Annotated in this window: 109 protein-coding genes and 1 tRNA gene (2 of these 110 only partly in view); 73 read left to right on the top strand and 37 right to left on the bottom strand. The window is 57.9% G+C overall.

The genetic code is table 11. From position 1 onward, the window contains the following. On the top strand, positions 1-358 hold the 3' portion of the coding sequence (locus tag NCG89_RS05095) for a YajG family lipoprotein (protein ID WP_251088692.1). Its footprint begins 233 nt before the window's first position; only the last 358 of its 591 coding nucleotides appear in the window; its start codon lies beyond the left edge, outside the window; it ends in the stop codon at positions 356-358. A 329-nt stretch (positions 359-687) separates the two neighbouring features. Here NCG89_RS05095 and NCG89_RS05090 read toward each other — a convergent pair whose 3' ends face one another. Further along, positions 688-1,686, bottom strand: coding sequence for an adenosine kinase (locus NCG89_RS05090; RefSeq protein WP_251088691.1), 999 nt, complete (start codon positions 1,684-1,686; stop codon positions 688-690). A gap of 80 nt (positions 1,687-1,766) precedes the next feature. Between NCG89_RS05090 and mrcB the strand changes: the two genes are divergently transcribed. From mrcB to NCG89_RS05075, 3 genes are all read left to right on the top strand, one after another. After that, complete coding sequence (gene mrcB, locus NCG89_RS05085; RefSeq protein WP_251088690.1) at positions 1,767-4,061, top strand: penicillin-binding protein 1B; 2,295 nt, start codon at positions 1,767-1,769, stop codon at positions 4,059-4,061. Then, entirely contained in the window at positions 4,054-4,356 is a 303-nt protein-coding gene (locus NCG89_RS05080; RefSeq protein ID WP_251088689.1) for a hypothetical protein, read from the top strand. The genes mrcB and NCG89_RS05080 overlap by 8 nt, the downstream gene beginning before the upstream one ends. 390 nt (positions 4,357-4,746) lie before the next feature. Further along, the gene (locus tag NCG89_RS05075; protein ID WP_251088688.1) at positions 4,747-5,925 is read left to right on the top strand and encodes an integrase core domain-containing protein; all 1,179 of its coding nucleotides are present in this window, start codon (positions 4,747-4,749) and stop codon (positions 5,923-5,925) included. Positions 5,926-6,136: 211 nt separating this feature from the next. Here the strand turns inward: NCG89_RS05075 and NCG89_RS05070 are convergent, their stop codons facing one another. The 3 genes from NCG89_RS05070 to NCG89_RS05060 form a co-directional block, all read right to left on the bottom strand. Then, positions 6,137-6,901 carry an exodeoxyribonuclease III gene (locus NCG89_RS05070; protein ID WP_251088687.1) on the bottom strand — a complete coding sequence of 255 codons (765 nt, stop codon included), beginning with the start codon at positions 6,899-6,901 and terminating at the stop codon, positions 6,137-6,139. A gap of 48 nt (positions 6,902-6,949) precedes the next feature. Next, a complete protein-coding gene (locus NCG89_RS05065; RefSeq protein WP_251088686.1) occupies positions 6,950-8,407 on the bottom strand; it encodes an ATP-binding cassette domain-containing protein in 1,458 nt (485 codons plus the stop codon). A gap of 118 nt (positions 8,408-8,525) precedes the next feature. Then, positions 8,526-9,401, bottom strand: coding sequence for an LOG family protein (locus tag NCG89_RS05060; protein ID WP_251088685.1), 876 nt, complete (start codon positions 9,399-9,401; stop codon positions 8,526-8,528). 615 nt (positions 9,402-10,016) lie between these two features. Between NCG89_RS05060 and NCG89_RS05055 the strand changes: the two genes are divergently transcribed. The 5 genes from NCG89_RS05055 (at position 10,017) to NCG89_RS05035 (ending at position 15,793) form a co-directional block, all read left to right on the top strand. Beyond that, a complete protein-coding gene (locus tag NCG89_RS05055) occupies positions 10,017-10,886 on the top strand; it encodes a DUF1295 domain-containing protein (protein WP_251088684.1) in 870 nt (289 codons plus the stop codon). A gap of 213 nt (positions 10,887-11,099) precedes the next feature. After that, a complete protein-coding gene (locus NCG89_RS05050; RefSeq protein ID WP_251088683.1) occupies positions 11,100-12,659 on the top strand; it encodes a cation:proton antiporter family protein in 1,560 nt (519 codons plus the stop codon). 145 nt (positions 12,660-12,804) lie between these two features. Continuing rightward, positions 12,805-14,127: a DUF2157 domain-containing protein gene (locus tag NCG89_RS05045; RefSeq protein WP_251088682.1), complete on the top strand. Its 1,323-nt coding sequence runs from the start codon at positions 12,805-12,807 to the stop codon at positions 14,125-14,127. After that, positions 14,120-15,127, top strand: a complete 1,008-nt coding sequence (locus NCG89_RS05040) for a GDYXXLXY domain-containing protein (RefSeq protein ID WP_251088681.1) — start codon at positions 14,120-14,122, stop codon at positions 15,125-15,127. Before NCG89_RS05045 ends, NCG89_RS05040 begins: the two co-directional genes overlap by 8 nt. 105 nt (positions 15,128-15,232) lie before the next feature. Continuing rightward, complete coding sequence (locus tag NCG89_RS05035; RefSeq protein WP_251088680.1) at positions 15,233-15,793, top strand: hypothetical protein; 561 nt, start codon at positions 15,233-15,235, stop codon at positions 15,791-15,793. Between the two features lie 107 nt (positions 15,794-15,900). On the opposite strand, the gene NCG89_RS05030 is transcribed toward NCG89_RS05035, so the two are convergent. After that, positions 15,901-17,079: a fatty acid desaturase gene (locus NCG89_RS05030; RefSeq protein ID WP_251088679.1), complete on the bottom strand. Its 1,179-nt coding sequence runs from the start codon at positions 17,077-17,079 to the stop codon at positions 15,901-15,903. A 285-nt stretch (positions 17,080-17,364) separates the two neighbouring features. On the opposite strand from NCG89_RS05030, the gene NCG89_RS05025 reads away from it, so the two are divergent. Next, on the top strand, positions 17,365-18,375 hold the full coding sequence (locus NCG89_RS05025; RefSeq protein WP_251088678.1) for a 2-dehydropantoate 2-reductase: 1,011 nt from the start codon (positions 17,365-17,367) through the stop codon (positions 18,373-18,375). A 39-nt stretch (positions 18,376-18,414) separates the two neighbouring features. Here NCG89_RS05025 and NCG89_RS05020 read toward each other — a convergent pair whose 3' ends face one another. Together NCG89_RS05020 and gtfA are read right to left on the bottom strand one after the other, a co-directional pair. Next, positions 18,415-18,819, bottom strand: coding sequence for a hypothetical protein (locus tag NCG89_RS05020; RefSeq protein WP_251088677.1), 405 nt, complete (start codon positions 18,817-18,819; stop codon positions 18,415-18,417). A gap of 98 nt (positions 18,820-18,917) precedes the next feature. Continuing rightward, entirely contained in the window at positions 18,918-20,360 is a 1,443-nt protein-coding gene (gene gtfA, locus NCG89_RS05015) for a sucrose phosphorylase (protein ID WP_251088676.1), read from the bottom strand. A gap of 283 nt (positions 20,361-20,643) precedes the next feature. Between gtfA and NCG89_RS05010 the strand changes: the two genes are divergently transcribed. Beyond that, positions 20,644-21,714, top strand: coding sequence for a transporter substrate-binding domain-containing protein (locus NCG89_RS05010; protein ID WP_251088675.1), 1,071 nt, complete (start codon positions 20,644-20,646; stop codon positions 21,712-21,714). A gap of 47 nt (positions 21,715-21,761) precedes the next feature. Here NCG89_RS05010 and NCG89_RS05005 read toward each other — a convergent pair whose 3' ends face one another. The 6 genes from NCG89_RS05005 to NCG89_RS04980 all read right to left on the bottom strand — a co-directional run bounded on the left by NCG89_RS05005 (position 21,762) and on the right by NCG89_RS04980 (position 26,239). Beyond that, positions 21,762-22,328 carry an adenosylcobinamide amidohydrolase gene (locus tag NCG89_RS05005; RefSeq protein ID WP_251088674.1) on the bottom strand — a complete coding sequence of 189 codons (567 nt, stop codon included), beginning with the start codon at positions 22,326-22,328 and terminating at the stop codon, positions 21,762-21,764. 79 nt (positions 22,329-22,407) lie between these two features. Then, positions 22,408-23,679 (bottom strand): cobyrinic acid a,c-diamide synthase CobB, encoded by a 1,272-nt coding sequence (locus NCG89_RS05000; RefSeq protein ID WP_251088673.1) that lies wholly within the window; start codon positions 23,677-23,679, stop codon positions 22,408-22,410. A 126-nt stretch (positions 23,680-23,805) separates the two neighbouring features. Continuing rightward, positions 23,806-24,054, bottom strand: a complete 249-nt coding sequence (locus NCG89_RS04995; RefSeq protein WP_251088672.1) for a DUF6868 family protein — start codon at positions 24,052-24,054, stop codon at positions 23,806-23,808. Positions 24,055-24,076: 22 nt separating this feature from the next. After that, on the bottom strand, positions 24,077-24,391 hold the full coding sequence (locus NCG89_RS04990; RefSeq protein WP_251088671.1) for an Mpo1-like protein: 315 nt from the start codon (positions 24,389-24,391) through the stop codon (positions 24,077-24,079). 217 nt (positions 24,392-24,608) lie between these two features. Beyond that, positions 24,609-25,331 (bottom strand): DUF481 domain-containing protein, encoded by a 723-nt coding sequence (locus NCG89_RS04985; protein ID WP_251088670.1) that lies wholly within the window; start codon positions 25,329-25,331, stop codon positions 24,609-24,611. A gap of 89 nt (positions 25,332-25,420) precedes the next feature. Continuing rightward, positions 25,421-26,239: a mechanosensitive ion channel family protein gene (locus NCG89_RS04980; RefSeq protein ID WP_251088669.1), complete on the bottom strand. Its 819-nt coding sequence runs from the start codon at positions 26,237-26,239 to the stop codon at positions 25,421-25,423. 381 nt (positions 26,240-26,620) lie between these two features. Between NCG89_RS04980 and NCG89_RS04975 the strand changes: the two genes are divergently transcribed. The 8 genes from NCG89_RS04975 (at position 26,621) to NCG89_RS04940 (ending at position 34,137) form a co-directional block, all read left to right on the top strand. Continuing rightward, positions 26,621-27,097, top strand: coding sequence for a hypothetical protein (locus NCG89_RS04975; RefSeq protein WP_251088668.1), 477 nt, complete (start codon positions 26,621-26,623; stop codon positions 27,095-27,097). A gap of 79 nt (positions 27,098-27,176) precedes the next feature. Beyond that, complete coding sequence (locus NCG89_RS04970) at positions 27,177-27,443, top strand: DUF4404 family protein (RefSeq protein WP_251088667.1); 267 nt, start codon at positions 27,177-27,179, stop codon at positions 27,441-27,443. 67 nt (positions 27,444-27,510) lie between these two features. Continuing rightward, a complete protein-coding gene (locus NCG89_RS04965) occupies positions 27,511-27,894 on the top strand; it encodes a septal ring lytic transglycosylase RlpA family protein (RefSeq protein ID WP_251088666.1) in 384 nt (127 codons plus the stop codon). Positions 27,895-28,068: 174 nt separating this feature from the next. After that, on the top strand, positions 28,069-28,500 hold the full coding sequence (locus NCG89_RS04960) for a hypothetical protein (protein ID WP_251088665.1): 432 nt from the start codon (positions 28,069-28,071) through the stop codon (positions 28,498-28,500). 15 nt (positions 28,501-28,515) lie between these two features. Next, positions 28,516-29,715, top strand: a complete 1,200-nt coding sequence (locus NCG89_RS04955; protein ID WP_251088664.1) for a PQQ-dependent sugar dehydrogenase — start codon at positions 28,516-28,518, stop codon at positions 29,713-29,715. A 263-nt stretch (positions 29,716-29,978) separates the two neighbouring features. After that, entirely contained in the window at positions 29,979-31,592 is a 1,614-nt protein-coding gene (locus NCG89_RS04950; protein WP_251088663.1) for an OpgD/OpgG family glucan biosynthesis protein, read from the top strand. Further along, positions 31,582-33,549: a glucans biosynthesis glucosyltransferase MdoH gene (mdoH, locus tag NCG89_RS04945; protein ID WP_251088662.1), complete on the top strand. Its 1,968-nt coding sequence runs from the start codon at positions 31,582-31,584 to the stop codon at positions 33,547-33,549. The genes NCG89_RS04950 and mdoH overlap by 11 nt, the downstream gene beginning before the upstream one ends. 75 nt (positions 33,550-33,624) lie before the next feature. Further along, positions 33,625-34,137, top strand: coding sequence for an O-acetyl-ADP-ribose deacetylase (locus tag NCG89_RS04940; protein WP_251088661.1), 513 nt, complete (start codon positions 33,625-33,627; stop codon positions 34,135-34,137). 20 nt (positions 34,138-34,157) lie between these two features. Here the strand turns inward: NCG89_RS04940 and NCG89_RS04935 are convergent, their stop codons facing one another. Beyond that, entirely contained in the window at positions 34,158-34,622 is a 465-nt protein-coding gene (locus tag NCG89_RS04935) for a TlpA family protein disulfide reductase (RefSeq protein WP_251088660.1), read from the bottom strand. Between the two features lie 129 nt (positions 34,623-34,751). On the opposite strand from NCG89_RS04935, the gene arsC reads away from it, so the two are divergent. Genes arsC through sppA form a run of 4 tightly spaced genes read left to right on the top strand, consistent with a single transcriptional unit; the run spans position 34,752 to position 37,926 of the window. Then, positions 34,752-35,096, top strand: coding sequence for an arsenate reductase (glutaredoxin) (arsC, locus tag NCG89_RS04930; RefSeq protein WP_251088659.1), 345 nt, complete (start codon positions 34,752-34,754; stop codon positions 35,094-35,096). 2 nt (positions 35,097-35,098) lie between these two features. Continuing rightward, entirely contained in the window at positions 35,099-35,701 is a 603-nt protein-coding gene (wrbA, locus tag NCG89_RS04925) for an NAD(P)H:quinone oxidoreductase (RefSeq protein ID WP_251088658.1), read from the top strand. A gap of 19 nt (positions 35,702-35,720) precedes the next feature. Beyond that, positions 35,721-36,122 (top strand): DUF2069 domain-containing protein, encoded by a 402-nt coding sequence (locus NCG89_RS04920; protein WP_251088657.1) that lies wholly within the window; start codon positions 35,721-35,723, stop codon positions 36,120-36,122. Beyond that, entirely contained in the window at positions 36,109-37,926 is a 1,818-nt protein-coding gene (gene sppA, locus NCG89_RS04915; RefSeq protein WP_251088656.1) for a signal peptide peptidase SppA, read from the top strand. The genes NCG89_RS04920 and sppA overlap by 14 nt, the downstream gene beginning before the upstream one ends. 9 nt (positions 37,927-37,935) lie before the next feature. On the opposite strand, the gene glpE is transcribed toward sppA, so the two are convergent. The 10 genes from glpE to cls form a co-directional block, all read right to left on the bottom strand. After that, entirely contained in the window at positions 37,936-38,259 is a 324-nt protein-coding gene (gene glpE / locus NCG89_RS04910) for a thiosulfate sulfurtransferase GlpE (RefSeq protein ID WP_251088655.1), read from the bottom strand. A gap of 42 nt (positions 38,260-38,301) precedes the next feature. Continuing rightward, positions 38,302-38,607 carry a cytochrome C oxidase subunit IV family protein gene (locus tag NCG89_RS04905; protein ID WP_251088654.1) on the bottom strand — a complete coding sequence of 102 codons (306 nt, stop codon included), beginning with the start codon at positions 38,605-38,607 and terminating at the stop codon, positions 38,302-38,304. 15 nt (positions 38,608-38,622) lie between these two features. Then, entirely contained in the window at positions 38,623-39,222 is a 600-nt protein-coding gene (locus tag NCG89_RS04900) for a cytochrome c oxidase subunit 3 (RefSeq protein WP_251088653.1), read from the bottom strand. Positions 39,223-39,295: 73 nt separating this feature from the next. Further along, positions 39,296-40,000, bottom strand: a complete 705-nt coding sequence (locus tag NCG89_RS04895) for a hypothetical protein (protein WP_251088652.1) — start codon at positions 39,998-40,000, stop codon at positions 39,296-39,298. Between the two features lie 203 nt (positions 40,001-40,203). Then, on the bottom strand, positions 40,204-43,332 hold the full coding sequence (locus tag NCG89_RS04890; RefSeq protein WP_251088651.1) for an efflux RND transporter permease subunit: 3,129 nt from the start codon (positions 43,330-43,332) through the stop codon (positions 40,204-40,206). After that, positions 43,329-44,540, bottom strand: coding sequence for an efflux RND transporter periplasmic adaptor subunit (locus NCG89_RS04885; protein WP_251088650.1), 1,212 nt, complete (start codon positions 44,538-44,540; stop codon positions 43,329-43,331). Before NCG89_RS04885 ends, NCG89_RS04890 begins: the two co-directional genes overlap by 4 nt. A gap of 8 nt (positions 44,541-44,548) precedes the next feature. After that, entirely contained in the window at positions 44,549-46,843 is a 2,295-nt protein-coding gene (locus NCG89_RS04880; RefSeq protein ID WP_251088649.1) for a PqiB family protein, read from the bottom strand. Next, positions 46,836-47,453, bottom strand: a complete 618-nt coding sequence (locus NCG89_RS04875; protein ID WP_251088648.1) for a paraquat-inducible protein A — start codon at positions 47,451-47,453, stop codon at positions 46,836-46,838. Before NCG89_RS04875 ends, NCG89_RS04880 begins: the two co-directional genes overlap by 8 nt. Then, positions 47,450-48,064 (bottom strand): paraquat-inducible protein A, encoded by a 615-nt coding sequence (locus NCG89_RS04870; RefSeq protein ID WP_251088647.1) that lies wholly within the window; start codon positions 48,062-48,064, stop codon positions 47,450-47,452. The genes NCG89_RS04875 and NCG89_RS04870 overlap by 4 nt, the downstream gene beginning before the upstream one ends. A 4-nt stretch (positions 48,065-48,068) precedes the next feature. Then, positions 48,069-49,538, bottom strand: a complete 1,470-nt coding sequence (gene cls, locus NCG89_RS04865; protein WP_251088646.1) for a cardiolipin synthase — start codon at positions 49,536-49,538, stop codon at positions 48,069-48,071. A 521-nt stretch (positions 49,539-50,059) separates the two neighbouring features. Between cls and NCG89_RS04860 the strand changes: the two genes are divergently transcribed. The 6 genes from NCG89_RS04860 (at position 50,060) to NCG89_RS04835 (ending at position 55,997) form a co-directional block, all read left to right on the top strand. After that, on the top strand, positions 50,060-50,347 hold the full coding sequence (locus NCG89_RS04860; protein ID WP_251088645.1) for a hypothetical protein: 288 nt from the start codon (positions 50,060-50,062) through the stop codon (positions 50,345-50,347). Positions 50,348-50,388: 41 nt separating this feature from the next. Further along, positions 50,389-51,006 carry a PAQR family membrane homeostasis protein TrhA gene (gene trhA, locus NCG89_RS04855; protein WP_251088644.1) on the top strand — a complete coding sequence of 206 codons (618 nt, stop codon included), beginning with the start codon at positions 50,389-50,391 and terminating at the stop codon, positions 51,004-51,006. Between the two features lie 50 nt (positions 51,007-51,056). Then, entirely contained in the window at positions 51,057-51,350 is a 294-nt protein-coding gene (locus NCG89_RS04850; protein ID WP_251088643.1) for a hypothetical protein, read from the top strand. 295 nt (positions 51,351-51,645) lie between these two features. Beyond that, entirely contained in the window at positions 51,646-53,529 is a 1,884-nt protein-coding gene (locus NCG89_RS04845) for a DEAD/DEAH box helicase (protein WP_251088642.1), read from the top strand. Between the two features lie 141 nt (positions 53,530-53,670). Beyond that, positions 53,671-54,798, top strand: a complete 1,128-nt coding sequence (gene chrA, locus NCG89_RS04840) for a chromate efflux transporter (RefSeq protein ID WP_251088641.1) — start codon at positions 53,671-53,673, stop codon at positions 54,796-54,798. A gap of 68 nt (positions 54,799-54,866) precedes the next feature. Beyond that, the gene (locus tag NCG89_RS04835; RefSeq protein ID WP_251088640.1) at positions 54,867-55,997 is read left to right on the top strand and encodes an alkaline phosphatase D family protein; all 1,131 of its coding nucleotides are present in this window, start codon (positions 54,867-54,869) and stop codon (positions 55,995-55,997) included. Positions 55,998-56,040: 43 nt separating this feature from the next. Here NCG89_RS04835 and NCG89_RS04830 read toward each other — a convergent pair whose 3' ends face one another. Continuing rightward, positions 56,041-57,099: a PA0069 family radical SAM protein gene (locus NCG89_RS04830; RefSeq protein ID WP_251088639.1), complete on the bottom strand. Its 1,059-nt coding sequence runs from the start codon at positions 57,097-57,099 to the stop codon at positions 56,041-56,043. A gap of 271 nt (positions 57,100-57,370) precedes the next feature. Here NCG89_RS04830 and NCG89_RS04825 point away from each other — a divergent pair, with 271 nt between their 5' ends. Further along, positions 57,371-57,853: an aminoacyl-tRNA deacylase gene (locus NCG89_RS04825; protein ID WP_251088638.1), complete on the top strand. Its 483-nt coding sequence runs from the start codon at positions 57,371-57,373 to the stop codon at positions 57,851-57,853. Between the two features lie 81 nt (positions 57,854-57,934). Here NCG89_RS04825 and NCG89_RS04820 read toward each other — a convergent pair whose 3' ends face one another. The 4 genes from NCG89_RS04820 to NCG89_RS04805 all read right to left on the bottom strand — a co-directional run bounded on the left by NCG89_RS04820 (position 57,935) and on the right by NCG89_RS04805 (position 63,644). After that, positions 57,935-58,657: a dienelactone hydrolase family protein gene (locus NCG89_RS04820; protein WP_251088637.1), complete on the bottom strand. Its 723-nt coding sequence runs from the start codon at positions 58,655-58,657 to the stop codon at positions 57,935-57,937. A 24-nt stretch (positions 58,658-58,681) separates the two neighbouring features. Then, positions 58,682-59,983 (bottom strand): GntP family permease, encoded by a 1,302-nt coding sequence (locus NCG89_RS04815; protein ID WP_251088636.1) that lies wholly within the window; start codon positions 59,981-59,983, stop codon positions 58,682-58,684. 221 nt (positions 59,984-60,204) lie between these two features. Beyond that, positions 60,205-62,196 (bottom strand): SDR family oxidoreductase, encoded by a 1,992-nt coding sequence (locus NCG89_RS04810; RefSeq protein WP_251088635.1) that lies wholly within the window; start codon positions 62,194-62,196, stop codon positions 60,205-60,207. 56 nt (positions 62,197-62,252) lie between these two features. Next, on the bottom strand, positions 62,253-63,644 hold the full coding sequence (locus NCG89_RS04805) for a wax ester/triacylglycerol synthase family O-acyltransferase (protein WP_251088634.1): 1,392 nt from the start codon (positions 63,642-63,644) through the stop codon (positions 62,253-62,255). Between the two features lie 242 nt (positions 63,645-63,886). On the opposite strand from NCG89_RS04805, the gene NCG89_RS04800 reads away from it, so the two are divergent. From NCG89_RS04800 to NCG89_RS04780, 5 genes are all read left to right on the top strand, one after another. Beyond that, positions 63,887-64,555 (top strand): NUDIX hydrolase, encoded by a 669-nt coding sequence (locus tag NCG89_RS04800; RefSeq protein WP_251088633.1) that lies wholly within the window; start codon positions 63,887-63,889, stop codon positions 64,553-64,555. Positions 64,556-64,654: 99 nt separating this feature from the next. Beyond that, complete coding sequence (locus NCG89_RS04795) at positions 64,655-65,146, top strand: EF-hand domain-containing protein (RefSeq protein ID WP_251088632.1); 492 nt, start codon at positions 64,655-64,657, stop codon at positions 65,144-65,146. A gap of 24 nt (positions 65,147-65,170) precedes the next feature. Next, positions 65,171-65,734, top strand: a complete 564-nt coding sequence (locus NCG89_RS04790; protein ID WP_251088631.1) for an RNA polymerase sigma factor — start codon at positions 65,171-65,173, stop codon at positions 65,732-65,734. After that, a complete protein-coding gene (locus NCG89_RS04785) occupies positions 65,724-66,161 on the top strand; it encodes a hypothetical protein (RefSeq protein ID WP_251088630.1) in 438 nt (145 codons plus the stop codon). Before NCG89_RS04790 ends, NCG89_RS04785 begins: the two co-directional genes overlap by 11 nt. Next, complete coding sequence (locus NCG89_RS04780; protein ID WP_251088629.1) at positions 66,158-66,685, top strand: periplasmic heavy metal sensor; 528 nt, start codon at positions 66,158-66,160, stop codon at positions 66,683-66,685. The genes NCG89_RS04785 and NCG89_RS04780 overlap by 4 nt, the downstream gene beginning before the upstream one ends. A gap of 38 nt (positions 66,686-66,723) precedes the next feature. Here the strand turns inward: NCG89_RS04780 and NCG89_RS04775 are convergent, their stop codons facing one another. Further along, entirely contained in the window at positions 66,724-67,356 is a 633-nt protein-coding gene (locus tag NCG89_RS04775) for a transglycosylase SLT domain-containing protein (RefSeq protein WP_251088628.1), read from the bottom strand. Further along, the gene (locus tag NCG89_RS04770; RefSeq protein ID WP_251088627.1) at positions 67,316-69,040 is read right to left on the bottom strand and encodes a proline--tRNA ligase; all 1,725 of its coding nucleotides are present in this window, start codon (positions 69,038-69,040) and stop codon (positions 67,316-67,318) included. Before NCG89_RS04770 ends, NCG89_RS04775 begins: the two co-directional genes overlap by 41 nt. A 101-nt stretch (positions 69,041-69,141) precedes the next feature. Here NCG89_RS04770 and NCG89_RS04765 point away from each other — a divergent pair, with 101 nt between their 5' ends. The 19 genes from NCG89_RS04765 to nadA all read left to right on the top strand — a co-directional run bounded on the left by NCG89_RS04765 (position 69,142) and on the right by nadA (position 84,419). After that, on the top strand, positions 69,142-69,573 hold the full coding sequence (locus tag NCG89_RS04765) for an HIT domain-containing protein (RefSeq protein ID WP_251088626.1): 432 nt from the start codon (positions 69,142-69,144) through the stop codon (positions 69,571-69,573). Between the two features lie 11 nt (positions 69,574-69,584). Then, positions 69,585-70,808, top strand: a complete 1,224-nt coding sequence (lhgO, locus tag NCG89_RS04760; RefSeq protein ID WP_251088625.1) for an L-2-hydroxyglutarate oxidase — start codon at positions 69,585-69,587, stop codon at positions 70,806-70,808. A gap of 199 nt (positions 70,809-71,007) precedes the next feature. Beyond that, complete coding sequence (locus NCG89_RS04755; RefSeq protein WP_251088624.1) at positions 71,008-71,448, top strand: HU family DNA-binding protein; 441 nt, start codon at positions 71,008-71,010, stop codon at positions 71,446-71,448. A 214-nt stretch (positions 71,449-71,662) separates the two neighbouring features. Next, a complete protein-coding gene (locus NCG89_RS04750) occupies positions 71,663-71,944 on the top strand; it encodes an FmdB family zinc ribbon protein (protein ID WP_251088623.1) in 282 nt (93 codons plus the stop codon). Positions 71,945-71,987: 43 nt separating this feature from the next. Next, positions 71,988-73,757: an aspartate--tRNA ligase gene (aspS, locus tag NCG89_RS04745; protein WP_251088622.1), complete on the top strand. Its 1,770-nt coding sequence runs from the start codon at positions 71,988-71,990 to the stop codon at positions 73,755-73,757. A 467-nt stretch (positions 73,758-74,224) separates the two neighbouring features. Next, a complete protein-coding gene (gene ruvC, locus NCG89_RS04740) occupies positions 74,225-74,752 on the top strand; it encodes a crossover junction endodeoxyribonuclease RuvC (protein WP_251088621.1) in 528 nt (175 codons plus the stop codon). Positions 74,753-74,785: 33 nt separating this feature from the next. Further along, positions 74,786-75,388, top strand: coding sequence for a Holliday junction branch migration protein RuvA (gene ruvA / locus NCG89_RS04735; RefSeq protein ID WP_251088620.1), 603 nt, complete (start codon positions 74,786-74,788; stop codon positions 75,386-75,388). Between the two features lie 12 nt (positions 75,389-75,400). Next, entirely contained in the window at positions 75,401-76,462 is a 1,062-nt protein-coding gene (gene ruvB / locus NCG89_RS04730; RefSeq protein WP_251088619.1) for a Holliday junction branch migration DNA helicase RuvB, read from the top strand. Beyond that, complete coding sequence (ybgC, locus tag NCG89_RS04725; protein WP_251088618.1) at positions 76,459-76,872, top strand: tol-pal system-associated acyl-CoA thioesterase; 414 nt, start codon at positions 76,459-76,461, stop codon at positions 76,870-76,872. The genes ruvB and ybgC overlap by 4 nt, the downstream gene beginning before the upstream one ends. 3 nt (positions 76,873-76,875) lie before the next feature. Further along, positions 76,876-77,550: a protein TolQ gene (tolQ, locus tag NCG89_RS04720; RefSeq protein ID WP_251088617.1), complete on the top strand. Its 675-nt coding sequence runs from the start codon at positions 76,876-76,878 to the stop codon at positions 77,548-77,550. Positions 77,551-77,562: 12 nt separating this feature from the next. Further along, a complete protein-coding gene (gene tolR / locus NCG89_RS04715) occupies positions 77,563-77,997 on the top strand; it encodes a protein TolR (protein WP_251088616.1) in 435 nt (144 codons plus the stop codon). A 4-nt stretch (positions 77,998-78,001) separates the two neighbouring features. Next, entirely contained in the window at positions 78,002-78,760 is a 759-nt protein-coding gene (tolA, locus tag NCG89_RS04710) for a cell envelope integrity protein TolA (protein WP_251088615.1), read from the top strand. Beyond that, complete coding sequence (gene tolB / locus NCG89_RS04705; RefSeq protein WP_251088614.1) at positions 78,760-80,052, top strand: Tol-Pal system beta propeller repeat protein TolB; 1,293 nt, start codon at positions 78,760-78,762, stop codon at positions 80,050-80,052. Before tolA ends, tolB begins: the two co-directional genes overlap by 1 nt. An 89-nt stretch (positions 80,053-80,141) precedes the next feature. Then, positions 80,142-80,630 carry an OmpA family protein gene (locus tag NCG89_RS04700; RefSeq protein WP_251088613.1) on the top strand — a complete coding sequence of 163 codons (489 nt, stop codon included), beginning with the start codon at positions 80,142-80,144 and terminating at the stop codon, positions 80,628-80,630. Positions 80,631-80,649: 19 nt separating this feature from the next. Beyond that, positions 80,650-81,540, top strand: a complete 891-nt coding sequence (ybgF, locus tag NCG89_RS04695; RefSeq protein WP_251088612.1) for a tol-pal system protein YbgF — start codon at positions 80,650-80,652, stop codon at positions 81,538-81,540. A 60-nt stretch (positions 81,541-81,600) separates the two neighbouring features. Beyond that, entirely contained in the window at positions 81,601-82,254 is a 654-nt protein-coding gene (gene queE, locus NCG89_RS04690; protein WP_251088611.1) for a 7-carboxy-7-deazaguanine synthase QueE, read from the top strand. A gap of 9 nt (positions 82,255-82,263) precedes the next feature. Beyond that, on the top strand, positions 82,264-82,938 hold the full coding sequence (queC, locus tag NCG89_RS04685; protein WP_251088610.1) for a 7-cyano-7-deazaguanine synthase QueC: 675 nt from the start codon (positions 82,264-82,266) through the stop codon (positions 82,936-82,938). A gap of 240 nt (positions 82,939-83,178) precedes the next feature. Continuing rightward, positions 83,179-83,253: transfer RNA gene (locus NCG89_RS04680), tRNA-Lys, on the top strand. A gap of 122 nt (positions 83,254-83,375) precedes the next feature. Beyond that, the gene (nadA, locus tag NCG89_RS04675; RefSeq protein WP_251088609.1) at positions 83,376-84,419 is read left to right on the top strand and encodes a quinolinate synthase NadA; all 1,044 of its coding nucleotides are present in this window, start codon (positions 83,376-83,378) and stop codon (positions 84,417-84,419) included. Between the two features lie 19 nt (positions 84,420-84,438). On the opposite strand, the gene NCG89_RS04670 is transcribed toward nadA, so the two are convergent. Continuing rightward, complete coding sequence (locus tag NCG89_RS04670) at positions 84,439-85,866, bottom strand: M48 family metalloprotease (protein WP_251088608.1); 1,428 nt, start codon at positions 85,864-85,866, stop codon at positions 84,439-84,441. Between the two features lie 180 nt (positions 85,867-86,046). Here NCG89_RS04670 and NCG89_RS04665 point away from each other — a divergent pair, with 180 nt between their 5' ends. The 10 genes from NCG89_RS04665 (at position 86,047) to NCG89_RS04620 (ending at position 101,699) form a co-directional block, all read left to right on the top strand. Next, positions 86,047-86,280, top strand: coding sequence for a sulfurtransferase TusA family protein (locus NCG89_RS04665; protein WP_251088607.1), 234 nt, complete (start codon positions 86,047-86,049; stop codon positions 86,278-86,280). A 46-nt stretch (positions 86,281-86,326) separates the two neighbouring features. Further along, positions 86,327-87,418 carry an AI-2E family transporter gene (locus NCG89_RS04660; protein WP_251088606.1) on the top strand — a complete coding sequence of 364 codons (1,092 nt, stop codon included), beginning with the start codon at positions 86,327-86,329 and terminating at the stop codon, positions 87,416-87,418. 52 nt (positions 87,419-87,470) lie between these two features. Further along, a complete protein-coding gene (locus tag NCG89_RS04655) occupies positions 87,471-90,329 on the top strand; it encodes an insulinase family protein (RefSeq protein WP_251088605.1) in 2,859 nt (952 codons plus the stop codon). Between the two features lie 332 nt (positions 90,330-90,661). After that, positions 90,662-93,325 (top strand): pyruvate dehydrogenase (acetyl-transferring), homodimeric type, encoded by a 2,664-nt coding sequence (aceE, locus tag NCG89_RS04650; protein ID WP_251088604.1) that lies wholly within the window; start codon positions 90,662-90,664, stop codon positions 93,323-93,325. A 21-nt stretch (positions 93,326-93,346) separates the two neighbouring features. Further along, positions 93,347-95,098, top strand: a complete 1,752-nt coding sequence (aceF, locus tag NCG89_RS04645; RefSeq protein ID WP_251088603.1) for a dihydrolipoyllysine-residue acetyltransferase — start codon at positions 93,347-93,349, stop codon at positions 95,096-95,098. A gap of 260 nt (positions 95,099-95,358) precedes the next feature. Next, complete coding sequence (locus NCG89_RS04640; RefSeq protein WP_251088602.1) at positions 95,359-95,655, top strand: hypothetical protein; 297 nt, start codon at positions 95,359-95,361, stop codon at positions 95,653-95,655. A gap of 16 nt (positions 95,656-95,671) precedes the next feature. After that, positions 95,672-97,159: a circularly permuted type 2 ATP-grasp protein gene (locus tag NCG89_RS04635; RefSeq protein WP_251088601.1), complete on the top strand. Its 1,488-nt coding sequence runs from the start codon at positions 95,672-95,674 to the stop codon at positions 97,157-97,159. Continuing rightward, a complete protein-coding gene (locus tag NCG89_RS04630) occupies positions 97,156-98,088 on the top strand; it encodes an alpha-E domain-containing protein (protein ID WP_251088600.1) in 933 nt (310 codons plus the stop codon). The genes NCG89_RS04635 and NCG89_RS04630 overlap by 4 nt, the downstream gene beginning before the upstream one ends. A 177-nt stretch (positions 98,089-98,265) precedes the next feature. Next, on the top strand, positions 98,266-100,824 hold the full coding sequence (locus tag NCG89_RS04625) for a circularly permuted type 2 ATP-grasp protein (protein WP_251088599.1): 2,559 nt from the start codon (positions 98,266-98,268) through the stop codon (positions 100,822-100,824). Then, positions 100,821-101,699, top strand: a complete 879-nt coding sequence (locus NCG89_RS04620; RefSeq protein WP_251088598.1) for a transglutaminase family protein — start codon at positions 100,821-100,823, stop codon at positions 101,697-101,699. Before NCG89_RS04625 ends, NCG89_RS04620 begins: the two co-directional genes overlap by 4 nt. Positions 101,700-101,752: 53 nt before the next feature. Here the strand turns inward: NCG89_RS04620 and NCG89_RS04615 are convergent, their stop codons facing one another. From NCG89_RS04615 to NCG89_RS04605, 3 genes are read right to left on the bottom strand one after another with little or no spacing between them, the layout of a single operon-like run. Next, positions 101,753-102,199 carry a chemotaxis protein CheX gene (locus NCG89_RS04615; RefSeq protein WP_251088597.1) on the bottom strand — a complete coding sequence of 149 codons (447 nt, stop codon included), beginning with the start codon at positions 102,197-102,199 and terminating at the stop codon, positions 101,753-101,755. 4 nt (positions 102,200-102,203) lie between these two features. Continuing rightward, positions 102,204-102,572, bottom strand: a complete 369-nt coding sequence (locus NCG89_RS04610) for a response regulator (RefSeq protein WP_251088596.1) — start codon at positions 102,570-102,572, stop codon at positions 102,204-102,206. 9 nt (positions 102,573-102,581) lie between these two features. Then, positions 102,582-104,675 carry an ATP-binding protein gene (locus tag NCG89_RS04605; RefSeq protein ID WP_251088595.1) on the bottom strand — a complete coding sequence of 698 codons (2,094 nt, stop codon included), beginning with the start codon at positions 104,673-104,675 and terminating at the stop codon, positions 102,582-102,584. Between the two features lie 355 nt (positions 104,676-105,030). On the opposite strand from NCG89_RS04605, the gene NCG89_RS04600 reads away from it, so the two are divergent. Then, the gene (locus tag NCG89_RS04600) at positions 105,031-105,786 is read left to right on the top strand and encodes an SDR family NAD(P)-dependent oxidoreductase (protein ID WP_251088594.1); all 756 of its coding nucleotides are present in this window, start codon (positions 105,031-105,033) and stop codon (positions 105,784-105,786) included. A gap of 42 nt (positions 105,787-105,828) precedes the next feature. Here the strand turns inward: NCG89_RS04600 and NCG89_RS04595 are convergent, their stop codons facing one another. Then, entirely contained in the window at positions 105,829-106,299 is a 471-nt protein-coding gene (locus tag NCG89_RS04595; RefSeq protein ID WP_251088593.1) for a hypothetical protein, read from the bottom strand. Between the two features lie 323 nt (positions 106,300-106,622). On the opposite strand from NCG89_RS04595, the gene pyk reads away from it, so the two are divergent. Both pyk and NCG89_RS04585 read left to right on the top strand, forming a co-directional pair. Then, on the top strand, positions 106,623-108,044 hold the full coding sequence (pyk, locus tag NCG89_RS04590; RefSeq protein WP_251088592.1) for a pyruvate kinase: 1,422 nt from the start codon (positions 106,623-106,625) through the stop codon (positions 108,042-108,044). A 34-nt stretch (positions 108,045-108,078) separates the two neighbouring features. Further along, a complete protein-coding gene (locus tag NCG89_RS04585; RefSeq protein WP_251088591.1) occupies positions 108,079-108,966 on the top strand; it encodes an AEC family transporter in 888 nt (295 codons plus the stop codon). 46 nt (positions 108,967-109,012) lie between these two features. On the opposite strand, the gene NCG89_RS04580 is transcribed toward NCG89_RS04585, so the two are convergent. Next, positions 109,013-109,510 (bottom strand): DUF3806 domain-containing protein, encoded by a 498-nt coding sequence (locus NCG89_RS04580; RefSeq protein WP_251088590.1) that lies wholly within the window; start codon positions 109,508-109,510, stop codon positions 109,013-109,015. A gap of 219 nt (positions 109,511-109,729) precedes the next feature. Between NCG89_RS04580 and dapA the strand changes: the two genes are divergently transcribed. The 6 genes from dapA to NCG89_RS04550 all read left to right on the top strand — a co-directional run. Continuing rightward, positions 109,730-110,608: a 4-hydroxy-tetrahydrodipicolinate synthase gene (dapA, locus tag NCG89_RS04575; RefSeq protein ID WP_251088589.1), complete on the top strand. Its 879-nt coding sequence runs from the start codon at positions 109,730-109,732 to the stop codon at positions 110,606-110,608. After that, positions 110,609-111,625, top strand: coding sequence for an NlpB/DapX family lipoprotein (bamC, locus tag NCG89_RS04570; protein ID WP_251088588.1), 1,017 nt, complete (start codon positions 110,609-110,611; stop codon positions 111,623-111,625). It abuts the gene before it with no gap. A gap of 23 nt (positions 111,626-111,648) precedes the next feature. Further along, positions 111,649-112,407, top strand: coding sequence for an MBL fold metallo-hydrolase (locus NCG89_RS04565; protein WP_251088587.1), 759 nt, complete (start codon positions 111,649-111,651; stop codon positions 112,405-112,407). A gap of 37 nt (positions 112,408-112,444) precedes the next feature. Next, positions 112,445-113,161 carry a phosphoribosylaminoimidazolesuccinocarboxamide synthase gene (gene purC / locus NCG89_RS04560; protein ID WP_251088586.1) on the top strand — a complete coding sequence of 239 codons (717 nt, stop codon included), beginning with the start codon at positions 112,445-112,447 and terminating at the stop codon, positions 113,159-113,161. Positions 113,162-113,409: 248 nt separating this feature from the next. Further along, positions 113,410-113,832, top strand: coding sequence for a CBS domain-containing protein (locus NCG89_RS04555; RefSeq protein ID WP_251088585.1), 423 nt, complete (start codon positions 113,410-113,412; stop codon positions 113,830-113,832). A 133-nt stretch (positions 113,833-113,965) separates the two neighbouring features. Then, positions 113,966-114,534, top strand: the 5' portion of a protein-coding gene (locus NCG89_RS04550; RefSeq protein WP_251088584.1) for a class I SAM-dependent methyltransferase. Its footprint extends 187 nt past the window's final position; only the first 569 of its 756 coding nucleotides appear in the window; it begins with the start codon at positions 113,966-113,968; the stop codon falls past the right edge of the window.

Below are 114,534 nucleotides of genomic sequence, written 5' to 3'. Positions count from 1 at the left end.
TCTGTCGCTGGCGGTGCAGCCACCGCTAGAGCGTCACCTGGCCGCGCTGGGCTTTAATGTCGACAGCCTCAACCCCAACACCGTAGACCTGCATGTGATTTTTGAATCGCTGGTGTATAACCACCCCAAGAACGATAGCGTCGGTCACGATATGGACATGGCTGCTATTGTGCGGGTGGAGGCGTCTCGTCAGGATGGCAGTAACTACAAGGGCCGTTACAAGGTGAAGCGCAACGAGAAGTTTTTCAACGCCCCCAGCACCGCGCAGAATGTGGAGAAAGTGAACGCGCTGGTGGTAGAGGTGTTGGAGAATATGCTGGATGATCCCCAGTTAATGAGCTTTATTCGAGAGCGCTGATCTCGGGGCGGCTTCAACAAAAAAATGGCGCCTCAGTGGCGCCATTTTTTTGCCTGTAAACTTAGGGCCTGTTAACACTAATTGGAATACGCCTGTTGTGGCTAAAAATTCGCCAATCTAGAAATGAGGAGAGAGGTTTGGTTGCTCCAAATGAACGACGAATGACGACGAGTGGTGGATTTTTAGCCACAACCCGAAGGGCTGGAGCCATTTTGGCCCCCAGCGTCGTTCTCGGTCGCTTATTTGGAATAACCAAACTGCGCTACCTCCGCCTAGCTGGAAGCAAAAATGCCTTCCAGCAGGTGCAATCCAATTAGTGTTAACAGGCCCTAGCCAAACACCGCGGCCAAGGCTGCCTGATGGGCTTCGCCCGGCAACCGGGGGCCGTATTGCGAGACCACCATCGCGGCGGCATGGGTTGCCAGTTGACCGGCCTGCTGGTAGCCAAATCCGTGGGTAATGCCGTAGAGGAAGGCCCCGGCGAACATATCCCCGGCGCCATTGGTGTCAACCGCGTCTACCGAAACCGCGGGGATGGTGTGCAGTGCCTGACCATCAAACACCACCGCGCCGTTTGCGCCGCGGGTAATGGCAAAGGTTTTGGCGATTGTTTTGAGTGCTGTGATGGCCTCCTGCAGGTGCTCGGCGCCGGACCAGCTCAGTGCTTCGGCCTCGTTGCAGAACAGCAGGTCGACACCGTCACCCAGCATTTCGCTCAGACCGTCCTTGAAGTGAGTGACAATGCCCGGATCAGAGAAGCTCAACGCCGTCTTCGCGCCGTTGCGGCGGGCGATTTCCAGACCACGGATGGCGGCTGCCCGGCCGCTCTCGGAAGTCACCAGATAGCCCTCAACATAGAAGAACTCCGACTCGGCCAGGGCTTGCTCGTTGAGTTCTTTGACCGACAGCTCGGCGCTGATACCCAAATGGGTATTCATGCTGCGCTCGGCGTCAGGGCTGATCAGCACCAGACATTTGCCGGTCACACCGGGGTCCTCGCTCATGACCAGATCACCGCCGATGCCGGCTTTGCGAATATCATCAACGAACAGGCGGCCGAATTCGTCCTGGGCGACCTTGCCCGAGAAGTAACAGTTGGCACCGAAGTAGGCGGCCGCCGTTACCGAGTTGCAGGCGGAGCCGCCGCTGGCTTGTTTGGAGTGAACCAAATGGCCTTCTAACTGGTCCAACAGCGCTTGCTGACGCACCTCATCGACCAGGGTCATCATGCCTTTTTCCACGCCCAGGGTCTCAAGTTCTGCGTCGGTCACTTGAATTTCTGTGTCCACGAGCGCTGCACCGATGCCGTAGAGGTGATATGTTTTCATCTTGTTTGCCAGTTACTTGCGGTAAAGTGCCGCTATTATCCGGTTTGTCGGGGGTTTTGCAATTTTGTTGGTTTCACTAGATGGCTAGGAAAGCTAAGAAGTCCGGCAAGGGCCGTAGTAAAAAATCGCTCTGGGGTGGCTTGCTGATCAAGTTGTCATTGGTTGGGCTGGTGGTGCTGGCGATGGTGTTCGCCTATTTTGATGCCCAGGTTCGAGGTGCCTTTGACCATCAGCAGTACGATAAGCCAGCCAAGGTATATGCGCGGCCGCTGGTGTTGGCCACCGGTGCCATTCTGACGGCATATGAACTTGAGTCCGAGCTGCAGAGTCTGGGGTATCAGCAGTCGCGACTGGTCAGCCAGCCCGGCAGTTACTATCGGCAGGGTGATCGCTTTTCCATTCACCTGCGGCCTTTCCGTTTTGCCGACGGCATGCGTGACGCCCAGGTCATTGAGGTGGAAATGGGGGCGACCACCGTTGCCGTGGTCAGAGACAAACTGGGTCAGCGTCTGGCTGAGGCCCAGCTGGATCCGCTGGTTATTGGTGGGGTTTACCCGGGCCGCCACGAAGACCGCTTGATGATGGGCCTGGATGAAGTGCCCAGCATGATGATCGAAACCCTGTTGCAGGTTGAGGACAACGGCTTCTACCACCATTTTGGGATTTCGCCGCGCAGTATCATCCGGGCCATGATCGCGAATATTAAAGCCGGCCGCACCGTTCAGGGCGGCAGCACCCTGACCCAGCAGCTGGTCAAGAACACCATTCTCAGCAACGAGCGTAGCCTGTGGCGCAAGGCCAAGGAAGCGGTGATGTCGATTCTCACCGAAGTCCATTACAGCAAGGATCGCATCCTTGAGGCCTACATCAACGAGGTGTATCTGGGGCAGGAAGGTAACCGCGCCATTCACGGCTTTGGCCTGGCTGCCCGCCACTACTATAACCGTCCCATTCACGAGCTCAATCTGGCCCAGACCGCGATGCTGGTGGGGCTGGTTAAAGGGCCATCCTATTACGATCCCTGGCGGCATCCTGAGCGGGCCAAGACCCGACGCAATATCGTCTTGGGCGAGCTAGCCGAGCGGGGCTGGCTGACCCCTGAACAGTTGGAAGGCTGGAAGGCTCAGCCCCTGGGGCTGGCGAAAAGCTCCGCGCTAGAGGGCTATTATCCGGCGTATGTCGATTTGGTGCGGCGGCAACTCGGCCGCGACTACCAGCGCCAGGACCTGCAAACCAAGGGCCTGCGGATTTTCACCCCCTTTGATCCGGTACTTCAGCGGCGCGCGGAAAATGCCACCCAGAAAGCGCTAAAGAGTCTGTCTGAACGGGTTAAAGACCTGCAAGTGGCGATGGTGGTCACCCGGGTAGACAGCGGCGATGTGGTTGCCGTGATCGGTGGCAGCCAACCCCGCTACGCTGGCTTTAACCGGGCGCTGGATGCCCTGCGTCCGATTGGGTCTCTGGCCAAGCCCGCGGTGTATCTCACCGCGCTGGCCCAGCCCGAGCGCTACAACCTGCTTACGCCGCTGCGAGATCAGCCTATCTCGGTGCCGCTGGCCAATGGCGATGTGTGGCGGCCGTCTAACTACGATAACAAGAGCCACGGCATTGTCCCTCTGCACTATGCACTGTCTCGTTCCTATAACCTGGCGACCGCCCACCTGGGTATGTCGGTGGGTGTCGACAAGGTGATGGATATGTTCAAGACCCTGGGCATCCAACGACCCTTGTTAGAAGTGCCGTCCATGTTCCTGGGGGCCGCGGAGCTGGCACCGATTGAAGTGGCCGCCATGTATCAGACCATCGCTGCCGGCGGGCGCTTTACTCCGCTGCGGACCATTTATGCAATTGCCGATGAGGAGGGCGAGCTGCTCGCCCGTTATCCGCAGAAGCCAAAGCAGGTGATCAATCCCGCGCCCGTGCATGTGTTGCAGTACGCCATGTTGGAAACCGTACGTGAGGGCACCGGGGCCAGTGTCTACCACATGTTGCCCAAGGATTATCGCGTGGCCGGCAAAACCGGTACCAGCAACCAGACCAAAGACTCCTGGTTTGCCGGCTTTGCCGGCGACTATCAGGCCGTGGTGTGGATGGGCAAAGACGACAACTCCTCCACTGGGCTAACCGGTGCCAGTGGCGCGCTGCGGGTGTGGCGGCAGTTCATGGCTGAGGCCAGCACCGAGCAGATGCCCTTCTCGCCCGTGCGGGGTGTGGAGTACTTGTGGGTGGATAGCCAGACCGGTCAGCTCACCCAATCCTGGTGCGACAATGCGCGGTATATGCCGTTTATCAAGGGCAGCGAGCCGCGGGAGAGTAGTGGGTGTGTGCCTGATGGGCAGAAAGCCTGGCAGTGGTTTAAGGGGATTTTTGACTAATCGCCGACGCGGTGCTGCTGGTTTTCTGCCAGCGCTGGGCACGATTGGGGGTTTTGGTGGGCTTTTATCTTTGGCGATGGTTTTGGTTGGGCTTGATGGAGACCCTGTTGGGTTTATTGTATTTGCTGATGGCACTGGTTTCGCCCAGCTGGGCGACCTACTTCTTTTTTGCGCCAAAAAAGAAGTAGGCAAGAAAAAGGGCGCCCCAATCGCTCGCCCTTCGGGTGCGTTGCGCTTCTCAAAATCCAATGGGAACGCTGCGGAACTCGCCTGCGGCTCAAACAGTCCTCGCTAAAAGACTCCCATTGGATTTCTGCGATGCTCACCGAGCTCAAAGGGGGATTAACCCCCGCACTCCGAAAGGAATGCTTTTAGTTTTGAATATGGCGCAACTTTCTATTCTGTTGGAGGTATTTAAAACCAACTAAACTCGATGCCGCGGCCTTTCCCCCTTGTGGAGCTGCCGAGCACCGGAAGTCGACGCGGATTAAAGCGGAAAACTGTTTGAGCCGCAGGCGAGTTTTTTCCGCGCCGCGACGACTGAGGAGCGCAGGGTACCGATGGCATCTTTTCGCCATCGGCAGCGCAGCCGGGGTGTGTAGGGTTCAACAACATAGGTAACAGTTTGTTTCAAATACATAGGTAACACATTGGTTAAATAGTGAGCACCGGATAGGAGGTGCTCATGCCTTGGCGAGATGTGAAACCGATGGACGAACGAGTGTTATTTATTAGCGATTATCTTCGCGGTGGTCGGCGCTATTTTGCTGAGCTATGCCGCTACTACGGCATCAGCCGTAAGACCGGCTACAAGTGGGTCGAGCGATACCAAGCCTCCGGCATTGAGGGCCTCCAAGAGCGAAGCCGCCGGCCTCTTCATCACCCAGCGGCGATCCCCTACGCCATTGAGCAGGCGGTGGTGGCGTCTCGTTGTATCGGTCGTATGACGTTGGGCCCGAAGAAGATCCAGCAAAAGCTCCGAGAGCAGTTTCCTGATACACCGGTGCCGTCGATCACTAGCATTCACAACATTCTTAAGCGACACGGCTTGATTGAGGCCCGCCAACCCAGGCGACGGGTCAGTCCTTATCGTGAGCCCTTTGCGCCGGTCGCTGCCCCCAATGATTTGTGGAGTGTGGATTTTAAGGGGCAGTTCAAGCTTGGCCACGGGCCGTGGTGCTTTCCGCTGACGGTGATGGATCATCACAGCCGATTTCTATTGGGCTGTCAGGGGCTTGAGGGAACCGAAACAAAGGCGGCTAAGCAAGTCTTTGAGCAGCTATTCAAAGAGTATGGGCTGCCTCGACGAATTCGCAGTGACAATGGGGTTCCCTTCGCCAGCAAAGCGCCAGGGGGCCTTTCTGCTTTGTCGGTCTGGTGGGTGCGGCTGGGCATTGTGCCCGAGCGCATCAAACCGGGAATGCCCCAACAAAATGGGCGCCATGAACGGATGCATCGGACCATGAAGCAGGTCGTCACCAAGCCCGTCGCTGACACGATGGCAGCTCAGCAGCATTGTATGGATATCTTTCGGCGAGACTACAATGAGCAGCGCCCACACGAATCACTGGCGCTTAGCGTACCTCAGGCGTGTTACAGCGCTTCGCAGCGGCATTATCCCGAGCGACTTCCGGAGCTGGAGTACCCCAGTTACTACTCTGTAATGAAGGTGCAGCGCAGCGGCACAATCTATTGGGGCGGCGGGCAGGTCTATGTGTCCCATTCCCTCAAAGGTGAGCGTGTGGGACTTGAGCAGGTTGACGATGGAATTTGGGATATCTACTTTGGACCCATTAGGTTGGGTGGCTTTAACCAGCGCAATATTGGCGGTAAAGCCTTCCCCTATTGGACGATAAAAGTGTAACCCATGTATTTGAAATAATGTGTTACCCATGTATCTGAATCATACAGGTGTGCTTTTCTTGCTTACTTCTTTTTCACACAAAAAGAAGTAAGTCGCCCAGCTGGGCGAAACCAATGCTTTCAGCCGAAGCAAAAAATTCGACCGAGTCCCCACACCCAGAAGATCGATGGCTCGAAGCGAAATCACCGCCCACTGCCAGGTTAAAAAAACCTCAGCGAAGATCTACACTAACCGGACAATGGTCCGACCCATGAATGTCATTCCAAATGTCCGCCGCAACCAAGCGGCTCTCGACCAGCGCGGCGCTGCCAAGAAAATAATCTATCCGCCAGCCGATATTCTTGCCCCGGGCGCCAGCCCGATAACTCCACCAGCTGTACTTGATGGTGTCCGGGTGCAAGTAGCGGAAGGTATCGATAAACCCCGCCGCCTGGATAGCATCCATGCCATCAATTTCTTTCTGGGTGTAGCCGGCACTTTTATTGTAATTGGGCTTGGGTCTGGCGATATCGATTTCCCGGTGGGCCACGTTAAAGTCGCCGCACATCAGCACGGGTTTGCTCGCCTCTAACTTCTTAACATAGGCGAGAAAATCCCGGTCCCAGGTTTCCCGATAGGGCAGCCGCACCAGCTCGTTACCGGAGTTGGGGGTGTAAACCGTCAACAGATAAAAGTCGGCGAACTCGGCTACCAGCACCCGACCTTCGGTGTCGTGTTCGGCAATGCCGATATCGGCGGTCACATTCAGTGGTTGCTCACGGCTGAGGATGGCCACACCGGAATAGCCCTTGCGCTCGGCACTGTTGCTGTACACATGGTAGCCCTGCACGCCCTCGAGGGCGGCGATGACCTGGTCGTCCTGGGCCTTGGTTTCCTGTAGGCAGAGGACGTCGGCATTCATTGCGGCGAGGGAGTCGACAAAATCTTTCTTCATCACGGCGCGGATGCCGTTTACGTTCCAAGAGGCAATGCGCATGCTGAGTGGCTCCTGTTATTAACTGGCGAGGGGGCTCATCTGCCCCGGTTAATCGCGCTCGCGAATGTCGGCGGTATAGCCGCCCTTTTCTGAGGGCACCAAAGCCAGGAATTGGTTGATGCAATCCGGCACTTCTTCGCTGCGGTGGCTGACGAACAGAATCCGGGTGTGGCCGGTGGCGGCGATCTGGTCGACGGCGCCGAGCAAGCGGGCTTTTTGCTCGCCGTCCAGGCCAATGCAGGGTTCGTCCAGAATAAGAATTTCCGGCGATTTCACCATTGCCCTGACCAATAGCACCATGCGCTGCTCGCCGAAGGACAGGCGGTCGAAACGCTGTTCCCGGCAGTGCAGCAGCTCCAAGGCATCGAGCCAGGCCAACAGCCGTTGGCGCTCGGCGTCGCCGTAGTCGTTGTAGAGGCCGACAGAGTCGAACAGGCCTGAGGCCACCACATCAATTACCTTGCTGCGTTTGAGGTTGCTGAGTTGCATGTTGGTATTGAGCAGGCCGAAGTGGGTTTTCACATCCCATACACTTTCGCCGCTGCCCCGCTGCTTGCCAAACAGAATCACCCGCTGGCCATAGGCTTTGTCATTCTCGCCGCAGAGCAGGCCCAGCAGGGTCGATTTACCCGCACCGTTGGGGCCACTAATGCAGCAGTGCTGGTCTGGCATCAGGGTCCAGTTGATGTCGCTGAGCACTTGTTTGCCACGAAAGTTGACGTTGACATCCTTGAGTTCGATCAATGGTTGTCCGCCCGGGTAGTCTGGCGCGGGCTCGATTGGCAGCGGCTTGCTATAGCGGTGCCGCTGGGCAGTCTGACGCTTGGCCTCGATGGCGCTGCATTGGCTTTGGATTTTGCCGTGGTCCATCAAGAATACGGTGTCGATTGCATCGGGAATATCGCTGGCATCCTTGGTGATCAGCAGCAGTGGGGTGGGGGATTGGACCAGCTCGTCGAGTAGCTCGCGCATCTCGCCCTGGGCGTTGATATCGAGGCCTTCAAAGGGGTTGTCCAGAATCATCGCCTTGGGTTTGGCGAGCAGGGCCCGGGCGAGCAGGGTTTTGCGGCTTTCACCGGTGGAAATAAAACGAATGCCCTGGTCGAGAATATGATCAATCCCCAGGCGTTTGCAGAGCTGGGTGAAGTCCTCCGTCGGGGCTTTGCCCTGCAGAATTGCATTGCGCACCGTGGTGCCAACATCAAAGGCGTCGGCGCGGGTTTCGCTGTCATCAAAGCGGCGGTCTCGCTCCATGAGCTCTTTGTGTAAGTCAAAGGAAATCAGCGCCACGTCGGCAGGGCCGATGCCCTCGGCGTAGATCACGTCGCCGTGGTTAGGGCGTAGGCTGTCGGTGAGTAGTTTTGCCAGTGTCGTTTTGCCCGCGCCATTGCCGCCGAGCAGGGCGATATGGCTGCCCTGGGGCCAGACCCAGCTCAGGTGGTCGAGAATCAATTCCAGTTGGTAGGCAAAGCGCACATCGCGCAGTTCAATCAGGGGGCTAGACATAATTCGACTTTCAGCTGCGGGAAATCAGGGCGGCAACTATACCAATTTCGGCCGCGCTGCGCTGCTGTTGCGGCGGGAGGCGAACAGGCGCGGCACGATGCCGCGCCTGTTCGATTGTTCAGCAGGCGTTGCACCTGCCGGTGCTGAGGTCGTAAAACTCGACGATGTTGTGCCAGGCCTGTTCGGCGCTGTCGACCACCGAAATCATATTGACGTCTTCGGGGCTGATAACGCCTTCGTCGCGCAGAAATTCCAGGTTAATGGCCTGGCGCCAAAATTCGTGCCCTAACAGAATCACCGGAATGCGTTTGGAGCGGCCTGTCTGGATCAGGGTAAGGGCCTCAAACAATTCATCCATGGTGCCAAAACCGCCGGGGCAGACAATGACCGCTTTGGCGCGCAGCATAAAATGCATTTTGCGAATGGCGAAGTAGTGAAAGCGAAAACAGAATTCCGGTGTGATATAGGGGTTGGGGAATTGCTCGTGGGGCAGCACGATATTGAGGCCAATGGATTTGCCGTTGGCTTCGGTCGCGCCCCGGTTGGCCGCCTCCATAATGCCGGGCCCGCCCCCTGTCATCACATATAGGCGTTCTTCTTCGGGGCAATTGTTGGAGTGTTCGGTGATGAGCTCGCCGAGTCGGCGGGCTTCCTGATAGTAATGGCTGTTGCGCTGGGCGCGTTTGGCTGCGCGAATCGCCGCTTGATCGCCCAGCTTTTGTGCCTCGGTGACCGCAAGGTCGGCCTCTTCGGGGGCGAGGAAGCGGGCGCTGCCAAAAACCACAACGGTGGATTTTACGTTGTGCTCCTGCAGGATCATTTCGGGTTTTTGCAGCTCAAGTTGAAAGCGGAGTCCCCGCAACTCTTCTCTTAATAGAAAGTCCTGGTCGCTGAAGGCCAGCCGATAGGCCGACGGCATTTCCATTTCGTTGTCGAACATGTCCTCCCGGGCAGAGGGGAAGTTGGCGCCTGTCAGACTTGAAGGTTTTCTCATACAGTCATTCCTAATCGATACCACTGAGTCTTGCTCGCAAGGTTACAAAGGCAGGGCCTTGGCAAGAGTAGGTCCGCACCGGTTACCTGAAATATTATCGGAGCGTATTTTGAGTAAAGCGTCTGACGGCGGTGAACGCCAGCGAAAAATGCGCCCGGTGTGGTTCCCTGTCGGGTATGCGGCGCATACTAGCGTGCAAGGGCCTGCCAACACTAATTGGAATACGCCTGTTGTGGCTAAAAATTCGCCAATCTAGCGGACGCCGCGCGGAAATGAGGAGAGAGGTTTGGTTACTCCAAATGAACGAAAGCTGGCCCCGCGAGCGTAGCGAGTGCTTTGGGTTCGAATGACGACGAGTGGTGAATTTTTAGCCACAACCCAAAGGGCCGGGCGGCGTTCCGCTGGAGCCATTTTTGCCCCCAGCGTCGTTCTCGGTCGCTTATTTGGAATAACCAAACTGCGCTTCCTCCGCCTAGCTGGAGGCAAAAATGCCCTCCAGCAGGTGCAATCCAATTAGTGTTAACAGGCCCTGAAAATGGGGTGTCTGTGATGGGCGAGCGTCATCGCTTTGGCAGTGGATGGCGTATCGCAGAGGACAACAGGAGATGACCATTGGTGAAACAAGGCTTCGATATCGCCGGCATCGGCATCATTTGCGCAGTGGCGGTGGGCTTCGCCTGGCTGGCGGGGGGCGCGCTGCCCAGTTGGCAAGGCAGCAACCCCCTGGTGCTGATCGTGCTGTGGAGTATTGGTTTGCAGTGGCTCGGCTTTGGCCTTGCCTGGCGACAGCGCTTGGAGCGCTACTACGATGTGTTTGGCAGTCTTGGCCATATCTCGGCCGTTGTCTTCGCGCTGGTGTTGGCGCCATCGCTGGATGGCCGCCGTTGGCTGCTCGCGTCGCTGGCCTTGGTGTGGGCGCTGCGGCTCGGGGTTTTTCTGTACCGGCGCATCGTTTTCACTGGCAGCGACAGTCGTTTTGATGATATTCGCGACAATTGGTCGCGATTTCTGCTGGCGTGGACGCTACAGTCACTGTGGATCGTTCTCACCCTGGCGGGTGTTTTGCTCGGCACCTTGAGTGCTCACTCCGTACCGGTCAGCGGCTTAGCTGTGATCGGTGGTGTGTGCTGGGCACTGGGGTTTTGCTTTGAAGCCACTGCCGATGCACAAAAGGCGGCCTTTCGGCGCGACCCAGCTAACCGGGGGCGGTTCATTCAAAGCGGTTTGTGGGCATGGTCGCGCCATCCCAATTATTTTGGCGAAATCATGATGTGGTTTGGCATCTGGCTGATTGCTTTGCCGGTGTTGCAAGGCTGGCAGCATCTGGCCGCCATATCGCCGCTGTTTGTGTACCTGTTGCTGACCCGCATTAGCGGTATTTCCCTGCTGGAAGCTGCAGCAGAGCGGCGCTGGGGTCAGGAGCCTGAGTTCCAGCGCTACCGCGCGGCGACACCGGTATTGTGGCCCCGTCGCCCAAGCCGGTGAGCCCCTCCCTCGTGTCATGACTGGCAGCGCCGAGTGCGCCTGGAGCTGACACAACCCACCTTCCTCCGTTATGCAGGCCTACTGCTATTGGTGATCGAGTCAGGCCGATGGTTTGTCACAACTGCATCGGCACTGGTTTAATGGGGCAACCTGATCGTCTGCCACCTGCAAACAGCCAGTAAGGGGCGGCCCCGCTACAAAGGATTGGAGTTGATGATAGAGCCCCTGCTTGTTGCCATGGCATTCTTGGTGGGACTGCTTTTTCGGCGCATGGGCACACCGCCGCTGCTGGGGTACTTGGTTACCGGGTTTATCGCCGGAGCGATGGAGCTGGGTGACGCGGCCCAAATTAACGAGCTGGCTGAGCTGGGCATTGTTCTGCTGCTGTTTACCATCGGCTTGAAGTTAAATCTGCGTGAATTGGCCGCCCCCCAGGTATGGGCGGTGGCGGGATTGCACACCGCGATAGTCGTGCCCCTGACAGCCATCGTTCTGATGCTGCTGCATTTGATTATTCCGGGGTTGGCGGAGGTGGAACCGACATTGGCCTGGACCCTGGCCTTTGCGCTGTCTTTTTCCAGTACGGTGTTTGCAGTAAAGATTTTTGACGAACGGGGGGAGGGGGCAGCACTTCACGCCAAAATCGCCATCGGTATCTTGATCGTGCAAGACATCATGGCGGTGACCTATCTGGTGACCACGTCCGAGCACCCACCCTCGCCCTGGGCGTTGGCATTGATTGGCTTACCACTGCTGCGCCCCGTGTTAGTCATGTTGATGCGCCAGGCAGGCCACGGTGAGCTGTTGGTGTTGTTTGGTTTCTCGGTGGCGCTGGGCAGTGCGGCGCTGTTCGAGTTTTTGCATCTCAAGGCCGGTCTTGGGGCGCTGATCTTTGGGGTGCTGCTGTCCAATGCCACCAAGAGCAACGAGCTTTATAAGAACCTGATCAACTTCAAGGATATCTTCCTCACCGCGTTCTTTCTCAGTGTGGGGTACTACGGTTTGCCGTCGGGGCAAATGGTGCTGGTGGCGGTGCTACTGGCACTGCTGATTTTCCTGCGGCCGCTGATATATTTTGGTTTGTTGCTGGTGTTCCGACTGCGTGCGCGGACCGCCATGCTGACCGGGTTATCACTGTTTAACTACAGTGAATTTGGCCTGATTGTGGCGGCGCTGGCAGTGCAGGCCGGCGCATTGCCCGCCCAATGGCTGACGACCCTGGCTGTGGCAATGGCGTTATCGTTGTTTATTGCGGTGCCCTTCAATACCCACATTCACAGTTTGTACGCCCGGCTGGCGCCGCGACTACAACGGCTGGAGCGGCGTGAGTTGCTGGTTCACGAGCGTGGGGTTGATCTAGGGGAAGCGGAGTTTGTGATCTTTGGTATGGGCCGGATTGGGTTTGGTGCGTATTCCTATCTGAGTGAGCATTTTCCGGGGAAAATCGTGGGTGTTGAGGAAAACCCGGAGAAGGCCGCCAAGCATGAAGCCAATGGTTTGCGCTGCGTGTTTGGCGATGCCAGTGACCGGGACTTTCTAGAAAGGGCCCAGCTGCACCGGCGTCGTATGCTGCTGGTCAGTCTCACCAATCATCTTGAAAATATTGAAGTCGTGCGGCTGCTGCAGCAGCTGAACTATCAGGGACACATCGCTGTGGTTTCCCGGTTTCCGGATCAGGCCGCCGAGCTGGAGGCAATGGGCTGTATCACCTTTAATCTCTACGCAGAAGCGGGCCACGGTTTTGCCGAACGGGCGATGGAGGAAATCGCCTGACAACACGGTCTGGCAATGCACGTTGCTCCCGGCGCCGATAACTGCACAAATTACGTAAATTTCCCCTGACTGCCCTCGCCTGGTCGGTGCCAATTAGGGGATCATAGTTGCACTCATACTGTCATGGATGGGAATAATTCGGGGCATGGAGAACAACCAGTGGATGCGGGCCGAGATCGCCCAATGGCTGCGTGAGGGGCTGATCAATGACGAGCAGGCGATGCGCCTCTACGCGCGTTACCCTGTGGTCAGCGATGCCGCAGTGCGCAGTGGCAGAGTCGGTGGCACCAGCTGGGGCAAGGTCATTTTCTCCGCGCTCGGCGTGGTTATTTTCGGCCTCGGTATTGTTCTGGTGTTTGCCTACAACTGGGAGGCCATGCACCGCTATACCAAACTGGCTGTAATCGGTCTGTCTCTAGCCCTGGCCCACGGCGCCGGCCTGTGGCTTCACCGCCGGGATCGCCACCCTTTCGTGGTTGATAGCCTTCATCTGTTGGGCACTATGCTGTTTGGTGCCGGGGTTATCCTGATCAGCCAGATTTATCACCTCAATGGCTACTATCCCGATCTGTTTCTACTGTGGTCGCTGGTCGCGCTGGTGTCGGCCTGGTTGTTGCCGTCGGTGGCCCAGGGCATGTTGGCCGCGGTGTTGATTGTGTTCTGGGTTGGTCTGGAGGTGTTTGAGTTTGAGGTGCTGAATCACTGGGGTAGCTGGATCATCTTGCTGGCACTCGTACCGCTGGCCTGGCGGGAGCGCTCCCGCCCGTTGTTGGCGTTTTGCCTGGTGCTGTTTCCGGTGAGCTTGTCCTTTCTCACCCTGGGCCTGGCCGAAGAGCTGATGTTGCTGTCGCTGTTATGGCTGGCAGCCAGTTACATTGCCCTGGGGCGTCTGGCGCAGGCAAGCCGCTTTCCTCACAGTGCTGGCAGCTTCAGTCGGCTGGGCAGGCTGCTGTTAATCCCGCTGTTGTTTCTCGCCAGTTTCGGTGATGTGGCTAACACCTCCCTCGCCATGAAGCTCGATGGCCAGGTCAGTACCCTTTACTACGGCCTGCTGCTGGCGTTGGTGCTGCCGAGTTGGGGGTGGGTTATGTTGCAAGCGGGCACCCGGCCCCGCACGCCGGCAGAGTGGGTCGAAGCGGGCATGGTATGCCTGTTCGTTCTGGTGGTGCTGATATTGAGCCTGGTGGAACCGATGCCCAGCCTGGTGCGCAGTCTCGCCAACCTATTGGTATTGGGTTACGCCCTGCTGCTGATCTACTGGGGAACCGATCAGGTTCGCTGGAAGGTGACCACGCTGGGGTGTGCTCTGCTGGCGGCGTTAGTATTTGCCCGCTTTAACGACCTTTTTGAAAGTCTGCTTGCACGGGCCCTGGTGTTTTTACTGCTTGGCGGCGTGCTGTTTTTGGTGGGGCTTCGGTATTCAAAGCAGAGCGAACGGCAGAAAATCATGAGGTCCCGTCATGCGTAGGGCGCTGTTTGTCGTTGTTATCCTCGCCCAGATTGCCCTCCTGGCTTATCTGGCTGGGCAGCGGGAGTGGATTTTGGCCAAAGGCGAGGTCGTGTATTTGCGCACCGCGCCCATCGACCCCCGGGACCCCTTGCGGGGAGATTACGTCGTTCTGAGTTATGACCTTAATCAGGTGCCGCTGTCGGCTTTCCGGCAATCGCCCGACCTCCTCAAACGCGGGCAAATCGTTTATGCCGCGCTATCTCAGGAGGCCGGAGACCTCTACCGCCTGGACTATCTGAGCCTTACCCCGCCTGGCCGCGGTCAGTTTCTGAAGGGCCGTGTTGCCCATTTCTATGACGGCGGTGGGCGTCGCGAGCAGGGCTTTGTCGATCTTCGCTACGGGATCGAGAAGATGTTTGTGGAGCAGGGCAGCGGCAAGGCCATCGAGCAACGTCGTGGTGTCCGCGACGGTGTACAGGTGCCCATGGAGGTCGCGGTGGCGATCGGTCGCGGTGGCGTGGGACAAATCAAAACCTTTCGCTGGAGCCCGGTGGGCTTGCAGTTTCAACGCGTCAATTCCGCTGCTGCCTCGGCTGAAGAGGGGGCGGCGAATTTGCGCTTTCAAATGAATATTCACAATTTCTCCGACGCGCCGCTGCGTATTATCGATGGCCCCGAGCACTGCGCCTTTCGGCTGGATATGCTGCCGGGAAGAGAGGCAACTGCCGCTCCGCGAGAGATCGCCTGCAGTCTGGCGCAATGGCAGCAGGAAAAGGTGATCAGCCTGGCGCCCGGGGAGGTGCACTCTACCCAGTTCGATTTGAGTCTGCCGCGCTGGTATGTCTACTCGCTTAGCGACCGTGAGGTGTGGGGAAATATCGCCGAGCTGGCCTTGGGTCAGCGATTCCGACTGACTTACCTGCCCGCCAGCGCGGCTGGTGTTCGCAGTGACGCCGCACTGCTTTGGCAGCATTCGCTGAGCACTCCTGCCTTTAACGCCCGGGGCTTTATTGATTAGCGGTCGGTCAATGGGGCAGAAAGTCGGTAAAATGCGGATATTCGTCGTTCAGGGACTTTGGTGGCGGCGGACGCACAGTGAGTTTTCTGTTTGGAAATCCCCTCGATGAGTGCAAAAAAAGAACGTCTGAAGCGCAGCGCAATGGCAGAACCTGAGGGCGGATACACCGAGATCCATCGCAGCAGCCTCGGCTTTGTCACTGTCATTTTCAATTTTGCGATGGAGCGTTTTGGCGAGCTGTTGCTGGCCCGGCTGCAAACGCAGCAGTACAACGGCGCCGGGCGGTCTGGTATTACCCGCCACGCTTTTGCCTGGCCGCTTCAGAGCGATGACCCGCATGGGGAATTACTCGCGCTGGTGGATGCGCTGTTGGCAACCGCCCGTCATCAAGGTGAGCCGACCGATCAGCGCAGCGCTCTGCGCCGGCTGGGTGATCGCCTCGTTGGCCGTCAGTTGATTCAGCAGGTAACCCAATTGGCTCGGGTCGATACCCCCGTGCCGCGCCGGTTGCGAGTGGAGGTTTATCGGCAGCGCCAGCGGGTGTATGTGTTGCTTCACCATGATGTGAGCCGCGGCGCAACGACCACGCTAAGACTGCCTATCGAAGCGGTTTCGGCCTGGCGGGATTGGCTGATTAGCCATGAGCCGGGTGGGGTGTCTGGTTAACTGCTGGGCGGTAGCGATTGTCCGGATGGGCAATTGCCGAAAACAAAAAAAGGCGAGCCAGTGTTGGCGTCGCCTTTTTTGCATTTAGCCGGCGGTAAATGCCGGTATCAGGCCATTTGCATGTTCAGCATCTGCAAACGTTTGCGCTGCATCTTCAGCGCGTATTCCAGCTCTTTGAGGCGACTGCGCAAGGTGGCATGTTCCCAGGCTTCCTGCAGCGCTTCTTTGTGTTCGCTCAAGGATTGTTGCAGGGCATCTTTCTGGGCAGCGAGCTTTTCCCGCTTGGCAATCATCCACTGGCCGCTGGTTTCGTTCCAGTCGTTAAGTAACTGCCGGAACTGTTGATACTCGGCTTCCAGAAACTCCTTGAGGTGGCTGGCTTCAGCGCCCCGGCCCTGCAGGTGCAGCTCGGCGCGCTTGAATTGCATGGCCACGACCGCTCGCTGGATCTTGAAGTCGGGTACGCGTTTCAGGTCCCAGGTCAGGCCAACCCAAGAGGCGGAATTGATCAGCCACTTGGTGGGATCGTATTGCCACCAGCGCACGCCGTTGCGGTAGTCGTTCTGAAAAATGTGATGGTAGTTGTGGTAGCCCTCGCCGTAGGTAAACAGGGCCAGCAGGTCATTGTCTCTGGCAGTGTTTTCGTCGGTATACGGGCGGCGGCCCCAGTAGTGAGCCAGTGAATTGATGAAGAAGGTGGTGTGGTGGCTAACCACCAGCCGCAGAATGCCGGCCAGCAGGAAATGCTCCAGGTAATGACCGGTGGCCAGGCCCAGTAGCAGCGGGGGCAGGAAGTTCATGGTCAGCACCAGCACCAGGTAGTGGCGGTGCTGCCACATGACAATCTTGTCGCGTTTCAGGTCGTTGGCGTTGGAGAAGTCTTCGGCGCTTGCGGGGTAGTCGCGCAGCATCCAGCCAATATGGGAGAACCATAGGCCGCGCTTGGCGGAATAAGGGTCTTGTTCAACATCGTCCACGTGGCGGTGATGGCGGCGATGGCCTGATGCCCAAATTAAAATACTGTTCTGGGTGGCAGCGGCGCCAAACAGGGCAAAGAGCAGCTTCAGTGACCAGTGGGCCTTGTAGGTATTGTGGGCCCACAGCCGGTGGTACCCCGCGGTAATCGACATGCCATTGGCGCCCAAAATCAGCACGAAGGCGATCCAGCCAGTGGCCGTAAAGCCGTAGCTGAGCCCATACCAGGGCACACCAATCAGGGCGATAAGCAAGGTGCTGGAGAACAGGATGGTCTGCATTTTGAGCAGCGGCGGCTTGTTTTCTGGCATCGGCGGGAGGGCCTCTCGGTACGGCAGTGAAAATAATATGCGCTGAGTTTAACCAATGCGCCGCCAGTGTGACAGTGACTGTTGGATGACAGCGCCGTAATTTTCGGTCAACTGGAGCCAGAATAAGAGAGCGTGCATCGAGCTGGTATACGGATTTGTTCGGGGGCCAGTAGGCAGTTGGGGGAGACAGGTTGCTCTAGCTGCGGTTTGCGCTATCTTGATGATAAATCTGCCGAAATGGTGGTCATCGGCAGGTTTCTGGCAATCGCAAGGGGAAGGGCGGCGGTGACAACGAGAGTAGCGGTGATTGGCGCTGGCAGTATCGGCTGTTTTATCGGTGGTGTATTGCAGATGGCAGGGGCCAGCGTGCGTTTGCACGGTCGCCGGCGCTTGGATGACGAGCTGGCCGAGCATGGCCTGACGCTCACGGATTACCGTGGCCTGCATCATCATTTGCCCGCGGTTGCCCTGGATTACCGGCAGAATATCGACGCGCTGGACGAGGCGGGTTTGATCCTGGTCGCGGTGAAGTCGGGCGACACCCGTGCGATTGCCGATCAGCTCAGACCTTGTTTACGGGAGGATGCGGTGATCATCAGCCTGCAAAATGGGGTGAGCAATGCCGAGATTCTGCAGGCCCATTTACCTGGCCATCGGGTGCTTGCCGGTACGGTGACCTTCAACGTGCTGCAACTGGGCCAGGGGCGTTTTCATGCCGGCACCGAGGGCATGGTGGTGGTGGAAGATGCGCCGGAGAGCCGGGAGTTGGCGCCCTTGTTTGCTGTCTCTGGCACGGTGTTTGAAACCTCCCAAAATATGACCGGGCTGTTGTGGTCAAAATTGCTGCTCAACTTGAATAATCCGATCAATGCGCTGTCAGGTCTGCCCTTGCGAGAGGAGTTGGCCCAGCGCGATTTTCGTCGATGCCTGGCGCTGCTGCAGCAAGAGGCTTTGGCCGCCCTGGCGCGAAGCGAGATTAAGCTGCCGCGCATCAATGGATTGCCGCCCACCTGGTTGCCGGGGCTACTGCGCTTACCCAATGTGGTCTTTACCCTGCTGGCCCGAAAGATGCTGGCGATTGATCCGATGGCTCGCTCATCAATGTGGGAGGATCTGCAGCGGGGGCGCAAAACCGAGATCGACGCGCTTTGCGGTGCGGTCTCGGCCCTGGCCCAGTCGGTGGGCTTGTCTGCCGCGGCCAATCGCCGAATGACCGCCTTGGTGAATGAGGCCGAGCAGGGAAAGGTGAAAGCCATTCGGGACAGAACACTGTTGCGCAAGTTGTCCCACCGCTAACCAAAACCATTTCTAATGGTTGCGGTTAGTGTGCTCGCCTTAGTCTTCGACTCGCCAGCCCTTCTCCGTTTTGATGTAGGTGATTTTGTCTGCCTGGCTGATGGTATCCCCGGCCTTGAAATTGCCGTAGCGCAACTGCAGGGCGACTAATCCCATGCCGGCGCCAAAGGCTTCAAAGGGTTTGTCCTCGCTACTCTGTTGTATTTCTTCTGCCCAGGCTTCCAGGTCTTTCCTGAAGGTCAGCTGATAGCGTACATCGGCAATGTAGATCCGATCACTTTTCTCGTAGCCATTAAGTTTCTCGAACTCGGTCAGGCTGAAAATTTCGCCAACACCATCGGCTTCGAGGCTGGCCCAGAGTTGGCGCTCCAGTTCGGCATTGCTGGGTTTGCCGGAGCAAGCGATCAAAAAAGTAAGAAGCACCAAAAGGATTGCATTGCGCATGACAGAGTCGCCGCCGGTTGTGGAGTGCCGATAATAACAAACTCACTTGGCTGACGGCGATCTTGGCAGGGTTTACACCGCTTTCGCGGCTGTGCGCCTCAGCATTGAAAACGCAGCATCTCACCGCTTTCCGGGTCCACATGCTCGATGTATGCGGTTTTGAAATTCAGGTCCACAAAAAGACGGCAGTAATGTTCGCCGTGGCGCCAGCCCATGGAAACGCTGGAGTCGTTTGAATAATTCAGTTCGAAGTGACCATCGAAGGCGGGATGATTACTGCGAAAGCGCATCAACTCGAGCAGGCGCTGAACCACTGGCTGGGTAATGGCTTCGTCCACCTCGTCCAGGCTGTAGTAGTGACGGTTGATGTCGCGCAGCTCGCCGGTCTGCTCCATCAGTTCGTTGTCATTGCAGCCTGCCAGCAAGCCAACGTAGTAGACCTGGGGAATGCCGGGGCTGAAAAATTGAATCGCCCGGGCGGCAATGTAGGCATCGTCATTTTGCATTAGCGCGTCGTAAAACGTGCAGGTCAATTGGTAAATGGCGCCGACGCTGTGAATGTTCGCCGCTGAGCGGCGCAGAATGGGGTCCGCACTGCGGGCCGAGATATTGTCGATCAAGGCGCGAATTTTTTCTTCGGGCAACACCCCCTCAACGTCGGGGATGCAAATGCCGTCGTGGGTATCGAGCACTGTCACCATATTGCGCGGGCACATGCGCAGCCAGTTCTTCAGGTAAACGCTGTTGTTGTCGAGCAGGGTGTACAGGAGCAATGGCGGCAGCGCAAAGCCGTAGGGGTGCATATTGCGCCGGCTTATGGCGTACTGATAACTGCTGTGATCGTGAACCTCTGGCAAGCACTCCGCCCCGTGGAGATGAGCCACACCGTTGATCCAGTCGAGATTGCGATACACATCTGGCTCTACCAGGAAACAACTGGTGCCAATAATTTTGGTGGTGTAGCCAAAGGCGTCCAGCCGAAACAGCTTTACGCCGCGCTGGCTGAGAAAGCCGATGTAATTTTCCATCAGTTGGTGGGTGAGTGGGGACTCCCAGTTCAGGTCAATCTGGTGTTCGGTAAAGGTGCACCACACGCGACCTTTCTGGCCGTTGGCGAATTGCACTTCCCGGAAGGGTTCCTTTTCTTTGCGGATATGAATTTTCGCCAGGTCATCTGGCGTGATCTCACCATATTTGTCGACATGCACGAACAACTCGGAATATTCCGAGGCGTAGCCATTCTGAATGAAATCCTTGAATTCTTCCGACTCGTCAGAAATATGGTTGACCGTTAGATCACAGCAGAGGTCGTAGCGGCTGGATATTTTCTCGATATCGGCCCAGTCGCCAAAGGCGGGATCGACCTCTTTGTGAGTTAATGGCGAAAAGCCACCATCGGCGTTCGACGGGAAAAACGGCAGGATATGAACGCCGCCAATGGCATCGCTCAAGTGCTTTTCTATCACCTGGTTGAGGTCGGCGAGATTGTTGCCCAGGCGGTTTGGATAGCAGATGAGCTGTACGGCGTTGCGTAAGGCCATTGGTTTTCTCCCTGAAATAAGCGCTTTTCACCATAAAACGATGTCCAGAGGGATGCAAATTTAGGAAGCGCACAAAATCCTTGGAATTTTCAGTCTAGAATTCGAGATTGGTTGTCTTCGCGCGGTGCGTCGATACCAAGCGTTACTCGGCAACCCGCCGAGTGCGTCAGGAAATACTGCTCCAGATCGGGCAAACTGGCGTAAGTCGTACTGGCGTGCTCAATAATCATTGCGCCGCTGTGAGCGGTATCTGGGTGAAAATACAAGGGAAAAGGGGAAGGTTATGACCACTATGGTTCGAGCTATATTGCTGCTTATTGTCGGTTTGCCGTCGCTGGCATTTGCACAAAGCAATGAGACGATGTCGCTCAAAGTGGGTGTTAAGCCCGTTGCGCCATTTGTGGTGAAAATGGAAGACGGTGAGTGGGGTGGCCTGTCTGTGGAGTTGTGGCGCAGTATTGCGTTGAAACAGGGTTGGGAAACCCAGTGGGTTCCGCTGGCCAGCGCCGAGGCCCAGATCAATGCGCTGGCCACCGGCGAGATTGATGTGGCCGTGGGTGCCCTGTCGATGACACCAGAGCGCGAAGCGGTAATGGATTTCAGTCATCCTTTTTTCTCCACGGGCTTGGGCATAGCCACACCAGTGCAGGACAGCGGCTGGTTGGCGCTGCTGGTGCAACTGGTTTCCCCTGCCTTTCTCAGTGCAGTTGGGGTTTTGGCCGTGCTGCTGTTCGCCGTTGGTGCGTTGCTGTGGCTGGTTGAGCGCAAACGGAATCCCGAGCAGTTTGGCGGTAGTCTCTCCGAAGGGATTGGCAACGGTTTCTGGTGGTCGGCGGTGACAATGACCACGGTCGGCTATGGGGACAAGGCGCCAGTGACCAAGGCTGGACGGTTGCTGGCGACCATTTGGATGTTTGTCTCGGTGATTACCATCTCCAGCTTTACCGCCGCTATTGCGTCGTCGGTCACGGTGAACCAGATGTCCACCGCGGTCACCGGGCTGCAAGATCTGGCTAAGGCGCGCACGCTGGTGGTGGCGGGCTCAACGGGGCAACAGGCGCTGACGCTGCGCGGCATCAAGGCCAAGACAGTGGCCTCTGCCGAGGAGGGGCTGGCAGCCCTGCGCGATGGCAGCGCCGATGCGTTGGTCTACGATGAGGCCATCCTGCGCTATTTGCTGCGCGATGGCGACGAGCAACTGGATATTCTTCAATTCGCCGGTAGTCAGCAGGAGTATGCCCTGGGATTGCGCGAAGACTTTCCCGAGCGGGAGGTGCTCAATCAGCGTCTGTTGGAAGAGACCCGGGGGGATGCCTGGCAGCTGACCTTACAGCGCTACCTGGGTCAGTTGTAAATTGACGGAAAACGCGTTGCGGATGCAGGCCCATCCAGGCAGATGCATTACTTCTGCCGGTTGATGCTGCGGGTCAGGCACGCAGTCATCATTTGCGCGGCGATCTCGCCTTCGCGGGTGTGCTTGCCGAACCAACGCTGGACCTTGCCGTGACCGCCTACCACGGCCGTGCTATCGGTGCCGGTCCCGGTGGCTATTTCGCCTGAGACCGGGCTGAGGACGCCCATGCGACGCAGCGCGTGACATTTTGCTTCGGTCAGCAAATTGCTGATCTCCACCATGGTGGCAGTGGGCAGGGTAAAGTCGGTGATGAACACCGTATTGATCGTGCCCCTAGGCATCGTTTCACTCGGGTGCCAGTCTGCCGGGTCGCCTGCGCAGCGGGCATTGCTTAAACCACAGCTAACAAATAAAGCCATTTCATGGCCGTCGACCACGTGTTGGCTGTGGCGCAGTGAAGTCATGGCAGCGGCGGTCATCATTGCCACGGTCGTACCGGTGTAATGATGTTGATCGGCGAAGCGCTGCAGGGTTTGCTCCGGAGGCTCGTCACTCTCTTCGCCAGAAACCTGCAAGTTGAGAACATGATTGGCCTGACATAGGCCGCCGTTCAATACGGCGGAACTCAGGCAGGGGCGTGTTCCCGGCCAAGATAAGCGGAAGTGGTCTGGTGCGAGATGAGGCGTCCAAGGGTCAGTCACTACCGATAAACCAGTCGCACACGGTTGCCGGGTCCGAGGAAAAATACCAGTGCACGAAGGAGGCGACGGTGTTTTTGTAGCGGTAGATGCCTTCGCCGGGCCGGCCATCGGCATAGGCGCTGCGCTCGCTCTGATCGTCATTTTGCAGCTTGGCGTAGTGAAAGGTGTGGCCCCGCAAGCGAGTGCCCGGCAGCTCCTGATACCCCAGTGCCGCAAATCGCGCTTGCACCTCAGCCCGGTCGTTAAAGATACCGATCATCTGGTGCTCATTGCCATCGTGGCTCAGGGATTGTTGCAGGTACAGCATGCCGCCGCACTCGGCCACGCAGGCCTTTCCACTGTCGATATGGGCCTTGACCGCTGCGGTCATGGGCTGATTGTTTGCCAGTGAGTGAGCGTGCAGTTCCGGGTAGCCTCCGGGCAGGTAGAGCGCATCGCACTCGGGCAGGGCGGCATCGGTTGTCGGTGAGAAAAAAACAACCTCGGCGCCCTGGCGGACCAGAAAGTCGATATTGGCGTGGTAGATGAAGTTCAGTGCCTGGTCGCGGGCGATGGCAATTTTGCGACCTGTCAGGGGTTGTTGCTGTTCGATCGTCTCTGGCGTCAGTGGCAATGACAGCGTTTGCCAGGGTAGAGAGTCGATAAATTCCGCTACGCTACTTGCCATTGCGGCGGCAGCAGGGGCACCCGTCTCTCTGGCGCCATCAATGCCTAAATGGCGCTCGTGGACCGCAAGGGCAGGGTCGCGATGGATGGCGCCGATAAACTTGCTCGGCAAGCGGACGCTCTCGGCAAGCATGCTGGCATGACGGGGGCTGCCGACTTTGTTGGCAATGACGCCTTCAACCCGCACCTGAGGGTCGTACTGGGCCAGGCCGTGCATCAGCGCGCCAAAGGTCTGGGCCTGAGCCGAGGCATCGGCAACAATGGTCACCGGCAGGTCAAAATCCCGGGCCAGCTTGGCCACAGAATGTTCGCCGTCAAACAGCCCCATGACGCCTTCGATCAGAATGAAATCCACTTCGTTGCAGGCCCGGGCAAGTTCTCGCTCAATTTCCTCTCTGCTTTGCATCCAGTAATCAAGCTGGCGCACCTGGAGCCCGGTGGCATGTTCAATAAAGGCGGGGTCTAGGTAATCGGGGCCCATCTTGAACACGCGAAGGCGTTTGCCCGCATCCAGCAGCACTTTACTCAGGCCGGCGGTCACCAGGGTTTTGCCGTGGCCACTGCCGGGGGCGGCGATAATCAGGGCGTTTGCGCTCATAGGGTTTCTCTAGCTTGTCGGGAAGGCGGGCGGGGACTGTAAACAATGCTTGCGGGTGAGGCAAGGCGACTCACCTGGCGCTTAGGGTTGCGATGCTGGGTGATTCGCTGATGCGGGTTACTGGCGCTAGCTGATAGCAACCCATTTCAGGCTTACGTAAGGCACTACGTTAAAGAATATCCACAGCAGCTTGTATAAGCCGAGAAAGCGGTAGGCGGTCATCGAGAATTGCTCACGGCTGACCGGGAACAAAGATCGTTGAATTCGATAGGCTGAATCGCCCGCCAAATGGAGGTAGAGGCTGCTGATGAGCAACAGCGCGCCATTGATGAGGCTGCACCCGCCGAGGACGCTGGTGAGTATATCCATTGTCATCGGCGTTCTCCGTCGGTTCGATTCACAAGGGGAGGCGACCGGTCAGCATATCTTTGGCCATGACCCAATCGCCGATGAAACTGTACAGCGGGTGGCGAAAGGTGGCTGGTCTGTTTTTCTCGAAGAAAAAATGGCCTACCCAGGCGAAGCCGTAGCCAATGACTGGCAGAGCCCATAGCAGCATCGGGCTTGCACTGAGCAGGGCCCAGATCAGCGTCGCGACCACAAGCAGACTGCCCAGCAAGTGCAGGCGCCGACAGGTGGGGTGTTGATGCTCGCGGAGGTAGTAGGGGTAAAACTCGGCGAAACTGTGAAAGTTATTTTTACTATCTGTCACATCGACCTCGGCAAAGTAGGTTCTGACTCTGTTTTAGCCTGAGGCAGCGGCGAATGCAACCGGCCTGGGTGATGTTCTGGAAGACCCAAGGTTCTGGAAAAAACAAGGCGGGTTGTCGCTTTGTCGGCACTGAATAGCAGCCCAGATTTGTCACCAACAAAAAAGGCACCTTGCGGTGCCTCTCTCTGATCTTGCGAGTTTCCTCGAGGTGCAAAGCTTAGAAGCTATACACCAGGGTAACGGCCGTCTGACGGTCCAGATGAACGGTTTCCTGAGGTACGGTTTGGTTGTACTCCATGATGTAACTAATGCTCAAGCCAAAGCCGCCGACGATTTTGGTTTTCAGGGCAGTGGTAGATTTGGTCACGGTATTTTCGTCGCCGGACTCCACGCTGAGCAGTTGGGTCAGGCTTGCCGTTTCTGACAGCGCGTATTCCAGCTCGGTAGAGAGACGCAAAATGGCTTCGGTAACCTGGCCATCACCATCGTCGCTGGCGGCGTCGTATTCACTGACCCGCACACCGGGGCCTACTTCGGCGTCCCAGGTGAAATTGCTGGTTTTAAAAATGCGTCGACCATAACCGCCCGCCAGGGTTGCCTGGTAGCGGTAACCGCTGAAGCGGTCCTTGTCCACGCCGGCGTATCCAAAGGTGTAGTTGAATTCGCTGAAATCATAGGCCAGCCGGTTGGAGACGAAGTAGGCTTCTGCCGAGCGCTCGCCATCGCTTTGGTTGTTTTGGCCATCGGCGTGGACATCATAGGTCCAGCTGCCGTTCTTGCGCTTCGCATCGACTTTGCCAAACACATTCTTCTCGTCGGTGTTGCCTTCGGTCTGGTTGTAGCCGAATTGAACGTCGCCCTTCCACAATTTGGGGGGCTCTTGCGCGAGGGCGTTGGCAGAGATAAGAGCGATCGATGCCGCGGCGAGATAAGTTTTCATGTTACTCCCTTCATTTGGTGCGTTAACAAGTAAAAAGTCGGCGGGGGTGGCCGGTCGGTGACCCGCCACCCGACTTGTACGGGGATGGGTTATTCGGCGGTTTTGTAAAAGTGAACATCCATTTGTGGGAATGGAATTTCAATGCCTTCGGCATCGAAGGTTCGCTTGATGTCTTCAACAAGCTGCCAGCGTGTTGGCCAGTAATCCCCAGTGGCGACCCAGGGGCGGCAGATGAGGTCGATGGAGGATTGTGCCATTTCGTTGACTTTAATGGTCGGTGCTGGATCTTTCATGATGCGCTCATCGGCGTCCACCAAGCGCTGCAGTATGTCCTTGGCTTTTTGCATGTCGGAACCGTAGGAAATGCTGACCACCAGGTCAATGCGTCGCCGGGGCATGACACTGTAGTTGGTCACCGGTCCCGCCATCACCTTTGAGTTAGGGATCATAATGCGCTTGTAATCACCCGTGAGCAGGGTGGTGGAAAACAGGCTGATGCTTTCCACGGTGCCGGAGCAGCCGCCGGCCTCAACCCAGTCGCCAACCCGGCAGGGGCGGAAGGCAATAATCAATACGCCGGCGGCGAAGTTGGACAAGGATCCCTGCAGCGCCAGGCCAACTGCCAAGCCCGCTGCGCCGAGGGCGGCAATGACGGATGCTGTCTGCACACCAACATGGGCCAGGGCGGGAATGATGGCCACCGCAATGGCGATGGTGAAAATCAATTTGCTGATGAAGTTGGTCAGGGTGGGGTCAAAGCCACGCTTGTTCAGGGTCTTGTTTAGTAGGCCAGATGCCAATTTGGCCACCCAGAAACCCACCAGGACAATGGCCAGTGCGCCGGCGATGCGCAATGCCACGGCACTGGCCTCGGGGCCGTACTGATCGATTATTGCCTGGAAATCCATGCTGCTTCCTCATTCCTTCAAACGGAGTCGGCAATTATAAACAGCCCTATCTGTTGGATTACAGCTGAAGCGGGCAATTAAGCCGCTTTTGTGATCCGAGGGAGCGCCGCTAGCGAATAACAGCGTGACGTTTTCGCGTTGTCGTGGCCTTGGTGATCCCTAGATCACAAATTTCATGTTACTCACCGACGTTGCTGAACCACTTCGGGTGGTCTCGGTCGAAGCGTGCAGTCTGAGAAGTGAATTCAAATAATAGCTTTACAAATGAGAATCATTATCATTTAATAATGCTGGTCGAATCCTCTGCTCAATGTGATGCGCTGATACGCAGCGGGCGGTGGGTGCGAATAACCAAAGCGCTATCATGGGAAGGAATTCAACATGGCATTTCAATTTCTCTGTTCGGCCCACCGCCAACAGTTGGCCCAGGACGCCAGTGTCGCTCAAGCGCGCTGGGATGAGTGGATGGCGGCGGGGCGCCGCGCCTTTGCCGAGCGGGAGTGGCGTATGGCCGTGCGGTATCTGGGGTGTAGCTTTGAACTCAGCGATTTATTGTTGACCTCGGAGCGGGTGCCAAGCCTGACCTCGTTGGACCGCTTTATGGTGTCGGGCCACTTTCTCGCCGAGTGTTTTGCCAATACTGGCAACACTGACCTGCAGCAGCATTGCCTTCTGGCGGTCCATCATCGCCTGCTCAAGGTACTGCGCAGCCCGGATGGCAGGGCGCTGCCGTTACAGCGCAATGTGGAATTCTCCTTGCAGATGCTGGGGCGGTTTTATGAAGAAGAGGGGAATCGGGATGCCTTCGAGCACTGCCAGCGGGAAAGTCGCCGGCTGTTGCAGCGCTGTTATCACTGAGGCCCGGGGTCGATCTGGTTGGTGTAGATTCGCCGCGATTCAGTGCTAAGCTGTAGGTGGTATCTGCTGGAGAGTCGCAATGGACCCAAAACACCTTCACGAGCAATTGCAGCGCTTGCAGCGCGAAGTGGACAGTCTGGCCGTCGATGATGCCAATCGGGCCAAGTTACATGCGTTGATTGACGATATTGACCGGGAATTGGGCAGCGGCGCCCAATTTGTATTGGAAGATACCAGCTTGCAGGACCGGGTCGATGAAATGATGTCGCACTTCGAAGCCGAACATCCCACCACCGCGGGCATTCTCAAAGACATTATGGTGAAACTGGCCAGCATCGGCGTCTAACTCCGGGGTTGCGGAACTTTTGGCGGCCGCGGTTGCCAATGCAAGCTCTGTTTCGCGCGTTCTTACGATGATGGTATCCCGCAAATTTCTTTTATTGATCAGCGTCGCTTTGCCTCTGGTGCTGGCCGCTTGTGCCAGCACAGAAAGCGTCTCAGGTGGTGCGCTTGAGCGCGGCACCGCGTCCTTTTACGCCCAGAAATACCATGGCCGACAGACTGCCAGTGGCGAGGTGTTTGATCAGCAGGCAATGACGGCCTCCCACCGCACGCTGCAATTTGGCAGCAAGGTTCGGGTGACCAATCTAAATAACGGTCGCAGTGTGGTAGTCCGGATTAACGACCGGGGGCCCTTTGTCCGCGGGCGCATTATCGACCTGTCAAAAGCGGCCTTTGCGGAAATCGCCGACCTGCGCCTGGGCTTGGTGCCGGTGTCGGTGGAGGTGTTGCACTGACTGCGGATGTCCCGGATGCTTCGGGGGGCATTTGCTGGTAAAGTCTCGCTCCTTGCCGGGTGACCGGCCAGGTTGCCGCCGGCAGTCTATCTCGGCGGCCACAGAAAGATCTGTTGAGGAGCACACGTTAGGGCAATGCAGTTACCGGGTTTCTTGTTGGCGCGAGCGCGCCAAATGGCCGATCGGATTTGTGAACAGGCGCCCGCCAAAGTCATTGGTACCCATTACCTGACGCGCTGGTACGTCATCCCCCGCAATCGTCTGTTCAACGTTTACCTTCACCATGTGGAGGGCAACGACCCCGACGAAAATCTCCACGATCACCCTTGGCTGTTCAATGGCTCGCTGGTGTTGCGCGGCGAAATTTTTGAGCAGCTCCGCAGCCGGTCGCGCACGCTGCAAACCGGCAGTTTGACCTTCCGAATGGGCCGCTCCCCCCATCGGCTGTTGCTGCGCAGCAATGACAGCCTCACCTTGTTTATCACCGGACCCAAAGTGCGTCGCTGGGGTTTTTACACCGATGCCGGCTGGGTCGACAGCAAGCAATATCTCCGGGCAGACGGCGATGGCCGCACGGTGCGAACTGATTTTGAGACGGTAGAGTAAGGCCGGCTTCCGGCAATGCTGATAGCTGTGCTGGTGGGTGGGGCCGATCGTTGGCATTGCCTCACCGACTGGTCCACTATGGCAGGCAATGCGTCATCATCGATTCACATTGATCTGGAATCTGCCATGAGCTCTCGTTGGATTACCCTCATTTTGATCCTGTTCCTCGGCGGCGCGAGCTGCGGAAATGCCGCTGCGCCTAAACTCGTCACCGTTGCCAGTGGCTTAGCGCATCCCTGGGGCATGGGCTTTCTTGAGGATGGTCGGATTCTGGTGAGTGAGCGCGGCGGTGCCTTGCGGATCGTTGATGGCGCCAGCGTGAGTGCGCCGTTGCAAGGCTTGCCGGAAATTGCTGTGGGTGGCCAGGGTGGGCTGCTTGATGTTGCCGTGCGGGGAGAATGGATTTACTTCAGTTATTCCGAGCCGGGGCCGCGCCGGGGCGAAAACTCCACGGCGGTGGCCCGGGCAAAACTGGCGGGTGAGGGCCTGCGCGATCTGGAGGTGATTTTTCGCCAGTCGCCCAAATTTCCCTCCCAAGGCCATTTTGGCTCGCGCCTAGCATTTGCGCCGGATGGCAGTCTGTTTATTACCCTCGGTGATCGCCAGCGCGCCAGTGCCGATGCCCAAACCCTGGATAACCACCACGGTAAAGTCGTTCGCATCTGGCCTGACGGTCGTGTGCCCGAGGACAATCCCTTCGTTGAACAAGAGGGTGCCCTGCCCGAAATCTGGAGCCTGGGGCATCGCAATGTGCAGGGAGCGGCGATCCATCCAACCAGCGGCGCTTTGTGGACGGTGGAGCACGGCCCCCAGGGTGGCGACGAAGTCAACTTGACCCGGGCTGGCGTGAACTATGGGTGGCCCATTATCACCTATGGCGAGCGATACGGCGGCGGCAAGATCGGTATTGGCACCGAGCGCGAGGGCCTTGCCCAGCCGCAGCACTATTGGGTGCCCTCCATCGCGCCCTCTGGAATGACGTTTTATCACGGCGACGCTTATCCGCAATGGCAGGGCAGTTTATTTGTCGGCTCGCTGAAATTTATGTTTCTTGCCCGGCTGACCCTCGATGGGCAGCGTATTGTCGCGGAGGAGCGGCTGTATGAAGGCGAGGTGGGGCAGCGAGTGCGCGATGTTGTTCAAGGTCCCGATGGCCTGTTGTATCTGCTCACTGATCATCCCCGGGGCAAGCTGCTGCGCCTGGAGCCGCGCTGATTCTGTAGCGGGGATGGGTTGCGCAGGCGCTTTCTGACTTTGATTTTCCCCGTTTCATCACCCTACTGTGGTGATTTCTGCCCGATTGAATCCGCAGCGCCATCGCTGGTGATGCGGTTTTTCTCCGCCATTTTTTCCCGGCCATTGAATTAATCGTTGCAGCCGCCGTCGAAGCCCTTACTGCTGGACGTTTTTTTCTGGTCAGCGTTTTCTGGACATCGTTTTACCCCGGTATTTTGAACGTAGGGGAGGGCTCCCGGAGCATGGATTCTGACACGCAACTTGTCTCACCCACACTTTTACCTGTTTCATTGACGCGGCTCCGTCGTTTGCCCGCCGGTGCCATATTGGCCTTGGTGGCAGTGGTGGTCTGTTTGGCGGCGGCGCCAGGTCATGCCCAGAGCACCACCCAATCCGAAACCAACGCTAAAGTCTTGTTCGATAGCGTGGTAGCCCAGGCCAAGGCGCTGGCCGCGGAAGACTACGTGCCACCGCAGGAGGCGCCGCCTGCTCTGGCCGAGCTCACCTTTGATCAATACCGGGCCATTCGCTTCAAGCAGGAGGCCGCCCTGTGGCGGGGTGAATCGCTGTTTGAGGTCCAATTGCTGCCTCCCGGTTTTCTGTATCGGCAGCCGGTAGATGTACACATCATCAACCGCAATGGCGGGCGCGAGCCGCTGCGCTTTGATCCGACCCAGTTTCGCTATGAAGCCGAGGGCCTGCCGGCGCCGGAGAGTCTGTCGGAGGCGCTGGGGTTTGGTGGATTCCGGGTGCATTACCCCTTGAATCGGCCGGACTACAAAGACGAGCTGTTGGTGTTTCAGGGGGCGTCTTACTTCCGCCTGGTGGGGCCGGACCAGGTTTATGGCCTATCGGCTCGGGGCCTGGCCATTAACACTGCCGACAGCCAGGGCGAGGAATTTCCCCATTTCAAGGAATTCTGGCTGATCAAGCCCGGTCCAGAAGAAACCCGGCTGACGGTCATTGCCTTGCTGGACAGCCCCTCGGTGGCGGGGGCCTTCCGCTTTCACGTGTCACCGGATTTGCCCACGTCGATGAAGGTGGAAATGCGCCTGTTTGCCCGCAAGGATATTCGAAAACTGGGCATTGCCCCATTGACCAGTATGTTTCACCACGGCGAAAACAACAGCCGTTTTATCGACGATTTTCGCCCCGAGGTGCACGACTCCGATGGCTTGTTGATGGCCACGGCCGGCGGCGAATGGATCTGGCGCCCCCTCAGCAATCCCGATGCGCTGCGGGTCGTTTCCTTTCAGGATGAGAATCCCCGCGGTTTTGGTTTAATGCAGCGCGATCGGCAATTTGATCACTACCAGGACACCGGCTTGGCCTACGAGCGCCGCCCCGGCTATTGGATCAACCCCGCGGCAAGCTGGGGGAAGGGGCGGGTAGAACTGGTAGAAATACCCACGGACACCGAGACTAACGACAATATTGTGGCGTACTGGGTGCCGGAATCCCCGATCAAAGCCGGTGAGCCGCGTGACTTTGCCTACCTGCTGACCAGCGTTGACAGCGCACCGGTAGATCATCATCTGGCCAAGGTCATTCGAACCCGGGTGGGGCGGGCCCATTTCCACGATGGCAATGCCCGCAGCCTCGCCCAAAAGCGTCAGTTTGTGGTGGATTTTCGCGGCCCGGCGCTGGCAGAGCTGGCTGCCGAGATGCCACTCAGCGCACATCTACAAACATCCTCCGGGGAAACCCGGGAACTCACGGTGACGAAGCTGCCCAATGGCAAAGACTGGCGGGTCGCCTTCAAACTGTATCCCCAAGAAGCTGAGGCGGCAGACATGCGCCTGTACCTGTCACTGCGCGGTCAGCGCCTGAGCGAGGTTTGGAATTATGTCTGGTAACGCATCCTTTCCCGGCGGTTCGCTGCGGCTGCCGATTTTTGCAGCGCTATGCGGGCTCAGTACCCTGGTCGGGGTCTGGATGATGTTCGATATTCTTCGCGCTAACGGCTCAACGCCGCTGGAGCTGACCCTGTTGGTGCTGTTTAGCGTGACCTTTGCCTGGATCGTGACCGCGTTTTGGTCGGCCGTGGCTGGCTTTGTGCTGAGCCTGTTTCGCCTCGACCCGCTGAGCCTGCGTCGTCAGCAACCGCGCCCGGCGGAGTTTCACGCCGACATGCTTGGTCGGGTGGCGGTGGTGATGCCGGTCTACAACGAAGATACCCAACGGGTATTTGCCGGGTTTGAGAGTAATTTGCGCTCACTGATGGCCGAGGGCGCGTTGGCGCACTTCGATTTCTGGCTATTGAGTGATACCCGGGACCCGGAGATTGCCGTCGCTGAGCAGCGGGCCTGGCAGGGTTTGCTGAGCCGCCTCGACGGGGCGGCTGCCGAGCAGGTGTTTTATCGGCGCCGGAAAGAAAACAGTGGCCGCAAAGTCGGCAATCTAAAGGATTTTTGTCAGCGTTGGGGCAGCCGCTATGAGGCGATGATCGTGCTCGATGCAGATAGCGTGATGTCCGGGCGCTGCATGCTGCAACTGGCGCGGGCAATGGCGGATTCCCCCGGCGCGGGGCTGATTCAAACCGTGCCGATCCCGGTTCGCCAGGAGACCTTCTTTGGTCGCTTTCTGCAATTTGCTTCGGTGTTGTACAGCCCGATGCTGGCGGCGGGTCAGGCCTTCTGGCAAACCGACAGTGCCAATTACTGGGGGCACAACGCCATCATTCGCACCCGGGCGTTCATGCAGCATTGCGGTCTGCCGGCCAAGCCGGGGGGGGCACCTTTCGGCGGTGAGATTCTAAGCCATGATTTTGTCGAGGCGGCGCTGCTGCGGCGCGCAGGCTGGCAGGTGCTGTTGCTCAGTGATCTTGGCGGCAGTTACGAGGAAGTGCCCAGCAATATGCTGGACTACGCGACCCGGGATCGACGCTGGGCGCAGGGCAATATCCAGCATTTGGGTTTGCTCAACACGGCGGGCCTGAAGGGGGCCAGCAAAATGCACTTTGTGTTTGGTGCGTTGGCTTACATGTCGTCGCTGATCTGGCTGGTGATGATGGCGTTGAGTACGGTCGATGCCATTAATCGCTCCATGAGCAGCAATCAGTTTTTCTTTAGCAGTCATCAGCTGTTCCCCGAGTGGCCAATTGCCAAAACCGGGCTGATCTTTTCCTTGATTACCCTCACGCTGTTGATGCTGTTGCTGCCCAAGGCGATGGGACTGGTGGTTGCCTTGCTGCGTCGGCGCAGAGCGTTCGGTGGCGGCCTCCCCCTGCTGGCCGGGGCCGTGGTGGAAATGATTTTTGCTGTGGTGGTGGCGCCCCTGATGATGTTGTTTCACGCCTATTTCGTGGTGGCGGTGTTGTTGGGCCGGGAAGTTCGATGGGATGCCCAAGCGCGGGAGGGGCGCATGGTTAGCTGGCGGGAAGCCTGGCAGCGCACCAGCTTGGCCTGTGTGGCTGCCTTGGCCTGGGGCGGGGTCACGTATGCCTACAGCCCGGTGTTTTTCTGGTGGCTGTCGCCGGTGTTGCTGGGCCTGGTGCTGGCGGCGCCACTGGTGCGCTATTCCAGTAGCCTGGCCCTGGGGCGTGCCTGCCGTCGGGGTGGCGTATTTATTGTTCCCAGTGAGGCCAGGTTACCAGCGGTATTGGCGCAATTGGCGGAAAAGCTGGCGTCGGATTACGGTATTGAGCGCCCGCCGGAGGGCATTGAGGGCCGGTCGGTAAATGCCCCACCATTGCCGGCGGCCCAATGGGCTGATATGCCTCTGCAGCGGCTGGACCATTATCCGGGGGCGAGCCGCGGCTTGTCGCTGCGGCGAATGGGGCGGGCGCTGGCGAGCGGATTTCGCAGCCTGTAGATTGCTTGCGCCGCTATTGCATTTCGTTAACGCGCAGCCGTGTGCAGCGCATTCCTTAGCCATTAGGGAGAGATCATGTCCACGATTCGCGCCGTGCAGGCGGATATCACCACCCTGGATGTCGACGCCATTGTGAATGCGGCCAACAACAGCTTGTTGGGCGGCGGCGGTGTGGATGGCGCTATCCATCGGGCGGCGGGGCCCGAGTTGTTGGCGTATTGTCGCGGCCTCAATGGCTGTGCGACCGGACAGGCGAAACTGAGCCCCGGCTTTAAGCTACCTGCCGGTGCGGTGATCCATACCGTGGGTCCGGTGTGGCAGGGCGGTGATCACGATGAGGCCGAGCTGCTGGCCCAGTGTTATCGCAATTGTATTGCGATTGCCCGCCAGCAAGGCTTTCGCACCGTGGCTTTTTCGGCGATCAGTTGTGGGGTGTATGGTTATCCCCGGGCAGCGGCAGCCGATATTGCCGTGAGTACCTTGCGTAATGTTCTCACCGGCTCTGGGGTCGACGAGGTACTACTGGTGGCCTTTGATAGCGACATGCTGGCCATCTGGCAGCAGGCGATGGCGGCCAACGGTTACTGAGGGGCGGCACGCGCGGAGTTTTACTGCTGCGCGGCGGCGATGGCCTCGCTCAGTGATTCGGCAGTTTGGGGGCCGGTTAGCACGCTAACAAGCTTGCCCTTGGGGTTGATAAGAAAGGTGCTCGGTAACACCCGGGGCCGTTCTACGCCGAGCAACGGGGCCGGATCCTGGAGCATTGATTGAAAGGTAATTCCCATTTCGTCTATGGCGGCCTGGAGCGGCTCTTCCAGCAAGCCGTCGTAGTTGATGCCGTACACCACAACGTCCTCACGGGCCTCGTCGAACGCGTTTAAGTCGGGGATTTCTTCCCGGCAAGGGCCGCACCAGGTGGCCCAGTAGTTCATCAACAGCCACTTGCCTTGCTTGAAATTTGCGCCGCCGCCCTGGTGAAGGTCGAAGTCACTCTGGCCGCAGCCAGACAGCAGCGCGGCACAAAATAGCAGGCTCAGCAATGGGCGGGAGAGTGGCGAAAATACAGCGTTCATTTCAAGTCCTATGCGGTGCAGTGGCTGTGTATAATGCCTCCAGCCGTTGCGGTGGCAAATTCGTGTTATCGCTAAAAGTGTGTCCTGGGACGTTTACCCACGCCCCACGGTATTCGGAGTTTTTTGTCAGTGTATACCATCTACCATAACCCCCGGTGTTCCAAGTCTCGGCAAACCCTGCAATTGCTCAAAGAGCAGGGCATCGAGCCAGAGGTGATCCTGTATCTGGATACCCCACTCGACGCAGCGCAGATCACCGGGCTGCTGAAAAAACTGGGCCTCTCTGCCCGGGAGCTGCTGCGCAAGGGTGAAGAAGAATACAAGGCCCGTGGTCTGGCCGACACCAGTTTGTCTGACAGCGGGCTGATTGCCGCTATGGTCGCCGCGCCAAAACTGATTGAGCGACCGATTGTGGTGTGCGGTGACCGGGCGGTGCTGGGGCGTCCGCCGGAAAATGTGAAGGCGCTTTTCTAACCATGTCGGGTCCAAGCTCACCGGGCTACGTATTGGTGTTGTATTACAGCCGTCATGGGGCGACCAAGCGATTGGCCCAACAGATTGCCCGGGGGGTGGAGCAGGGCGGGTTGGAGGCGCGACTGCGCACGGTGCCCGCCGTGTCGACAACCAACGAATCCGTCGCGCCGGCAATTCCCGATGAGGGCGATTTATATGCCAGTCATGAGGACCTGGCCCATTGCCGTGGTCTGGTGATGGGCAGTCCTACCCGTTTTGGCAATATGGCCGCGCCACTCAAGTATTTTCTCGATGGCAGCTCGGCGCTGTGGGCCAGCGGCGCGCTGATTGGCAAGCCGGCAGCGGTGTTTACATCCAGTGCCAGTCTTCACGGCGGCCAGGAGACCACCTTGATCACCATGATGATGCCGTTGCTGCACCACGGCATGGTGCTGGCGGGCCTGCCGTATAGCGAGTCCGGCCTCAACAGCACCACCACGGGCGGCACGCCGTATGGCGCCTCCCATGTGGCGGGTCAGGATGGGCGAGCGGTCGACGATACCGAGCTGGCATTGGCCACGGCGCTGGGTAAGCGGATTGCCAAGCTCAGTCAAAAACTGGCCTAACCCCCGCCTTGAGGATGCTATGACCGAGTTAAATGAAAAAGCGAAGGCGATCTCGCCGCTGATGAAAATCAGCTATTTCGCGTTGATGGTGGCCCTGAGCTTGAGCACCTGGGTTTGGGTGCAAGAGGGGCGCCAGCCCAGCATCACCATTTGGGTGATCCGTATTCTGCCCCTGCTGATCTTTGTTCGGGGCGTTCTGCGCGAGGACCTGCGCACACTGGCCTGGCTATGTTTTGTGGTACTGCTTTATTTCGTGATGGCAGTTACCGAGTCGATGTCACCCTTTGCGTTGTGGATTAACTACGTCGAATTGGCGTTGACGGTCGTAATATTTTGTAGCGCGACCTTGTTTATCCGTTGGCGCGGGCGGTATTTGGCGGCGCAGCGCCGCGAGGGAGAAGTGGCGAATGGCGAAAACTAACAAGGGCGGATTTTTCGCCAGGCTTGGGCGTTTTATTGACGGCACCCGGCGCTGGACGCTCAACCTGATGTTTCTGTTCTTTATCGGCTTTTTGATCTACAGCTTTGTCGGTTTTCGGCCCACGATCCCCGAGCGGGGCGTGTTGGTGCTGTCGCCGGAAGGCACGGTGGTCGATCAGCTCAGCGCGGTGGATTTGGCCACCGAATTGATGGGCCCGGGCATGCCCACAGAAACCCGCCTGCAGGACCTGATTGATGCGATCGATATTGCCGCCGGGGATGAGCGCATTGAGGTACTGCTGCTGGTGTTGGATGACCTCAACCATATCGGCCTGAGCAAAACCCTGGAGTTGTCCCAGGCGATTACCCGCTTTCGGGAGAGTGGCAAGATGGTGGTTGCCACGGCGGGTGATTACGATCAAGACAGCTATTTGCTGGCTGCCCAGGCAGACCAGGTGTTTGTGCACAGTATGGGCGGCGTGCGCTTGGAGGGGTTTGCGGTGGTGCGCAATTACTTCCGGGAAGCAATCAACAAGCTGAAGATTAACTTCCATGTGTTCAAGGTGGGTAATTTTAAATCTGCCCTTGAACCCTTTGTGCGCGATGACATGTCTCCCGCCGCCAAGGAAGCGAACGAAGCCTGGCTGGCGCAGTTGTGGACCCTGTATCGGGATACCGTCATTGAGCGCCGCCAAATCAAGCCGGACGAATTCGATTTCTACGTAAATCACATCGACCAGGTGCTTGAACAAAATGACGGTGACAGCGCGGCCGCTGCGCTGAGCTACGGTCTGATCGACGGGGTGATTGGCCGCCCTGAGCTGCGCGCCATGATGATGGAGCGGGTGGGCCAGGACAGCGAAGGCTACTTCAACCAGATTTACTACCGCGATTATCTTTCCATTACCCAGGACCTGCCGCCCCTGCCGGGCGAACCGGTGGTGGGTTTGATTGTGGCCAGCGGCAACATTGTCGACGGTGAACAGCCTCCCGGTATGATCGGCGGCGACAGTCTGGCGCGTCTGATCAGCCAGGCCCGCCGTGACGACGACGTAAAAGCGGTGGTATTGCGCATTGATAGTGGCGGCGGATCGGCCTTCGCCTCCGAGGTGATTCGCGAAGAGCTGGTGCAACTCAAGGCGGCTGGCAAACCTTTGGTCATTTCCATGGGCAGCATGGCGGCGTCGGGTGGTTACTGGATTTCAGCGGACGCCGATGAGATATGGGCTACGCCAGCCACGCTGACCGGCTCGATTGGTATTTTCGGCGCGTTCCCCACCTTTGAGCGCTTGTTAGATCAACTGGGCGTCTCGACCGACGGGGTTGGCACCACCAAAGTGGCCGGTAAATTGCGCAGTGATCGGCCCCTCGACCCGGTGGTTGCCAATGTGATTCAAAGCAGTATCGAGCACGGTTATCGGCGCTTTATTCAAGTGGTGGCTGACGGCCGGGAAAAACTGCCCGAGCAGGTGGAGAGCATTGCTGAGGGTCGCGTGTGGAGCGGTATTGATGCCCAGCAGGTTGGCCTGGTGGACAAGCTCGGCAGTCTGGGTGAAGCGCTGGAATCAGCCGCCGGCTTGGCGGGCTTGCCGTCCCCGGAATACCGGGTGATTGCGCCCCCCAAATCGCCCCAGGAAGAATTGATCAGCATCTTGTCTGGTGCCGGTGTGGCCCAGCACGTTGCGCTGCTGCCGGCGCCGGTGTCTGCTCTGGTGAACAGCCTGCTGCCGAGTTGGAAGGCGATCAATACCCTGCAAGATCCCAAAGGCATGTACGCCTATTGCATTCTCTGTGTGGCGCCCTGAGGGGCGCAGTCAGCTCTGCTCAAACTGGTCGGGGAAGGCTTGCCGCCAGAACTCAAAACCGCCGTCCATGCTGTAAACCTCGTTGAAGCCCTGCTCGGCGAGGTAGCTGGCGGCGCTTTGGCTACTCACACCGTGGTAGCAACATACCACCACTGCCAGCTGCTTATCAGCCGCGCCAATAAATTCTGCCAGGTTGTGATTGCCCAGGTGCTGGGCGCCGGGAATATGCCCCAGGCGAAAGGATTGCTCGTCCCGAATGTCCACCAGTTGGCACTGGTCATCCGCGATCATTTGCTGGGTTTGCTGCGCCGAAATACAACTGAAACCGGCCATGGTTAGCTCCCGTTGAAAAGGCTTATGGTAGCGCGGCCGCTGCTAAGGTGAAACAGGCGCCGTGGGGTAGACGCCAAGGGCAAGTATGATCAGGGTGATGCTAATGACCACTACCCACAGGTCAAAGCCGTGCCGCAGCCAGCGCGGCGCATGGCGCAGCTCCATAAATTCAAAGCCGACCAGCCAGACTTTGATAAAGCCGGTGACGATGACCCCGGCAGTGGCCAGTGGCAGTCCGCCCGTCACATTGTGGCCCGTTTCGCTTAATGCCCAGCCCACCAGCGTGGCAACGACCAGTATTAGCCAGGCGATGGTTAACCCTTTGTACGGATGGCGTAATAGAGACACAGCATGACCTCCTATTCAGAGTAAATACAGCATGGCAAACAGTGCGATCCAGAGCAGGTCGACCAAGTGCCAGAACAGGGCACCGGTTTCGATGCTGCGTTGTTGCCGGGGGGTTAACGGATAGTGCTGGCTGGTTTTGCGAATGCCGAGTAAGACCAATATGCCAACAATCACGTGAATCAGGTGAATGCCGGTGAACATGAAAAAATACATATAAAATTCATTGGTCATGGGTGACAGGCCGACGCTGAACTTGCCGCCCCATTCGATGCCCTTGTTGGCGATGAAGCCGACGCCGCAAAGTATCCCCAGGCTGATATACCGGCTCACTTTTGGCCCGCCGCCGGTCTTGGCCCCGGCAACACCAAGGGCCACGAACCATGAACCGGTGAGAAGGAGCAGGGTATTAAAGACGCCGACGCCGAGCTGCAGCTGTTGGCGCGATTGCGCGAACACCTCACCGTACTGGTGTTGCCCTAAGGCAATCAGAATAAAAAACACCGAAAAAATAATCAGGTCGCCGCCAATAAAAATCCAGATGCCGGCTTCGCCTGGAATCCTGGGCGCGGCGCGTGCTTCTCCGCGCTGAGTATTGGGCTGAAGGGTTTTTTCCATGAATTAACTACCTTGATGATACGCCTCTATACGAGAGTGGGCTGTCTGGGGGAGAGGCGCTGTACAGCTTGAATTAGGTGCGTTTTACCGCCTGAAATAGTTGCCAAGACATGATCAAAATCCACAGGAAGAAGGCAACGAAGGGAAGCCATAGCGCAACGATGCCATGCCAGGAGAAGGGGCCATCTTTAAAAAATAGCACCATTTGACCGGGAACGAATAGCAGCGCCGCCCACAAGTTGAGGTAAGCCACCCAGCGGGGGAAGGGCGCTTTACCCTCTTCAGCAAACAGGATTGACAGGGCGATGATAGCGCACCAGCCACCAAAGGCAGGCACTGAAAAAACCGCCAGAAAATAGGCGAAATCAGCAAACATCTGTACCAGCGTCGGGTGGTACTCGCCAGGACGAAATACCATCAAGGCCCAGGTGAAAGCGACCAGCAGCGCGATCATGGTGCCGCAGGCGGTAAAGATCAACTGCACATAGGACAGCACGGGGGTGTTCTCTGAGCGCCGGCATTGGGCGGCGATGCCGGCACCGAAGGGGCCGAATAATGCGAAGGAAATCATCAGTACGACCGACCCCACGCGAATGGAGGTGAGATGCTCGGTGACTTTGCTAACAAAAATATCCGGGCTGTCATTGGCGTTTAGCAGCGGTGGCAACATACCGCCAAGCACCATGCCGCCAAGAATAAAAAAAATAATGGCAAAGATGCCGGACCAAGCGCAAAAGCGCATGGCTTTTTCGAACTGAACATCATGGGCAGGTAACATGATCAGGGTGTCTCCAGAGAATTATTTTTTTTGTAGTGTAACGTCCCTTTGCACTAAAGTCTGCCGGGATTAACCCAGGCGACTCAAACGCCCTTTTTGCAGAGGTGAATGCGTAGCGGTGGATGGACATTCGGTGGTGACGAGCACGCAGAGAATTGCGGGTGATCGCCAGGCAGCGAGAGAGGTGCCATCTTATCCAATGCTCAATGTGCTTGGTTGTCGCGGCGCCTGGCCAGGCGCTTGAAGTCATCCAGCATGACGTAAGCACAGGGAATCAGAATCAGCGTAATGACGGTGGCAAACACAATCCCGAAGGCCAGCGAGACGGCCATGGGAATAACAAATTGGGCCTGCAGGCTAGTCTCCAGCAAAATCGGCAGCAGACCGAAGAAGGTGGTGAGGGAGGTGAGCAGGATGGCGCGAAAGCGCTGACCACCGGCGTTGACCACCGCTTCGCGCAGGGTTTCCCCACGGGCGATGGCGCTGTTAACGAAATCCACCATAATCAGACTGTCGTTCACCACTACACCCGCCAGGGCAATAATCCCGAAGAAGGACATCATGCTAAAGGGCATGCCCAGCACCAGATGGCCGAGGATGGCGCCGATAATGCCGAAAGGAATGACGCCCATGATAATCAAGGGTTGCAGGTAAGAGCGCAGTGGCACCGCCAGCAGGATAAAAATCCCCAGCAGCGCAATGATCATTCCCTGGAGCAGGCTGGTGAACAACTCGCTGGCCTCTTCACTCTCGCCGCTGAGGGCGATCGAAACGCTCGGCGCCACACGTTTTAATTCTTCGCTCATTTCGGCGATCACCGCGCCGGTCACTTCTGTGGGTTCGGTGATTTGCTTGTCGACCTCGGCGGTGATGTTGATGGCCCGCTCGCCATCAATGCGGGTCAGCTTGCTGGGGCTCGGTTGGCTGCTGACCTCCGCCACCGCGGTGAGGGGGATAAAGGTGTCGCCGCCGTTGTGAATATACATATTTTGCAGGTCGGCAACGGCTTTTCGCTCCTCCTGAGGGTAGCGCACCATCACCTTGACTTCATCGTTGCCACGTTGCACCCGCTGCGCTTCAGCGCCATAAAAAGCGTCTCTCACCTGGCGGCCAAGCTGGGCGGCTGACAAGCCCAGGTTTTCAGCGCTGGGTTTGATCTCCAGCACCATTTCATCGCGCAGGGTGCTGGCGCTGTTGCGAATATCGTAGACCCCCTTGAAGTGGCTGAGGGCTTCCTCGATACGCTCGCCCGCCACCGCCAGCTGTTGCGGGTTGCTGCTGGAAAGCTTCAGCGATACCGCCGGGCCGGCGGTCTGGTCGGCAGAACTGACCGACAGTACCCGTGCACCGGGAATCTCACCGATTGCCTGGCGCCAGCGCCGGGCAATTTCGTTGCCGTCGATATCCCGGCTTTCGCTTTTGCTGAGCTCTGCCATAAAAGTGACAGAGCGACCGCCGGTGCCGTAGGCAGAGACATGTTTGATCAAGTGCTTCGCGCTGTCGTTGCCGTGTTCATCCTGGTACTGCTGATCCACCGCCAGCAATGCCTGATTGATTTTTTCATAGCCCGCCCGGGTTTGGCTCTCGGCGCTGCCCTCTACCATTTCCAGTTTGGCCTGCAGAAAATCGCTGGGTACTTCCGGAATAATCACAAAGCGAACAATGCCGCTGGCCACCAGACCCGCGGTGATAATCAGGGTAGCGGTGAACAGGGCGGCGGTAACATAGCGCAGACTGATGGCCCGATTGATCAGTGGCAGGTAGCGCTCTTGCACGATGCGCTCAAGCCAAGCGTTGCTGTAGGCGGGCAGCCGATCCAGCCTGATCAGTAGCGGATGTCTGGCGGGCTTCATGTGGGTCAGGTGGGCGGGCAGAATCCACTTGGACTCCAGCATGGAAAACACCAGGCACAGAATGACTACCCAGCCGATGGCCTCGGGGAACGGCGCAAAGGCGCCGCTGGAGAACAGGGTCGGTGAGAAGGCCATGATGGTGGTAAGGACCCCAAAAGTGGCCGGCGTGGCCACCCGCATTGCGCCTCTGATGACCGAGTCGGTGGAGTGCCCCAGCCGCTGGCACTCACTGTGGGCGCTCTCGCCAATAATAATGGCGTCGTCCACCACAATGCCTAACACCAATATAAAGCCGAAAAGGCTGAGCATGTTCAGGCTGACGTCAAACACGGGCATGAGCGCGAAGGCGCCAAAGAAACTCACTGGCAGGCCGAGCATGACCCAAAAAGCCAATTTGATATTCAGAAACAGGCTGAGTACCACAAATACCAGCAGCGCACCGGCGCTGAGGTTTTTTAACATCATGTCCAGGCGGCTTTCCAGATAGAAGGTAATATCCGCCCAGTAGTCCAGTCTGACTCCCTTGGGGAGCAACGGCTGTTGCCGGGCGACAAATTCCTTTGCCGTTCGGCTGACTTCCAGCAGGTCCTGTTTGCCGACCGCGAAAATTTGCAGGCCCACGCTGGGTTTGCCGTTGAAGTAGGAGAAGCTGTCTTCCTCGACAAAGGCGTCGCGGATGATGGCAATGTCGCCCAGCGTCAGACGGGTGCCATCGGGATAACTGATCAGGGTCAGGTTCTCAAATTCCTGCTGCTGCCGCGCCTGGGCCCGGGTGCGCAGCAGAATGTTGCCGCTTGCGGTTTTGATGGCGCCGCCAGGGACGTCCAGTGAGCTCGCGGCGATAATATCGGCCACTTTACTCAGGGTGAGTTGATACTTCATCAGCTGGTGTTCGGGAATTTCGATGGCGATTTCGAAGTCCCGAGCGCCGTTGATTTTGACATTGGCGATGTGCTCCAACTGCAGCAGTTCCTGCTTGAGCTGATCGGCCAATAATTTCAGGCCGCGCTCGTCCAGGTCGCCGTAGAGCTGGAGAATAATGGCATGGGTATCAAACTCGACCTGCTTTACCACCGGGCGTTCGATTTCTGCCGGGAAGCTGATAATACCGTCGATGGCGCTTTTGATTTCATCAATGACCACGTTGATATCGTTATCTTCAAGAATATCGATCTTGAAGGTGGCCAGGGATTCGTCGGCGGTGGCCTCGATGGTGTCAATGGCATCAATATCGGCCAGGGCTTCTTCGATTTTAAGCACCACACCCCGCTCGACCTCCTCCGGGTTGGCGCCGGGATAGACCACAGTCACCTGCACGGCATTGATTTCGAAGTCGGGCTGCAGGGCTTTCTGAATGGTAAAGGCGGACCCGATACCAAGGCTGAGAATCGCAAACATCAACAGGTTGGCCGCCACCGAGTTGCGGGCAAACCAGGCGATAACACCTTGGTGGGTATTGGCCTCTTCTGCCGGAATCATGGCTGCTGCTGGGCCTCGCTGCTGACTTCCGCGGCAGCACCACTGTCATGGGATGTCTGGGTTTGCACCAGCGTGCCTGCGGTGGCATTGGGCAGCGCCGCCAGTACCACGCGCTGACCCTCTTCCAGACCATCCGTCACAATCAGCTGGTCGTCCTGGGTCGATATCATGGTAACCGGCTGTTCCTTTAGCCGATCCTCCTCGGTTAGCCGCCACACCGTATTGCCGGTGCGCAGAATTTTGCGAGGCAGCACCACCACATCGTCAATGGTGCGACCCTGAATGCGGGCACTGACAAAGGTGCCAACGCGCAGCGGCCGCGCTGCCGATTGACCAAGCCCATAGGGGTTGCTGATCCTGGCTACCAGGAACAGCACCCGGCTGCGCTCATCCAATACCTGTTCGCTGCGAACAATCTCGGCCTGCCAGGTCTGGCCCTGTTCGTCCTCCAGGATGACTGGCAGGACCCGAGGTGGTTGAGCGCGGCCAATGTTCTCGCCGGGCAGATAGTCAAGTTTGTCTGCAGCCATCGGTAGGCGGACTTCGGCGCTGTCCACTGCAAACATTTCACCGATGGGGGCTGCCACGGCGAGGTACTGGCCCAGGTCGATGTCCCGGCTTTTGATAATGCCCTGGTAAGGCGCTTTGATTGTGCAGCGTTCCAGGTCGAGTCGGGCTTTGTCCATATCGGCCACGGCGGCATCGAGTTGCGCTTGGGCATCCTGAATCTGGGGCAGGCGCAGGGCCAGTTGTCGCGCTTCTTCGCTCACGTGTTTGCGCGGGTAATCTTCCATGTCTTTTTTGGCCACAGCTGCCCGGCCTTTTTCCTGGGAGAGATGACTGCGCGCAGCGGCGACAGTCGCTTCCGCTCGCTTGAGCCGGGCCTGATAGTCCCGATCATCAATACGCAGCAAGACCTCACCCTCGTTGACCAGCGCCCCGGTTTCAAAGGCGGATGATACCGACACCACTTTGCCGGCCACCTCGGTCATCATTTTGGTTTGTGTGCGGGGACTCACCGTGCCCTGGGAGTGCAGCCACAAGCGCTGGGATTGCTTCTTTACCTCGACGACCTCCACCAGCAGCGGTGGGCGCGTGACGTCGACCCTTTCCGGCGGCGGGCGCAGCCAGTAAAGCACCAGCGCAATAACACACGCCAGCGCCAGAATGCCGGCGACCGCGAGGACCTGTTTTGAGGATGCGTTCAAGGGTGTCCCTATTTTGGCCGATCATCAATTGGGATTTTTGGTGCCCACTGTAACCATTCTGGCTCGACCGAGTCATGCAGTTTGAACTGGCTGCCGGGTGCAACCAGGGCGCCGTCAGCATCCGTTTCGGGCGTGGCCAGCGCAATGCCGCCTTCAAGTAGCGACTCCACCGATTTGCTGCGAATGGTGGTGCCGCTGAACAGACCGAACTTCACGGCCACGCCGCTGGAGTTCCAGAACCGGGTGGTGCTGCGGATCAGGGGTACGAAACGCGGCAGAATGTTGATGTGAATCAGCGTTTGGGTCGCATCGGGCGCAAGCTCAAAGGCAAACACTTCGCCCACCGGAATGTCCCGGTAAAACACTTTTACGCCTTCCTTGATTGAGCCGCGCTGGGGGGCACTCAGTACCAGGTTCAGCCCCTTGGCGGGCTTTTCCAGGGGCGGTGGAACGTCCAGACCGATAAAGCGTTTTTGAGTGCTGCCCTCACCGGGGCGAACGCTAATGTAGCTGCCGGTGACCAGGGTTTCCAGGTTGCGTGTGCCCACCAAGCCCAATTGCGGTTTGACCACCCAGAACTGGCTGCCCTCTTTGGCCAGGGCTTTGGCGGAGGGCACCAGATGGGCTTTGACGATGACGCCACCCATGTCGCTGCTCAGCTCCACCGCGCTGACTTCACCGACCTTGATGCCCTGATATTTCAGTTCGGTGCCCTTGTTAACGCTGTTGCCGCTGGCAAAGCGGATTTCTATATTCTGCCCTTCTTCGGCGTAGGTGCTCTCGAAATTGGGGAAGAGGGTGTACTTCAGGCCTTCCCAGGCCGCTTGCGGCTTGGCGACTTCCGGGGTGTGAAAGGCAATACCTCCAGCCACAATGCTGCTGACAGATTCCGCCTGGATTTCCAGACCGCCGAGGCCACCGCTGACTGAGAAGCCGCTGGCATTCCAGAATTGGGATTCACGGCGGACGAGGTGCTGATAGCGCTGGTGAATAAAAATACCCAGCTCGACGCCGTCAGGATGAAGCGAGACGGTTTCCACCTGACCGACGGCGATCTTGCGATAGTAAATCTTGGTGCCTTCGCGCACCGAGTGCAATTCCTCCGCCTCCAGTTTCAGGCGCAGTCCTGGGGCCTGAATGCGGGTCTTGGGCGGCTCGTTTAATGCGGTGTACAGGGCCAGTGCCTGGCCGGGTTGACCGTCGACCTTCATGGCAACGTAAGGCCCGCCGACGAGAGTGTCCAGGCCGCTGATGCCGCTGGTGGAAATTTCCGGGGTCACCAACCAGAAACGGGTTTCGCTATTGAGGTAGCGCTGGTTGGGTGAAGTGATGCGGATCTTGGCATCCACCCCCTGGGTTGGATCGTTCTCGGTGAATTTCACCGAGTCCACCTCTCCGACCTCAATCCCCGCCATGCGCACTTTGGTGCCAGCCTGAACTCCGTCAGGGCGGTGGAAGTGAACATTGACGAGGCTGCTGCCCCGGGCCAAGGCCCGGGTGGCGTGGAGCTTGAAGTGGCTGCCAGAGTCTACCGGGGCCGCGTCTTTCTCCGGTGTATCAAAGGCAATACCCCCGGCGATAATGCTGGCCATTGAACCGGCGTCGAGGTTGATGCCTTGTAACCCCGCACGCACTTTTACGCCGGACTGATTCCAGAACCGGGAGCTGGCATTGACCAGATGGCGGTACTGGGGGTCGAGGCGCAGGTTGATCTCGACGCCTTTTTCGCGCAGTTGATAACCCTCGACATCGCCGACATCAATCTGCTGGTAGAGCACCGGGGCACCGAGGCTAATGGAGCCTAGCTGGTCGGCTTCCAGGATTAACTTTAAGCCCGGAGCATTGTTGGCAAAGGGCGGCGGTTCCGGCAGGGCGGTAAAGCGCTGGGCTTCTTTGCCATCGCCGGGTTTGAAACTGATGTAGTTACCGGCAACCAGAGTGTCCAGTCCGGAGACACCTGACAGGGATATTTGGGGTTTGACCAGCCAGAACTCGGTCTTTTCGCGAATGAGAGGGGTGATCTGGGTGTCCAGCTCTAGCGTGGCGGTCACGCCGCTAAGGTCATCATCCAGCTTTAGCGCGCTGACCCGGCCGACATTGATGCCCTGGTAGACCACCGGGGTTTTGCCGGCTGAAATACCGCTGCCATTTTCAAAGGCGACGGTAATTTCCAGACCCGCTTCGGAGATATTTTTGTAGAGCAGCCACAGGGCGATGGCGAGCGCGATCAGCGGCAATAGCCAGACAACAGAGACCCCCCGCTTGGGCTTGACGTTGGCGGCGCGAAGGTGGGGTTCACTCATTTTCCAGGTCCCATATCAATCTTGGGTCAAAGCTGTTGGCGGCAAAGATGGTTAACACTACCACGGCGCCGAAGGCTGTCGCCCCCGGGCCGCTCTCGACATTGGCAATATTGCCGAGATGAACCAGGGTGACGAGAATCGAGATCATAAACAGATCGAGCATCGACCAGCGTCCGATAAAGTGGACGAAGCGATACAGGGCGATGCACTGGGTGCGGCTAAGGGGCAGGCGCCATTGCACCACCAAAAGCAGGGTGATAATTGCCATCAGCTTGATGATTGGCACCACAATACTGGCGATAAAGACAATGGCGGCGATCGCCCACAAGCCGGTGTTCCACAGGTCAACGATGCCGGACATGATGGTGTCCGGTTCGCCCTTGCCGAAGTGAATCACAGTGAGGATGGGCAGCAGGTTGGCCGGTAGTAATAATAAGCTGGCGGCAATAACGTGAGCCCAGGTGGTTTGCACGCTGCGGGGGCGACGCAGGTAAAGCTCGCTGTCACAGCGCGGGCAATGGGCGATTTCCTTTTTGCCCAGCGACGGCATTTTACTGAGCAGGCCACACTGCATGCAGCGCGCCAGGCCGCGACGCATGGCAGAGGTCATTGGGGACGCTCCGACCAGTGCTGCCAGGCGAGCTCGGAATGGAAATGCTGGCCCGCCAAAATGACGCACAATAATAATCCCGTCAGGCAGGGGGCGCCTGTGGCGAGGCTGATCTCCCCCGGGTCCATCATTTTGATGTAGGCCACCAGGGCGCCCATCGCAAAAACTTCCAACATGCTCCATTCCTGCATTTTGTGGGTAGCGCGGACCAGCTGCGGAAAGCGGCTAGGGTGCCAGCCCTGGCGAATGCAAATGCAGGTGAGGGCAGTGAACAGCAGCTGCAGGAAGGGGGCGGCGATGGTGCACAGCAGGACCAGCAGTGCCACTGGGGTTTCCTGCTCTGCCAGCAGGCGGCCTACACCGCTGACCAGTGAATGGCTGCCGTGTTGGCCCAGCATGTCGACCTTCATCAGCGGCAGGGTAATGGCTGGCGCAAACAGGATGAGACCGCTGACTGCAGCGGCTAGGGCGAGATTGTCCGGCCCGCGTTGGGCAGGTGATAACACCGCGTCACAGCGGGGGCAGGTGTGGTGGTCGGCCTTGCCCGAACTGGGGAGGGTCACCAGCAGGTCGCAGTCTGGGCAAGCGCAGAGGGAGTCGGCTTCAGTCATGACATCATTGTAGTGGCGCGAACAGATAGGCGCAGCGGCTGAGCAGGCGGCGCAAAAATCCCCAGCTCGACACCTCCCTGGGCAGTAGCTGACGGCAGGCACCGAGGTCTTCGGTTAGCATCGCTTCCATTTCTGCCGCGAACTCACGATCGCGGAACAAGGCGCAGATTTCGAAGTTGAGGCGGAAGGAGCGATTGTCCAGGTTGGCGGTGCCGACCATGGCCAGATCATTGTCCACCAACAGGACCTTTTGGTGAAGGAATCCTTTTTGGTAGTAGTAAAACTGAACCCCCATCGCCATGGTTTCTCGAATTGCCGAGTAGGACGACAACTGAATGATGAGCTTGTCCGGGTTTCTGGGCAGCATGATTTTGACGTCGACTCCCCTGAGGGCGGCCAGTTGCAGGGCCATAATGACCGGGGCATCCGGCACAAAATAGGGGCTAACGATCCACAGCCGGTCTTTGGCATTGTGGATCAGGTCGATAAACATCAGCGCGCAGCTGTCCATGGAGTCAGCCGGACCGGTGGCAAGAATCAGCCCGTCGTAATTGGCTTTGCTGCTTTTGGCCAGTGTCCAGTTGAGCGGTGGTAGGGTTTCACAGGCCCAGTACCAGTCTTCGGCAAAGGCGAGCTGCACCGCCTGCACCGCCGGACCGGTGATGCCCAGGCTGGTATCACGCCATGGGCTCAGGCGGGGATGGTGATGCCGGTATTCGTCGCCGACATTCATCCCTCCCACACAGGCGTATTTGCCATCCACCACCAGAATTTTGCGGTGGTTGCGAAAATTGAGCTGGAGCCGATTGCCCAGGCCTTTGGTGCTGTTAAAGGGCGTGATGTGGATGCCGCCGTCTCGGAGTCGTTGAATAAAGCCCCGGGACAGCTGGAAGCTGCCGATCTCATCGTAGATGCAATAAATCGCAACGCCTTCGGCGGCCTTCTCTAGTAGAAGGTTGGCCAATTCGCTGCCGATACGATCCTCCCGAATGATGTAGTACTCGAGCAGCACGTACTCCTTGGCATTGCGGATGTGGGCAAACATATTGGCGAAGGCCCGGTCGCCGTCAATGAGCAACTCGGCGCTGTTCCCCCCGGAGGTGGGCAGTGCCGCCAATTGGGCCAGGCTCGCCAGGCGACTATCATCGCGGGTCTGCGGCGGCATTTCGTCAAAGGCGTTGCTCAGCTGGTGTGACAGTCGGGCGATCTCGGCATTGGCGCTGCGTTTGGCCATGGCGTAGCCGCGAAATTTGCGGCGGCCGAATATCCAGTACAGGGGAACAAACACCACCGGCAGGACCACCAGCACAATGGCCCAGGCCACCGCACCCTGGGCGGTGCGGGTTTTTAGAATCGCCTCCAGGGCCGATACGATGCCAAGCAGTGATATTAGGCCGTAGACGAGGGCCATCAGGGCGCCGATGTTGTTTTCCAGCCCGCCAAACAGGGCGGTAAGTCCGCTTTCGGCTAGCAAAGTGTCTCCTTCCCTGTATCGTTATCGTGGCTGGGACTATTGGGAGGATAATAAGTTGCCAAGCGGCGACTGCCAACCGCAGGGTGATCTATTTTGGGGCGTCATAAAAATGCCCTAATGACACATTTCGGATATTGCATGGTCCGGGGAAGGGGTAGACAATCAAAAGAGATGGGGGTGCTGCCCGGCACTTCTGAACGGTTGGCCGCCGCGGTCGGCAGTGCGGTAAACCACGAACAACACGCGCCGCAAAACCGGCGTTGATAAGACAAAAGCAATAATAATGGCCGACCCTCCCGGTCGGTGGTGTGTCAATCTCCCGCTTTGCGGGAACTTAGGCCAAAGGGGCCTGTCGCATTCTTTGTCCCACCTAGTCGCTAGGGAGTAGCTAAAGTGGGAGCCGCCGCTAGAAATCACCCATGGTGATTCGGGCGTGCTGGTTTACAATGTGGCAGTGCTTATCAAGCGGGCAATAACCAGGAAGGTTGCGCTAGGTCCCTATGCAAGACGGAGGATGGTCAATGGATTTGACTCATGGCAGCGTGATTTGCGACGACGAGGAGTTGCTTGCAGATGTGCCGGTATACATCAGCAGTGACGCTAATTTCGCCCATTGGAGCGGGTGTTTGCACCTGCATCGAAAGACCCAGCTGGATTTTACCGAGGGGCTGGCCGGTAAGGATTACCGCATCCGCCTTCGGGACGGGCGACTGGGGAGTATCCGAATCCGTAAGGTGATTAGCACCAACGGAGCGAGCCACGTCGAGGTGCTCTTCGAGGGCGCGAGTCCGCTCAGAGAGTCGGCCTGATTGCCTTGACCTGCGGCTGGCGTCGACATGAGTGAGCCACAGTGTACAAAGGTGAACGGCTAAACAGTCTGACCCATCTGCTGGGTGCGATCGCCGCGATCATTGGCGGTGTCGCTCTGGTCATTCCCGCGCTGACAGAGGGCGACGTCTGGAAAGGCGTCAGCTTTGCCGTCTATAGCGCGTCACTTTTCCTTCTGTATCTTTTTTCGACCCTTTATCACAGCACTCGTGGGCCCCGAAAAGCGCTTTTTCGGCAGCTGGATCATCTGGCGATTTATTTGCTCATTGCCGGGACCTATACGCCCTTTCTATTGGTCAGCCTCCGGGGCTCGCTGGGGTGGTGGATGTTTGGCACCATCTGGGGCCTGGCGGCGGTCGGAATGATCGTCGAGTCATTTCCCAAATCACACCGCCGGTTGTGGGCCATTATCATTTATCTGCTGATGGGCTGGCTGTCGCTGGTATTGATCAAACCGTTAATCGCCGCGTTACCGGAGGGTGGCTTTACCCTGTTGCTGGCGGGTGGGCTGGCTTATACCTTTGGCATTATTTTCTACGTGCTGGACAAGAAAGTGCGTCACTTTCACGGCATCTGGCATTTGATGGTGCTGCTCGGCAGCGTCTGCCATTTCTTTACCGTGTACTTGTATGTGGCGTAGTGTTCGCTTAGTGGCGGGGTTGTCGGAAGAATTATATGAGTGGAGAGCATGTGACGGAGTCAAAATCCGCAAAATGGCAGTATCGCGTGGTGCTGGTTTTTGGCTTGCTCAATTCGCTTGGGCTGCTGGTCACCGCGATCTTTCCCTTTCATGTGGATGGCCGGTTGTACAGTTGGCCCGAGGCGGCAGGTCAGATGTCCCTGCAGGCACTGGTGGCGGCTGCGCTGGTGTACGCCAGTCAACAGCGGCTGCTCGGCAGCGAAATTGGTGAAAAGGCCTATCCGGCCGCGCTGGTTGCCTATCTGCTCTGGGCTTGCATGATGCTGCGCTGGGCCTCGCTGTAAAGCCTTTGGGGCGCAGCCAAGCTCTGCTAATCGCTCACGGCTGCCGCCATTGGCCAGCAGACCAATGCAAGCCTTTAAAATACAAGGAAGTTCGCATACTTCCGCCAGCCTGTTGAAGGCGCGCAATGAAATAGACAGGAGATCTATTCAACTGCCTGGTTAATAGTACCGCAAACATCCTGGGAAACGAGGGCTTTTAGCGGCATGAAGGAGTATACTTGCGGGTCGTTTTTGTCTCACACCTCTGGCATGTTCTCGCAACGTTCTGCGCGCCAGCATTTTCATGGAATCTCTCATGTCCCCTGCTTCTGAATCCGCCGCCTCCGGCGACATTTCCTTTGACTCTTTGAATCTGCGCGCCGAGGTCCTGGCCGCCGTCAAAGCAGTGGGATATGAAACCCCTTCACCCATCCAGGCCGCCACGATTCCGCTGTTATTGGCGGGGCGTGATGTTCTGGGCCAAGCCCAGACCGGTACCGGCAAAACCGCTGCTTTTGCGTTGCCAGTGTTGTCCTGTCTGGATGTGTCCAAACGGCGGGTTCAGGCCCTGGTACTGACACCGACCCGGGAGCTGGCCATTCAGGTGGCCGAGGCCATGCAGACCTACGCCAGCAAGTTGTCGGGTTTTCAGGTGCTGCCGATTTATGGCGGTGCGGATTACCGCGGCCAATTACAGGCCTTAAAGCGCGGGGTGCAGGTGATTGTGGGCACCCCCGGCCGGGTCATGGATCACATGCGTCGGGGCACATTGTCCCTCGACTCGCTCAGTCATCTGGTGCTGGATGAGGCCGATGAAATGCTGCGTATGGGGTTTATCGATGACGTGGAATGGATTTTGTCGTCGGTGCCAGAGCAGCGTCAGATTGCCTTGTTTTCGGCGACGATGCCACCGGCCATCCGGCGGATTGCCAACACCTATTTGAATGAACCCGAGCAGGTCACCATTCAGACCCAAACCACCACGGCGGTCACCATTCGCCAACGCTACTGGCTGGCCAAGGGCATGAATAAGCTCGATGCCCTGACCCGCATTCTGGAGGCTGAGCCCTTCGATGGCATGATCATTTTCGTGCGCACCAAGGTGCAGACCACCGAGCTGGCAGAAAAGCTCCAGGCCCGTGGCTTTGCCGCTGCGCCCCTGAACGGGGATGTGGCCCAGGCCCAGCGCGAGCGCACGGTGGATCAGCTGCGCTCGGGCAAGCTCGATATTCTGGTGGCCACGGATGTGGTTGCCCGGGGCCTGGATGTCGAGCGGGTCAGCCATGTCATTAACTATGATATTCCCAACGATACCGAGGCCTACGTGCACCGGGTTGGCCGCACGGGCCGGGCCGGCCGCTCCGGGGACGCGATTCTGTTTGTTGCCCCCCGTGAAAAACGCATGCTGTACAGCATTGAAAAGGCCACCCGACAAAGCATTCAGGAAATGGCGCTGCCCAGTGCTGAAAACATTAATGCGCTGCGCCAGGATCGCTTTCTGCAGCGGATTCAGGAGGCTCTGCAATCCCGGCATCTGCCCGCCTATCAATCGCTGCTCGCCGATTTTGCCCAGCGTGAAGATGTGGCGCCGTTGGACATGGCGGCGGCGCTGGCGATTCTCGCCCAGGATGACAAACCCCTGTTTTTAACCCCTGAGCCGAGCCGGCAGATTGCCGACAAAGATGTCACCCAGCGCGGTGTGCCAGGTCCCGTGCAGTGCTATCGCCTGGAGGTTGGGCGCGACCACGGTGCCAGTGCCGGTAACATTCTTGGCGCCATTGCCAATGAGACCGGTCTGACCGGTCAGGCGATTGGTCGCATTCAGCTGTTCCGGGACTTCAGCACTGTTGAGCTCCCCGCTGACCTGGGCCCCGAACTGCTGGAAGATCTGCAATCGGTATGGGTGGCCGGACAGGCACTGCGCGCCAGCGTTTACGAGGGCGGCGCAGCCCCGGACAAAGGCCATCGCGGCAAAGGCAGGAAGCCGGCCCATAAAGCCGGTGCCGGCAAGCCGGGTTATGCCAAGGGGGCAGGTGGCAAGAGCCCCGGTACCAAGAGTGCAGCCAGGCCGGCTGGCCAGAAAAAGTTGGCCAGCAAAGCGCCCGCCAGCAAGAGTGCACCTGTGAAGAAGAAAAAGCCAAAATCCCCGGCCGGTGATGGTTTTAGTCCGGTGACAAAGGCCAAGCGTCGTCCGGTCTAAACTCGCGCCGAGCAATGCGTTAGCACGGCCGTGTTAACGCAACTCCCGCCGCTGTTGTCGTCGAAGGCATGTGGCAAAGTGTTAACCCGGTAAGTCCCCGATTTATACTTGTGTGAGTGGGTTTAGCATGGAGCGCCTTCGGTGTTGCTGGATATTTTTCGTCAATTTCTCTATCTGGGCTGCGTTAGCTTCGGCGGCCCGGCAGCCCATATCGGCTATTTTCGTCGGGTTTTTGTCGATCAAAAGGCCTGGCTGAGCTCAGAGGAGTTTGCCGCCAAGCTGGCCCTGTGTCAGTTCCTGCCGGGGCCTAGCTCCAGTCAACTGGGTTTTGCGATCGGCTGTCATCGCGGTCAGCTCGCTGGCGGCGTGGCCGCTTTCCTTGGCTTCACCCTGCCATCTTTCTTGTTAATGCTACTGCTGGCGGTAGCCGGGCAACGCTTTGGTTTGCTCAATGGCGGCATGGTCAGCGGCTTGAAACTGCTGGCTGCGGTGGTGGTGGCTGATGCGGTGCTGACCATGTCAAAGCAGTTTTGCGTGAGCTGGATGGCCTGGGCGATCAGCCTTGTTGCTGCCGGCGCATTGCTGCTGAGCAATCAGCCGCTGTTGCAGCTTGTCGTGTTGATGCTGGGCGGTCTGGTCATGGCGGCGCGGCCAACCGATGGTGGCGCAGTGGCTGCCCGGTTGACCATGGGGCCTGAGGTGCTGAGCTTTGGTTTGACGTTTGTCACCTTGCTAGGGCTTAGCCTGATCTTCCCCTGGCACCTTTTCAGTCAGTTTTATGTTGCCGGCAGTATGGTATTTGGCGGCGGACATGTGGTGCTGCCCTTGCTGCAAAATCTGCTGTCCGGACTGGATCATGATACCTTCCTCACCGGCTACAGCGCTGCCCAGGCAGTGCCCGGCCCCATGTTTTCCCTTGCCAGTTTTTTGGGGGCGCAAATGTGGCAGAGCGCCCCCGTGCTTGGCGCGCTGGTGGCCTGTGCGGGCCTGTTTTTGCCGGGTTTTTTGTTGCTGCTGACTATTCAACCCAGCTGGACTCAGCTCAGCGCGCGGCCTCGAGCCAAGGCCTTTATCGGCGGGGTCAATGCCGGTGCGGTAGGGTTGCTGATGGCGGCCTGGATAAACCTGGTACAGCTGGAAATCCAATGGAATGTGCTCTCGGCACTGTGCGTTGTGTTCGGCTTTGTCCTGCTGCGCAGGGCGGTGTTGCCAGTATGGATTCTGGTGCTGGGTTTTGCTGCCCTTGGGGCACTGGCGCTGCCGTCTTAAGCTTGTCATTTCGCGGCGGTAACATGTTGGCTGGTCGTCAGAAATGCCCTGAGAATTGGAGAAAGCTTGTGACGTCTTATTCAAAAGTTGTTGTGTCAGCGCTGTTGGTTATGCTGGTGGCCTGTGCTGGCGGCGGCCCTAGACAGGGCAGTCAATCTCCTGCTGAGACCGTCCCTGTCGATCAGTTTAATGGCGGCCTGGCCTTTGGCTCCTGCCTGCGCCAGTGGCAACCCCAGCCGGTGTGGCAGTCTGTGCTGGCGAGCGGTGCGTCCGGTTTTATTTTTATGGGTGACAACGTTTACAGCGATGTCGGCCCCTATCGCCAGGTGCCGCCGCCAACCAACATCGCCGCGGCCTATCAGGATTTGAGTCTGGCACCGCAATTTGCTGCCTTTCGCAAGCAGGCAGACCAGCGCGGCTTGAGCCTGATGGCCACCTGGGATGACCACGATTATGGCGAGAACGATGGTGGCAAAGACTACCCCTATCAACGGCAATCCAGAGAGGAGTTTGCCGACTTTTTCAATCTGAACTTGTTGGAGTTGGGTGATGGTCTGGGTCGAGGCGTGTACCACAGCCGTTTCCTGTCGGTGGCCGGGCTGCGGGTTCAGGTGATTCTGCTCGATACTCGCAGTTTTCGCAGCCCTTTGAGGTACGCCGAAACCAAGCAGGCCTGTGCCCCTACCGGACTGATTCCCGAGACTGATCCGGGCGCATCAATATTGGGGGACGACCAATGGCGGTGGCTTGGAACGCAGTTGGGCAAGCCTGCCGACCTGCGTTTGCTGGTGTCCAGTATTCAAGTGTTGCCCGATGAGCACTGCTTCGAAAAGTGGGCGAACTTTCCCGCGGAGCGGCAACGCCTGTTTGCGCTGATAGATCAGCATCAGGCCGCGGGGGTGGTGATTTTGAGCGGCGACCGTCACCTCGGTGAAATCTCCAAACTCGACAGCTCGGTGGTCGGCTACCCACTCTATGAAGTGACCTCCAGCGGGCTGAACTCGGCGATGGGTGCGGCCAGTCCAGCGGCCAAAGAAAGCAACGCGCTGCGCGTAGCGGGAACCAATTTGCTGGCTGACAATTTTGGCTTTGTTGCAGTGCGCGGTCAGGGCGCTGACGCCGAAATCGCGCTTCAGCTTCGTGATGCCAGCGGTGTTGTTCGGCGCGAGGTGCGCGTCCCCCTTGCCAGCCTCAAATAGTTCGTGGCCATATTTTCTCTTAAATTGGCTCTTGCATCGGCGATTACAGCAAGGAAAGTTGATCACCCGGCTGGCTCGGCACCTTGAACTGACTGCAATCCAGCGGCGGTATTCCGGCGGGGTCAAAACCCGCCTTACGGTATGCCAGGTTGAAACGCTGGGTCAGTAATTCGGCAAAGATGCCGCTGCCTCGCATGCGCTCACCAAACTCGCTCTGGTAGAGTCGCCCGCCACGCATATCTTCAATACGCTTGATAACGTGTCCTGCTCGCTGGGGAAAGTGCTGGTAAAGCCAGTCTACAAAGATCTGCTGCAGTTCATGGGGTAAGCGCAGCAGAATGTAGGATGCGTCCTTCGCGCCGGCCTCGGCGGCTGCCATCAGAATGAGCTCCATTTCCTTGTCGTTGATGAGGGGAATGACCGGCGCGACCATCACGCTAACGGGAATGTCTCGCCCACTCAGCTCTCGCACGACCCGCAGGCGCGCATCGCCCGCGGCGGTTCTAGGCTCCAGGATGCGCTTTAGCTCACTGTCCAGCGTGGTAATGCTCACCGCTATATGTATCAATCGCCGCCGGGCCATTGCTTCGAGGAGGTCGGCATCGCGCAATATCAGCGTGCTCTTGGTAATGATCGACATGGGCTGATTAAACGCCAGAGCAACTTCCAGCAGCTGGCGCGTCAAACCAAGCTGGCGCTCCATTGGCTGGTAAGCATCGGTGTTGATGCCCAGCGAAATGCTTTCGCAGCGATAGCCGGGTTTGCTGAGCTCTCGCGCAAAGCACTCGACCGCATTGGTTTTGGCGGTGAGCTTGGTTTCAAAATCCAAGCCTGGCGACAGGTCCAGGTAGCTGTGACTGGGCCGGGCAAAGCAATACACGCAGCCGTGCTCACATCCGCGGTAGGGGTTGATCGACAGATTAGACGGTACATCCGGCGAAGTGATGCGATTGATCAGTCGTTTTGCCTGCTCGCTGCGAATCTCGGTCTGAGGGTGGCGCAGAGGTTGGCCGTCAGCGTCGAGCTCAATCCGGTTGATGGCGAAGCGGCCCTCGGCGTTCTGAGTGGCGCCGCGGCCTCTGATCATCGCGGGCGGCTGCATGGCAAATTCCTTAGACCTCAAAATGCTGTTTATTTGTACAGTATTTTTCTCGAGGGTCAAGCCCCGGTAGTCGTCAACGCGTGTTGCTGCCCCAGCTGCATGAGACTTTGTAGCTGATCTAAATCGTTATAAACCCTGGGTTTAAAGGCCTTGCTTCTTTAGCCTGATCAATTCTTAGACAGAAAAATCACTCCCTCCTATATTGAAAGGGACGCCCAGCGCGCCGCCTGCGCTGGGCAGGCTCTATTCGCAACCCTGGGAGGATGCCACCATGTCCGTTGCCCCAAGAATTGAAGCCCATCTGCGCAAGGTGGGAGTGAGTTACGATCTACTGGAACACCCCTTTAGCAAAACCAGCATGGATACCGCCCACCGGGCCCGGGTACCGCCTGCGGCGCTGGCCAAAGCGGTGATACTCCACGATGGCGAGTGCTTCAGGATGTGCGTGATTCCCGCCAATAAGCGTTTGATGTTGGAGCAGTTCAACAGCTGGCTGGGCGGGCGTTTTCGGCTGGCGACAGAGGATGAGCTGAGCGCCCTGTTCGATGACTGTGAGCCCGGTGCGGTGCCGGCCCTGGGGCAGGTCTATGGCATGTCGGTGGTTTGGGATGATGAGCTCGATGGTGAGGAGGATGTTTATTTAGAGAGCGGCGACCACCGTCACCTGATCCATTTGCGGCACGCCGCCTTTCGTGAGCTGATGGGTTTGCAGCAGCACGAGCGGATCAGCTACATGCCGCGAATGACCCATTAAATTCTGGGGCAAGTGATGTCATGGAGCCGGCCTGAGAAGGTCGGCTTTTTTTTATGGGGATAGCTCGTTCCCACAGTGGCGTCAGCCCGCAATCAGGGTATCGTTAAAAAATGTCAGCGAGCGCTGGCGGGCGAGTTGGGCGGCCTCGGCCTGGTATACCTCGGGACGGTCATGGGCATTAAAGGCGTGGCCCGCGTCGTACTCGAACATTGTCACTTCCGGGTTTGCTTCGGCAATGGCGGCTGTGGCGTTGCGGCCAATCAGTACATCCTGCCTTCCCCAGTGGGCGATGCTCGGACATTTTGGTTTGGCTGCCGGAAAGTCTGGAATGGCTGAGCCATAGTAGATCACCGCGGCTCCTATCCCTGGCAGTTTGCTGGCCGCGAGCCAGCTTAGGGTGCCGCCATAGCAGAAACCGACAATGCCCACCGCCTGACAGCCGCGTTCCTTCAGTGTGTAAATGCAGGTATCGATATCCAGCAGAGGCAGAGTGAAGCCGCTACTGCCGATGGTGCTCAGGCGCTGCTCAAGGCTGCTGTCATAATCCAGCACCAGGTCCTTTTGCAAACGGTCGTACAGCTGGGGGGCCAGCACATGGTAGCCCTGGTCGGCATAAAACTGGGCCACATCGACAATGCCGCGGTTCACGCCCATGGCCTCGTGGATGACAATCAAACCTGCGCCATTGGCCTGGCGTGGCAGCGCCTGGACGGCGCTAAACCAATGGCCGTCGCTGCTGCGCAGCGAGATTTTTTCCGCTGGCGAAGGTTTTTCTGAAGAAGGAATGTCTGGTGAGTTGCTCAACTTAGCCTCCCGAGATCGATTGCTTTACATCCATTGCATCAAAATGACCGCCAGAACCAAGCCCACTGCAGGAATCGCCATGGTGAGGGCGGCGATGGGCCAGTAGGCGCTCTTGTGGGTTTCACCGCAGATGGCCCGAACGGTGGTGACGATGTAGCCGTTGTGGGGCAGGGAATCCAGCGCGCCGGAGGCGATGGACGAGATGCGATGCAACTGATCCGGGTTTACCCCTTGATCAAGGTAATAGGGGCTGAGCACCGGCAGCGCGATGGACAGGCCGCCGGAGGCCGAGCCGGTCAGTCCGGCGATGGTGGTGACCGCAATTGCCGCGCCGATCAGCTCGTTGCCGGGTATGCCGGTCATGGCGTCTACCGCCACGGCAAAGGCAGGGGAAGCCTTAGCCATGGTGCCAAAACCAACAACGGCAGCGGTGTTGCCGATAGCGACCAAGGCCCCGGTGGTGCCTTCGTTGATAGCCTTGGACATATTGTGGAAGTAGCGGAAATTAATCAGCATGATGGTGAGGCAGCCGCCGAGCAGCGCCAGAATCAGGGCATATTGGGCCAGGCTTTCGTGAAAGAAAAAGGAAGTTGCCAGCACCACTAACAGGGGCAGCAGTCCTGTGAGTGGGTGGGGGTAGTCCCGCTCGGCAATATCCGGATCGCCTTCCCGGTGCTCGAATACTTCACCGTTGGCCACCGCCTTTCTGATCATGCGATTGATCCACCAGAAACCCGCCGCCGCCATAAACAGCGCAACAATCGCGCTTACTTCCCAAGCCGCGTAGGGGCTGGTATTGAGGTATTTCACCGGAATCCAGTTTTGAATTTCTGGCGAGCCGGCTGAGGTCATGGTGAAGGTGATGGAGCCGAAGGCCAGAGCGCCGGGAATAAATCGCCGGGGCAGATTGGCATCTTTGAACAGCCCTAGCGCCATCGGATAAACCGAAAACGCCACTACAAACACGCTCACGCCGCCGTAGGTGAGCACCGCACAGGCCATTACCACTGCGGCGACGGCGTGCTTGATGCCGATCTTGTCGATAATCCAGCGGGCGAGACTATCTGCGGCGCCGGTATCTTCCATAAACTTGCCGAACAGGCTGCCTAGCAGGAACATCAGGAACCAGGAGGCGACAAAGCCGGAAAAGCCTTGCATATAAGTGGTGACGAAGGCGTGATCGCCCTCGCCGGGAAAAATGGGAATGCCGCCAGTGAGCGTCACCACCAGGGCGCACAGGGGCGCGGCAATGAACAGATTCCAGCCCCGCAGAGCCAATACCGTGAGCAGCAACAAGCCGCCGATCAGACCAATCATACTGATCATAAAGGGTTTCCCTAGAGTGACATCGTGCACCTGGCGCCCGCCGTTATCGGGGAGTTGGTCCGATGGCGGCCCGGCGACTTTCGTTGTTAGCGCAAGGAATTCTGCCTGTTGCTGGCGGCAAGGGCAAACCGTGGTGTGGAATTGGAGTGAGTGGTACGGCAGGAGTGTGCTTGGAGGATGAGACCGGGCTGGCGGCGCCAGCCCGGTCTGACAGTGCTGGATTAAACGTGAATGCCCTTGAGCATATTGGCCAATGCGACCTGCTCGTTGGAGGCCTCGGCCTTTTGGGCGGTTTCCATTTGGCCTTTGGCGGCAGCGGAATCCGGGAAGGTGCGAAACACCCGGTTCATAATGATTTCGGTGGCTTTTGGCATCACCGCATTGAGCACCTGCATGGACACGCCAAGGCCGGTGGCAATCCGCTTGGGCCGTTCGATAATGGCGTCGGCGATCATGTCGGCGGCCTCATCTGGCGACAGGGTGGGCACTGCGCTGTAGATCGAGGTGGGGCCAATCATGGGCGTACGTACCAACGGCATATTGATGGTGGTGAAGGCCACATTACGATCGGAAAACTCGGCCGCTGCGCTGCGGGAGAAGGCATCCAGCGCTGATTTTGAGGCGGAGTAGGCCGAGAATCGGGGCGAGGCACCCACGATCACCGCAATGGACGAGATATTGATAATCTGCCCCTGGCGTCGGGCCAGCATGGATGGAGCAAAGCCCATAATCAAGCGAATGGCGCCAAAGTAATTGAGTTGCATAGTGCGCTCAAAGTCGTGGAAGCGATCGAAAGTCAGCTCCAGCGAGCGGCGAATGGAGCGGCCGGCGTTGTTGATCAACACGTCGACGTGGCTGTGATTTTCCAGCACCGTGGCCACCAGCTGGTCACAGGAATCCAGGTCGGATACGTCGCAGCTGTAGGCGACGCTGGTACCGCCGCGAATGGCGATCTCCCGCTGGGTTTCCTTGAGTTTGTCCAGGTTGCGGGCGACCAGGATGACCTCGGCGCCAGCGGTTGCCAGTTTTAGCGCGGCCGCTTTGCCGATGCCTGACGAGGCGCCGGTAATCACCACGACTTTGCCTTCAACGTGTTTTTGCAGGGTGCGATCTACCCGGCGTTCGTCATCCAGGTTGCGCTCCCAGTAATCCCACAGTTTACCCGCATAGCTCTCCAGCGGCGGCACGCTGATGCCGCTGTCGCGCAGGGCCTTTTCGGTTTGGCGACTGTCAAAGCGGGTGGGCATATTGAGAAAGCCCAGGGCAGCCTCGGGAATGCCCAGATCTTTCAGCGCTGCCTGGGTGAGATGTTGGATTGGCGGCAGTTTGCCGAGCATTTTGCTCAGGCGAAACGGCATTTTGTTGAGCAGTTTCGGGTCAACGCGCATTGCCATTTTGGGCGCGTGGGCGGCGCGGGCGAAGATATTCACCACGTCGCCTAGCCGCTGACCGCGCGGGTTGGTCAGGTGAAAGCAACGTCCATCCAGGTCGGGCTGATGGGACAGGTAGTCCATGGCGTCAACCACATAATCCACCGGCACAATATTCATCTGGCCGCCGTCGATACCCATCATTGGCACCCACTCGGGCACATTGTTGCGCAGCCGCTGAATGGCCTTGAAGAAATAGTAGGGGCCGTCCACCTTGTCCATCTCACCGGTGTTGGAGTCACCCACCACCATGGCGGGGCGGTAAATTCGGTAGGGGAGTTTGCACTCATTGCGCACCAGGGCTTCGGAGTCGTGTTTGGTGCGAAAATAGGGGTGCTTCAGGCCGGTGGCCTCCTCGAACATGTCCTCTGTGAAGGTGCCCCGGTAGAGTCCGGCCGCGGCAATGGAGCTGGCCAGATGGAAACAGCCTGCCTGCATGGTTTCGGCGGCAGCGATGGCGTTGCGAGTGCCCTCGGTGTTGGCTTGCTCCTGGCTTGCTGCATCGGCTTTGAGATCGTAGATCGCGGCCAGATGGTAGAAGTGCTTCACGGCGCCTTTCAGGGTGGCCATATCCTTGCTGCTGATGCCCAGCTTGGGCTTGGACAGGTCGCCGTTGATTGCGACCAGACGATCGGCGCTGAGGCCTGTTTTCTCCAGCAGGGCTTTGTACTTTTGCTTGGACCCGCGGCGAACCAGGACATAAATCGTGCCCTCCCGGCGGCTAAGTCGTTCGATCAAAAACCGGCCGATAAATCCGGTGCCACCCGTGACAAAATAACTCATTTGCAATCTCCTACTGTTTGCGGCCCCGCGGGCATCTTTTATTGTCAGTTTGCGTGCTACGTCAAGCCAACCGCTTGCTCAAGTTCGCTGAAGGCATCGTGAATATACTCTCCCAGCCGCCCCAGATCGGGCATGGCTGAGCTGGCGACCAGCCCAAAGTGCAGGCGGCCATCGTAACTGAACAGGGTGATATTCAGGTGGTTGTTCGGTGTCAGGGTGCTAATCGGATACATCTCTTCCAGTCTGGCCCCTTTCAGGTATAGCGCCTCACTGGGCCCGGGCACGTTCGATACCAGGGTATGGCCTAGGGGCGGAAGTACATCACCAAGATTTAGCGTCTCAGCAACCAGCGCCAGACTGCCTAACAGAATAGTGTAGGCGACAATGGAGCCGGCGGGCACGCCGTCGATCTGATAACGAACATTGCGCAGGGTGAAGCCGATTTCCCGCAGACGCTCGTAGGGGTCCGTGGTTTTGCTCGCCAGTTCCACCAAGACAATGCCAATTTTATTGCCCAGGCTGTCGTCGCCGTCCTGGCGCAAATTCACCGGCATTTGAATGGTGATGGGCTGGTCGATATCGGCATTGCACGACTGCAAGTACTGGTGCAGGGCGCCATCGATGCAGGTCAGGGCGATGTGATTCAGCGTTGAGCGGGTGTGCCGACGCAGGCGACCGATGCGCTCCATGGGCACAGAGGCGGTGGCGATCTGGCGACCCGCGGGAACCTGGCCATTCAAAGGTGTATTCGGGGTCGCCTTGAAAGGCACGGCGACTGCGTTTTTTGTCAGGTTTGCCAGCTCCAGGCCCAACTGCGTGCTGAGTTTACTCAGGCCGAGGGCGGCGCGCATGTAGCTGCCCGAGCGGCTTGCGGCGGTGATGGCGTGGTCCAGAAAAGGGCGGGTCTGTTGGTCGCGCCTGGCCCTGTGGCCGGGTTTTAAATGGGTCCAGATAGGTGCCAGGGTTTTGGCTGTTGCCGAAGTATTCAGAGATTTGGCCAGCCAGCGGGCCATGGTCATGCCATCGGCATAGGCGTGATGCACTTTCACGTAGAGGGCAAAACGGCCCGGATCGATACCTTCGATCACGTGGAATTCCCACATGGGCCGGTCCCGGCGCATTTTGGGGCTATGCAGCTGGCCAACCAGTTCGTACACCGCATCGCGGAAATCGTCACCCTCTACCTGATGGAAATGCAGGTGATCGTCGATATTAAAGTGAAAGTCGGTTTGCCAGTGGGGTGGTCTGAACAGACCGGCGCTGATGACCTGATTGAAGGGAGCGCGAATATCCTGGGTCTCGCCGAGATATTGGCGCACGGTGCGACGGACAAATTCCTTGCCGGCGTTGGCGGGCTTGCGGAACAACATCATACCGCCCACATGCTTGGGGCTGGCATCGGACTCGGTCAGCAAAAATGCCAGATCCATCATCGACAGGGTTGTCATGGAGTAATTCTCTCCCGTAAGTTGTGCCGTTGTCCGGGCTGCTACGCCTTTGGTCAGCCGGGTGGGCGACCCTTCACTGGAGCCAATTCGCCCGGTCGTGTGCCCCGACTTTCCTGTAGTCTAGGCAGTTAATTGTGGCTTCGCTATTGCCCAATTCGTCGGTGTTATTGATTTTTAGGCCAATCCCGGAGGCGAGCTCGGCCACCTACCAGGGCTTGATAGAACAACAAGAAGGAAGGTTCATGCAAAAAGAAGCGAAACGTGCGGCCACGCTGGTGCTGGTGCGCGACAGCGACGAGGGTCTGCAAACTCTGTTGTTAAGGCGCCATCCGCAGATGAAAACGGCCGCGGGGTTTTGGGTGTTTCCCGGCGGCGCAATGGACCCCGAGGACGGTCCTCTGGGGGAGGAGGAACCGATGAGTGCCATGCGAGCGGCCGTGCGCGAAACCAAGGAAGAGGCCGACCTCGATATTGGCCTGGACGACCTGATCATGGTGTCTCACTGGACGACACCCAGCGGTTATCCCTTTCGGTTTGCTACCTGGTTTTTTCTGGCTGAGGGCAGCGATGCTCCGGTCACCGTGGATGGTGACGAAATGGATCAGGCCATCTGGGCGGTGCCCAGCTATTTTCTGGCCGGTCATGAGCGGGGCGAGATGCCGATGTTGCCTCCGACGGTGGTCACCTTGACCGAGTTGTGTCAGTGCGCAGATGTGGCAGCGGTGAAAGATTTTTACCGAGGCCGGGCGGCGCCCTTTATTGAGCCCCATCGTGCCAAGACAAAAGAGGTGTTGTGCATGCTTTACCCCGGCGATGTGGGCTATGAGACCAGCGATCATACTCTGGCCGGCCACCGCAATCGCAGTTACTGCGAAAATGAGGTGTGGCGCTATCAGTTCGGCGACGCGTAATTTTGCAATCTGGTGCCAACCACAGCGAAGGATTTTTGCTCCAGGGGTGTTTAACAGATAACGGCCGTTAAAACCCCCCGTTTTCAGGAGTGAGAAATTATGTTGAATACCAAAAATATTGGCACTGCGGTGCTGCTGTTGGCGTCGATGGCGGTGTATGCCGCGTCTGGTCAAGGTGCTGCTGGAGAAGGCGCTGCCGATGCCGGTCCCATGAAGGAAAGAATGGGTAAGCCTATGGCGCGCTTTGACACCAATGGCGATGGCGTCGTGAGCGCAGAGGAAATTGCCGAGCATCGCCAAAGCCGATTCAGCGAGATTGATGCTGATGGTGACGGCTTCATCACCGATACAGAGCATGACGCCTACAAAGAAAAATTGCGCAAGCAGCGCGGTTTGGTTGCTCGCGCCGATAGCGACGGTGACGGCAAAGTGTCTGCCGAGGAGTTTGCAGCCCAGTCAGACAAGATGCTCGCCCACCTCGACAAGGATGGTGATGGCAATATTGAGCGCGGCGAAATGCGTCGCCACCACGGTCGCGGAGATTGCGATGGCAAGGGTGGTAAGCGCGGTAAAGGTGATAAAGACAGCTAATGGTGGGAGAGGGTCGTCGTATTGATGCCGGTAACTGATGGCCAATTAATGCGGCGGCTCGCTGCTGGCGATCAACAGGCCTTTGCCCTGTTGATGCACCAGCATGCCCAGCGTGTGCTGAACGTGCTTTACCGAATTGTGCTGTCCCAGGAGGAGGCTGAAGACCTCTGCCAGGAGGTTTTCGAGAAGCTCTGGCTTCAGGCTCCTCAATGGCAGGATAAGGCGCAGGTGTCTACCTGGCTGTACCGGGTTGCCCACAATGCGGCCCTCAACCATCGGCAGCGTTTTCAGGCTCGTCACCTGGTCGACACCGATGAGGCGGTCCGCGCCAGTGATGAACAGGTTGAGCAAAGCGAATCGGCCGGTGAACAGCGTGATCAGGCTCAGCGCCAGCAGCGAATCGAGTCGGCATTAGCGGGGCTGCCCGAGGCGCAGCGTGCGGCGGTGGTGTTTCGTTATTACCAAGGGCTGCCGGTGAAGGATATTGCAGAAATTATGGAAACCAGTCCCAAAGCGGTGGAGTCGTTGCTCAGTCGCGCCAAACCCCAGCTCAAAGCCCGATTGGGAGGAGTGCTTGATGCCCTTTGATCAACGCTTTCAAAACCTGTTACGTGACTATGGCGGGGCGCCGAAGAGGTGGCCGGTCGGATGGCGCCTGTTGTGGCGATTGGTGTTGTGTCACCAGGCAGATTTAGCCCGTCAGCTTGCCAGCGCTCAGGCGGAGGAGCGCCAGCTCGGCCAGATGATGTCCGCTCTGCCTGAACTGGCGATCAGCGATGATTTTCAGGCGCGATTGATGGCGGTGACTTCCCGCCGTCAGGTTCAGCCGGTGTCGAACCGTTGGCAAGTTTCCGCCTGGGGAATGGGCATGACGACGGCGTTGGCCTCGGTCATGCTCGGCTTTTTGTTGGGCGCAGGCGGCCTGCTGGCGCCCCTGGATAACCCGGATGGTTTTGAGTTTGATAGCGACGCCACCTATGAGGTGAGCGACTGGTTGTCGGAGGACGCAGAATGAAAGGGAGCAAAGGGCTGATAATCGCGCTGCTGGTGTCGCTGGTGGTCAATGGCGTGATGATTGGCATTTATGTTGGCCAGAAAGTATCGGGCCGCGACCGCTGGGCGGTGCGCGAGATGAACCACAAGTTTCTGAAGGGTGCCCCCACGGAGTTCAATGACGAAATTCGCCAGGCCATGCGTGAGCAGAAGGACGAAATGCGGCAGTCCTTTCGCGATTTGCGCGAGGCGCGCCGGCAGATGGTCGATCTGCTGAAGTCCGAGTCGGTCACACCCCAACAGCTCGCGGCGGGCTTTGCGGCGGTGCGCGCGGCGGAAGAGGAAATGAAGGGGCGCTTACATACGGTGCTGGCTGAGGTGCTGCCACATATCCCGGTGGAGAATCGCCTGGAGGTCGCTAAATGGCACGACAAAAAAATGCAGGGCAAAGATCGCTCCGGCCCGCCGCGGGACAAGCACGGTGATCGGGATAAGCACCGTGAGCCTCAGTTTCCACCCCCGCCACCGGCAGAGCCTGAGTCATGAAGGCGATTTGTGACGGGTCTTTAGGCTCTAACAGGCCCTTAGATACCGCTGAGTTCGCCCATATACCAGCGTTTGCGCCAGCGTTGCAGCACCCGGTCGGGATACCAGTTTTTGCCGAGGCTGCCGTTGTAGCGGGCCAATGCCCGGCGCAGATCGCCGGACTCTTTCTGAATGTAAAACTGAAGGATGTGGCAGCCGTAGCGCAGGTTGGTTTCCATCCGAGTCAGATTATCCTCAGGCCGCCCGATCTCGGCCTTCCAGAAGGGCATCACCTGCATCAAGCCCTGGGCGCCCACCCGGGACACGGCGTACTGGTCAAAGTAGCTCTCCACCTCAATCAAGGCTAACACCAGCTCTGGGTTGAGGTCGGCGGCACTGGCCTCTCGGTGAACCAATCGCAGGAATTCGAGGCGCTGCTGTGGGTCGCTGATAAAGGGTTGCAGGCGGCCAGACATGTCCAGCAGCCAGACCTCCGCGTCGAAACGATCGTCAAAGCTGTCCGCTTTGGCGATGGCCAGTTTGAGGTGCTGGCGCAGCTCCGCCCGATCCTGCTCGGCAACAAAAGTGCTGGCCGCCAGCGGCGAGGCAAACAGCACCAGCCAATACAGCGCCGCGAGGGCGGCCCAGCACTTAGCCGGCCAGTTGCAAATCGATAAAGGCCAGAATCTCATCGCTGGCAATATCCTGGTTGTCGCTGGCGGGACGGTGTTTGTACTCGAGTTGGCCTTTTTCAAGGCCGCGATCACCCACCACAATACGGTGCGGAATACCCAGCAACTCGATGTCGGCAAATTTAACGCCGGGGCGCTCGTTGCGATCGTCGAGGATCACGTCGTAGCCCCTGGCCAGCAACTGGGCATAGAGTTCATCGGATTTTGCTTTTACCGCCTCAGACTTCTGGTAGTTGAGCGGGACGATGGCAATCTGGAAGGGGGCGATGCTGTTGGGCCAAATAATGCCCTTGTCATCGTGATTTTGCTCAATGGCCGAGGCAACCACCCGGGTCACGCCGATGCCGTAGCAGCCCATGATCATGGTTTGCTCTTTGCCATTTTCGTTGAGCACATTGGCCTTCATGGCCTCTGAATATTTTTTGCCCAACTGGAAGATGTGGCCGACCTCGATCCCGCGCTTGATGAGCAGGGAGCCTTTGCCGTCGGGGCTGGGGTCGCCCTCAACCACATTACGCAAATCGGCAATTTCGGCTTCGGCAAGATCGCGCTGCCAGTTGACGCCGGTCAGATGATAGCCGTCTTCATTGGCGCCACAGACAAAATCGGCGCAGTGGGCGGCGCTGCGATCGGCGATGCAGCGCAGGCCGATGCCAACCGGGCCAATAGAGCCCGGCTTGCAGCCCAGGGTTTTGGCAATATCTTCTTCGCTGGCGAAGGTCAGCGGGCTGGCCACACCGGGGATTTTTTCTGCCTTGATTTCATTCAGCTGGTGGTCGCCGCGCACCAGCAAGGCAATCAAGTCTTGCTTGCCATTTTCATCGGCATCGCCGTAAACCAGCAGGGTCTTCACAATGGTAGCGGCCGGGCAATTCAGCTGTGCAGCCACTTCTTCAATGGTGTGGGCGCCGGGGGTGGCGACTTTCTCCATGGCAGCGCTGGCAGCGGGTCGGTCGCCAGAGGGTGCCAGGGCTTCGGCCATTTCGACGTTGGCTGCGTAGTCTGAGCTGTCAGAGAAGGCAATATCATCCTCGCCGGAGGACGCCAGCACGTGGAACTCATGGGAGCCGCTGCCGCCGATGGAGCCGGTGTCGGCAATAACGGGACGGAAGTCCAGGCCGAGGCGGGTGAATATCCGGGTGTAGGTGGCGTGCATCACGTCGTAGGTTTGCTGCAGTGACTCCTGATCGTTATGAAAGGAATAGGCGTCTTTCATGATGAATTCTCGGGAACGCATCACGCCAAAACGGGGGCGAATTTCGTCGCGGAATTTGGTTTGGATTTGGTAGAAGTTCGCGGGCAGTTGCTTGTAGCTCTTGATCTCATTGCGAATCAGATCGGTAATCACCTCTTCATGGGTGGGGCCCAAGCAGAAAGCCCGGTCGTGGCGGTCACCGATGCGCAGCAGTTCGGCGCCGTACTGTTCCCAACGGCCAGATTCCTGCCACAGCTCAGCGGGCTGCACCACCGGCATCATCACCTCTTGGGCGCCGCTGCGATCCATCTCTTCTCTGACAATGCGCTCGACCTTGCGCAAAACGCGTAGGCCCATCGGCATCCAGGTGTAGAGACCCGATGCCAGCTTGCGTATCATTCCTGCCCGCAACATGAGTTGATGGCTGATGACTTCAGCGTCGGCGGGGGTCTCTTTAAGCGTTGCGATAAGGAACTGGCTAGCGCGCATGGTATTTTTTTGCCTGCTTTTTAGTGGGTTTCTGATGGGGCGAAATTCAGAAGCGCATTCTACGATTGATCGTCAGCCCGGTACAGGGCGGGGGAGATAGCATGTTTACTTTGGACCAAACCTTGGCGCGGGACTGCGCCGTGGTGGGCGACCTGCCACTGTGTCGTTTGCTGCTGATGAACGACAGTCAGTATCCCTGGTTGATACTGGTGCCCCGTCAGGATGGGCTGCGGGAGATTTGCCAGCTCGACGATGACCAGCAGGCAAAATTAATGAACGAGTCCAACCTGGTCAGCCACATTCTTCTACAGGAGTTCGGCGCCGAGAAACTCAACGTGGCTGCATTGGGTAATATGGTGCCGCAGCTGCATTTGCATCACATTGCCCGCTACGCCGGTGACCCAGCCTGGCCAAAGCCTGTTTGGGGCGCATTGCCCCCCAAGCCCTATTCGGCTGATGCCCTGGAAGAGCGGTTGGCGCGCTTGCAGCGCTCACTGGCTGCTGTCGGTTCGCCACTGAGTTTTCCGGCGTAATTGGCGTGGCAGTGGGGGTTGCGCCAGTCCTGTCAGATAAGCTAGAGCACGTCGACGCGATCATTATTGGTGCCGGGATAGTCGGCGCTGCCACCGCCTGGCATCTGCAGCAGCAGAGGCCACACTGGCGCATCGTCATTCTGGAAAAGGAAAGCGACCCGGCTCAGCACCAAAGTGGTCATAACAGCGGTGTGGTCCATGCCGGGGTGTATTACGCGCCCGGCAGTTTAAAGGCCCGCTTTTGCCGTGAAGGTCTTGCGAAAACACTGGCCTTTTGCGACGAGCACGATATCAAGTATCGGCAGTGCGGCAAATTGATTGTGGCCCGGGACCAATCGCAGCTGGCGACGCTGGAGAGTCTTCGCCAGCGCGCGCTGGAAAATGGCTTGCAAGTGAGCGGGCTCAGTGGTGCCGCTCTCAGGGAGCGAGAACCCAGGTTGGTTGGCAGTGCGGCGATACATGTTGCCGATACGGCGGTGGTGGACTACCGCCAGGTGACTCGCAAACTGCTTTCGCTATTTGAGCAGGCCGGTGGCAGCGTGCGCTGCGGCGAAAAAGTTGTTGTGTTAGATGAAGATGCCCGGGGTGTGTCGGTCGAAACCACGGTGGCATCTCTTCGCTGCGACCGTCTGATCAACTGCGCCGGGCTTGCGGCGGATCGCCTGGTGCGGCTGATGGGTTTGCCCTGCGACTTTCAGATTATTCCCTTTCGGGGCGAGTTCTACCGCCTGGGGGCGCGCTGCAGTAACTGGCTTAATCATCTCGTTTACCCGGTGCCAAATCCGGCATTGCCCTTTCTCGGGGTGCATCTGACGCTGACGGTGGGCGGTGACATTACTGCGGGACCCAACGCAGTGTTGGCCTGGGCTCGGGAGGGCTATCATCGCGGCGATGCCGATCTTGGTGACATTGTCGATATGATGCGCTTCCGGGGCTTCTGGCGGCTGCTCTGGCAACATTGGCCTGCGGGTATTCAGGAAATTCTTAACTCTTACAGTCGACGTCGCTATGCCCTTCAATTGCAGGGCTATTGCCCGGACATCATGCCTGAAGATCTGCATCCTCACCCTGCTGGGGTTCGCGCGCAGGCGGTGACATTGGGAGGGGAGCTAATGCATGACTTTCATTTTGTTCGCAGCCCGCGAAGCCTGCACGTTGGCAATGCCCCCTCTCCGGCGGCCACTTCGGCACTGCCGATTGGGGCTCATATCTCCGCTCAAATTCTGGCGCAATAAACCTGGTGGTGGCGGTAAAAGTCGGCTTTTATAGGGTATTTGCGCAGATTTGCTCGTTTCACTCTTGTATTGCAGTAGCTGATGGACTATACGTACACGCTAGCATTGTCCCGGAGGTGGTTTGTGGGCTTCGCGCTTGCACCGGGTGTTGCTGAATTTCGGCAAATAAAATCTGATCTCGTGTAAAGGACAAACAATTATGGCGACTAAAAAAGCTGCTGCGAAGAAATCGGCTGCGCCTAAGAAGGCTGCTGCCAAGAAAGCTCCTGCTGCGAAAGCTGCTCCCAAAAAAGCTGCGGCCAAGGCCGCTCCCAAGAAGAAAGCAACCGCAATCACTGAGAAAATGACCAAGACTCAAATTCTCAATGAAATTGCTGCCAACACTGAGCTGAGCCGCAAACAGGTGACTGCGGTGCTGGACGAACTGGAGGCCTTGATTGAACGCAGCATCAAGAAGCGCGCCCTGGGTGAGTTCACCATTCCCGGCCTGATGAAAATCACCACCGTTAAAAAGCCTGCCACCAAGGCTCGCAAGGGCATCAACCCCTTCACCGGGCAGGAAACCACCTTCAAAGCGAAGCCCGCCAGCGTTGCTGTTAAGGTGCGTCCGCTGAAAAAGCTCAAGGATTTCGCCGCCTAAGGCTGATCTCCTGCGATTGCCGGGCCCGAGCGGCCCGGCATGTCCCTCCCTCCACAGTAAATCCCCTCGTCCTTTTTCGCCCAAGCATTTTTCGCCCGCTGTCCTTTGGGGTATAATCGCGCTCCTTTTTTTGAGGTCCTGGTTGGGCATGCTCTGCTCGAGATCGCCGCACCTGGGCCGCGTCACTTGGACTTTTTGAGTTGAGGGCGTTCCAATGCCGATATACGAGTACGCTTGCGGGGCCTGTGGCCACGAAATGGAAGCATTGCAAAAAATGAGCGATGCCGCGCTGACGGAGTGTCCAGCCTGTCGTCAAGCCAGTCTGGTCAAGAAGATTTCCGCGGCTGCCTTTCGATTGAAGGGGGGCGGCTGGTACGAAACGGATTTTAAATCGGGCGGGACCAAAAAGAATCTGGCTGGCGACAGCGATGCCGCGCCAAAGGCCAGCAAGGAAAAAAGCGCGCCTGCCAGTGGCGCTGCAGCGTCCGATAGTTAGGCGATTAGCCAAAAGCAAACAAATCATAGCGAGAACAAAACTCATGCGCAGTCATTATTGCGGGAGCCTGACCAAGGCGTTTATCGATCAGGAAGTCACCCTGTGTGGATGGGTGGACCGCCGCCGGGATCACGGTGGGGTCATCTTTCTGGATATGCGCGACCGCGAGGGGATTGTGCAGGTGGTCTTTGACCCCGATACGGAAGCCTCCTTCGCCCTGGCGGACAAGGTCCGCAGCGAGTATGTGCTGAAAATTACCGGTCGGGTTCGGGCCCGGGATGGCGCCACGGTGAATGCCAATATGGCCACGGGCGAAATCGAAGTGCTGGGTAAGCAGCTTGAGATCCTTAATGAGGCGGCGACACCGCCTTTCCAGCTGGACGACCACACCAATGTGGGTGAGGACGTGCGCCTGCGCTACCGATACCTCGATCTGCGCCGCCCCCAGATTGCCGATAAATTGCGCCTGCGTGCCAAGGTCACTTCGGTGTTGCGCAGTTATCTGGATGCCGAAGGTTTTCTGGATATTGAGACTCCCATCCTCACCAAGACCACCCCGGAAGGTGCCCGCGACTACCTGGTGCCCAGCCGGACCCATGCCGGGAAGTTTTTTGCGCTGCCCCAGTCCCCCCAGCTGTTCAAACAGCTGCTGATGGTGTCGGGCTTTGACCGCTACTATCAAATCGCCAAGTGTTTCCGGGATGAGGACCTTCGCGCCGACCGCCAGCCCGAATTTACCCAGATCGATATCGAAACGTCCTTTATGGACGACCAGCAGATTATGGCCGTCACCGAAGGCATGATTCGCAATCTGTTTGCCGATGTCCTTGATGTGGATTTGGGCGACTTCCCCCAGATGCCCTACGCCGAGGCGATGTCTCGTTTCGGTAGCGACAAGCCCGATCTGCGGATTCCGCTGGAGATGGTCGATGTTGGCGATCTGATGGCTGAGGTGGAATTCAAAGTGTTTTCTGGCCCTGCCAAGGATCCCAAGGGTCGGGTGGCGGCGCTGAAAGTGCCCGGTGGCAACGAGGCGCTGACCCGCAAACAGATTGATGACTACACCAAGTTCGTCAGTATTTATGGCGCCAAAGGGCTCGCCTATATCAAGGTTAATGACAAGAGTGATCTTGAGGGCGGTCTGCAATCACCCATTGTGAAATTCCTGCCGGAACCGGTTCGCGCCGCTATTCTGGACCGGGTGGGCGCCGACAACGGCGACCTGATTTTCTTCGGTGCAGATAAGGCCAAGATTGTTAACGAAGCGCTGGGTGCCCTGCGCTGCAAGCTGGGTGAAGACCTGAACCTGTACACCGCCCAGTGGGCGCCGTTGTGGGTTGTCGACTTTCCCATGTTTGAAGAAGACGACAAGGGTGGCTGGACTGCGCTGCATCACCCATTCACCGCGCCAGCGTGCAGTGTTGAGCAATTGCAGGCGGCCCCCGGCGAGGCACTGTCTATTGCCTACGACATGGTGCTCAATGGCACCGAGTTGGGCGGAGGCTCGGTTCGTATTCACCGCCAGGATATACAGCAGGCCGTGTTCCAGATTCTCGGCATCGGTGAGGCAGAGGCCGAGGAAAAATTTGGCTTCCTGCTCGATGCGCTGAAATACGGCGCGCCGCCCCACGGCGGTCTGGCCTTTGGTTTGGATCGCCTGGTGATGCTGATGAGTGGTGCCAAATCCATTCGCGATGTGATCGCCTTCCCCAAAACCCAGACCGCGGCGTGTGTCATGACCGACGCACCGGGTGATGTGGAGAGCAAGCAGCTCACCGAACTGAATATCCGGGTGCGCAAGCCCGAAGAATGATCGGGTCCATGCCTTCTTTGCGCCGCCTTCGGGCGGCGCAGGCGTTTTAGCCAGGCGTTTTAGCCCAGGCGTTGTCAGGCTAAAGCGCGGTTGCGGGTAGCAATGCACTCCGGAGTCGTTTTTCTCGCCGCAACCGAAACGCGTGAATGATTGATCCGATCTGTGTCAGGCCCCGGGTCAGGCCTCCCTTGCGGGTTCTGGCCCTTGGCGCCTCGCCCGGCGCCGGGCGCAGAAAAATATTTTCCGCCAGCCGGTCTCCCTCATGTCTTTATTCACAGAGTTCTGTGCATAATAGCGAGCATGTTTTCAGGTCGCGCCCCTTCTATGGGATGGCGAATCTGCTGCGGGTTGTTTCAAGGGCGGGTTTGTGCCGCTGCCTGGTTGTCTCCTGAAGTTTGCCCCCGTTTTCGTCCCTGGCTAGCCTGACCCTGTGTCCCGCCTGCTGTCGGGGCTGCGTGTGGACGATTATGACGATCATTTTAGGGATTGACCCAGGCTCACAGAAAACCGGCTTCGGCGTGATTGAATCCGATGGTAACCGGCACCGCTATCTGAGCAGCGGTGTTATTCGCCTTCCCCTAGTGGCGCTGCCCACCCGTCTCGACACCATTTTTAAAAGCCTGAATACCATCATTGACGAATTTTCACCGGATCAAGCCGTGGTGGAAGAAGTGTTTATGGCCAAGAGCGCCGGCTCTGCCTTGAAGTTGGGGCAGGCGCGAGGGGCTGCGGTGGTGGCCTGTGTCAGTCGCGATATCACGGTGGCGGAGTACACGGCCCGGCAGATCAAGAAAGCGGTGGTCGGGACCGGGGCTGCGAGTAAGGAACAAATTCAAGAGATGGTTAAATTGTTGCTGTCACTCCCCGCTGCCCCCCAGGAAGATGCGGCGGATGCGTTGGCGGCGGCCATCTGTCACGCTAATGCCGGTGGCAGCCTGGCCAAAATGGCCCTGCCGGACGCCGCCGGACGCATGCGCCGCGGCCGCCTGAAGTAGTTTGATAACCGTAACTGGATAAAAGGAACTGGGATGATAGGTAGATTGCGTGGCGTGTTGTTGGAGAAACAGGCGCCCGAAATCCTCATCGACGTGAATGGTGTGGGCTACGAAGTGCTGGTGCCGATGACCACGCTTTACAGCCTGCCCCCGCTGGGACAGGAGGTGAGTCTTTACACCCAGTTTATTGTTCGGGAAGATGCCCAGCTATTGTTTGGCTTTGCCGACACGGCATCTCGTGCGTTGTTCAGGGATTTGATAAAGGTTAATGGTGTTGGCCCCAAACTGGCGCTGACCGTGATGTCGGGCATCGACAGTGATGAATTTGTTCGCTGTGTGCAACATGGCGATACCGCCGCCCTGGTCAAACTGCCGGGGGTGGGGAAGAAAACGGCGGAGCGCTTGGTAGTCGAAATGCGCGACCGCTTCAAGGACTGGGTGCCTGCAGCGGGAGCCGCCGTTGCCGCGACACCTGCGCCCCGAGGCCAAAACCACGAAATTGCCGAGGCTGAGGCCGCGCTCGTGGCCCTGGGATACAAGCCTCAGGAAGCGAGTAAAGCGATTAATGCCCTGGAGGTTGAGGGCAAGAGCAGCGAGGAGCTTATCCGCGCTGCGCTCAAGAGTATGATCCGTTAACCGGGCGAGCTAATGATAGAAGTCGATCGACTGGTGGCTGCCGATGCCACTGATACCACAGAGGCGCGTTTTGACCGGGCGATACGTCCGAAGGCGCTAGGTGACTATATTGGTCAGCCCGCGGTGCGTGAGCAGATGGAGATTTTTGTGCGCGCTGCCCAGGGGCGGGGCGAGCCTTTGGATCATACCTTGATTTTTGGACCGCCGGGGCTGGGAAAGACCACCCTGGCCAATATCCTCGCCAATGAAATGCAGGTATCTCTCAAAACCACCTCGGGTCCGGTGTTGGAAAAGGCGGGTGACCTGGCGGCGTTGATGACCAATCTTGATGCGGGTGATGTGTTATTCATCGATGAAATCCATCGCCTTAGCCCCCACATTGAAGAGATTTTGTATCCGGCAATGGAAGACTATCAGCTGGATATCATGATCGGCGAAGGGCCCGCTGCGCGTTCAATCAAGCTGGACCTGCCACCATTTACATTGGTGGGAGCGACCACCAGAGCCGGTCTGCTCACCTCGCCATTGCGCGATCGTTTTGGCATCGTGCAACGGCTGGAGTTTTATGGGGTTGCTGATCTTGCCACTATCGTCAGCCGTTCGGCCGCGATCCTCGGTATCGAAATTGACGGTGCGGGCGCGAAGGAAATTGCCTGCCGCTCCCGGGGTACTCCGCGGATCGCCAACCGCCTGCTGCGGCGAGTGCGCGACTATGCCGAGGTGAAGGCAGATGGCCGGGTCACCGCTGAGGTGGCTGACAAGGCGCTAAATATGCTGAACGTGGACAACAGTGGCTTTGATCATCTGGATCGCCGCCTGCTGTTGGCGATGATTGAGAAGTTTGATGGCGGCCCCGTGGGTATCGACAGTTTAGCGGCGGCGATCAGTGAGGAGCGCGGCACCATAGAGGACGTGTTGGAGCCCTATTTGATTCAGCAGGGGTTTATTATGCGCACACCCCGGGGCCGGGTGGTAACGGCAAATGCCTACCGTCACTTTGGTCTGCCGGGTGCGAACTCGGAGCAAGGCGCGGCAGGTGCGGGTGATGGTAGCGACACAGGGCAGCTGTTTTGAGTGATTTTTCCATTCCGGTGCGGGTATATATAGAAGACACCGATGCGGGCGGTATTGTTTATCACGCCAACTACCTGAAATTCATCGAGCGTGCGAGAACGGAGTTTTTGCGGGCCAAGGGCTTCGATAAAGCGGCACTGTTTGACGATGAGCTAATGTTTGTCGTTTCCGCAATGAATGTTAAATATTCACATGCGGCTAAACTGGGTGAAGAATTGATGGTCACAGCCAGAGTATCGGCACTGGCCAGAGTCAGCATGGAATTTGAACAGCGAGTTTTTTTCCGCGATAGAGAACTGTTTTCCGCCTCGGTGCAAATTGCCTGTGTGGATCGCTCTACGCATAAGCCGAAGCGCATCCCGGCGACATTGATTTCCGCGTTAGCGGGTTTATCTGAAAAGGAGAGTTAAAACGTGGGACATGAGCTTTCCATATGGCAATTGGTAAGCCAGGCCAGCCTGTTTGTACAAGCAATCATGCTGATACTGCTGCTGGCGTCTGTCGTATCCTGGTACCTCATCGCCCAGCGGGTGATGTATTTCAATCTGGCCGACCGGGAAATGCGCCGTTTCGAATCCCGGTTCTGGTCCGGTGTCGATCTCAACACCATGTACAACGAAGGTAGCGATACTGCCCAGTCGGCCATGGGCATGGAGTCGGTTTTTCGGGCGGGCTTTAAGGAATTTACCCGTCTGGCCAAAAAGCGCATTGATAACGACGCCATGATGGAAGGTTGCCAGCGGGCAATGCGTGTGGCCCTGTCTCGGGAAGAAGAGGACATGGAGCACAGCCTGCCGTTTCTGGCGACCGTCGGCTCAACCAGCCCCTATATCGGCTTGCTCGGCACTGTGTGGGGGATTATGGGGTCCTTCCATGGCCTGGGTCAGGTACAGCAGGCAACGCTGGCGACGGTAGCGCCCGGCATTTCAGAAGCCCTGGTGGCCACCGCGATGGGCCTGATCGCCGCGATTCCGGCAGTGGTGAGCTTTAACCGCTTCTCGTCGAAGGTCGACAGCTACGCCGGCAAGTACGAAACCTTCATGGAGGAGTTTTCCAGCATTCTCCACCGTCAGGTTCACTCTCGCTGAGGAGCAATAGGAATGTCTCGGCGAAATAAACGCAAGCCCATGTCGGACATCAACGTCGTGCCTTACATCGACGTGATGCTGGTATTGCTGATCGTCTTTATGGTGACGGCGCCGTTGTTGGTTCAGGGGGTACAGGTAGATTTGCCCAAGGCGTCCACCGAGCCGGTGCCGGAAAACGATGACGAGCCGATTGTGGTTTCCGTCGACAAGGCGGGTCAGTACTATGTCACACTAGGTGATCCGGACAAGCAGGGCGAGCCGGTGGAACTGGCTTCCATTGGTGAGCGAATGGAGAAAATTCTGCGCAACAAGCCCAAAACACCGGTGATGGTGAAAGGGGACAATGCGGTGAATTATGGCAGTGTGGTTGCAGCGATGGCTGTTCTTCAGGGGGCAGGCGCAGAATCCATTGGCCTGATCACTGAGGAGCCGGGCAGCGGGAAATAGCGACATGTCGTCGGAATTCAAGCTCGTTCCTTTTGCGGTCACATTAGTCCTTCATACTCTGGTGATTTTGTTTTTGCTGGTGGGTATGCCGGGCAGTAGTGAGCCGCTGCAGATCAAGCCAAAGCCAAAGGTGATTCAGGCAAAACTGGTGCTGGAAAAGCCCAAAGCCAAGGCTGCGTCCAAACCGGCGCCGCCCGCGCAAAAGCCAAAACCGGTGATCAAGCCTAAACCGGAACCCAAGCCGGAGCCCAAGCCAGCACCGAAGCCCAAGCCCAAACCGGAGCCTAAGCCCAAGCCAAAAGGGCCGACACCGGAGGAGCTTAAGAAGAAGCAGGAACAGGAAAGGAAGGAGCAGGAGCGCAAGCAGCGCGAGCTGGAGGAGCAGATCCGCCGGCAACAGGAGCGCGAGCTGGCCGATGCACTGGCGGCGGAAGAGGATATTGTCGATGACGCTGAGCAGACCTCGACCTATGCCGACCTGATTCAGGCGTTGGTTGAGCAAAACTGGACGCCGCCGCCAACAGCGCGCAATGGCATGGTGGCGGTGGTGCAGATTAATACCATTCCCACCGGGGATATTGTTAATCAGTACATTGTAACGAGTAGTGGTAATGCCGCCTTTGACCAGTCGGTGATTTCGGCCATTGCCAAACTGGGAAAAATTGACGAACTGGGTGACCTGGCCACGGAAGATATTCGCACCTACGAGAAGAACTTCCGCAGTTTCCGATTTAAATTTGCTCCAACCGAATTGAGGCGATAATGCTAGTAAGAATCTTGTCATTGATCATTGCACTGAGCCTGGCAGGCTTTGCCCGGGCTGAGCTGGTTATCGAAATCAACAAGGGAAATGATGATCCGCTGCCCATCGCTATTGTCCCCTTCGGTTGGGATCCCGGTTTGTCGGTCTCTGAGGATATTGCCGCGGTGGTCGAGAGTGACTTGCACCGCAGTGGCTTGTTCGAGCCGCTGAGCCGCAACGACATGCTGAGCCGCCCGACTGCCTCAGCCGAGGTTTTCTTTAAAGACTGGAAAAGTCTTGGGGTGGATTACGTGACGGTAGGCACGTTGAAGTCAGCCGGAGGGGATAACGTGATCGCCCAGTTCGAGTTGCTGGACGTGAATAGTCAGCGGCTAATTCTCGCAGGAACCGAAACGGGTAGTCGCAACGACCTGCGCTATCTCGCCCATACCATTAGCGACCTGATTTATGAAAAACTCACAAATATCCGTGGTGCATTTCGTACACAGCTGCTCTACATTTCCGCCGTCAGAGAAGGTGATAACCGCGTCCGCTACCGGCTGTTGAAAAGTGATATTGATGGTGCCAACGAAAAGGTGCTGTTTGATAGTCGGCAACCCATCATGGCCCCTACCTGGGCACCAGACGGCAAGAAAATTGCTTACGTATCTTTCGAGACCTCCCGTCCCGCGATCTATATCCAGGATCTCGGGACCGGTGCGCGTCGCCAGATTACTAATTTCAAAGGATTGAATAGCTCGCCGGCCTTTTCGCCGGATGGCAGCAAGATGGCGATGGTGTTATCCAAGGATGGAAGCCCTGACGTTTATATTATGGATTTGGCCACCCAGGAGCTGCAAAAGGTGACCAACCATTTTGCCATCGATACCGAGCCCGCTTGGGGCCCCGATGGCAAAACACTTTACTTCACCTCGGATCGGGGCGGTAAACCTCAGATTTACAAGGTGGAATTGGCAACAGGTTATGTCGAACGGGTCACGTTTGACGGTGATTACAATGCCCGCGCCCGGGTTTTGCCGGACGATTTGGGCTTGGTTATGGTACATAGAAGACGCGGTGACTTTCACATTGCGGTGCAGGATTTCAAACGTAACCGGGTTGAAATCCTGACCTCAACCGCATTGGATGAGTCGCCGAGCGTGGCACCGAATGCCAGTATGCTATTGTACGCCACAAAGCATAACGGCAACGGTGTTCTCGCAGCAGTATCGGTGGATGGTAACGTGAAGTACCGTTTGCCATCCCGATTCGGAGATGTGCGTGAACCGGCTTGGTCGCCTTTTCTGCATTAATGATGTAGCCGGAAATGGAATGTCCGTGGAGGCATGCTGATCGCATTGCTACCCGGTTTGTTTAATCAAAATGTGATGGGAAAAATGCTATGAACTACCAAGGTAAAATGTTTTTCGGTGTCGCTTTACTGAGCGCTCTGCTGGCTGGTTGTGCGTCCACCGATTCTGACAGCAGCGGCCAAGCCGGCGACGGCATGAGCACCTACGTCGACAAAAAAGACACCAGCTCCAGCTACCAGACCGAAGTTGATCCGGCTAGCCTGGCCACTGTCTTTTACTTCGACTTTGACCAAGCCACTCTGGACGCCAAAACCCGCGGCGACCTGGATGCGCAGATTGCTCGTCTGAAGAAAACCACTGGCCCGATTCGCCTGGAAGGTCATGCTGACGAGCGCGGCACCCGTGAGTACAATATTGCGCTGGGTGAGCGTCGTGCCAATGCCGTTGCTGATTACATGGCAATTAACGGCATTCCCCGTTACCGTATCGAAACGGTAAGTTACGGTGAAGAGCGTCCTGCAGCTTTCGGTCAGTCCGATAGCTCTTACGCTAAGAACCGTCGTGTTGAACTGAAATAAGTGATTTGAAGGCGGTCTGATGCAGTTCAGGAAAGCTCCCCTCGTAGTAGGTGTCGTTCTGTGGTCCAGTCTGGCGAGTGCCCAGGCGCCGGTAGTTGATATTGGTGCCAGTGCGAATCGCCCGGCGGATAATCAACCCACCATGCAGGGGGAGCTTTACCAGCAGCTTCAGCAATTGCGTCAGGAGATGATGCAGTTGCGAGGTCTGGTGGAAGAGCAGGGGCATCAGCTCCGCCAGCTCAAACAGCAAAGTCTTGATCGTTATATTGATCTCGATCGGCGCATCAGTGGCGCATCCCCGGTAGCGATGCCGGCGGATGAGTCCGAAGATACAATGCTTGATGGCGGCAGCGGTGCTGTCGGCGCAAGTGCAGGGGTAAGTGCCACCGGTGGTGCCCAATTGAATGGGGCACAGGTTGGTGATGGGGCAAGTGGGGGCAGTGGCGCCTCTGCCGCAGGGCTCCCGTCGGCAACCACGGGCAACATGTCAGCAGCTGCGGCTGCACAGCCCTCGGTTAGCACAGGTAACCCCTCCAGCGACTACGCCAAAGCGTACGGGTTGGTTCGCAGCCGGCAATTTGCCGAGGCGATCGTCGCCTTTAATGACTATGTCGAGCGGTACCCGGATGATCGCTACACTCCCAACGCCTGGTACTGGTTGGGCGAACTGCACATCGCAGTGAAGCCCCAAAACCTGTCAGCCTCGACAGAAGCCTTCCAAAAATTGCTGGCCGATTACCCAGACAATGGCAAGGTGCCCGCGGCCATGTACAAACTGGCGACGGTTTACTATCTCAATGGTCAGAAGCAGAAGGCCAAAGAGATGCTGACCCACGTCATTGACCGCTACAGCAACACTGGCAATTCAGCAGTGCAGAAGTCCCGGGAATTCCTCCGCAAGAATTTCTGATAAGCTTGCAGGTTTTTCAGCGCGGCAGAATTGGGTTCTGTCGCTGTTTGGACAATATGCATGGCTGATAGTCACTCCCTTCGTATCACCGAAATCTTCTACTCCCTTCAGGGGGAGTCTCGCACTTTGGGTTTGCCCACCGTCTTTGTGCGGCTCACAGGGTGCCCCTTGCGTTGCCAGTACTGTGATACCGAATACGCTTTCCATGGTGGTGAGCGTCAATCTATTGCGGATATTTTGACAACCGTCGCAAGTTATCGGCCCCGCTACGTATGCGTGACTGGCGGCGAACCGCTGGCGCAGCCCACCTGCCTTGAGCTGCTCAGCCAGCTTTGCGATGCCGGATATGAAGTATCACTGGAAACCAGTGGGGCCGTTTCCCTCGCCGGTGTCGATGATCGGGTTTCCAAGGTCATGGACTTGAAGACCCCGGGGTCGGGCGAGCAGCATCGCAACCTGATGGACAATCTGGCCTTGCTTGGCCGCAACGACCAGTTGAAGTTTGTGCTGTGTGATCGGCGCGATTACGACTGGGCGCGCTTTGAGGTCGAGAGCCGGGGCTTGTCCCAGCAAGTGGGGGAGGTGCTGTTTTCCCCGAGCTTCGGTCAATTGGATGCAACCGCGCTGGCTGACTGGATTGTTGAGGACAATTTGCCGGTGCGCTTCCAGCTGCAGCTCCACAAGCTGCTGTGGCAGGATGCGGCGGGGCACTGAGGAGTATTTATGTCAAAAAAAGCCGTGGTACTGGTCTCTGGGGGGTTGGACAGCGCAACGGTTCTGGCAATCGCCCGAGAACAGGGCTTTGAATGTTACACACTGGCCTTCGATTACGGTCAACGCCACCGGGCAGAACTCAAAGCGGCACGTCGCGTTGCTGACGCGCACGGTGCGGCCGCCTTTAAGATGATTACACTGGATTTGAGCAGTATCGGTGGCTCGGCACTGACCGACCTGAATATCCCGGTCCCTGAGGCGGGCGGCGATGGTATTCCGGTGACCTATGTGCCGGCGCGCAATACCGTATTTTTATCCATTGCTCTGGGCTGGGCGGAGGTCCTGCAGGCGGACGATATCTTCATCGGCGTGAATGCGGTGGATTACTCGGGCTACCCCGACTGTCGCCCCGACTTTATTGCCGCCTTCGAACGGCTGGCGAATGTGGCGACTAAGGCCGGCGTGGAGGGGCACGCCATGACCATCCATACCCCGCTAATCGATTTAAGCAAAACCGATATTGTCCGTCGGGGCACGCAACTGGGTGTGAACTACGCCGAGACGGTATCCTGCTATAGCGCCGATGAGCAGGGTAGGGCGTGTGGTCATTGCGATAGTTGTGCGCTGCGCAAGCAGGGCTTCGACGAGGCTGGAATCCCGGATCCCACGCGCTACATTGCCTGAGCCAGCCGGGCCTGCCATTCAGTGGCGGGGCCGATCTTCCTGTATGACGCCCCTCTCAGGGGATGACACTTGACCATTGTCTATCGGCGATGACCGGCGCACAGGCCGTGTTGCGGGGGAGGGTGAGCGCGTTTCGGTTGGTGTCATTTGGCGCGTTCATCCGCCTTCAAAAAACCGTAATTTTTTTCAGCCAACGTGTTGTTTTTTGTTTTTAAATCCGTATGATAGGCGCCTCTTTCGGGGCCGTTAGCTCAGTGGTAGAGCAGTTGGCTTTTAACCAATTGGTCGATGGTTCGAATCCATCACGGCCCACCACGAAATTAAGAAGGATGCCCCCGGCATCCTTTTTTTTTGTCTGACCGATTGTGCATTGGGGGCATTGCAGACAAGTCTGCTAAAATGCTCGGCCAACGGTCCGCAATTGGTAGAGAACGCTTATGGCGGAACATGCATCAGCCCAAGAGATCGTTCGCGATCACCTGGCGAAAATTCATGAGCAACCCAAGCTGCCGGCTGAACAGCGCGAGGGTCTGCGTGAGCGGATCAAAGCACTGCTAAAGGCCAAGAACGCCGTGCTTGTGGCGCATTACTACACCGACCCCGAAATCCAGGCCCTGGCCGAAGAAACCGGCGGGTGTGTGTCTGACTCCCTGGAAATGGCCCGATTTGGCCGCGATCATCCCGCTGAGCAGTTGGTGGTGGCCGGGGTGAAGTTTATGGGTGAGACCGCCAAGATTCTGTCTCCCGAAAAGCGGGTGATGATGCCGACGCTGGAAGCAACCTGTTCATTGGATATCGGTTGTCCTGCCGATGAGTTTTCCGCCTTGTGTGACCAACACCCCGACCGCACTGTGGTGGTTTACGCCAATACTTCGGCCGCTGTAAAAGCCCGTGCCGATTGGGTCGTGACCTCCAGTATTGCCTTGAAAGTGGTGGACTACCTCGACAGCAAGGGTGAAAAAATCTTGTGGGCGCCGGATAAGCACTTGGGCGATTACGTGCGCCGGGAAACCGGTGCCGACGTGCTGCTGTGGGACGGCGCCTGTATCGTCCACGAGGAGTTCAAAGCTCAGGGCATTCTGGATCTGAAAAAGGTCTACCCCGACGCGGCCGTGCTGGTGCACCCCGAGTCACCGGCCAGTGTGGTGGCCCTGGCCGATGCGGTTGGCTCGACTACCCAGATTATCCATGCCGCGCGGGATCTGCCCAACAAGCAACTGATCGTTGCAACTGATCAGGGTATTTTCTATAAGCTGCAGCAGCTAGTGCCGGACAAGGAGTTCATTATTGCGCCGACAGCAGGCAGTGGCGCGACCTGCCGCAGCTGCGCTAACTGTCCGTGGATGGCCATGAACGCCCTGGAAAATCTTGCCGAGGTGTTGGAGCGCGGCGGCAACGAGATTTTCGTCGATCCCGCGCTGGCGGAGGCGGCCATGAAGCCGCTGACGCGAATGTTGGATTTTGCGGCGGGCCAGCGCTAGCGCCCGGTCGCCGCTTTCCTTACAAGCTTTCCAGAAATTTCTGCATCTCGCCAATTTCCCGCAGGCGCTCGCGAATGCGGCGCCGCAGAATGCTGTCCTCTGGCGCATCTTTGTAGGCGTAGCGCAGCTGTGATTGGGCTCGCTGGAACTGGCCATTGAGTACAAAGTATTCACTGCGGGCCAGGTGTACCCCCATGATGTTGCCCGCGAGCCCCCGCACCTCTGCCAACTCATACCACAGGGCTGGATCGCCCGGCTGATGTCGGCTTTGCTCGGTCAGCAATTTATCAGCATCCTCAAAGCGACCGGCGCCCTGCAGGGCTGAGGCGAGCGCCATGGTTAAGGGCTGATTGTGTGGGGTGAGAGCCAGCTTTTCCTGAAGCAGGGCGATGGCCTCTTTGTATTGCTTCTTGCCGTTGAGGATCTCGCCCTCTGCGAGTTGGTAGGCAATGCGACCGGGATCGGCGGCAAGCAGCGGTTTCAGCTGCTCCTCGGCTTCGCTCCAGCGCTCGAGGGCAATCAGGGCGGAAACAATGCCGTAGCGCCGGGCCTCGCCATTGATGCCAGACTCCCGTTGCCATTGTTTGATCAAACTCTCTTTATTGTCGCTGTGATGCACCAGCATGCGCATTTTCACCAGCTGGTAGTTCAGGTTATCGGTGTACACCTTGCGTGGGTATTGCCGGGCGCGATTGCGACTGTCATTGATCCGGCTTTCGGTCAGGGGGTGGGTCAGCAGGAATTCAGGCGGATTACTGCCCCGGTAGCGGTACTGGGCGTTCATGTTTTCGAACATGCTGGGCACGCCGTTGGGGTCCATGTCGGCCTTGACCATGGTTTCCATGCCTACCCGGTCGGCTTCTTGCTCGTGCTCCCGGCTGAAGCGAAGTTGATTTTCCAGTGCGGCGGCCTGGGTGGCGGTAATGGCGGCAATGCCCGCGTCACTGCCCGTCGTGGCGGCCAAAACCACACCTGCGAGTATCCCCGCCAGGGTCGGAATGGTGCTTTGCTGAGCTTTATCCATCGAGCGCGAGAAGTGGCGCTGACTGAGGTGGGCAATTTCGTGGGCCAGCACGCCGGCCAGTTGCGCCTCGTTGTCGGTGTGCAAAAACAGCCCGCTGTGCACGCCGATGACGCCGCCGGGTACCGCAAAGGCATTGATGGTGGCATTGTCTACCACCACGGTTTCCAGGCGCCGGTCTTTGAGTTCGCTGTTGGCAGCGAGCTTATATAGTAGGGATTCGACGTAATCCTTGGCGAGGGGGTCGTCAATTGTTTGGACCTGGCTGCGGAACATTTTCAGCCATGCTCTGCCCAAATCGTGCTCCTGCTGTTGGGAGTAGCGGCTTGCGGTGACGTCTCCCAAGTCAGGGAGGTTGAAGTCGTCATCGGCGAGAGCCAGGGCACTACCGCCGACCAGCACGGCAATGGAAAGAAATCGTTTCAACACAACCTACCTTTATTAAAGTAACTGCGCGTGCGCCATGTTTTGGAGCCGGTTGTCAGTTCAATGATCATAACAAGAGCGCTGAGGCTTCGACATAACAATTCGCCAAAAGTGCCTGTTTGCGCTCCGTGTCGGCAGGCTATACTGGGGCTTTAAATTTAGGGGTATTGCGGCTGCTTTATGCGTGTTAAGGATCATCAAGTGGATGCTCGGGGGCTGTCCTGCCCGATGCCCCTGCTCAAGGCCAAGCAGGCCATCAACAAAATGGCGGTGGGCGAGGTCCTTGAAGTGCTGGCAACCGATGCCGGTTCGCAACGGGATTTTGCTGCATTTGCGCGGCAAAGCGGTCATCGTCTGTTGCTTAGCGAAAGCAAGGGCAATGAGTTTCATTACCTGATAGAAAAGTCGGCATAGTCCTCGATTGACGCGGGCGTGTGAATTTGGGGGTTAAGGAGATCCAATGATCAACATCTTTCGTTCCTGGTTTGATCGCCTGTTTGCGGAAGAAGAAACCGTTGTCCTGCTGCTGATCCTGGCGGGCTGCCTGTTGCTGATGCTGTTCCTGGGCAATGTGCTGGTGCCGATCATCGCCAGTGTGGTTCTGGCCTTTATGATGCAGGGCATGATTCACCGCCTGACCACCTTCGGTGCCCGGCGCGGTTTGGCTATTGGGATTACCTACGGAATCTTTCTGGCAATTTTCTTTGGTGTGCTCACCTTGCTGTTGCCGCTGGTCTGGCAGCAGTCGGTCAACCTGGTGCAAGAGGCCCCAGCAATGATGCGCAAGCTGCAGCAGTCGCTGCTGGTGTTGCCCGAGCGCTCAGAGCTGTTCACTGAAAGTCAGATTCGCGAGTGGATGGCCGTCATTACCTCAAAAATGGGCTCGGCGGGCCAGTACCTGCTGTCCTTCTCCATCGCCCAGCTACCCAACCTGGTGGGCCTGCTGATTAACATTATTCTGATCCCCATCCTGGTTTTCTTTTTTCTGAAGGATAAGCAGGTCATCCTCAGCTGGTTAAGTGGCTTTCTGCCCGACCGTCGCCCCATTTTGACGGTGATCTGGAATGAGATGAATGTCCAGGTCGCCAACTACGTACGCGGCAAAGCGGTGGAAATTGTCATCGTTGGCAGTGTTTCCTACGTGTGCTTTGTGGTGATGGGGCTGAACTATGCGGCGTTGCTTGGCTTGCTGGTCGGGCTGTCGGTGGTCATTCCCTATATCGGGGCGGCGGTGGTCACTATTCCCGTTTTGCTCGTAGGATATTTGCAATGGGGGTGGGGCGGCGAATTTCTTACTCTGGCCATTGTCTACGGCGTTATTCAGGCCCTGGACGGCAACGTGCTAGTGCCACTGCTTTTTTCCGAGGCGGTGAATATGCACCCGGTTGCCATCATCGTTGCGGTATTGGTGTTTGGCGGCTTGTGGGGTCTGTGGGGGGTCTTTTTCGCGATTCCGCTGGCGACCCTGGTCAAGGCCATTCTGTACGCTTGGCCAACTCAGTCGAAACTGGCGCCGCCTGAGGCGGCCACCCCTGAGCCGAGTCAGGACTAAGTGTGTCCGGCGGCTTAATGAATTTACTGCTTGTGTTTACTAAGGATTTTTTGTGGCTCAGTTAGTGCGTTACCTGGTTGCTTCTTTTGTACTTTTCTCTCTCGTTGCCTGTGGCGTGGTGCCGGGGCTCGGGGGCTCGGTCGAGATTGCTAAACCCCTTAACGACAATCGTAGCTACCGCTATTTGACGCTGGAAAATGGCTTGCAGGTACTGCTGATATCAGACCCGCAGGCAGATAAGGCCGCCGCCTCCCTCGATGTTAATGTGGGCAGTCGTCAGGACCCGGAAGATTACCAGGGGCTGGCACATTTTCTGGAGCACATGCTGTTTTTGGGTACTGAGAAATACCCAAGAGCGGGCGAGTATCAGGAATTTATCAGCGCCCACGGTGGTGGCCACAACGCCTTTACTTCATTTGAGCACACCAATTACTTCTTCGATATCGCCGCTGATTCGCTGGAGCCGGCACTGGATCGTTTTGCCCAGTTCTTCTCGGCGCCACTGTTCAATGCCGAGTTTGTGCAGCGTGAGGTGAATGCGGTGAACTCAGAATACCGCTCCAAGATCCGCGATGATCGTCGACGGGAGCTGGCGGTGTTCAAGTCTCAGCTGAATCCCGCGCACCCGTACCGCAAATTTTCTGTCGGAAACCTGGAGACCTTGCAGAGCGATAAACCCGAGGCTCTACGTGAGCAATTGCTGCGCTTTTATCGGCAGTACTATTCTGCCGACATCATGACGCTGACGGTGATTGGTCGAGAATCGCTGACCGAGTTAGAGGCAATGGTTCGGCCTCGGTTCAGTCCTGTTGGTCGCCATGGGGTATCGCTGAAGGCGATAGATCAGCCGCTGTTTGCCGACGGCGGCTTACCCCGTTTTGTGGCCATTGAGCCGGTGCAAAACCGTCGTGTGTTAACGGTCGCGTTTCCGGTGCCTGACACCGAGCCCCATTGGCGCAGTAAACCGCTCAGTTATCTCGGCAATTTACTCGGCCACGAGGGCGAGGGCAGTTTGTTGTCGGTGCTCAAAGCGCGGGGCTGGGCGGAATCACTGAATGCCGGTGAGAGTCTGTCCTACCAGGGCGGTGCCATGTTTGGTGTCGAGATCAACCTCACTGAGGCTGGCAAGGGCAAGGTTGATGACATTGTCAGTTTGTTGTTTGCCAACATCCGCATGATAAAAGCGGGCGGGATTGAGGCGTGGCGCTTTGACGAGCAAAGTGGTTTGGCTCGGCAGCAGTTTTTGTTCCGCACGCCACCTGCCGCCAGTCAGGAAGCCGTTGGCTTGTCGATGGCCCTCCAGCAGTACCCCGCTGCCGATGTGATGCGCGGTCCCTACGCCATGGACGAATTTCAGCCGGGGGTGATTCAGCAATACCTGGAGGTGCTGCGGCCGGACAACGCGCTGGTGGTGTTGGTTGCGCCGGGTGTGAAAACCACGCAAGAGGTCAAACGCTACGATGTCGGTTTTGATCAGCGGCCGGTGAGTGGCGAGCAGCTGCAACGCTGGCAGGCGGCTCTTGGCGAGCCAGGTGAAACCGACCTCAGTTTGCCCAGTGCAAACCCCTTTATCGCCGAGGATTTTTCTCTGGCCCAGCGCACTGACGCGGATGCCGATGGCAACACCCCGAGGCTGCTTGGTGAGCTAGAGGGGGTTGAGACCTGGTTGAATACCGACGATGTCTTTGAAGTGCCCAAGGGGCGCACGTATTTGCTGCTGCGCACGCCGACAGCGACCGGTACATTGAGTGAGCGAGTGAAAACCCGGCTGTGGCTGCGGATGGTGAAGGACCAGCTCAATGAGCTGGCCTACCCTGCCCAGCTGGCGGGCCTGAGTTTTTCGCTGGATTCTGATTGGCGTGGAATTGAGGTCAGTCTGGGCGGCTACAACGAAAAGCAGGCAGAACTGCTAACCGAGGTGCTCAAAGGGTTGGTCAACACCGAGTGGCAGGCGGCTCGCTTCAAGCGTATCAAGGCCCAGCGGCTGCGGCATTTTGAAAATGCGCGTAAGCGCAGCCCCTATCAACAGTTGATTGATGAACTGCCGCGAGCGCTGTTGCTGGATCAACCTGCGTTGTCGGCGCAAAAGAATTTGTTGAAAGATGTGACCATGGAACAGGTCGCCGAGCATGCTAAAACCATGCTGCAGGGCTTTGCGCCGCTGTTGTTGGTGGATGGCAATTTTAACGAGGGCGACGCCAAGGAGCTTGCAGGCGTGGTGAAACGTGTGCTCCCCGTGGGTAGCCAAGCGGCGGCCCGCCAGAATCTGGTTTTGCTGCCCGAGGCAACCCATGTGCGCCAGGTGAATGCGCGCCATGACGATGCGGCAATTTTGCAATATATCCAGTCGGGTGGCAGTGGCAATACCGCCAGGGTGGCCATGGGCTTGACCGCTCAGATCATGAGTGCCAGCTTTTACTACGAGCTGCGCACGGAAAAGCAGCTTGGCTATATTGTCACGGCCGGCGTTTACCCTGTTCGAGAAGTGCCGGGAATTTACTTTCTGGTGCAGTCTCCGGTTGCCGGACCGGAGGCCTTGCAGAAGGAAATTGATGCCTATATCCAGGCCTGGCTGGCTGGCGGTGTGAGTCAGGACGAATTCGACAAACACAAGGCCAGCCTGGCCAAGCGCCTGGCAGAGCAGCCGGAAAATGTGTGGGAGGCCGCTGACCGCCACTGGCGAGATCTGCTGGAACATTATCCCGACTTTGACAGTCGGGCGCAGTTGGTCGCCGCGCTGGCCGACCTCAGTTACGAGCAGTGGTGGCAGCAAGTGTCCAAGGACTTTGCTAAACCGCGCAGTATGGTGATCTATGCTGAGGGCAAATGGCAGAGCCAGCGCATGGCCGGTGAGGCAGTGGAGTCCTTGTCTGAATTCAAATCCGGCTTGCCAACGCGGCAGTTTGATTGATCAAAAAAACGCCTAAGTAACTGTTTTAAATGAATGAACAAAGCTGTATTAATTTTGTGAATGTTAATATTTTCTTGATTTATAGTGCGTTGTAGGTAAAATCGGTCGCGCCGCTCAGCTTGCAATCCAAGGCTGCGCGGCCGAATAAGATGAATGTAGGGTGGGGCGTGGCTCAAAAGGCCGTCTCTCTGCCCACCTTGGCCAGGTGATCACCGTCACCAACGGGCAGATCCATTTACCTTCCCCCTTGGGAGGGAGCCGGTTGTCACGCGGTGCGCAGGTTTCGCCTGCTGGTCTGGGAAACGTCAGCCCAATGATTTAAGGACTGTGACATGGATCAAGACCCCGATTTTCGTGAAGATCTCGACCCCCAGGAAACCCAGGAGTGGCTGGAGGCGCTGGAGGGTGTACTGAAGTTTGGCGGTCGAGACCGCGCTGCCTTCCTGCTCAAACGCCTGGCAAAATATGCGGCCCGTTCCGGCGCCCAACTGCCCGCCGCCATCACCACCTCCTTTCGCAATACTATTGAGCCTCGCGACGAAAAGCGGATGCCCGGCGATTTGTTTATGGAGCGTAAGATTCGCTCGCTGATCCGCTGGAATGCGCTGGCGATGGTAATGCGCGCCAATGACAATGACGATGCCCTGGGCGGCCATATTTCCTCCTTTTCTTCCTCCGCCACCCTCTACGATGTGGGCTTCAATTATTTTTTTCGCGGCGGTGAAAAGGCCGACCTGATTTACTACCAGGGTCACAGCTCGCCTGGGATGTACGCCCGTTCATTTCTAGAGGGACGGCTGACCGAGAGCGATCTGAATAATTTCCGCCGTGAGGTCGATGGCAAGGGGCTGTCTTCTTACCCCCACCCCTGGCTGATGCCGGATTACTGGCAGTTTCCCACCGTGAGTATGGGCCTCGGCCCCATTCAGGCGATCTATCAGGCTCACGTCATGAAGTATCAGCAAAGCCGGGGTCTGGTGGATCACGGTGACCGTAAAGTGTGGTGCTTTATGGGCGATGGCGAGAGCGATGAGCCCGAATCGTTGGGAGCCATTGCCCTGGCTGGCCGGGAAGAGCTCGACAACCTGATCTTTGTGGTCAATTGTAATCTTCAGCGCCTCGATGGTCCGGTGCGCGGCAACGGCAAGATCATTCAGGAGTTGGAAGGGGTTTTCCGGGGCGCCGGCTGGAATGTCATCAAGGTGATCTGGGGGCGGCTGTGGGATCAGCTGCTCGAGAAAGACACCACCGGCCTGCTGCGCAAACGCATGAACGAAGTGGTCGACGGTGAGCTGCAGAATTACAAGGCCAACGGTGGCGCCTATACCCGCAAGCACTTTTTCGGCAAGTACCCAGAATTGTTGGAGTTGGTGAAAGACCTCTCTGACGACGACATTATGTATCTCAATCGCGGCGGTCACGATCCGTACAAGGTTTACGCGGCCTACGCCAACGCCGTGGAGAGCCAGGGCCGGCCGACAGTGGTGCTGGCCATGACCGTGAAAGGTTACGGTTTGGGCGAGGGCGGTGAGGCGCAGAACGAAGCGCACTCGGTTAAGAAACTGGACCTGGATGAGCTGAAGAAATTCCGCGATCGCTTTGGTGTACCCATCAGCGATGATGACCTGGCGAAAGTGCCCTATTATCGGCCGCCGGAAGACAGTCCGGAAATGGCGTACATGCACAAGCGCCGGCAGGAGCTGGGCGGATACTTGCCCGCGCGCAATGCCGATTTTGACGCCCTTGAGACGCCTGGGCTGGACCGCTTCGAGGCCCAGTTGAAAGATACCGGGAAGCGGGAAATTTCAACCACCATGGCCTTTGTGCGCCTGTTGTCCACCCTGGTCAAAGACAAGGCGGTGGGCGAGCGAATTGTTCCTATTGTGCCCGATGAGGCGCGTACCTTCGGCATGGAGGGGATGTTCCGCCAACTGGGGATTTATTCGTCCCAGGGCCAGCGCTACACCCCCCATGACGCTGACCAGATCATGTTTTACAAGGAAGACAAGCAGGGGCAGATTCTGGAGGAGGGGATTACCGAGTCCGGCGCATTCTCGGCCTGGTTAGCTGCGGCCACCTCTTACAGTAATCACCATTACCCGATGGTGCCCTTTTATATCTTCTACTCCATGTTCGGTTTCCAGCGGGTGATGGACCTGACCTGGGCGGCGGGTGACTCCCAGGCAAGGGGTTTTCTGATTGGCGCGACTTCGGGGCGCACCACCCTGAACGGTGAGGGTCTGCAGCATCAGGATGGCCACAGCCACCTGATGGCAAATATGATCCCCAACTGCGTCTCCTATGACCCGACCTATTCTTATGAGTTGGCAGTCATCATCCAGGATGGCATGCGGCGGATGTATCAGGCCAAAGAAAACGTCTTCTACTACATCACCATCATGAACGAAAACTACCACCACCCGGCCATGCCTGAGGGAGTGGAAGAGGGCATTGTGAAGGGGATGTACCGCCTGGCTAGCAGTGCGGCGAAGAAGCCCAAGTTGAAAGTGCAGTTGATCGGTAGCGGCACGATTCTGCGCGAGGTTGAAGCCGCGGCGGCGTTGCTGAAAAGCAAGTTCAAAGTTGAGGCCGATGTGTGGAGCGCAACCAGCATTAACCAGTTGCGTCGTGATGGCATGGACTGTGATCGCTGGAACCTGCTGCATCCGGAAGAGACCGCCAAAGTGCCCTATGTGACCGAACTGTTAACCGACAGTCGGGGGCCGGTGATTTGCGCGACCGACTATATCAAGGCCTACGGCGAGCAGCTCCGCCCCTATATTCCTGGGCGATTTGTGGTGCTGGGCACTGATGGCTATGGGCGCTCGGACACGCGGGCAAAATTGCGCGCGCATTTTGAGGTAGATCGAAACTATATTGCGGTGGCGGCCCTGAAGGCCCTGTGTGATGACGGCCTGTTGGCTGCCACCGAGGTGAGCAAGGCGATCAAAACCCTGGGGATCAACGCTGATTCCCCAAGCCCTCTGTACCGTTAAGCAAGATAAAAGGATTCTGTTGTGGCGAAAGAAACCATCAAGATTCCCGATATGGGCGGCGCTGACGGCGTCGAGATCATTGAAATCTGCGTGGCGGAGGGTGACCGGGTAGAAGCAGAAGATTCGCTTTTGGTCCTTGAGTCAGATAAAGCCTCCATGGAAGTGCCCGCGCCTCAGGCCGGGACCATCAGTAAAATTCTGGTCAAAGTCGGCGACACGGTCTGTGAAGGCGACGCGGTGTTTGAGCTAGAGGGCGATAGTGGTGATGCCCAGCCTGAGAGCGACAGCGCTGAGGATGACAATGCCGGTGAAACGGCGGAGCAGGAGGGTGATGCCTCTGATGAGGAAAGCGCCGCCGATGACCCGTCTGAGGCAAATAAAAAACCTGCCCAAGAGGAAGGTGGCAAGGGCGCTGCGGCAAGCCGTGTCGAGACGATCAAAGTACCGGACATCGGCGGCGAAGCGGAGGTCATTGAGCTCTGCGTAGCCGCGGGTGACGCCGTGGAAGAGGGTGACTCACTCATTGTGCTGGAGTCTGATAAGGCCTCGATGGAAGTGCCTTCACCCTTCTCTGGCACGCTCACCAGCCTGGTGGTAAAGGTGGGCGACAGCCTGTCCGAGGGGAGCCTCCTCGGCGAGATTGAGGTGCAGGGCCAAGCTGCCGCGGAGGATGGAAGTGCTGCGGAGGATGAAAGCGCCGCGGAGGATGCTGCTCCGGCAGAGAAAAGCGCTGGGCAAGACAGTGGCGACGCCTCGGGCTCATCGTCCGAAAACGCCAAGCGTCCCGCCGGCGAACAGTTTCAGACAGCCAACCCTGCCTTGGCCGCAGGCGCGGATGCTGCCTCCGGACCAACCCTGGAAACCCATCACGATGTGTACGCCGGGCCCGCCGTGCGCAAAATGGCGAGGGAGTTCGGTATTCCGCTAGAGCAGGTCAAGGGAAGCGGTCCCAAAGGTCGCGTGGTTAAAGAAGATTTGCAAGCCTACGTCAAAACCCTGGCAAGCAAGGGGCCGGCACCCGCGGCCGCCGGTGGCGGCGCGTTGCCGCCCTTACCGGAAGTCGACTTTGCCAAGTTCGGCTCGGTCAGGGTCGAGGCGCGCAGCAAGCTTGATAAGCTCACCGCAGCGAATATGCACCGCAGCTGGGTGAACCTGCCCCACGTGACCCACTTCGACGATGCCGATATTACCGAGCTAGAGCACTTTCGTAAGCGTCTTAAGGCTGAGGCCGAAGCCAAAGGTGTTAAAGCCACACCCTTGCCCTTTTTGTTGAAGGCGGTGGCGGCCACCCTACAGGCCTTTCCCAAATTCAACGCCTCGCTGAGCAGCGACGGCGAGTCGATTGTGTACAAAGACTATGTCCATGTGGGGATGGCGGTGGATACCCCGGCTGGGCTGGTGGTGCCGGTGCTGCGCGATGTTGATAAAAAATCCATCTGGCAATTGGCGGCGGAGTCGGCCGAGCTCGCCGCTAAGGCGCGAGATCGCAAACTGTCACCCGCCGATATGCAGGGCGGCTGCTTCACGATCTCCAGTCTCGGTGGCATCGGTGGTAAGGGCTTTTGCCCAATCATCAATGCGCCGGAATTGGCGATTCTGGGGGTATCTCGCTTGTCGGTGCAGCCGGTGTGGGACGGTGAGTCGTTCCAGCCAAGGCAGATGCTGCCCTTGTCGCTGTCCTATGATCATCGCGCGATTAACGGCGCCGATGCCGGGCAGTTTATGGTTCACCTGATTGCCCTGTTGGGGGATATTCGGCGCCTGCTCCTGTAGGTGGTTAGGCGCTGGGCAATCAGGGGCCTAGCCATTTTCGCCCGTCTGCCATGGCGTGGTGAAAGTGGCTGGGGCGCCCCCTGCTGTTTGAATCCTGCCATTGCTGACGGCGATGGTTCCGGCTGTCGTGATGCATTGCAAATTCACAACCGCCAAGCAGAAATGGATTGGTACCAACGGCCAAATGTACGTTATATTCAAGAGCTTGTGACACGGTTGTCAGCCGCTCGGCGTTGAGTGGCAAACTGCGGAGGAATGGCTTGACCCTTCACCCCCAAAGCAGTGTTTCTCTATGGCTTGCGATGCAGGCCAATCCAGTTTTTTTGTCATTTCTAAGGGGCATTTGTCGCCCGCTCTTCTTACAACAATTGCCTCGCGTTATTTCACAGTGGTGTGTCACTGTTGTTGTGCAAGTTGGCGCATCGTTTGCAGGCATAAAAATCATCATTACTCCATTGCGCGGCCTGGCCGTTATCCGCTGCGCAGCCTTGGTGCGCTTTGTTGGTGTGGCCTGCGCTGCACCAGTGCATCAAGGGGTATTCCGTTTCCCAAAATAGGCTGGAATAACAATATATGAGTACAGGTAGAGGCAAGGAATCCGACAGCATTGATTGGAGCCAGTATCCCAAGGGCGATTTCTTTGACGAGATGATTTCCGACAAGGGCAACCCCCGGGCCGCCAGCCGCCGGATCGTTAGCGCATTGTCGAAACTCAGCGGCGAAGAACTGGAAAGTCGCCGTGTGGCGGCGGACCGCACGGTGCGGGATATGGGGGTCAGCTTCACCGTTTACATGGACGGCAGCAATATTGACCGGGCCTGGCCCTTTGACTTGATTCCGCGGGTGATTGGCGAAGTGGAGTGGAAGCGCACCGAGGAGGGCCTCAAGCAGCGCGTCAAAGCCCTGAATATGTTTATCAATGACGTTTACCACGATCAGCAGATTTTCAAAGATGGCGTGGTTCCCGATTATCTGCTGAAAGATTCCAAGAATTTCCGTCCTGAGTGCGTTGGTGTGAATCCGCCCCGGGGGGTGTGGGCACATATTTGTGGCTGTGACCTGGTGCGCGACGCCGATGGCAAGTTCTACGTTCTGGAAGACAACCTGCGTGTGCCTTCCGGGGTGGCCTATATGTTGGAAAACCGCGAAATCAGCAAGCGGGTGTTGCCGGAGCTGTTTGAAACCAACGATATTCTGCCAGTGGATGATTACCCGGAAAAACTGCTGAGCATGCTGGCGTCGGTGTCGCCGCGCAAAGTGCGCCAACCGGTAATCGTGATTCTTACACCGGGGATTTTTAACTCCGCCTACTTCGAGCACGCTTTTCTTGCCCAACAACTGGGGGTGGAGCTGGTAGAGGGCAGTGACCTGGTCGTCGGGGAGGATGACTGCGTTTACATGCGCACGATCTCCGGCCTGGAGCGGGTGGATGTTATTTATCGCCGGATTGATGACCTGTTTCTGGATCCGGAAGCCTTCAACCCGGATTCTGTGCTCGGCGCGGCCGGTCTGATGCGAGCCTGGAAGGCGGGCAATGTTGGCCTGGTGAATGCCCCGGGTGCTGGGGTGGCCGATGACAAGGTGGTCTATGCCTACGTGCCCAAAATGATCGAGTACTACCTGGGTGAAAAGGCGATTTTGCCGAACGTGGAAACCTATCTCTGTGACGACCCCGAACAGCGGGAATACGTGCTCGCCAATATCGAAAAGCTGGTGGTAAAGCCGGCGAACGAGTCGGGTGGCTACGGCATGCTGGTGGGCCCCCACGCCTCGGAGAAGGATCACAAGACCTTCCGCAAGCTGGTCCAGGAAAATCCCCGCAATTACATTGCCCAGCCGACTCTGCAGCTGTCGACCACACCGGTTATCACCGGGCCGGGTCAGGTAGAACCCCGGCATCTCGACTTGCGACCTTTTGTCTTGCAGGGCAAAACCACCACGGTGACCACGGGTGGCTTGACCCGGGTGGCTCTGAAGAAAGGCTCCCTGGTGGTGAATTCCTCCCAGGGCGGGGGGAGTAAAGATACTTGGATTGTGGCCCAGGGAGGGAAAAAATCATGATGCTGTCCCGGGTTGCTGAGCGCGTTTACTGGTTTGCCCGCTACTTGGAGCGGGTGGAAAGTATGGCCCGCTTGATCAATGTCTACACTTCTTTGTTATTTGATTTGCCCAAGGATACCGGCATCAGCTGGCACAACCTGGTTATTGCCAGCGGCAGTCATCACGAATATGAACGGCGTTTTTCGGTGAAGGATGAAAAGCGGGTGGTGCGTTTTCTGCTGGAAGATACCAGCAATTTAGGTTCGCTGATGTCGTCGCTGCGGATGGTGCGGGAGAACATTCGCACTACCCGGGATGTGCTCCCCGCCGAGAGCTGGGAACTGGTCAACGAGTTTCAGATTTTCGTCAGCGAGAATATGCAGCAGGGTCTGAATCGCCGCCACCGGACGGAGTTTCTCGGTGACATCGTCAAGACCTGCCAGCAGATTAACGGCCTGATTTACGACACCATGCGTCGAGATGAGGCCTGGCACTTCCTGGTGCTGGGCCGCAGCCTGGAGACCGCCGATATGACCCTGCGGACCCTGGAGGCGGGGGCGCGGATGTCAGGCGACTGTATTGAGCACGACAGCGTTCACGTGACCGATGCGGTGTGGAGCAGCGTGTTGGGCACCCTCAATGCCATCATGCCCTTCCGCCGTACCATGAAGGTCTCCCTGAATGGTGAGGACTCGGCGCGCTTCCTGCTCGAGGACACGCTGTTTCCCCGGGCGGTGACGGCCTGTTTGCTGGATATGCGTGCCTCTGCGGCCATGTTGCCCCGAGGCCTGGCGGTGGGCAAGGCTGTGGATGGCCTGATCAAGCAAGTGGAAAAAGGCGACGGTTATGAGGATGTGCTGGTGGCGTTACCTGCCCATATAGACGAGTTGCAGCGCCAGTTGGGCGGCCTGCACAATGTGATTAACGAGACCTGGTTTACCCCGGGTTAAGGCTGGCGAACCCCCGCGGGTGGTGTGCTTTATGCTGCATCTGCAGGGGTTTCACCGTACTATTCCTCATTTGCTGGAATTTTGGAACTGCGGTAGTCTTGCCCCTCGCGACACCCTGTCGATGGGGCGCGCTGACTTTAAGACCAAGACCCCTGGGTCGCGGAAACCTGGAACGCCATGCAAAAAACTGCGACCAATCCCAGCGGCTCGGAACCCATGCCATTAGACCGCTTCGACTATAAGCCTCAGCACAGCCAGTACGACGAGGTGCTGGGCGCTAATGGCGAAATTCGCGAACACTGGCATTATCCCATGCAAGTGCTACGGAGCATGGGCCCGGAGGCGCTACTAGAGCGTCAGCGCACCGCCAAGCGAATTCTGCGGGATGACGGCGCCAGCTATAGCCCTGGCGACCAGCTCAATATCAGCCATACCTGGAACCTCGACCTGCTGCCCCTGATTCTATCCAGTCAGGAGTGGGAGGTGATCGAAAATGCCCTGCGCGAGCGGGCCGAATTGCTTAACCTGATCCTCGACGACCTCTACGGCGAACGAAACCTGATCAAACATCGGGTCATTCCGCCGGCAGCGGTGTATGGCCATCCCGGATTTTTGCGAGCCTGCGATGGCATTCGGGTGCCCGGTCAGCACCAGCTGATCTTCCATGCCTCCGACCTGGTGCGCAATCAACAGGGCGAGTGGTTGGTGATTGGGGACCGCACCCAAGCACCTACCGGCACGGGCTATGCGCTGGAGAACCGCACCGTACTGCGCCGGGTAATGCCGAGCCTGTTCCGGGATACCCACGTTCACCGGCTGTCCAATTTCTTCCTCGCCTGGCGGCGAAAAATGGCTGAACTCAGCCAGTCCAAGGACTCGCCCCTGGTGGTCTACCTGACCCAGGGCGCGTTCAAGGAAAACTCCTTCGAAGACGCCTACCTGGCCAACTACCTGGGCTATCCGCTGGTTCAGGCCCGGGATTTGACGGTGCGCAAAGGCAGTGTGTGGCTGAAATCCCTCGACGGCCTGCGCCGGGTCGACGTGGTGTTGCGCCGGGTTGATGACGAGTACACCGATCCCCTGGTGTCACGCTACGATTCCTCCCAGGGGGTGCCAGGGCTGCTGGAAGTGGCCCGTAGCGGAGGGGTGGTAATAGCCAATCCCCTGGGCAGCGGCGTGTTGGAAAACCCGGTGCTCGCCAAGTACATGCCGGCCATCGCCCAGCACTTTTTAGGCCGGGAGCTGCGCCTCAACTCGGTTCAGACCTGGTGGTGTGGCGACGCTAACGACCTGGAATATGTCAAAGCGCATTTTGATGAGTTGTTGATCCGGCCGACCTATCGTCTGCCGGGAAAGCACAGCATTTTTGTCAGTGATTTACCGCCCCAGAAGCGCCAGCAGTTGCTGGCGGAAATTCTGGCCAAACCCCGGGACTATGTCGCGCAAGTGGCGGTGTCGCCGTCGCATACCCCGGTGCTCAGTGGTGCGTCTTTCAGCAGTCGCCCACTGGTGATGCGCGGGTTCACCGTTGCCAGTGGCAGTTCCTACAATGTGATGCCCGGTGGCCTGACTCGGGTGGGCAGCCGTCAAGATACCCTGCACATTGTCAGTCAGTACGCCGGTGCCAGTAAGGACACCTGGATTCTGGAATCCGAGCCGGAAGTGCCGGAGGCCCAGCCTGACGATTTTATGGCCCGGCAAAAAATGGAGCGCAGCTTCAGCCTGCCCAGCCGGGTCATCGAGAACCTGTACTGGTTTGGTCGCTATGCCGAGCGGGCCGAATCGGGCCTGCGCCTGGTGCGCACCGCCTTCGAAGAGCTGAACAGTATTGAGCCGCTGGCCGAACACCTGCGTCGGGTGCTGTTGGAGGCGGTCACCCACTTGACCGCAACCTATCCCGGTTTTACCGCCGAGGACGCGGATTTTTCGGCCCCGGAGCAGGAGTTGCTGGATCTGGTTGCCAACCGCGCCCGGCAGGGCAGTATTGCCCACTGTCTGGAATCGATTCTGCACTCGGCGGGCAGCGTCAAAGAGCTGCTCTCTAACGACATGCTGCGGCTGATTAACGACGTGCGCGACGGTATGGAGTACCTCAACACCAATCTTGCCTCGAGCCTGCAGGCCGCGCCGGAAGAGCTGCTCGACCCGCTGATCACCACCCTGCTGGCCCTGTCGGGTTTGAGTCAGGAAAGTATGGTGCGGGGGCGGGCCTGGCGCTTTATGGAAATCGGCCGCCGCATCGAGCGTGCCCAGCGCACCGTGGAATTGCTGCGCCATACCCTGGTCACCGGCGCGGAAGGCAACAGTGTGCCGCTGTTAAAGCCGGTGCTGGCCAGTCTCGAGTCACGCATTGTGTACAAGCGCTATTACCGCACCGGGTACCGCCTCGATAAAGGCTTGGAGCTGCTGCTGTTTGATCCCCAGAACCCGCGCTCGGTGTTGTTCCAGTTGGAGGCGCTCAAGGATCATTTGGAAGATGTCAGTGGTCCCATTCGTGGCGTACAGGTGACCGACGACATGCGCTGTGTGCTGCGGGCGGTGAATAGCCTGTTGTTGTCGAGCCTGGCGGAGTTGTCCAAGCTCAACGAGGAAGGAACGGAATTTCCAACACTGGATGAGCTGTTGGCCTCTCTGGAGGATGATCTAAATAACGCGGCCCAATTCTTGGCTGATCGCTATTTCGATCACACCTCGGGCCCTCAGCCCATTGAGATGAGCGGCAGGGGGCTGCAGTGAGATATCGGATCAGTCACACCACCAAATACGATTACGCCGATCAGGTTAGCCAGGGCTACAACATTGCCTACCTGATTCCCCGGGACTGCCGGGGACAACGGGTGGTGTACAGCGATATTCGTATCGACCCGGTGCCTGCCACCCGGATACGCAGAGAAGACTATTACGGCAACGTGGTCTGTCAATTTTCGGTGGAAAAGCCCCATCGCAGCCTGTCGGTGACGGTAGAGAGTGAGATTGAGATTGCACCCTCCGAGAGTCGCCTGCTGGGCAGCGGTATTACCTGTGGCGAAGTGTTAAAGGTGCTGGAGGAAAGTCGCGCTCAGGACGATATCGAGGCCACTGAATTCTGTTTTGATTCCCCCATGCTGCAGGGCAGCAACGAGCTGGCGGATTTTGGCCGTGACCTGTTTCCCGCTGAACGCCCGTTTATGGAAGCGGTGGCGGCCCTCAACAGCCGGATATTTACCGACTTTCAGTATGATCCGGGATTTTCCACGGTGGCCACGCCACTGGCGGAGGTGTTGGAAAATCGCCGCGGGGTTTGTCAGGATTTTGCCCATCTGGCCATTGCGGTGCTGCGCAGCCTCGGGTTTGCGGCGCGCTATGTCAGTGGCTACCTCGAGACCTTGCCGCCGCCGGGTCAGCAGAAACTGCAGGGCGCTGATGCCTCCCATGCCTGGTTTTCGGTGTATGTCCCCGGCGATGGCTGGAACGATTTTGACCCCACCAACGACCTGATTCCCGCCGATCAGCACATCACGACCGGGTGGGGACGCGACTACTCCGACGTGACTCCGCTTAAAGGAATTGTATTCGGCGGGGGCAGTGATCAGTCCCTTACCGTCGCCGTCGATGTCGAGCGGGTGTCTTAAGTCCCGGCCCGAGCTGCCCCAAATGTGCCCCCTTCGAGACAGTCGATTTGCCGCTACTGCAGGCAAATTACCATTGCTGCCTGATAGCTGCGCCAGGTGGCCGGAATCACATAGGAGCGCAGGTCCGTCGGCAGGTGGATCTGATTTGGGGCGCCGGACACCACGACCGGCACAGAAATCATAAAGTTTTTCCCCAGCTCCCGGCGGGCATTGCCGGAAATCGTGTTGGCCAGTTCGCCCACCAGATCCACCATATTGCTCTCCGACGTATCCGGTTCGCCAAGGCTGATGATCAGGTGCTTTAGCATTGCCTTTGGCGCGGTGAAGTACACACAGCCTTTACTGGACCCGGAAACGCCGATGATGCCGGTGTAGTCCATTGAGACCGGGGCGCTGTTGGGGGCCAAATAGGGGGTGCCCAGACGCAGGTCGTTGTCTTTGGTGTGTTCAAAGTAGCGGCTAATGCCGTCAATAAAAATCTGTAAATTGTCTTCGTGCATGGTGTTATCCCAGGTGATCGGTTAGGGCGTCCAGGGCGTCGCGCAGTTGCGCCTCGCTGAAGGGTTTAAGCAGAAAGCCGCTGGCGCCGCGCTCCAGGGCTTCAATACCGGTGGCCTCGTCTGACAGCGCCGACACCACCAAAATCAGCACTTCCGGCAGCATTTTAGACAGGGCGCTTATGCAGCCGATTCCGTCGAGGTTGGGCATGGTTAAGTCCATGGTGACCACGTCAGGTTTGCAGTTGTGGGCCAGGGTGAGCGCCTCGCGGCCATCCCGGGCCACTGCCACCACATCGAAGCGCTTGCTGTCGCAGGCCCGCTGGATTTTAGAACGGATGATGTTCGAATCATCCACAATCATCAGATTTAGCATGCAGTTTCCTCAGGCAGCGCGCGGTAGCGATGCCAACGCTCTGGGAAGATGAATTCTGAAGGTGGTGCCCACACCGCGGCGGGATTTCACCGTGATGCGACCGCCGAGATCGTTAACAATGCGCCGCACGGCATACATGCCGATGCCCCGGCCAGCATCCTCGTCAACCTCGTCCTGGGTGGATAGCTGGGGGTGGAAGATCAGCGCCATAACGGCTTTGCCGTCCAGGCTCTCTGCTTCTGTTTCGTTGATCAGCCCCTTATCGAGGGCTACCTGGACAATTTTGTCCCGATCGAGCCCGGCGCCATCGTCTTCTACCGTCAGCTCAAGGCTTTGGTCCAGGCGCCCAACCAGGCGAATATGGATTTCGCCCCGGGGCGGCTTTTGTGACTGCCCGCGCACCGCGCAAGGTTCGATGCCGTGGCTGACGGCATTGCGCAACAACTGTAAGGCGATACTGTTGAGCTGGGCTTTCAGTTCGTCGCTGAGGCAGTAGTCGTTAAAGCCGCTGCACACCACCTCCACCTCTTTGTCACGGCGCTGGGCAATTTTGTCGGCTAGGTGTTGTAAATGATCGAACTCGAAGCGGCTGGCGCGCGCGGTATTGGCACTGCCCGGTCCGACGAGACCAGCCACTTTGGCCATCATTGCCTGAACAGCTTCGGTTTGGGTCATCAGCTTGTTCAGGTAAACCGTCAGCCCCAGAAAATCGTTGCCACCGAGTTTCGGGAGCTCCTGCAGTGCGCTGAGCTGGTCCTCAAACTCGTGGGCCTGCTGGGCAAAACTGTCCAGATTCAGGGCGGCCGCTTCGCCCTTGTAGTTGTGAATCAATGCGTAGATCTGGCGCAGCTTTTCCAAATACTGCAAGCGCGTTTTGGCGGGGCTCTTGAGTACATCGTTGATCTGCTCGAAGCAGCGGACGCTGTTCTCCAGGAACAGATTGAGCAGGGTGGTGTCGCTCTGAACGATGGTAGACAACATCTCCAATTGCTCTTCGCCTTGCTGTCTGGCGGCCTCCAGATCCTGAGCCAGTTTCACCTGCCGGGAAATATCCTGCACGGTGACCAGAACGTGAATGATTTCGCCGTCTCGCAGTACTCTGGAAAAGGCAAAGCTGAGGTGTTTGTTCTGGAAGCTGCCGTCGGCCTGGGGAATATGCACTTCGACTTGTCGCAGCGGATTGAGGTCGCCTATCAGCTTTTGCTTTTTGCGGGGATCGAACAGCAGCTTGATGAAACTGCGGGCGGTGTGGCGGTCCTTGTCTGACACAATATTGCTTAGTAGCTCGTCAAAGTCGCTGCCGGCGATATCACTGCGCAAAAAGATTTCGTTCAGTTCTGCGGAGTACTGACTGCCAATACGCTGCGCCTGATCCAGCAGAAACAGGCCCTCACTCACGGTGTCGAGAATTTCCCGGGTTTCACTTTGGGCGGCGGCGATCTTTTCGTCGCTTTCCTGAAGCTGGCGCAGAAAGTGGAACATGATGATGAAGAAGTTGATGACCGCCAGGGTGATCCCAACGGTTTGAATCAGGCGTAAGCGCTTGGCTTTGGATGCGGCATAGTTTTCCAGGTCAACCGTCAGCACGTTCATGAGCCGCAGCAACTCAAGGTTGTTTGCCCGGCCGTAGTCGATGGCTGCGGCTAACATGGGTTGGCTGAGGGGCCCGCCGTTTTGCGCGCTGGCCAACAGGGCCCGCAACTGCTGATGAAACGGTGCCCAGATTTCGTTGGCGCTCGCAATTGCTGCCCTGCCGTCTGCCGTGCTGACTGGTTGCAAGACCTGCTCCTGGCTGTCTGCCCCGGGAGTGACCCCGCCCTGATCAAAGGCGCCCAGCGTGGTATCGAAAACGCCAACGGTATTGTCGAGTTCTATCAGCGCCTTTTCGCGGGTCGCTTCGCTGTTGGCGGAATCGAGGTCAAGCAGTGACTTCATCATGCGCTGGGACAGCATGCGCTGGCGCCCCGCCAGGTTTACGCCGACGGCGTCCTCGGCAATCTCGAAGGAGATATAAAAATTGAGCATCAACACCGAGGCATCGAGCAGCAGGAAGAGCGCTACCGACACGATAATGCCGCGGTACTTTGCAAAATCCAGCTTCATAGTGGGTCTCCATTCTGTTTTTACTAGCGGTGCTGCTGGCTGGTCTGTTGACCGCTTGAGCAAGGACCAGGCCAGGTGGGGTGACAATGTTTGCCAGCCGCGGCCTGCCTGGCTTTGGCGGCGATGCCCTGGGGGTGCTGCACGCTATGCGTGCGCGAGATGAGAGGAGGCTCGTTGGTGATAATGTGCATATATTGTGCATCTTTTGGCGCACTGCACTGCATTTGTACCCTTGCTGCGTTTGCGGTAGCGGTATTTTCGGCCGGTGCAAATGTGGCGATTTTTCCTTGCCAGCAAGGGGTGGCTGATGCATTGTCGAAGCCGGGCTCAAACAATAATGATGGGAGCGCAGGGCATGGCTTGTTTGCAGAACAAGGTGGCGTTGGTGACCGGCGGTGGTCAGGGTGTGGGTGCCGGGGTGGCCTTGGCACTTGCCAGCGAAGGTGCCACGGTGGCGGTGCTGGGTCGAACGCTGGGGCCGCTGGAAGCAACCTGCGCTGAAATTCATCGCCGTGGTGGTCGAGCAGAGGCCTTTGTTTGCGATGTGATGGAGCTGGAAGACATCGAGTCTGCCGTGCAGGAAGTGGTGGATGAATTCGGCGGCATCGATATTTTGATCAACAATGCCCAGATTGTGCCCCTTGGCGACATCCTGGAATTAAGTGAGGACGAGTATCACCTGGGCATGGACTCTGGCCCGCTTGCTACCTTCCGCTTTTTAAAAGCCTGTTATCCCTATCTGCGTGGTGAAGGCGCGGTGGTTAACATGGCCAGCTCGGCCGCCGTTCGCGGTAATTCCGCTGGCTATGGCGCCTACGCTGCCGCCAAAGAAGCCATCCGCGCCCTCAGCCGCGCTGCCGCCTGCGAATGGGGGCCAGACAATATCCGGGTCAACTGCGTCATGCCCCTGGCGAATTCCCCTGCCGTTGCCAGCTGGGTGGAAAGTGGCGAAGACGACGTTGCTGCCTTCCTGGAGTCGGTACCACTGGGCAGAGTGGGTGACTGCGAAGAGGATATCGGCAGGGTGGTGGTGTTCTTGTGCAGTGCCGACGCCGGTTTTATCACCGGACACACCATCCCGGTTGATGGCGGTCAGGCCCTGTTACGCTAGCGAGCCTGCCCAAATTATCTGGCAGACTCCCTTGCCCTCTTCCTAAAGCGCGAGGCCGCCGTCCAAAATCAGGGACAGGGGGTCAAACAGTACGGTCAATCCGTTCAGCGGCTGGGCGCCGCCGCCCAAGGTCGCCAGCACGGGATTTACCGGGGCGACCAGAATATCCAGTGGCGCTGCCAAAACCGCGCCCAGTCCGTCCTGAGAAGTCAGTGCGACGACCGGAGCCAGTACGCTATCCAGCGGCCCGTAAAAATTGGAAAGCCCCTTCAGAGAATCGCCGCCCAGTACCAGGTCGGTAAGCGGCGCGCCCAATGCGAGACCGCCGAGGAGTTGATCTGACAGGGGCGCACTGTTGATGAGCTCCCCGGCGATCGGTAGCAGGTCGCCGACGGCCAAGCCCGTCAGCGAGGTCACCAGATCAGCGGGTACCAAGGGGGCAAGATTGATGCCCTGTGCGTGGGTGTTCATTGCCCCCGCCAGCAATGCGGTGGCCAAGATCGTTCTTTTCATACATTTCTCCCAGCGTGGTGCTTTGTTATGTGTAGTGGTCCCAGTGTTCTGTTACAGGGGGCTTTTCAAGTGCGCTGTAAAAACTAATATTAATAGATAAATGGGGCAAGGGCTTTGATAGCAGGACGTGACATATGCACGAATTGGCTGTGTCATAGCGTTAGTAAGCTGAAGATTGCCGCTTCTGACTCGGTGATACCGCTGGGGGCGTTGACCTGGCGGCGCCGATAAAGAAGGATGAATCCAACTGTCGAAGGGAAGGGGAGCAGGGTGTAAACTGCTATTTTTCCTGCCTCAATCACTGAAACAAGGTTGTTTCCCTCATGCGTCGTACAAAAATCGTTGCCACTGTCGGCCCCGCCTGTGACTCACGCGCGTCACTGGCTGCCATGGTCAAAGCAGGTGTGAATGTCTTTCGATTGAATTTTTCGCACGGCACCGCAGAGGAGCACCGTGCTCGGGCGGCGCTGATTCGGGAAGTCGCCAGCGAGCAAAATCAACACGTTGGCCTGTTGGGTGACCTCCAGGGCCCTAAAATCCGCCTGCGTAAGCTTGCCCAGGACCCGGTGCGCCTGCAGCCGGGCTTGCGCCTGGTGCTTGATACCCGCTTGGCCGATGGTGAAGGGGATGGCCTGCATCTCGGCGTCGATTACGAGCCGTTGGCGCGCTCGGTGAGTGCTGGCGACACCCTGCTGCTAGACGATGGTCGCCTGCGCTTGGTGGTCGAGAAAGTGGAGGGCGAGGAGGTGCACTGTGTGTCGGAGAGCGCCGGCAATCTGCACTCCCGTAAAGGAATCAATCGTCTCGGCGGCGGCTTGTCCGCCCCGGCGCTGACCGAAAAAGACATGGAGGATATCCAGCTCGCCGCCGAGATTGGTCTGGACTTTATTGCGGTGTCCTTTCCCAGTAGTGCCGATGATATTCACGACGCACGCAGCAAGCTGCAGCAGGCGGGCTGTCTGGCGAACATCATTGGTAAGATCGAGCGGGCCGAGGCGGTCGCCAATGAAGCCCATTTGGACGAACTGATTAGAGCGTGTGACGGCGTAATGGTTGCCCGGGGTGACCTTGGTGTAGAGATTGGCGATGCCAGCCTGATCGGTCTGCAAAAGCATATTATCAAGCGCTCCCGGGTGCTCAATCGGCCGGTGATTACTGCCACCCAGATGATGGAGTCGATGATCCAGAATCCGGTCCCCACCCGAGCCGAAGTGTTTGATGTGGCCAATGCGGTGCTCGACGGCACTGACGCGGTGATGCTGTCGGCTGAGACCGCTTCGGGCCAGTACCCGGTGGAAACCGTGGTGGCGATGGCGCGCAACTGTGAGGGCGCCGAGCAGTACCCCTCTGCACGCAAATCCAGTTATCGGCTGGAGCGGCAGTTCGACTCAATTCAGGAAACGCTGGCGATGAGTGCGGTATACGCCGCCAACCATCAAAAGGGCGTTAAGGCCATTGTGTCGCTGACCGAGACCGGCCGCACGGTGCTGTTGATGTCGCGATTGACGTCGGGCATTCCAATTTATGCCTTCAGCAGCCACGGTGAAACCTGCAGTCGGGTCAGCCTCTATCGTGGCGTTTATGCTCAGCGCACCGCGCGCCACGACACCACCATTGAGGAGTGCGTGGCGGTACTAAAAGAAAAAGGTCATGTTGCCGTCGACGATGTCCTGCTGGTGACCCTCGGTGACACGGTGGGCATCGATGGCCACACCAATACCCTGAAGATGGTGCGGGTGAGCTGATTTTCAGCTGGATCAGCCATGTCGGGAGCCTGATGTGTCCTTTGTTCTGCCTTTGCTGCCGGTCATCCTGCCGGTCATATTCTGTGCCGGCCTGGGCGTAATTTGGGCCTACACCCGGCAACCTTTTGATCAGGAGTTTGTGCGCCGTTTGGTCATGTGGATCGCGGCACCAGCGCTGATTGTGGGTACCCTGGGTGAGGTGTCCATGTCCCACTCTGTGCTGCGGGAAGTGGTTGTCGCCTCGGTGCTGATGATCGTGTTGTCTCTGCTGCTGGCGGGGCTCGCCTGTCTGGTGTTAGGGCAATCGCCGCGGGACTTCCTGGTGCCCCTGGTGTTTGGCAATTACGGCAATATGGGGTTGCCGCTGTGTCTGTTTGCCTTCGGGGAAGAGGGGCTGGTCTATGCCCTGGGCATTTTCGTGGTCACTGCGCTGCTGCATTTTTCCCTCGGGGTTGCTTTGCTCAGAGGGAGGGGCAGTGTTGCGGGACTGCTCCAGACACCGATTGTTTACGCTGGTGTAGTCGCCTTCGGCCTGATTTTGTTCGAGATTAAGTTGCCGGTGTCACTCGCCAACACTCTGGATATTCTCGGTGCGCCGGCGGTGCCGCTGATGCTGATCACCTTGGGTATTTCGCTGGGCAGCCTGCGGGTGGGTGGCCTCGGACACTCGTTCCTGCTGGGCTTGCTGCGTTTGGCAGTGGGGTTGGGGGGCGGTGTGCTAACGGTGTGGCTGCTTGGCCTTGAGGGCATGCTGGCGAAGGTGTTGCTGGTACAGTCGGCTACGCCCGCTGCAGTCTTTAATTATCTGCTGGCAGTGCAGTATGGCCGCCGCCCAGAGGCAGTAGCCGGTATCGTGGTGTGGTCGACCGTGCTCAGTTTTGTCAGCATTCCGCTGTTATTGGCGGTTATTGGTGTTGGCTGAGCCCGCCGATGGATATCGGCGAGGCCCTGTTGCAATGGCTTTGCTATCAACGGACGATGATCTTCTTGCGAATGTCAGCGATTTCCTGCTCGAGTTTTTCGTAGATCGCCTGCACGTCAACGTTGGCACCTACCGCCGCGCGGCTGGAGATTTGGGTGACGGGGAAGATGAAATCCTCTTTAAAGGGGACTTCCAACGCGCGGCTGCGACCGACGTTATCGACGTAAATCACCCACTTCAGACTGTTTTCCTTCTGCAGGTGACGACCCAGCACAATGCCCATGGCCTGGAGCAGTTTCGTGTCGTCGCCATCGACCAGCTTGCGATCGAGCAGGGTTTGAATAATGTCCAGATCCTGGTCCCGGTTGCGGGTGTGTTCGTTGCTGAGGCTGCGGCCCAGGCGGATTTGCGCCAGGTCGTTCAGTTCGGCAACGGCGGTGTCCATAAAGCGCTCGTCCAGTGGTGTCAGTTCATCCACGCGCAGCGGTTCGGCTTGACTCAACGAGGCCAGGGCCAGACACAGACCAAGAATTAGCAAACGCATTTTTCAGACTCCATTATTCGTTATTCGCCGTGACCGGCGGATGTCGATTGTAGCGTATTTGCGTTAGACAGGGACCGGCGAGCGGGGTTTCCCGGGAGGACCGGCCGTCGGCGATAAAAACTCCGTGAGTGAGCCCCTCGCTGAGGTGATTTGTCCCTTGAGCTGGGCTGCACTGGCCAGTACCATTAGCGGCTTGCATCAATTCTGGAGAATAAAGGCATGGTAAGGGGCAGTATTGTTGCCTTGGTCAGTCCTATGCACCCCGATGGCAGTATCGATTGGGCGGCGTTGTCGCGCCTGATTGATTGGCATGTGGCTCAGGGCACCGACGGGCTGGTCGCCGTTGGCACGACCGGAGAATCCGCTACCCTCGGAATGGATGAGCACAAGATGTTCATCAAGGCCTGTGTCGACCAGGCGGCGGGACGCCTCAAGGTGATAGCTGGGACTGGCGCCAACTCAACCAGTGAGGCGATCGAGCTGACTGAGGTGGCCAAGGAAGTCTGCGCAGACGCCTGCCTGCTGGTCACGCCGTACTACAACAAGCCCACCCAGGAAGGTCTGTATCAACATTACATGGCCATTGCTGATGCGGTGGATATTCCCCAGATTCTCTACAATGTGCCGGGCCGCACCGCCTGCGACATGAGCAATGAGACCACCATTCGCCTGGCTGAGCATCCCAATATTGTGGCAATCAAAGATGCCACCGGGGATGTGCCCCGGGGCAAAGCCTTGATTGATGCTGTGGGTGATCGTCTCGACGTGCTGTCCGGTGATGACGCTACCGCGATGGAGCTGATGCTGGTGGGCGGGAAAGGAAATATCTCGGTGACCGCCAACGTTGCTCCCGCTGCGGTGAAGGCGGTTTGCGATGCGGCCATGGCGGGTAACCGGGCCGAGGCCGAGGCGGCAAATGGGCCGCTGGCCAGTTTGAACAAAAAACTCTTTCTCGAATCCAACCCGATTCCCGTAAAGTGGGCGCTCCTCGAAATGGGGTTGATGGAGAGCGGTATTCGCCTGCCCCTGACGCCTTTCAGTGAGCGTTACCACGCGGAACTTCGAGCTGCCCTTAAAGAAGCAGGATTAATAAATTAAATGAGCCATTCTATGCGCCGCGTCGGTCTTCCCCTATTGGTTGTTGGTCTGAGTGTTGTGGTCAGTGCCTGTGCATTTCGGGACCGGGGGCAGGATTATCGTCGGGCGGAGTTGAGCAAGCCGTTGGAGTTACCTGCTGGTGTCAGCAGTGAGACGTTGGGTGATAAATACAGCGTGCCTGGCATCGAGCGCTACCAGAAGCTACCGGGGGAGTTTGAAGTGCCGCCGCCGGAGCCCATCGCCCGCAACGTCGGTCGCTCGGAAGTGCGGATTCAGCGCCTCGACAATGAAGCCTGGATTCTGATGGACGGTGTGCCTGGCCAAATTTGGCCCCAGATTCGCGCCTTTATGAACGCGGCGAGCATGGAAGTCGCTCGCGCTGACGTGGAGCAGGGGCTGTTGGAATCCACGTGGATGCAGCCGAGTAAGGGTGGCGCCGCGGAACGGTTTCGCTTCCGGGTGGAAGAAGGTGTTCAGGCGGGTACTGCCGAAGTGCACATAACCCAAGCGGTTAATGATGGCAGCGACCGCTGGCCTGCCCGCTCGGTGAACCCCGACCGGGAAATGGAGCTGGTCAAATTGTTGGCTCAGTTTCTGGCCGACACCCAGGGCAAGCACAGCGCCGTCTCGGTGCTAGCCAAACGCGGTGGCACCAAAGGCAAGATTTTCCTCGAGGGTGAGGGGGATTACTCCTTCCTGCGGGTGCAACTGCCCTACGACCGTGCCTGGGGCGCTCTGGGCCTGGCACTGGAAAAGGCCGGCTTTGAAATTGAAGAAGCCTCCCAGAACGTGAATAAGTTCTGGGTGAGTTACATTCCGCCCCAGACTGAAGATCCGGGTTGGTTCAAGAGCTTCTTGTTCGGCGATCCACGGCCACCTGTGGCGCGCTATGTGATTGAGATGAAACCGGTTGCCGATGAGGAAAACCTGGTGTACCTCAATTACCAAAAAGGTCGCCGCCTGCGTGATGCCGAACGGCAGCAGGTGCTGGAGCGGATCAAAGGCTATCTCTACTAATTCATTCCACCGGAAAGGGCGCGATGCGATTTGCCTCCCTGGGCAGCGGCAGTAAAGGGAATGCGACACTGCTGGAGACGGCAGAGCAACTCATCCTGGTGGATTGTGGCTTCACAATTAAGGAGACTGAGCGGCGAATGGCGCGGCTCGGTCGCCAGCCCTCCGATCTCTGTGCCATTCTTGTGACCCACGAACACAGTGACCATATCAAGGGCGTGCTGCCCCTGGCCCGCAAATACCAGTTGCCGGTCTATGCCAGCTATGGAACCGCCCAGTACGGGCAGATGATGGAATTCCCGCTGTGGCGGCCCTTGAGATTGGGAGAGGTGTTGCCCTTGGGCGCGGTGGAGGTGACGCCGGTTGCGGTGCCCCACGACGCCAGAGAGCCCTGCCAGTTTGTGTTTCGGCACCGTTCCCTGCGCTTTGGGCTGCTCACCGATTTGGGTAGTATTACGCCTTTCGTGAAAGCGCATTACCGTGACTGTGATGCGCTGTTGCTGGAGTGCAATCACGACGTGGAGATGCTGCGGGTGGGGCCTTATCCACCCGGGCTCAAACGGCGGGTCGGTGGCGACTGGGGCCATTTAAACAACGCCCAGGCGGCCAGCCTGTTGCAGGCATGTCAGGTTGAACGTCTGCAGCATGTGGTGATGGCGCATCTCAGCGAACAGAACAATACGCCGGCCCTGGCTCAGGCTGCGATTGCTCCCCATTTGTGTGGCAGCGAGGCTTTGTTATCGGCCGATCAGGAAGCCGGTTTTGGCTGGCTGGAAATAGTGTAGTTTCAACCTTTATTAAGCAGTGCTTGCGAGGCAGAAGATGGAAAAACGCGAAGAGTTGTATTCTGGGAAGGCGAAGTCGGTATTCAAAACCGATGACCCGGATCGCTTTGTGCTGAGTTTTCGGGATGACACCTCGGCCTTCGATGGCCTCAAGGTTGAACAGCTGGCTCGCAAGGGCATGGTGAACAACAAGTTCAACGCCTTCATTATGGAAAAGCTCCAGGCGGCGGGCATTCCCACTCACTTTGAAGCTTTGCTCAACGATACCGAATCGCTGGTCAAGCGCCTGGATATGATTCCGGTGGAGTGTGTGGTGCGCAATATCTCTGCCGGTTCGCTGGTGAAGCGCCTGGGTGTGGAGGAGGGGCTGGAGCTCAATCCGCCGACCTTTGAATTGTTTTTGAAGAATGACGCCCTTCACGACCCGATGGTCAACGAGTCGCTGGCCCAATCCTTCGGCTGGGCGACCGCCGAGCAGCTGGCCAAGATGAAGGCCCTGACCTTCGAAGTGAATACCGTGCTCAAGAAGCTGTTTTTGGATGCCGGTATTCTGCTGGTGGATTACAAGCTGGAGTTTGGCGTATTCAGCGATGGCCAGGTGTATCTCGGCGACGAGTTTTCACCCGACGGCTGCCGCTTGTGGGACAAGGATACCCGCGAAAAGCTTGATAAAGACCGTTTCCGCAAGGGGCTTGGCAATGTGGTCGAAGCCTATGAAGAAGTGGGCCGCCGTCTGGGTATGCAGTTCGACTGACCCGATCTCCAGGTTCGAACAGCGACCGGGGTGAGACGGCTACGGCCTTCACCTCCGGTCCGGTGTCAATGGTGGAGGGGGAAACGTCTACCACTGATGACGATTCGGCTATTGCTCATGTGCGGTACGTACAATAATAAGCGCGTGGTCATTGGCCTTAATTTGCTTGCAACTTTGGCCGTCGTTCCCTGTCCCTGACAGTGGGGGCATTGCCCCCGCTTTTAGAATCCAAGACGAGGAGCGAGACCATGCAAATCAAGCAAGTGATGACCTCCAAGCCCGAGTACCTCGATGCCACTGCCACTATTCGTGAAGCCGCCATTAGAATGGCAGAGCACGATCGTGGCTTTACTCCCATTGCCGAGCGGGAAAAACTGGTGGGCGTGGTCACCGATCGAGATATCGCCCTGCGGGGTATTGCCAACGGGGTCACCCCAGACGACCCGGTCAGCTCGGTGATGAGTGGCAAGTTGTTGTACTGCTATCAGGACGACAAGGTTGAGGACGTACTGCAGAACATGCACGATCAGCGCGTGCAGCGCTTGGTGGTCCTCAATAATGATCGCAACAAGGACTTTGTTGGGGTGGTGACGCTCGCCGATATTGCCAAGCATTGCGAGACGGATGATCTGGCAACGCGAGTCATGCACTGCTGTCGCCAGTACCACTAAACGCTTTTTGGTTGGCCGGTGTGTTGGGCTGCTGCTAAGCCCGCGTGTGCCGGCCACAATTTTCTTGGGCCACGGCGCCGAATTCCCTATCATAGCGGGCATCGCTGTCAGCCCGGACCCCGTCTTCCCGCCCATGCCTCTTGTTCCTCCACCTCTGATCTGGAACCCCGATGGTGATGCTCATATCGACGGGTTGGTGACCCAGCTGGGCTTGTCCGTGGTGGCCGAGCCACCTGAGAATACCGATAGCCTGCTGGTATTTTTTAACGAGGGCCGGCTGGTGGTGGGGCGTCATCCCTCACATCGGGAGCACCCCATTTGCGTGGATTTCGCCGAACAATATCGCTTGCGTCGACCTGGAAAGGAGTTGTTGTTAAAGGCCATTGGCGGGCGCCGCGCGGGGCTCACGGTGGTGGATGCAACCGCTGGTCTGGGTCGCGACGGATTTCTCATGGCCAGTTACGGTGCCCAGGTGAGCTTGTGTGAGCGCCACCCGGTGGTGGCGGCCCTGCTTGCCGATGGTTTGGCACGGGGCAGCCGGGCCGAGGCGGAGGTGGCGGAAATTGTGAGCCGTTTGCGCCTGTCGGCCATCAGCGCGCTTGAAATGCTGACCACGGCGACCCCCGATGTGATCTACCTCGACCCGATGTTTCCGGAATCGAAAAAGTCCGCCCTGGTGAAAAAGGAGATGCGCCTGTTCCA

Source organism: Spongiibacter taiwanensis, assembly GCF_023702635.1.
Taxonomy (GTDB): domain Bacteria; phylum Pseudomonadota; class Gammaproteobacteria; order Pseudomonadales; family Spongiibacteraceae; genus Spongiibacter; species Spongiibacter taiwanensis.
Note: the sequence above shows the minus strand (reverse complement) of the source record. Positions and strands in the feature narration are given on the sequence as shown.

Bases quoted from the DNA above. Each gene is read 5' to 3' on its own strand.
- NCG89_RS05090 (WP_251088691.1), bottom strand. From the start codon at position 1,686: ATGAAAACATATCACCTCTACGGCATCGGTGCAGCGCTCGTGGACACA.
- mrcB (WP_251088690.1), top strand. From the start codon at position 1,767: ATGGCTAGGAAAGCTAAGAAGTCCGGCAAGGGCCGTAGTAAAAAATCG.
- NCG89_RS05075 (WP_251088688.1), top strand. From the start codon at position 4,747: ATGCCTTGGCGAGATGTGAAACCGATGGACGAACGAGTGTTATTTATT.
- NCG89_RS05070 (WP_251088687.1), bottom strand. From the start codon at position 6,901: ATGCGCATTGCCTCTTGGAACGTAAACGGCATCCGCGCCGTGATGAAG.
- NCG89_RS05065 (WP_251088686.1), bottom strand. From the start codon at position 8,407: ATGTCTAGCCCCCTGATTGAACTGCGCGATGTGCGCTTTGCCTACCAA.
- NCG89_RS05060 (WP_251088685.1), bottom strand. From the start codon at position 9,401: ATGAGAAAACCTTCAAGTCTGACAGGCGCCAACTTCCCCTCTGCCCGG.
- NCG89_RS05050 (WP_251088683.1), top strand. From the start codon at position 11,100: ATGATAGAGCCCCTGCTTGTTGCCATGGCATTCTTGGTGGGACTGCTT.
- NCG89_RS05045 (WP_251088682.1), top strand. From the start codon at position 12,805: ATGGAGAACAACCAGTGGATGCGGGCCGAGATCGCCCAATGGCTGCGT.
- NCG89_RS05040 (WP_251088681.1), top strand. From the start codon at position 14,120: ATGCGTAGGGCGCTGTTTGTCGTTGTTATCCTCGCCCAGATTGCCCTC.
- NCG89_RS05035 (WP_251088680.1), top strand. From the start codon at position 15,233: ATGAGTGCAAAAAAAGAACGTCTGAAGCGCAGCGCAATGGCAGAACCT.
- NCG89_RS05030 (WP_251088679.1), bottom strand. From the start codon at position 17,079: ATGCCAGAAAACAAGCCGCCGCTGCTCAAAATGCAGACCATCCTGTTC.
- NCG89_RS05020 (WP_251088677.1), bottom strand. From the start codon at position 18,819: ATGCGCAATGCAATCCTTTTGGTGCTTCTTACTTTTTTGATCGCTTGC.
- gtfA (WP_251088676.1), bottom strand. From the start codon at position 20,360: ATGGCCTTACGCAACGCCGTACAGCTCATCTGCTATCCAAACCGCCTG.
- NCG89_RS05010 (WP_251088675.1), top strand. From the start codon at position 20,644: ATGACCACTATGGTTCGAGCTATATTGCTGCTTATTGTCGGTTTGCCG.
- NCG89_RS05000 (WP_251088673.1), bottom strand. From the start codon at position 23,679: ATGAGCGCAAACGCCCTGATTATCGCCGCCCCCGGCAGTGGCCACGGC.
- NCG89_RS04995 (WP_251088672.1), bottom strand. From the start codon at position 24,054: ATGACAATGGATATACTCACCAGCGTCCTCGGCGGGTGCAGCCTCATC.
- NCG89_RS04985 (WP_251088670.1), bottom strand. From the start codon at position 25,331: ATGAAAACTTATCTCGCCGCGGCATCGATCGCTCTTATCTCTGCCAAC.
- NCG89_RS04980 (WP_251088669.1), bottom strand. From the start codon at position 26,239: ATGGATTTCCAGGCAATAATCGATCAGTACGGCCCCGAGGCCAGTGCC.
- NCG89_RS04975 (WP_251088668.1), top strand. From the start codon at position 26,621: ATGGCATTTCAATTTCTCTGTTCGGCCCACCGCCAACAGTTGGCCCAG.
- NCG89_RS04970 (WP_251088667.1), top strand. From the start codon at position 27,177: ATGGACCCAAAACACCTTCACGAGCAATTGCAGCGCTTGCAGCGCGAA.
- NCG89_RS04965 (WP_251088666.1), top strand. From the start codon at position 27,511: ATGATGGTATCCCGCAAATTTCTTTTATTGATCAGCGTCGCTTTGCCT.
- NCG89_RS04960 (WP_251088665.1), top strand. From the start codon at position 28,069: ATGGCCGATCGGATTTGTGAACAGGCGCCCGCCAAAGTCATTGGTACC.
- NCG89_RS04955 (WP_251088664.1), top strand. From the start codon at position 28,516: ATGCTGATAGCTGTGCTGGTGGGTGGGGCCGATCGTTGGCATTGCCTC.
- NCG89_RS04950 (WP_251088663.1), top strand. From the start codon at position 29,979: ATGGATTCTGACACGCAACTTGTCTCACCCACACTTTTACCTGTTTCA.
- mdoH (WP_251088662.1), top strand. From the start codon at position 31,582: ATGTCTGGTAACGCATCCTTTCCCGGCGGTTCGCTGCGGCTGCCGATT.
- NCG89_RS04940 (WP_251088661.1), top strand. From the start codon at position 33,625: ATGTCCACGATTCGCGCCGTGCAGGCGGATATCACCACCCTGGATGTC.
- NCG89_RS04935 (WP_251088660.1), bottom strand. From the start codon at position 34,622: ATGAACGCTGTATTTTCGCCACTCTCCCGCCCATTGCTGAGCCTGCTA.
- wrbA (WP_251088658.1), top strand. From the start codon at position 35,099: ATGTCGGGTCCAAGCTCACCGGGCTACGTATTGGTGTTGTATTACAGC.
- NCG89_RS04920 (WP_251088657.1), top strand. From the start codon at position 35,721: ATGACCGAGTTAAATGAAAAAGCGAAGGCGATCTCGCCGCTGATGAAA.
- sppA (WP_251088656.1), top strand. From the start codon at position 36,109: ATGGCGAAAACTAACAAGGGCGGATTTTTCGCCAGGCTTGGGCGTTTT.
- glpE (WP_251088655.1), bottom strand. From the start codon at position 38,259: ATGGCCGGTTTCAGTTGTATTTCGGCGCAGCAAACCCAGCAAATGATC.
- NCG89_RS04900 (WP_251088653.1), bottom strand. From the start codon at position 39,222: ATGGAAAAAACCCTTCAGCCCAATACTCAGCGCGGAGAAGCACGCGCC.
- NCG89_RS04895 (WP_251088652.1), bottom strand. From the start codon at position 40,000: ATGTTACCTGCCCATGATGTTCAGTTCGAAAAAGCCATGCGCTTTTGC.
- NCG89_RS04890 (WP_251088651.1), bottom strand. From the start codon at position 43,332: ATGATTCCGGCAGAAGAGGCCAATACCCACCAAGGTGTTATCGCCTGG.
- NCG89_RS04880 (WP_251088649.1), bottom strand. From the start codon at position 46,843: ATGAGTGAACCCCACCTTCGCGCCGCCAACGTCAAGCCCAAGCGGGGG.
- NCG89_RS04875 (WP_251088648.1), bottom strand. From the start codon at position 47,453: ATGACCTCTGCCATGCGTCGCGGCCTGGCGCGCTGCATGCAGTGTGGC.
- NCG89_RS04870 (WP_251088647.1), bottom strand. From the start codon at position 48,064: ATGACTGAAGCCGACTCCCTCTGCGCTTGCCCAGACTGCGACCTGCTG.
- NCG89_RS04860 (WP_251088645.1), top strand. From the start codon at position 50,060: ATGGATTTGACTCATGGCAGCGTGATTTGCGACGACGAGGAGTTGCTT.
- NCG89_RS04845 (WP_251088642.1), top strand. From the start codon at position 51,646: ATGTCCCCTGCTTCTGAATCCGCCGCCTCCGGCGACATTTCCTTTGAC.
- NCG89_RS04830 (WP_251088639.1), bottom strand. From the start codon at position 57,099: ATGCAGCCGCCCGCGATGATCAGAGGCCGCGGCGCCACTCAGAACGCC.
- NCG89_RS04825 (WP_251088638.1), top strand. From the start codon at position 57,371: ATGTCCGTTGCCCCAAGAATTGAAGCCCATCTGCGCAAGGTGGGAGTG.
- NCG89_RS04815 (WP_251088636.1), bottom strand. From the start codon at position 59,983: ATGATCAGTATGATTGGTCTGATCGGCGGCTTGTTGCTGCTCACGGTA.
- NCG89_RS04810 (WP_251088635.1), bottom strand. From the start codon at position 62,196: ATGAGTTATTTTGTCACGGGTGGCACCGGATTTATCGGCCGGTTTTTG.
- NCG89_RS04805 (WP_251088634.1), bottom strand. From the start codon at position 63,644: ATGACAACCCTGTCGATGATGGATCTGGCATTTTTGCTGACCGAGTCC.
- NCG89_RS04800 (WP_251088633.1), top strand. From the start codon at position 63,887: ATGCAAAAAGAAGCGAAACGTGCGGCCACGCTGGTGCTGGTGCGCGAC.
- NCG89_RS04795 (WP_251088632.1), top strand. From the start codon at position 64,655: ATGTTGAATACCAAAAATATTGGCACTGCGGTGCTGCTGTTGGCGTCG.
- NCG89_RS04790 (WP_251088631.1), top strand. From the start codon at position 65,171: ATGCCGGTAACTGATGGCCAATTAATGCGGCGGCTCGCTGCTGGCGAT.
- NCG89_RS04785 (WP_251088630.1), top strand. From the start codon at position 65,724: ATGCCCTTTGATCAACGCTTTCAAAACCTGTTACGTGACTATGGCGGG.
- NCG89_RS04780 (WP_251088629.1), top strand. From the start codon at position 66,158: ATGAAAGGGAGCAAAGGGCTGATAATCGCGCTGCTGGTGTCGCTGGTG.
- NCG89_RS04775 (WP_251088628.1), bottom strand. From the start codon at position 67,356: ATGAGATTCTGGCCTTTATCGATTTGCAACTGGCCGGCTAAGTGCTGG.
- NCG89_RS04770 (WP_251088627.1), bottom strand. From the start codon at position 69,040: ATGCGCGCTAGCCAGTTCCTTATCGCAACGCTTAAAGAGACCCCCGCC.
- NCG89_RS04765 (WP_251088626.1), top strand. From the start codon at position 69,142: ATGTTTACTTTGGACCAAACCTTGGCGCGGGACTGCGCCGTGGTGGGC.
- NCG89_RS04755 (WP_251088624.1), top strand. From the start codon at position 71,008: ATGGCGACTAAAAAAGCTGCTGCGAAGAAATCGGCTGCGCCTAAGAAG.
- NCG89_RS04750 (WP_251088623.1), top strand. From the start codon at position 71,663: ATGCCGATATACGAGTACGCTTGCGGGGCCTGTGGCCACGAAATGGAA.
- aspS (WP_251088622.1), top strand. From the start codon at position 71,988: ATGCGCAGTCATTATTGCGGGAGCCTGACCAAGGCGTTTATCGATCAG.
- ruvC (WP_251088621.1), top strand. From the start codon at position 74,225: ATGACGATCATTTTAGGGATTGACCCAGGCTCACAGAAAACCGGCTTC.
- ruvA (WP_251088620.1), top strand. From the start codon at position 74,786: ATGATAGGTAGATTGCGTGGCGTGTTGTTGGAGAAACAGGCGCCCGAA.
- ruvB (WP_251088619.1), top strand. From the start codon at position 75,401: ATGATAGAAGTCGATCGACTGGTGGCTGCCGATGCCACTGATACCACA.
- tolR (WP_251088616.1), top strand. From the start codon at position 77,563: ATGTCTCGGCGAAATAAACGCAAGCCCATGTCGGACATCAACGTCGTG.
- tolA (WP_251088615.1), top strand. From the start codon at position 78,002: ATGTCGTCGGAATTCAAGCTCGTTCCTTTTGCGGTCACATTAGTCCTT.
- tolB (WP_251088614.1), top strand. From the start codon at position 78,760: ATGCTAGTAAGAATCTTGTCATTGATCATTGCACTGAGCCTGGCAGGC.
- NCG89_RS04700 (WP_251088613.1), top strand. From the start codon at position 80,142: ATGAACTACCAAGGTAAAATGTTTTTCGGTGTCGCTTTACTGAGCGCT.
- ybgF (WP_251088612.1), top strand. From the start codon at position 80,650: ATGCAGTTCAGGAAAGCTCCCCTCGTAGTAGGTGTCGTTCTGTGGTCC.
- queE (WP_251088611.1), top strand. From the start codon at position 81,601: ATGGCTGATAGTCACTCCCTTCGTATCACCGAAATCTTCTACTCCCTT.
- queC (WP_251088610.1), top strand. From the start codon at position 82,264: ATGTCAAAAAAAGCCGTGGTACTGGTCTCTGGGGGGTTGGACAGCGCA.
- nadA (WP_251088609.1), top strand. From the start codon at position 83,376: ATGGCGGAACATGCATCAGCCCAAGAGATCGTTCGCGATCACCTGGCG.
- NCG89_RS04665 (WP_251088607.1), top strand. From the start codon at position 86,047: ATGCGTGTTAAGGATCATCAAGTGGATGCTCGGGGGCTGTCCTGCCCG.
- NCG89_RS04660 (WP_251088606.1), top strand. From the start codon at position 86,327: ATGATCAACATCTTTCGTTCCTGGTTTGATCGCCTGTTTGCGGAAGAA.
- aceE (WP_251088604.1), top strand. From the start codon at position 90,662: ATGGATCAAGACCCCGATTTTCGTGAAGATCTCGACCCCCAGGAAACC.
- NCG89_RS04635 (WP_251088601.1), top strand. From the start codon at position 95,672: ATGAGTACAGGTAGAGGCAAGGAATCCGACAGCATTGATTGGAGCCAG.
- NCG89_RS04630 (WP_251088600.1), top strand. From the start codon at position 97,156: ATGATGCTGTCCCGGGTTGCTGAGCGCGTTTACTGGTTTGCCCGCTAC.
- NCG89_RS04625 (WP_251088599.1), top strand. From the start codon at position 98,266: ATGCAAAAAACTGCGACCAATCCCAGCGGCTCGGAACCCATGCCATTA.
- NCG89_RS04615 (WP_251088597.1), bottom strand. From the start codon at position 102,199: ATGCACGAAGACAATTTACAGATTTTTATTGACGGCATTAGCCGCTAC.
- NCG89_RS04610 (WP_251088596.1), bottom strand. From the start codon at position 102,572: ATGCTAAATCTGATGATTGTGGATGATTCGAACATCATCCGTTCTAAA.
- NCG89_RS04605 (WP_251088595.1), bottom strand. From the start codon at position 104,675: ATGAAGCTGGATTTTGCAAAGTACCGCGGCATTATCGTGTCGGTAGCG.
- NCG89_RS04600 (WP_251088594.1), top strand. From the start codon at position 105,031: ATGGCTTGTTTGCAGAACAAGGTGGCGTTGGTGACCGGCGGTGGTCAG.
- NCG89_RS04595 (WP_251088593.1), bottom strand. From the start codon at position 106,299: ATGAAAAGAACGATCTTGGCCACCGCATTGCTGGCGGGGGCAATGAAC.
- pyk (WP_251088592.1), top strand. From the start codon at position 106,623: ATGCGTCGTACAAAAATCGTTGCCACTGTCGGCCCCGCCTGTGACTCA.
- NCG89_RS04580 (WP_251088590.1), bottom strand. From the start codon at position 109,510: ATGCGTTTGCTAATTCTTGGTCTGTGTCTGGCCCTGGCCTCGTTGAGT.
- dapA (WP_251088589.1), top strand. From the start codon at position 109,730: ATGGTAAGGGGCAGTATTGTTGCCTTGGTCAGTCCTATGCACCCCGAT.
- bamC (WP_251088588.1), top strand. From the start codon at position 110,609: ATGAGCCATTCTATGCGCCGCGTCGGTCTTCCCCTATTGGTTGTTGGT.
- NCG89_RS04565 (WP_251088587.1), top strand. From the start codon at position 111,649: ATGCGATTTGCCTCCCTGGGCAGCGGCAGTAAAGGGAATGCGACACTG.
- purC (WP_251088586.1), top strand. From the start codon at position 112,445: ATGGAAAAACGCGAAGAGTTGTATTCTGGGAAGGCGAAGTCGGTATTC.
- NCG89_RS04555 (WP_251088585.1), top strand. From the start codon at position 113,410: ATGCAAATCAAGCAAGTGATGACCTCCAAGCCCGAGTACCTCGATGCC.